Annotated in this window: 114 protein-coding genes, 1 tRNA gene and 2 pseudogenes (1 of these 117 cut by a window edge); 54 read left to right on the top strand and 63 right to left on the bottom strand. The window is 66.3% G+C overall.

Features of this window, described 5'->3' with window-relative positions; translation table 11 throughout:
- The 4 genes from EIK80_RS09550 to EIK80_RS09535 form a co-directional block, all read left to right on the top strand.
- Positions 1-359 carry the end of a TonB-dependent receptor gene (locus EIK80_RS09550; protein ID WP_125156761.1) on the top strand. 1912 nt of this gene lie to the left of the window's left edge, so only the last 359 of its 2271 coding nucleotides appear in the window; its start codon lies beyond the left edge, outside the window; the stop codon is at positions 357-359.
- 106 nt (positions 360-465) lie between these two features.
- Positions 466-1188 (top strand): TetR/AcrR family transcriptional regulator, encoded by a 723-nt coding sequence (locus EIK80_RS09545; RefSeq protein ID WP_125156760.1) that lies wholly within the window; start codon positions 466-468, stop codon positions 1186-1188.
- A complete protein-coding gene (locus tag EIK80_RS09540) occupies positions 1188-1976 on the top strand; it encodes an SDR family oxidoreductase (protein WP_125156759.1) in 789 nt (262 codons plus the stop codon). The genes EIK80_RS09545 and EIK80_RS09540 overlap by 1 nt, the downstream gene beginning before the upstream one ends.
- Positions 1976-3697, top strand: a complete 1722-nt coding sequence (locus tag EIK80_RS09535) for an acyl-CoA dehydrogenase (protein ID WP_125156758.1) — start codon at positions 1976-1978, stop codon at positions 3695-3697. The genes EIK80_RS09540 and EIK80_RS09535 overlap by 1 nt, the downstream gene beginning before the upstream one ends.
- On the opposite strand, the gene EIK80_RS09530 is transcribed toward EIK80_RS09535, so the two are convergent.
- From EIK80_RS09530 to traA, 11 genes are all read right to left on the bottom strand, one after another.
- The gene (locus EIK80_RS09530) at positions 3694-4998 is read right to left on the bottom strand and encodes a glycoside hydrolase family 1 protein (protein ID WP_125156757.1); all 1305 of its coding nucleotides are present in this window, start codon (positions 4996-4998) and stop codon (positions 3694-3696) included. The genes EIK80_RS09535 and EIK80_RS09530 overlap by 4 nt on opposite strands.
- Positions 4999-5310: 312 nt before the next feature.
- Positions 5311-5997, bottom strand: coding sequence for a GntR family transcriptional regulator (locus EIK80_RS09525; protein WP_158624653.1), 687 nt, complete (start codon positions 5995-5997; stop codon positions 5311-5313).
- 768 nt (positions 5998-6765) lie between these two features.
- Positions 6766-7524 carry a DUF5677 domain-containing protein gene (locus tag EIK80_RS09520; protein WP_125156755.1) on the bottom strand — a complete coding sequence of 253 codons (759 nt, stop codon included), beginning with the start codon at positions 7522-7524 and terminating at the stop codon, positions 6766-6768.
- A gap of 2 nt (positions 7525-7526) precedes the next feature.
- A complete protein-coding gene (locus EIK80_RS09515; RefSeq protein ID WP_125156754.1) occupies positions 7527-8300 on the bottom strand; it encodes a hypothetical protein in 774 nt (257 codons plus the stop codon).
- Between the two features lie 279 nt (positions 8301-8579).
- Positions 8580-10184 (bottom strand): carbamoyltransferase C-terminal domain-containing protein, encoded by a 1605-nt coding sequence (locus tag EIK80_RS09510; protein ID WP_125156753.1) that lies wholly within the window; start codon positions 10182-10184, stop codon positions 8580-8582.
- On the bottom strand, positions 10181-12265 hold the full coding sequence (locus tag EIK80_RS09505) for a family 16 glycosylhydrolase (RefSeq protein ID WP_158624652.1): 2085 nt from the start codon (positions 12263-12265) through the stop codon (positions 10181-10183). The genes EIK80_RS09510 and EIK80_RS09505 overlap by 4 nt, the downstream gene beginning before the upstream one ends.
- 140 nt (positions 12266-12405) lie before the next feature.
- On the bottom strand, positions 12406-13278 hold the full coding sequence (locus EIK80_RS09500; RefSeq protein ID WP_199743431.1) for a glycosyltransferase family 32 protein: 873 nt from the start codon (positions 13276-13278) through the stop codon (positions 12406-12408).
- Between the two features lie 458 nt (positions 13279-13736).
- The gene (locus EIK80_RS09495; protein WP_125156751.1) at positions 13737-14057 is read right to left on the bottom strand and encodes a DNA-binding transcriptional regulator; all 321 of its coding nucleotides are present in this window, start codon (positions 14055-14057) and stop codon (positions 13737-13739) included.
- On the bottom strand, positions 14038-14421 hold the full coding sequence (locus tag EIK80_RS09490; RefSeq protein WP_125156750.1) for a type II toxin-antitoxin system RelE/ParE family toxin: 384 nt from the start codon (positions 14419-14421) through the stop codon (positions 14038-14040). The genes EIK80_RS09495 and EIK80_RS09490 overlap by 20 nt, the downstream gene beginning before the upstream one ends.
- A gap of 52 nt (positions 14422-14473) precedes the next feature.
- Entirely contained in the window at positions 14474-15175 is a 702-nt protein-coding gene (locus EIK80_RS09485) for a DUF6118 family protein (protein WP_125156749.1), read from the bottom strand.
- Positions 15176-15184: 9 nt separating this feature from the next.
- Positions 15185-18055: a Ti-type conjugative transfer relaxase TraA gene (gene traA, locus EIK80_RS09480; RefSeq protein WP_125156748.1), complete on the bottom strand. Its 2871-nt coding sequence runs from the start codon at positions 18053-18055 to the stop codon at positions 15185-15187.
- 171 nt (positions 18056-18226) lie between these two features.
- On the opposite strand from traA, the gene EIK80_RS09475 reads away from it, so the two are divergent.
- Together EIK80_RS09475 and EIK80_RS09470 are read left to right on the top strand one after the other, a co-directional pair.
- Positions 18227-18493 carry a conjugal transfer protein TraD gene (locus tag EIK80_RS09475; RefSeq protein WP_125156747.1) on the top strand — a complete coding sequence of 89 codons (267 nt, stop codon included), beginning with the start codon at positions 18227-18229 and terminating at the stop codon, positions 18491-18493.
- 76 nt (positions 18494-18569) lie between these two features.
- A complete protein-coding gene (locus EIK80_RS09470; protein ID WP_125156746.1) occupies positions 18570-18785 on the top strand; it encodes a conjugal transfer protein TraD in 216 nt (71 codons plus the stop codon).
- Positions 18786-18804: 19 nt separating this feature from the next.
- On the opposite strand, the gene EIK80_RS09465 is transcribed toward EIK80_RS09470, so the two are convergent.
- Positions 18805-19236, bottom strand: a complete 432-nt coding sequence (locus tag EIK80_RS09465) for a helix-turn-helix domain-containing protein (RefSeq protein ID WP_125156745.1) — start codon at positions 19234-19236, stop codon at positions 18805-18807.
- A gap of 156 nt (positions 19237-19392) precedes the next feature.
- Here EIK80_RS09465 and EIK80_RS09460 point away from each other — a divergent pair, with 156 nt between their 5' ends.
- Positions 19393-19641, top strand: coding sequence for a hypothetical protein (locus EIK80_RS09460; protein ID WP_125156744.1), 249 nt, complete (start codon positions 19393-19395; stop codon positions 19639-19641).
- A gap of 290 nt (positions 19642-19931) precedes the next feature.
- On the opposite strand, the gene EIK80_RS09455 is transcribed toward EIK80_RS09460, so the two are convergent.
- The 4 genes from EIK80_RS09455 to EIK80_RS09440 form a co-directional block, all read right to left on the bottom strand.
- The gene (locus EIK80_RS09455) at positions 19932-20426 is read right to left on the bottom strand and encodes a hypothetical protein (protein WP_125156743.1); all 495 of its coding nucleotides are present in this window, start codon (positions 20424-20426) and stop codon (positions 19932-19934) included.
- Entirely contained in the window at positions 20419-20649 is a 231-nt protein-coding gene (locus EIK80_RS09450) for a sigma-70 region 4 domain-containing protein (RefSeq protein WP_233586521.1), read from the bottom strand. Before EIK80_RS09450 ends, EIK80_RS09455 begins: the two co-directional genes overlap by 8 nt.
- A 110-nt stretch (positions 20650-20759) precedes the next feature.
- On the bottom strand, positions 20760-21221 hold the full coding sequence (locus EIK80_RS09445; RefSeq protein ID WP_125156741.1) for a hypothetical protein: 462 nt from the start codon (positions 21219-21221) through the stop codon (positions 20760-20762).
- Positions 21218-21613, bottom strand: a complete 396-nt coding sequence (locus EIK80_RS09440; protein WP_233586520.1) for a hypothetical protein — start codon at positions 21611-21613, stop codon at positions 21218-21220. Before EIK80_RS09440 ends, EIK80_RS09445 begins: the two co-directional genes overlap by 4 nt.
- Positions 21614-21816: 203 nt before the next feature.
- On the opposite strand from EIK80_RS09440, the gene EIK80_RS09435 reads away from it, so the two are divergent.
- Entirely contained in the window at positions 21817-22053 is a 237-nt protein-coding gene (locus EIK80_RS09435; protein WP_125156739.1) for a helix-turn-helix transcriptional regulator, read from the top strand.
- A 208-nt stretch (positions 22054-22261) separates the two neighbouring features.
- On the top strand, positions 22262-22462 hold the full coding sequence (locus EIK80_RS09430; protein WP_125156738.1) for an AlpA family transcriptional regulator: 201 nt from the start codon (positions 22262-22264) through the stop codon (positions 22460-22462).
- Between the two features lie 564 nt (positions 22463-23026).
- Here the strand turns inward: EIK80_RS09430 and EIK80_RS09425 are convergent.
- On the bottom strand, positions 23027-28159 hold the full coding sequence (locus EIK80_RS09425) for a chemotaxis protein CheB (protein ID WP_158624651.1): 5133 nt from the start codon (positions 28157-28159) through the stop codon (positions 23027-23029).
- Positions 28160-28422: 263 nt separating this feature from the next.
- Here EIK80_RS09425 and EIK80_RS26075 point away from each other — a divergent pair, with 263 nt between their 5' ends.
- The 8 genes and pseudogenes from EIK80_RS26075 (at position 28423) to EIK80_RS09390 (ending at position 32787) form a co-directional block, all read left to right on the top strand.
- Positions 28423-28599, top strand: coding sequence for a hypothetical protein (locus EIK80_RS26075; RefSeq protein WP_158624650.1), 177 nt, complete (start codon positions 28423-28425; stop codon positions 28597-28599).
- Positions 28599-28964, top strand: a complete 366-nt coding sequence (locus tag EIK80_RS09420; protein WP_233586517.1) for a hypothetical protein — start codon at positions 28599-28601, stop codon at positions 28962-28964. Before EIK80_RS26075 ends, EIK80_RS09420 begins: the two co-directional genes overlap by 1 nt.
- A 268-nt stretch (positions 28965-29232) precedes the next feature.
- Positions 29233-29880 carry a BON domain-containing protein gene (locus tag EIK80_RS09415; RefSeq protein ID WP_125156736.1) on the top strand — a complete coding sequence of 216 codons (648 nt, stop codon included), beginning with the start codon at positions 29233-29235 and terminating at the stop codon, positions 29878-29880.
- A 239-nt stretch (positions 29881-30119) separates the two neighbouring features.
- Positions 30120-30869 (top strand): sensor histidine kinase, encoded by a 750-nt coding sequence (locus EIK80_RS09410; protein ID WP_233586579.1) that lies wholly within the window; start codon positions 30120-30122, stop codon positions 30867-30869.
- 137 nt (positions 30870-31006) lie between these two features.
- Positions 31007-31429 (top strand): Hsp20/alpha crystallin family protein, encoded by a 423-nt coding sequence (locus EIK80_RS09405; RefSeq protein ID WP_199743430.1) that lies wholly within the window; start codon positions 31007-31009, stop codon positions 31427-31429.
- Between the two features lie 67 nt (positions 31430-31496).
- A pseudogene (locus EIK80_RS09400) lies at positions 31497-32258 on the top strand (AMP-binding protein); the annotation flags it as partial.
- Positions 32259-32308: 50 nt separating this feature from the next.
- On the top strand, positions 32309-32539 hold the full coding sequence (locus tag EIK80_RS27010; protein WP_125157323.1) for a 2-oxo acid dehydrogenase subunit E2: 231 nt from the start codon (positions 32309-32311) through the stop codon (positions 32537-32539).
- Positions 32536-32787 carry an acyl carrier protein gene (locus EIK80_RS09390; RefSeq protein ID WP_125156733.1) on the top strand — a complete coding sequence of 84 codons (252 nt, stop codon included), beginning with the start codon at positions 32536-32538 and terminating at the stop codon, positions 32785-32787. The genes EIK80_RS27010 and EIK80_RS09390 overlap by 4 nt, the downstream gene beginning before the upstream one ends.
- A 73-nt stretch (positions 32788-32860) precedes the next feature.
- Here the strand turns inward: EIK80_RS09390 and EIK80_RS09385 are convergent, their stop codons facing one another.
- On the bottom strand, positions 32861-33628 hold the full coding sequence (locus tag EIK80_RS09385) for an SDR family NAD(P)-dependent oxidoreductase (protein ID WP_125156732.1): 768 nt from the start codon (positions 33626-33628) through the stop codon (positions 32861-32863).
- Positions 33629-34280: 652 nt separating this feature from the next.
- Here EIK80_RS09385 and EIK80_RS09380 point away from each other — a divergent pair.
- From EIK80_RS09380 to EIK80_RS09350, 6 genes are all read left to right on the top strand, one after another.
- Positions 34281-34856 (top strand): nitroreductase family protein, encoded by a 576-nt coding sequence (locus EIK80_RS09380; RefSeq protein WP_125156731.1) that lies wholly within the window; start codon positions 34281-34283, stop codon positions 34854-34856.
- Positions 34853-37492, top strand: coding sequence for an erythromycin esterase family protein (locus EIK80_RS09375; protein WP_125156730.1), 2640 nt, complete (start codon positions 34853-34855; stop codon positions 37490-37492). The genes EIK80_RS09380 and EIK80_RS09375 overlap by 4 nt, the downstream gene beginning before the upstream one ends.
- 632 nt (positions 37493-38124) lie before the next feature.
- Positions 38125-39504, top strand: coding sequence for a thiolase family protein (locus EIK80_RS09365; protein ID WP_199743428.1), 1380 nt, complete (start codon positions 38125-38127; stop codon positions 39502-39504).
- Position 39505: 1 nt separating this feature from the next.
- On the top strand, positions 39506-39925 hold the full coding sequence (locus tag EIK80_RS09360; RefSeq protein WP_125156729.1) for a Zn-ribbon domain-containing OB-fold protein: 420 nt from the start codon (positions 39506-39508) through the stop codon (positions 39923-39925).
- Positions 39926-40438: 513 nt separating this feature from the next.
- Complete coding sequence (locus EIK80_RS27005; protein WP_370450211.1) at positions 40439-41062, top strand: helix-turn-helix transcriptional regulator; 624 nt, start codon at positions 40439-40441, stop codon at positions 41060-41062.
- Positions 41059-42393: a type II toxin-antitoxin system HipA family toxin gene (locus EIK80_RS09350; protein ID WP_125156728.1), complete on the top strand. Its 1335-nt coding sequence runs from the start codon at positions 41059-41061 to the stop codon at positions 42391-42393. Before EIK80_RS27005 ends, EIK80_RS09350 begins: the two co-directional genes overlap by 4 nt.
- Before the next feature lie 327 nt (positions 42394-42720).
- Here EIK80_RS09350 and EIK80_RS09345 read toward each other — a convergent pair whose 3' ends face one another.
- From EIK80_RS09345 to EIK80_RS09320, 6 genes are all read right to left on the bottom strand, one after another.
- The gene (locus EIK80_RS09345; protein ID WP_125156727.1) at positions 42721-44031 is read right to left on the bottom strand and encodes a site-specific integrase; all 1311 of its coding nucleotides are present in this window, start codon (positions 44029-44031) and stop codon (positions 42721-42723) included.
- Positions 44032-44178: 147 nt separating this feature from the next.
- Positions 44179-44268 (bottom strand) — tRNA-Ser (locus EIK80_RS09340).
- Positions 44269-44371: 103 nt separating this feature from the next.
- Positions 44372-44791 (bottom strand): PaaI family thioesterase, encoded by a 420-nt coding sequence (locus EIK80_RS09335; protein ID WP_125156726.1) that lies wholly within the window; start codon positions 44789-44791, stop codon positions 44372-44374.
- Positions 44792-44872: 81 nt separating this feature from the next.
- Positions 44873-45718 carry an MBL fold metallo-hydrolase gene (locus EIK80_RS09330; RefSeq protein WP_199743427.1) on the bottom strand — a complete coding sequence of 282 codons (846 nt, stop codon included), beginning with the start codon at positions 45716-45718 and terminating at the stop codon, positions 44873-44875.
- Between the two features lie 105 nt (positions 45719-45823).
- Positions 45824-46525: a hypothetical protein gene (locus EIK80_RS09325; protein WP_125156724.1), complete on the bottom strand. Its 702-nt coding sequence runs from the start codon at positions 46523-46525 to the stop codon at positions 45824-45826.
- 127 nt (positions 46526-46652) lie between these two features.
- Positions 46653-47678, bottom strand: coding sequence for an RluA family pseudouridine synthase (locus EIK80_RS09320; protein WP_125156723.1), 1026 nt, complete (start codon positions 47676-47678; stop codon positions 46653-46655).
- Between the two features lie 92 nt (positions 47679-47770).
- Here EIK80_RS09320 and EIK80_RS09315 point away from each other — a divergent pair, with 92 nt between their 5' ends.
- Positions 47771-50266: a TonB-dependent receptor gene (locus EIK80_RS09315; protein ID WP_125156722.1), complete on the top strand. Its 2496-nt coding sequence runs from the start codon at positions 47771-47773 to the stop codon at positions 50264-50266.
- A gap of 111 nt (positions 50267-50377) precedes the next feature.
- Positions 50378-52084 carry an alkaline phosphatase gene (locus tag EIK80_RS09310; protein WP_125156721.1) on the top strand — a complete coding sequence of 569 codons (1707 nt, stop codon included), beginning with the start codon at positions 50378-50380 and terminating at the stop codon, positions 52082-52084.
- A gap of 119 nt (positions 52085-52203) precedes the next feature.
- On the opposite strand, the gene EIK80_RS09305 is transcribed toward EIK80_RS09310, so the two are convergent.
- Positions 52204-52830: a LysE family translocator gene (locus EIK80_RS09305; protein WP_125156720.1), complete on the bottom strand. Its 627-nt coding sequence runs from the start codon at positions 52828-52830 to the stop codon at positions 52204-52206.
- Positions 52817-53236 (bottom strand): phosphoribosyl-AMP cyclohydrolase, encoded by a 420-nt coding sequence (gene hisI / locus EIK80_RS09300; RefSeq protein ID WP_125156719.1) that lies wholly within the window; start codon positions 53234-53236, stop codon positions 52817-52819. Before hisI ends, EIK80_RS09305 begins: the two co-directional genes overlap by 14 nt.
- A gap of 115 nt (positions 53237-53351) precedes the next feature.
- Between hisI and EIK80_RS09295 the strand changes: the two genes are divergently transcribed.
- The gene (locus EIK80_RS09295; RefSeq protein ID WP_125156718.1) at positions 53352-54236 is read left to right on the top strand and encodes a DUF817 domain-containing protein; all 885 of its coding nucleotides are present in this window, start codon (positions 53352-53354) and stop codon (positions 54234-54236) included.
- Between the two features lie 3 nt (positions 54237-54239).
- Here the strand turns inward: EIK80_RS09295 and folE are convergent, their stop codons facing one another.
- On the bottom strand, positions 54240-54875 hold the full coding sequence (gene folE / locus EIK80_RS09290; RefSeq protein WP_125156717.1) for a GTP cyclohydrolase I FolE: 636 nt from the start codon (positions 54873-54875) through the stop codon (positions 54240-54242).
- 198 nt (positions 54876-55073) lie between these two features.
- Between folE and cysS the strand changes: the two genes are divergently transcribed.
- The 6 genes from cysS to EIK80_RS09260 are packed head-to-tail and all read left to right on the top strand — an operon-like array spanning position 55074 to position 60634.
- Complete coding sequence (gene cysS, locus EIK80_RS09285; protein WP_125156716.1) at positions 55074-56465, top strand: cysteine--tRNA ligase; 1392 nt, start codon at positions 55074-55076, stop codon at positions 56463-56465.
- Between the two features lie 14 nt (positions 56466-56479).
- Entirely contained in the window at positions 56480-56941 is a 462-nt protein-coding gene (locus EIK80_RS09280) for an SRPBCC domain-containing protein (protein WP_125156715.1), read from the top strand.
- A gap of 7 nt (positions 56942-56948) precedes the next feature.
- A complete protein-coding gene (locus EIK80_RS09275; protein ID WP_125156714.1) occupies positions 56949-57410 on the top strand; it encodes an iron-sulfur cluster assembly scaffold protein in 462 nt (153 codons plus the stop codon).
- Positions 57411-57462: 52 nt separating this feature from the next.
- On the top strand, positions 57463-57717 hold the full coding sequence (gene yidD / locus EIK80_RS09270; RefSeq protein WP_125156713.1) for a membrane protein insertion efficiency factor YidD: 255 nt from the start codon (positions 57463-57465) through the stop codon (positions 57715-57717).
- Positions 57714-59708, top strand: coding sequence for a threonine--tRNA ligase (gene thrS / locus EIK80_RS09265; protein ID WP_125156712.1), 1995 nt, complete (start codon positions 57714-57716; stop codon positions 59706-59708). Before yidD ends, thrS begins: the two co-directional genes overlap by 4 nt.
- On the top strand, positions 59708-60634 hold the full coding sequence (locus tag EIK80_RS09260; protein ID WP_125156711.1) for a glycosyltransferase family 2 protein: 927 nt from the start codon (positions 59708-59710) through the stop codon (positions 60632-60634). Before thrS ends, EIK80_RS09260 begins: the two co-directional genes overlap by 1 nt.
- 10 nt (positions 60635-60644) lie before the next feature.
- On the opposite strand, the gene EIK80_RS09255 is transcribed toward EIK80_RS09260, so the two are convergent.
- From EIK80_RS09255 to EIK80_RS09240, 4 genes are all read right to left on the bottom strand, one after another.
- On the bottom strand, positions 60645-61238 hold the full coding sequence (locus EIK80_RS09255) for a hypothetical protein (RefSeq protein WP_125156710.1): 594 nt from the start codon (positions 61236-61238) through the stop codon (positions 60645-60647).
- 75 nt (positions 61239-61313) lie between these two features.
- Positions 61314-61679: a hypothetical protein gene (locus EIK80_RS09250; RefSeq protein WP_125156709.1), complete on the bottom strand. Its 366-nt coding sequence runs from the start codon at positions 61677-61679 to the stop codon at positions 61314-61316.
- Positions 61676-62575 carry a hydroxymethylglutaryl-CoA lyase gene (locus EIK80_RS09245; protein WP_125156708.1) on the bottom strand — a complete coding sequence of 300 codons (900 nt, stop codon included), beginning with the start codon at positions 62573-62575 and terminating at the stop codon, positions 61676-61678. The genes EIK80_RS09250 and EIK80_RS09245 overlap by 4 nt, the downstream gene beginning before the upstream one ends.
- Positions 62572-64260 (bottom strand): glycosyltransferase family 39 protein, encoded by a 1689-nt coding sequence (locus EIK80_RS09240; RefSeq protein ID WP_125156707.1) that lies wholly within the window; start codon positions 64258-64260, stop codon positions 62572-62574. The genes EIK80_RS09245 and EIK80_RS09240 overlap by 4 nt, the downstream gene beginning before the upstream one ends.
- A gap of 169 nt (positions 64261-64429) precedes the next feature.
- On the opposite strand from EIK80_RS09240, the gene EIK80_RS09235 reads away from it, so the two are divergent.
- On the top strand, positions 64430-65155 hold the full coding sequence (locus EIK80_RS09235; RefSeq protein ID WP_125156706.1) for a glycosyltransferase family 2 protein: 726 nt from the start codon (positions 64430-64432) through the stop codon (positions 65153-65155).
- A 91-nt stretch (positions 65156-65246) separates the two neighbouring features.
- On the top strand, positions 65247-65669 hold the full coding sequence (locus EIK80_RS09230; protein WP_125156705.1) for a hypothetical protein: 423 nt from the start codon (positions 65247-65249) through the stop codon (positions 65667-65669).
- Here the strand turns inward: EIK80_RS09230 and EIK80_RS09225 are convergent.
- On the bottom strand, positions 65663-66127 hold the full coding sequence (locus EIK80_RS09225; protein WP_125157320.1) for a tRNA (cytidine(34)-2'-O)-methyltransferase: 465 nt from the start codon (positions 66125-66127) through the stop codon (positions 65663-65665). The two genes, EIK80_RS09230 and EIK80_RS09225, sit on opposite strands and share 7 nt — an antisense overlap.
- Before the next feature lie 205 nt (positions 66128-66332).
- On the opposite strand from EIK80_RS09225, the gene petA reads away from it, so the two are divergent.
- Genes petA through EIK80_RS09210 form a run of 3 tightly spaced genes read left to right on the top strand, consistent with a single transcriptional unit; the run spans position 66333 to position 69036 of the window.
- A complete protein-coding gene (petA, locus tag EIK80_RS09220; RefSeq protein ID WP_125156704.1) occupies positions 66333-66884 on the top strand; it encodes a ubiquinol-cytochrome c reductase iron-sulfur subunit in 552 nt (183 codons plus the stop codon).
- 5 nt (positions 66885-66889) lie between these two features.
- Entirely contained in the window at positions 66890-68176 is a 1287-nt protein-coding gene (locus tag EIK80_RS09215) for a cytochrome b/b6 (RefSeq protein ID WP_125156703.1), read from the top strand.
- Between the two features lie 5 nt (positions 68177-68181).
- Positions 68182-69036, top strand: a complete 855-nt coding sequence (locus EIK80_RS09210) for a cytochrome c1 (protein ID WP_125156702.1) — start codon at positions 68182-68184, stop codon at positions 69034-69036.
- A 71-nt stretch (positions 69037-69107) separates the two neighbouring features.
- Here EIK80_RS09210 and EIK80_RS09205 read toward each other — a convergent pair whose 3' ends face one another.
- From EIK80_RS09205 to ychF, 6 genes are all read right to left on the bottom strand, one after another.
- Positions 69108-69578, bottom strand: a complete 471-nt coding sequence (locus tag EIK80_RS09205; RefSeq protein ID WP_125156701.1) for a GNAT family N-acetyltransferase — start codon at positions 69576-69578, stop codon at positions 69108-69110.
- Positions 69578-70345, bottom strand: a complete 768-nt coding sequence (locus EIK80_RS09200) for a hypothetical protein (RefSeq protein WP_125156700.1) — start codon at positions 70343-70345, stop codon at positions 69578-69580. Before EIK80_RS09200 ends, EIK80_RS09205 begins: the two co-directional genes overlap by 1 nt.
- A gap of 95 nt (positions 70346-70440) precedes the next feature.
- Positions 70441-70959, bottom strand: a complete 519-nt coding sequence (locus tag EIK80_RS09195) for a histidine phosphatase family protein (RefSeq protein WP_125156699.1) — start codon at positions 70957-70959, stop codon at positions 70441-70443.
- Positions 70960-70990: 31 nt separating this feature from the next.
- The gene (locus tag EIK80_RS09190; protein ID WP_125156698.1) at positions 70991-71671 is read right to left on the bottom strand and encodes a dienelactone hydrolase family protein; all 681 of its coding nucleotides are present in this window, start codon (positions 71669-71671) and stop codon (positions 70991-70993) included.
- Positions 71671-72351 carry a dienelactone hydrolase family protein gene (locus tag EIK80_RS09185; protein WP_125156697.1) on the bottom strand — a complete coding sequence of 227 codons (681 nt, stop codon included), beginning with the start codon at positions 72349-72351 and terminating at the stop codon, positions 71671-71673. The genes EIK80_RS09190 and EIK80_RS09185 overlap by 1 nt, the downstream gene beginning before the upstream one ends.
- 66 nt (positions 72352-72417) lie before the next feature.
- The gene (ychF, locus tag EIK80_RS09180) at positions 72418-73518 is read right to left on the bottom strand and encodes a redox-regulated ATPase YchF (RefSeq protein ID WP_125156696.1); all 1101 of its coding nucleotides are present in this window, start codon (positions 73516-73518) and stop codon (positions 72418-72420) included.
- Positions 73519-73649: 131 nt separating this feature from the next.
- Between ychF and EIK80_RS09175 the strand changes: the two genes are divergently transcribed.
- Positions 73650-74480: a pirin family protein gene (locus EIK80_RS09175; RefSeq protein ID WP_125156695.1), complete on the top strand. Its 831-nt coding sequence runs from the start codon at positions 73650-73652 to the stop codon at positions 74478-74480.
- 14 nt (positions 74481-74494) lie between these two features.
- Here EIK80_RS09175 and EIK80_RS09170 read toward each other — a convergent pair whose 3' ends face one another.
- The 11 genes from EIK80_RS09170 to lgt form a co-directional block, all read right to left on the bottom strand.
- A complete protein-coding gene (locus EIK80_RS09170; RefSeq protein WP_125156694.1) occupies positions 74495-75352 on the bottom strand; it encodes an alpha/beta fold hydrolase in 858 nt (285 codons plus the stop codon).
- A 23-nt stretch (positions 75353-75375) separates the two neighbouring features.
- A complete protein-coding gene (locus EIK80_RS09165; RefSeq protein ID WP_125156693.1) occupies positions 75376-75624 on the bottom strand; it encodes a helix-turn-helix transcriptional regulator in 249 nt (82 codons plus the stop codon).
- Positions 75624-76226, bottom strand: coding sequence for a DUF2975 domain-containing protein (locus EIK80_RS09160; protein WP_125156692.1), 603 nt, complete (start codon positions 76224-76226; stop codon positions 75624-75626). The genes EIK80_RS09165 and EIK80_RS09160 overlap by 1 nt, the downstream gene beginning before the upstream one ends.
- Positions 76227-76283: 57 nt before the next feature.
- Positions 76284-77033, bottom strand: a complete 750-nt coding sequence (locus EIK80_RS09155) for a tetratricopeptide repeat protein (RefSeq protein ID WP_125156691.1) — start codon at positions 77031-77033, stop codon at positions 76284-76286.
- A gap of 2 nt (positions 77034-77035) precedes the next feature.
- Complete coding sequence (gene pth, locus EIK80_RS09150; RefSeq protein WP_125156690.1) at positions 77036-77653, bottom strand: aminoacyl-tRNA hydrolase; 618 nt, start codon at positions 77651-77653, stop codon at positions 77036-77038.
- A gap of 90 nt (positions 77654-77743) precedes the next feature.
- Positions 77744-78343 carry a 50S ribosomal protein L25/general stress protein Ctc gene (locus EIK80_RS09145; protein WP_125156689.1) on the bottom strand — a complete coding sequence of 200 codons (600 nt, stop codon included), beginning with the start codon at positions 78341-78343 and terminating at the stop codon, positions 77744-77746.
- A gap of 157 nt (positions 78344-78500) precedes the next feature.
- Positions 78501-79556: a hypothetical protein gene (locus EIK80_RS09140; RefSeq protein ID WP_125156688.1), complete on the bottom strand. Its 1056-nt coding sequence runs from the start codon at positions 79554-79556 to the stop codon at positions 78501-78503.
- Positions 79557-79695: 139 nt separating this feature from the next.
- Positions 79696-80634, bottom strand: coding sequence for a ribose-phosphate pyrophosphokinase (locus EIK80_RS09135; RefSeq protein ID WP_125156687.1), 939 nt, complete (start codon positions 80632-80634; stop codon positions 79696-79698).
- A gap of 128 nt (positions 80635-80762) precedes the next feature.
- Positions 80763-81551, bottom strand: coding sequence for a peptidoglycan editing factor PgeF (gene pgeF, locus EIK80_RS09130; RefSeq protein ID WP_125156686.1), 789 nt, complete (start codon positions 81549-81551; stop codon positions 80763-80765).
- A complete protein-coding gene (locus EIK80_RS09125) occupies positions 81548-82624 on the bottom strand; it encodes a class I SAM-dependent methyltransferase (protein ID WP_125156685.1) in 1077 nt (358 codons plus the stop codon). Before EIK80_RS09125 ends, pgeF begins: the two co-directional genes overlap by 4 nt.
- Complete coding sequence (gene lgt, locus EIK80_RS09120) at positions 82611-83525, bottom strand: prolipoprotein diacylglyceryl transferase (RefSeq protein ID WP_125156684.1); 915 nt, start codon at positions 83523-83525, stop codon at positions 82611-82613. Before lgt ends, EIK80_RS09125 begins: the two co-directional genes overlap by 14 nt.
- 113 nt (positions 83526-83638) lie before the next feature.
- Here lgt and EIK80_RS09115 point away from each other — a divergent pair, with 113 nt between their 5' ends.
- From EIK80_RS09115 to EIK80_RS09100, 5 genes and pseudogenes are all read left to right on the top strand, one after another.
- Complete coding sequence (locus tag EIK80_RS09115; protein ID WP_125156683.1) at positions 83639-83908, top strand: accessory factor UbiK family protein; 270 nt, start codon at positions 83639-83641, stop codon at positions 83906-83908.
- Between the two features lie 132 nt (positions 83909-84040).
- Entirely contained in the window at positions 84041-84547 is a 507-nt protein-coding gene (locus tag EIK80_RS09110; RefSeq protein ID WP_125156682.1) for a YbjN domain-containing protein, read from the top strand.
- A gap of 27 nt (positions 84548-84574) precedes the next feature.
- Positions 84575-84682: pseudogene (locus EIK80_RS27000) on the top strand (hypothetical protein); the annotation flags it as partial.
- An 18-nt stretch (positions 84683-84700) separates the two neighbouring features.
- Positions 84701-85483 carry a pyrroline-5-carboxylate reductase gene (proC, locus tag EIK80_RS09105; protein WP_125156681.1) on the top strand — a complete coding sequence of 261 codons (783 nt, stop codon included), beginning with the start codon at positions 84701-84703 and terminating at the stop codon, positions 85481-85483.
- Positions 85484-85523: 40 nt separating this feature from the next.
- Complete coding sequence (locus EIK80_RS09100; protein ID WP_125156680.1) at positions 85524-86081, top strand: TetR family transcriptional regulator; 558 nt, start codon at positions 85524-85526, stop codon at positions 86079-86081.
- Between the two features lie 134 nt (positions 86082-86215).
- Here the strand turns inward: EIK80_RS09100 and EIK80_RS09090 are convergent, their stop codons facing one another.
- Genes EIK80_RS09090 through EIK80_RS09080 form a run of 3 tightly spaced genes read right to left on the bottom strand, consistent with a single transcriptional unit; the run spans position 86216 to position 88777 of the window.
- Entirely contained in the window at positions 86216-87556 is a 1341-nt protein-coding gene (locus EIK80_RS09090; RefSeq protein WP_125156679.1) for a HAMP domain-containing sensor histidine kinase, read from the bottom strand.
- Between the two features lie 3 nt (positions 87557-87559).
- Positions 87560-88261 carry a response regulator gene (locus EIK80_RS09085; RefSeq protein WP_125156678.1) on the bottom strand — a complete coding sequence of 234 codons (702 nt, stop codon included), beginning with the start codon at positions 88259-88261 and terminating at the stop codon, positions 87560-87562.
- Between the two features lie 12 nt (positions 88262-88273).
- Positions 88274-88777, bottom strand: a complete 504-nt coding sequence (locus tag EIK80_RS09080; protein ID WP_125156677.1) for a MarR family winged helix-turn-helix transcriptional regulator — start codon at positions 88775-88777, stop codon at positions 88274-88276.
- An 80-nt stretch (positions 88778-88857) separates the two neighbouring features.
- Between EIK80_RS09080 and EIK80_RS09075 the strand changes: the two genes are divergently transcribed.
- The 4 genes from EIK80_RS09075 (at position 88858) to EIK80_RS09060 (ending at position 91283) form a co-directional block, all read left to right on the top strand.
- On the top strand, positions 88858-89748 hold the full coding sequence (locus EIK80_RS09075; protein ID WP_125156676.1) for a branched-chain amino acid aminotransferase: 891 nt from the start codon (positions 88858-88860) through the stop codon (positions 89746-89748).
- Between the two features lie 120 nt (positions 89749-89868).
- Positions 89869-90132, top strand: a complete 264-nt coding sequence (locus EIK80_RS09070; protein WP_125156675.1) for a hypothetical protein — start codon at positions 89869-89871, stop codon at positions 90130-90132.
- Entirely contained in the window at positions 90119-90742 is a 624-nt protein-coding gene (locus EIK80_RS09065; protein WP_125156674.1) for a cytochrome b/b6 domain-containing protein, read from the top strand. The genes EIK80_RS09070 and EIK80_RS09065 overlap by 14 nt, the downstream gene beginning before the upstream one ends.
- Positions 90743-90752: 10 nt before the next feature.
- Positions 90753-91283: a helix-turn-helix transcriptional regulator gene (locus tag EIK80_RS09060; RefSeq protein WP_125156673.1), complete on the top strand. Its 531-nt coding sequence runs from the start codon at positions 90753-90755 to the stop codon at positions 91281-91283.
- Between the two features lie 31 nt (positions 91284-91314).
- Here the strand turns inward: EIK80_RS09060 and ahpF are convergent, their stop codons facing one another.
- Positions 91315-92901, bottom strand: a complete 1587-nt coding sequence (ahpF, locus tag EIK80_RS09055) for an alkyl hydroperoxide reductase subunit F (protein ID WP_125156672.1) — start codon at positions 92899-92901, stop codon at positions 91315-91317.
- Positions 92902-93043: 142 nt separating this feature from the next.
- Complete coding sequence (gene ahpC / locus EIK80_RS09050; RefSeq protein ID WP_099581443.1) at positions 93044-93607, bottom strand: alkyl hydroperoxide reductase subunit C; 564 nt, start codon at positions 93605-93607, stop codon at positions 93044-93046.
- Between the two features lie 414 nt (positions 93608-94021).
- Here ahpC and EIK80_RS09045 point away from each other — a divergent pair, with 414 nt between their 5' ends.
- The 5 genes from EIK80_RS09045 (at position 94022) to EIK80_RS09025 (ending at position 103557) form a co-directional block, all read left to right on the top strand.
- On the top strand, positions 94022-95062 hold the full coding sequence (locus EIK80_RS09045; protein ID WP_125156671.1) for a LacI family DNA-binding transcriptional regulator: 1041 nt from the start codon (positions 94022-94024) through the stop codon (positions 95060-95062).
- 269 nt (positions 95063-95331) lie between these two features.
- Positions 95332-98181, top strand: a complete 2850-nt coding sequence (locus tag EIK80_RS09040) for a TonB-dependent receptor (protein ID WP_125156670.1) — start codon at positions 95332-95334, stop codon at positions 98179-98181.
- 114 nt (positions 98182-98295) lie between these two features.
- Positions 98296-99825, top strand: a complete 1530-nt coding sequence (locus EIK80_RS09035; protein WP_125156669.1) for a tryptophan halogenase family protein — start codon at positions 98296-98298, stop codon at positions 99823-99825.
- Between the two features lie 22 nt (positions 99826-99847).
- Positions 99848-102151 (top strand): beta-glucosidase, encoded by a 2304-nt coding sequence (locus tag EIK80_RS09030; protein ID WP_125156668.1) that lies wholly within the window; start codon positions 99848-99850, stop codon positions 102149-102151.
- Positions 102151-103557 (top strand): glycoside hydrolase family 30 beta sandwich domain-containing protein, encoded by a 1407-nt coding sequence (locus EIK80_RS09025; protein WP_125156667.1) that lies wholly within the window; start codon positions 102151-102153, stop codon positions 103555-103557. Before EIK80_RS09030 ends, EIK80_RS09025 begins: the two co-directional genes overlap by 1 nt.
- 61 nt (positions 103558-103618) lie before the next feature.
- Here EIK80_RS09025 and EIK80_RS09020 read toward each other — a convergent pair whose 3' ends face one another.
- From EIK80_RS09020 to EIK80_RS08980, 9 genes are all read right to left on the bottom strand, one after another.
- Complete coding sequence (locus tag EIK80_RS09020) at positions 103619-104581, bottom strand: tetratricopeptide repeat protein (protein ID WP_125156666.1); 963 nt, start codon at positions 104579-104581, stop codon at positions 103619-103621.
- Between the two features lie 175 nt (positions 104582-104756).
- Complete coding sequence (locus EIK80_RS09015) at positions 104757-105161, bottom strand: hypothetical protein (RefSeq protein ID WP_125156665.1); 405 nt, start codon at positions 105159-105161, stop codon at positions 104757-104759.
- A 4-nt stretch (positions 105162-105165) separates the two neighbouring features.
- On the bottom strand, positions 105166-105552 hold the full coding sequence (locus tag EIK80_RS09010; protein ID WP_125156664.1) for a DUF4870 domain-containing protein: 387 nt from the start codon (positions 105550-105552) through the stop codon (positions 105166-105168).
- 119 nt (positions 105553-105671) lie between these two features.
- Positions 105672-106223: a hypothetical protein gene (locus EIK80_RS09005; protein WP_125156663.1), complete on the bottom strand. Its 552-nt coding sequence runs from the start codon at positions 106221-106223 to the stop codon at positions 105672-105674.
- Positions 106224-106226: 3 nt separating this feature from the next.
- Positions 106227-106649 (bottom strand): dihydroneopterin aldolase, encoded by a 423-nt coding sequence (gene folB / locus EIK80_RS09000; protein WP_233586513.1) that lies wholly within the window; start codon positions 106647-106649, stop codon positions 106227-106229.
- 14 nt (positions 106650-106663) lie between these two features.
- On the bottom strand, positions 106664-107179 hold the full coding sequence (locus EIK80_RS08995) for a 6-carboxytetrahydropterin synthase (RefSeq protein ID WP_125156662.1): 516 nt from the start codon (positions 107177-107179) through the stop codon (positions 106664-106666).
- A gap of 189 nt (positions 107180-107368) precedes the next feature.
- The gene (locus tag EIK80_RS08990) at positions 107369-108139 is read right to left on the bottom strand and encodes an SDR family oxidoreductase (RefSeq protein ID WP_199743426.1); all 771 of its coding nucleotides are present in this window, start codon (positions 108137-108139) and stop codon (positions 107369-107371) included.
- A complete protein-coding gene (locus EIK80_RS08985; protein WP_125156660.1) occupies positions 108136-108522 on the bottom strand; it encodes a dihydroneopterin aldolase in 387 nt (128 codons plus the stop codon). The genes EIK80_RS08990 and EIK80_RS08985 overlap by 4 nt, the downstream gene beginning before the upstream one ends.
- A 3-nt stretch (positions 108523-108525) precedes the next feature.
- Positions 108526-108606: a hypothetical protein gene (locus tag EIK80_RS08980; RefSeq protein ID WP_125157318.1), complete on the bottom strand. Its 81-nt coding sequence runs from the start codon at positions 108604-108606 to the stop codon at positions 108526-108528.
- Between the two features lie 91 nt (positions 108607-108697).
- Here EIK80_RS08980 and EIK80_RS08975 point away from each other — a divergent pair, with 91 nt between their 5' ends.
- Both EIK80_RS08975 and EIK80_RS08970 read left to right on the top strand, forming a co-directional pair.
- Entirely contained in the window at positions 108698-109168 is a 471-nt protein-coding gene (locus EIK80_RS08975) for an NUDIX domain-containing protein (protein WP_125156659.1), read from the top strand.
- Between the two features lie 89 nt (positions 109169-109257).
- Positions 109258-110697: an aldehyde dehydrogenase family protein gene (locus EIK80_RS08970; protein WP_125156658.1), complete on the top strand. Its 1440-nt coding sequence runs from the start codon at positions 109258-109260 to the stop codon at positions 110695-110697.
- Positions 110698-111106 lie beyond the last annotated feature (409 nt).

Below are 111106 nucleotides of genomic sequence, written 5' to 3'. Positions count from 1 at the left end.
GCCTGGCCTCGCCCCACGTTCAGGGGACGCTGTTTGGCACATACGCCTATACGCTCAAGAATGGGGCGCGGGGCTTCACCAGCGTCCAGGTCCAGCACGTGGGCTCGTTCCCGAACGGGTTTCCGAACACGCCGGGCAAGGCGGGCGTGAAGAGCCCGCTGTACGACAGCACCGACGCCTACACCCACGTCAACCTGCAGACCGGGATCCGCAAGGACAACATCAACGTGATGCTCTACGGCGAGAACCTCGGCAACAGCCGGGCGACGACCTACATCCACCCCGAGGCCTTCGTCTACAGCCGCTACGCGATCCTGCGGCCTCGGACGTTCGGCGTTCGCGTCGGCTACGACTTCTGAGCGTGGCCGTGGGGGTGAAGGCGATCCTCATGGGCGCCTTCACCCTCTCGACCTTTCCGCGGCCCCGCGTTGACGGGGTGGAGGCGAAACCGCTACCCGAGTCGAAATGAGCAGCACCGACCAAGCCACGCCAGGACAGCCGCCCGCGCGCCCTCGCGCGCCCAACCACAAGGCTCGCGTCCGCGAGGCCTCGATCGAGCGCATCCTGGACGCCGCCGAGCAGCTGTTCGCCGAGTTCGGCTATCATGGCGTCACCCTCAAGGACGTGGCGGCGCGAATCGGCGTGAGTTCGACGCTCATCCACTACCACTTCAACGGCAAGGAGAGCCTGTACGAGGCGGTGTGGGCGCGGCGGGCCCCGATCTCGGCCCGCAACCGTCTCGAGGCCATGCGCCGCTACGCCGAGGCGGTGGGCGACAAGGTCACGGTCGAAGGGGCGCTGCACGCCTGGATCGACACCGACCTGAACGTCCAAATCGACGACACCGAGCAGTGGCTGGCCTTCGGCAAGATCAGCGCTCAGGCCAACAGCGCCGCCGGCTGGGGCGCCGAGAAGATGAGCAAGTACTTCAACCCGGTGGTCCTGGCCCTGATCGACCTGCTCAAGAAGGCGATGCCCGATTGCGACGAGGCGACGATCTTCTGGGGGTACCACTTCGTGTCGGGCGCCATGACCCACAACATGGCCCGCACCGGCCGCCTTGACGAGCTGTCACACGGTTTGTGCTCTTCCGACGATTTCGTGTCGATCCGGCGGCACATGGCGCGGTTCATGGCCGCAGGCTTCGAGGCGATACGCCAGGACGCCATGGCATCTAAGGACAAGTGATGAGCAAGGATGGAACGCTGGCGGGGCTCTTCGACCTCTCCGGCAAGGTGGCGCTGGTGACGGGCGGGTCGCGGGGCCTGGGTTTGCAGATCGCCAGCGCGCTGGGCGAATACGGCGCTTCGCTAGCGCTGGTGGCGCGTAAGCAGGCCGAACTGGACGCGGCGGTCGAGCAGCTTTCGGCGAAGGGGATCACGGCCGTCGGCTTCGCGGCGGACCTGGGCTCGCCGCAGACGGCCTCGGCGCTGACCGAACGGGTGCTCGAGCGGTTCGGGCGCATCGACGTGCTGGTCAACAATGCCGGCGCCGCCTGGGGCGCGCCGGCCGAAGACTATCCGCTGGAGGGCTGGAACAAGGTCATCGACCTGAACGTCACGGGCCTGTTCCTGCTGACCCAGGCGGTGGCGCGCGCGGCGTTTCTCAAGCAGGGCAAGGGCTCGGTGGTGAATGTCGCCTCGATCGAGGGCCTGCAGGGCCACCATCCCGACCAGCTGGGCACGATCGCCTACAACACCGCCAAGGGCGCGGTGGTCAATCTGACCCGGGCTCTTGCCGCCGAATGGGGTCCGAAGAACATCCGGGTCAACGCCCTGGCGCCCGGCTATTTCCCCTCAAAGATGACGGAAGCGACGCTGGGCGAGCACGGAGAGGACATGCTGCGCCGGACGCCGCTGGGCAAGCTGGGCGGCGACACCGACCTGATGGGCCCGGCCCTGCTTCTGGCCTCGGACGCGGGCGGCCACATCACCGGCCAGATCCTGGTCGTCGACGGCGGCATGACGGTCATCTGATGAGCGTTCTTGATCGTCGCGATGTCGACTTCCTGCTGCACACCTGGCTGAAGGCCGGCGATCTGATCGATCGCGAGACGGCCGATGCGATCCTGGATCTTTCCGAGAAGCTGGCGGCCGAGCGGTTCCTGACGCACTTCAAGCGCAACGACGTCGAGGAGCCGTGGCTCGACGACGGCCAGGTTCGCGTCTGCGGCGCGATCGGCGAGGCGCTGGCTCAATACGCGGACCTGGGCCTGTTCTCGGCCGGTTTTCCCGAGGAGCAGGGCGGGCTGGGCTTGCCTTATCTGCTGTGCTCGGCCTCGTTCGCCTTCTTCGCCGCCGCCAATGTCGCGACGGCCGCCTATCCGATGCTGACGGTGGCCAATGCGCGCCTGATCGCCACGTTCGGGTCGGAGGCCCAGTTCGAGGCCTTCGCGCGACCCGAGATCGAGGGGCGCTGGTTCGGCACGATGTGTCTGTCCGAGCCACAGGCCGGGTCCAGCCTGGCCGATATCAGCACCCGGGCGACGCCTGATGGCGACGACGAGCTGGGCGCGCGCTATCGTCTCGCCGGCAACAAGATGTGGATCTCGGGCGGCGACCAGGACGTCAGCGAGAACATCGTCCACCTGGTGCTGGCCAAGGTCCCGGACGCGTCCGGCGCGCTGCCCGAGGGGACGGCGGGCATCTCGCTGTTCATCGTGCCCAAGATCCTGCCGGACGGCTCGCGAAACGACGTCGCCGTGGCGGGCTTGAACCACAAGATGGGCTACCGCGGCACGGCCAACTGCCTGCTGAACTTCGGCGAGCGGGGCGGGGCGGTCGGATGGATCGTCGGCGAGCCCGGCCAGGGCCTGAAGCAGATGTTCCTGATGATGAACGAGGCCCGGATCGGTGTCGGGCTGGGCGCCGCGGCGCTGGGCTATCGCGGCTACCGGCTGGCCGTCGCCTACGCCCGCGAGCGGTTGCAGGGACGCTCTCATGGGCGGCGATCCGGCGCGCCGACGCCGATCATCGAGCACCCCGACGTGCGGCGGATGTTGCTGCAGCAGAAGGCCTATGTCGAAGGCGCGCTGGCGCTGTGTCTCTACTGCGCGAGGCTGGTCGACACGTCGCCCGGCAATGCCGACGACGCGGCGCTTCTGGGTCTGCTGACGCCGATCGCCAAGACCTGGCCATCGGAGCACGGCCTGCTGGCCAACGACATCGCGATCCAGATCCACGGCGGCTATGGCTACACGCGCGATTTCGATGTCGAGCAGCTGTGGCGCGACAATCGCCTGAACCCCATCCACGAAGGCACGACCGGCATCCAGGGCCTGGACCTGCTGGGCCGTAAAATCCTGCAGGATGGATCGGGTCTCGCGGTCCTGGAACGATCGATCGAGCGGACCGCGCGGGCGGCCCTGGCGGTCGCGGGGCTGCAGGACCACGCCGGCGCCCTGACGCGCGCCTGGAGCGCGGTGGTCGACACGATCGAAGGGCTGCGAGGTCGTGGAGGGCAGGCCGCGCTGGCCAACGCCACGCCGTTCCTTTGGGCCTTCGGTCACGTTGTGGTCGCCTGGCTCTGGCTGGACCAGGCCACGGCCGTCCCGCCGGGCCCGGACGACTTCGCCGAAGGCAAGCGCCGGGCCTGTCGCTATTTCTTCGAGTGCGAACTGCCCAAGGTCGACGCCTTGCTGGCGTTCGTGGCCTCGGGCAGCGACGTGGCCTCGGACGCGCCGGTCTCGATCTTCTAGATCAGGTTGGCGCGGGCGATGGCGCCCAGGTGCGCGGCGCTGGGGCGCGGCGTGCGCTTGAAGGTCTTGCGATCGACGGCCACCAGGCCGAACGGCACGCCGTAGCCGGACGTCCACTCGAAATTGTCCAGCAGCGACCAGTAGAGGTAGCTGTGGACGGGTATGCCCTCGGCCAGGCACTGGCGGACGCCGTCCAGAGCCTGGTCGATGAAGGCAATGCGGCGCGCGTCGTCGTTGGTGGCGACCCCGCTTTCGGTGACGTAGATCGGCTTGCCGATGGCCTTGTGCGCCCAGCGGATCGTGTTGGCGAGCGCCTGAGGGTAGAACTCGTAGCCGGCCAGGGTCAGCTCGGCGCCCTTGGGCGGCGGGCGCACTCCCTGTTCGTCGACGACAAACCGGGTGTAGGTCTGAACCCCGAAGAAATCGGCGTGGCTGCGGGCGACCTCGACCCAATCGCCGTAGAGCTTGCGCTGATAGATCGCGACCAGGCTGGGATCGCCGGCCGACTGGATGTCCTGGGTGGTCAGGGTGACGCCGACCGGCAGGTTCGGCCGGACCGCCTTGATGGCGTCGTAGGCGCGGCGGTGGGCTTCCTGCATGATCGGCGAGACGACTTGCGAGTCGGCATAGGCCAGACGGGAGAAGCGCGGGGAGTCGGTGGCCCTGGCCGCCGCGGCGATGGCGGCCTTCACGGCGGGAATGGCGTTCTGGATCCCGGGCATGAGGTCGACCAGCAGGCGGATATTGGCCTCATTGAAGGTCGTGGTCATGTGCATCAGCCCGCCCAGGCGCTCGGCGACCTTGCGGCAGTATCGGGCGAAGAGGGCCGGGGCGTCAGGGACCTCGAAGCCCCCGCGCATGGCGAACCATAGCGGCGTGGTGAAGTGGTTCAGGGTCACCATGGGTTTGAGGCCCCGCGCGCGGCAGGCCTCGAGCATACGGGCGTAGTGGTCGAGTTCGGCCTCGGAGAACTCGCCCTCGCTGGGTTCTATCCGGGCCCACTCCACGCCCATCCGGTAGCAGTTGAGGCCCAGGCCGCCGGCGATCGCGAAGTCCTCGGCATAGCGGTGGTAGCTGTCGCAGGCGTCGCCCGAGCGTTCCTTGAACATGCTGTGCCGGATGTTCTCCATGAGCCAGGCGTCGCTGTTGGTGTTGCCGCCCTCGCTCTGATAGGCCGAGATCGCCGTGCCCCACAGGAACCCCGCGGGAGCCGGCCGCTTGGGCTTGATCTCGGCGGCGGCGATCAGAGGCGTCAGGGCGGCGCCGGCGCCAAGCAGCAGATCGCGTCGATCCATCGTCATTCTCGTCTCTCCGGAAAAGAATGGCGGGCGACGCGAGGCCGCCCGCCAGGCGCGAGGTGAGATCCAGAAGACTGTCCCGCCGTCGATTTCGAACGTCCGACCTGCCGCTCGCCAAATCGTATTCGCCGCTAAATAACTAACTCTCTAGGCAGTGAATGTTGTCCTATCGCCGTGACGGCGTCAACGATCGTTGTTCTACGAGGGCGAATCCCAGTGGACGCAAAGCGCCCGATCCTGAACCGACGCCCAAGATCACGCCCGTCCCATGGGCTCTCCAAAGCCAGCGCCGGACAGGCCTAGGCTAGACGCGCCTCACTCGGATGCGCGGCGTTTGCGCGCTTGGCGCGGCGCGCCTTGAGTCCCCACGGACTGGAGGCCGAAGCCGCGGGAAATCATCAGCCGCATCACCTCGTTCTGCATGTAGTAGAGGATATTGCGGGCGCCTTCGGCGGCCTTGGCGCCGTCCCGTTCGGCCAGACCCTCCCGGACCACACGCCAATGTTCGAAAGGACCGCCGTCGTTGCTAAGCGCCAGGCTCGCATAAGAATAGTGCCAGCGGGTCTTTCGGCGGATCGACGCGATCATCTTCTGCGCGTCGGCGCTGGAGACGCTTGCCAACTGGTCAAAAATGACCTCGCTGCGGTGGATCAATTCGTCGGCCGGCGCGCCGCGCTCGGTCGCCTCGAACAGGGCGTCCACCAGTTTCAAGGTCTCGGTCAGGTGCTGCGGCGTCGCGCGGATGCAAGCGAACCGGGCCGCCAATCCGTAGAGCGCGGCCCGGACCTCGTAGAGGTCGAAGACCTCCTGGACCGTGGTCGCGGCGACATAGGCGCCGCGATTTTCCTCGAGGTTCACCAGACCGTCGTCGCCCAGTTCGCGCAGCGCCGTTCGCGCGATCGAGCGTCCCACGCCGAACTCGGTGCAGATCCGGACCTCTCGCAGCCATTCACCCGGAGGCAGAAGGCCGTCCTGAATCTGGCGCCTGAGAGCATCCGCCACGTCTTCCGCCGTCGGCGAAGGTGCGGTGGCGGACCTGCTCGGGGGTGTCTTGGCTGGCATGGAGGACAATCGGCTTTCGGCGGTTCACGGGGAATCCCCACGCGACTGTGGGATCGGAATCGATGAGTGAAAAGAGATTGTTCCGCCCGCGCGACGGTAAAGTGTTGTTCATTATGGATTAAATTGTCGAACAATATAATTGACGTGCCCGTGCTTTTGGCTGTGTCCGGACCTGAAGCCGGAGAACTTTGACACCTGTACCGCCGGGGTCATCTATCGCCTGAGCCCCGGCTTGGCCGGGCGCGCGCCATGAGGATGCGAGACGCCCCGACGCGCAGATCGCGCGCGCGCCCGAGGCCATCGCGCGGCCGAAGCAAGCGAAGATCCAGCTTCAGAACATGCCGGTGGCGAACCCGCGCCGACTGTTCGTGAGCCATGCCCGAAGGTGTTGGAAAGATTTCTTTTTCTTCAAAGGTGGCTGGCGGAGAGGGTGGACATTCAACTTTCAAAAGTTCTTCAATTTTACAAAGCGTTATCTGATTTTTGATGGGATTCTGTCCCACAAATCGATCCGCAAACTGCGAAAATATGAGCAATTCTCATAAAATCGAGGGTCCGCGCCTCGAATATAAATTTCGCTGAATGTGCCGGTTTTAGTGTGCGTTGAAGCGATTGATTCTGGTGAAGATGAATCGAGAGACCAGAGTAAAGGGGCACCAGGAGCGGCCCTTAGCAGGCCTCCGGAATGGAGACGTCAAGTGCGGCAGGTCAGAGGCCACCTCCGGCTTTGGGGGACTGTCCGTCAGCGAAGGCTTCAATCACCGGCTTCAGCTTCTCCAGCAACGCAGTCATCCGGTCCATGTGGACTTTGTCGTCAATGATCTCGGCGTGGGCCAACAGGGTCGCGGTCATCGCCGTGAGCATCCAGAGGACCGAGCGACGCCGGTCAGCTTCCTTCGTTGCTTCCAATGTCTTGCTCCAGCCGTCGTCATCATCGCCGAAAGGGCAGTGACGCCCGACTGACATACCGGTGATGTGGACTGCGAACGCCGAGAGCAGCCGGTGAAACGCGTACAGGTTATCGACGTGGCCGCCCTTGGCTAGAGTCTCAAGGTCCATCCGCGCGCCCTTCGAAGCCAATTCTTCAGCCCACTGCGCCGCGACCTCGTCGGTGAAATCGAACTGACCCCGCCGAAGCATTTTCATTTGCCCGCCCATGGTGTGGGATAGGTCCGCAATTAGGTCGTTCATAAAGTCCATTCGCCGAGCGTTGAGATTGGCTAGGCAAATCGCCGTCTCGATGCTGCTGCGGACAATGATTTCCGCGTCGATATAGAGCTTAGCTTTCCAGAGCATCGTGAACGCTTGGAAGTGGTTGCAGGCTCGCCAGAACAAAGCAAGTGACAGGAACTTCGGGTCGTCACCGGTGACACGGATATTCGTCGAGGCGTCGCCCAAGCTGTTCCCAATCGCGGCGATATCGCCCAGGGCAGCTTCGAGTGCCGTGTACGGATCATTGGCCGCCATGACTAGGGCTTCGACTTTGGAGCTTCAGGCAGCGACCCTTGTGGGTCCGGGGCAGCGTGAGTAGGCGAACTAGTTTGGCCGCTCGTTGGCGCCCGAGGGGCAGCAACTGGTTCCTGCGCTGCCGCCTTGTTTGCTGCAGCCTTCTGCGCGGCCGCAACGGCAGGCTGCCCCAGCTGTCGAATCTCCACCACGACCGAGCCGGCTCCGAGTGCGAAGAGACCCATGGAGAAAGTGACGAAAAGCAATACCGCCGCGTGCGCAATCCGGACCCAAGTCGGGCGTGAAACAGACTGACGGGCGAACATTAGGAGCGGAAGGAGGCCTGCGGCGCCAACGCCCAAGCCGAAATAGGTGGCGGGTGGCCAAACCAGAACCGCCATGACCGACAAGACATCTTTATCGGCTTGCAGCAGCCCCGCGACTGTCGCCAGAAATGCCGCGCCATTTCCGATCTGCAAGCTCAGCATGAACCGCCGAAACCAGAAATCACGCCCTTCTCGCGCGGCGCGATCATCCTCGATCATTCGCTCGGAAAGCCTTTTGATGAGGTCGGTGACGCGTTGTTTCGCAGCGTCGATCTGACCAGGCAGCGCTTGGATATTCTGGCGAGCACCGTTCAAGCCTGGAACATTGGCGACCGCGCCCATTCCCTCATAAGGCCGTGCGAGGTGGTGTGCGTGATCGAGCTGCGCCTCAAGCTGGTAGACGTGTTCGACGGCCTCCTGGACTGCAGCGCCTAGGGCTTTGGCGCTTGTTGCGACGAATACGTCTTCCATTTCCGAGAGCCCCTATAAACGCCCAGCTTGTCATTAACCGCTATGGAAACCGCCGACCACGAGGAGTACTCCCTGCCGGGTCTTGAAGTAGGCCTTCCATCGGGGCACTCGATCGATCTTAGCCGAGGGGATGGGACATCTGTCACCGGTCGGTTTGTCACCACTGGCGGAAGCTGGACTGGCTTCAGGAGCGGACATCCGCGCCAGCAAGCATCAGTTACCTGAGCGACCCGATGCCGCCTCTGGCAGGCTATTGAGACGGGTAGACAATGGGGGCAGTCAGCTCCGGTCTCGAAGGTATTCCTGGTACCCAACCGATGATTTCCGCATGTAGATCTGCCCGTCCACCACAAAGCCGTCAAGCTGATGTTGCAACGTATAGGCCGATAGATCAGACATCGTATTGATAAAACCCTTCCCATTAAAATTCAGAGAGGTGTTACATAGAACGCCATAGCCAGTTAGAACTTTGAACTCTGTTAGCAAATCAAACATTGAATGATTGGTAAGCGCAGACACGGTCTGAATGCGTGCAGTTCTGTTTACATGAGTCACTGCTGCAAGATCAGTTGTAGATGCTCGATAAGTGTAAAGCATAAATGGGCTAGGATGATTGCACCCAAACCATTTCTCGGCGTCGTCCTCCAAGCAGACCGGCGCGATTGGACGAAACTGCTCCCGCTGTTTGATGACATTCAGCCGCTCTCTGGTGGTAGATCTAAAGGGGGCTGCCAATATGGAGCGATTACCGAGCGCGCGCGGCCCGATTTCATACCGGCCGCTGGCCCATCCCAAAACAAGATCGTTGGCCAACATTGCGGCAACGTTCGCAATGCTCGGCTCCCATTTATCAAACAGGGTTTCATCGACAATTTCGTCAGAAACGAAATTCAGTCCTGAGTAGACATCCCACGAAATCTTCGGGTCGCCTGTAAAATATAGCTGTGCGTCAATAGCAGTGCCAATCGCTGAACCCGAGTCGTTAGCAACAGGAGGCACGAATACGTCGCTAAATAATCCGGAGTCCTTCCACTTAGTGTTCCAGTCACAATTAAGTCCACATCCACCCGCTATTAGAAGCGGCATTCCACGGGCCAAATTTTCTTCAGCGAATCTATAAAAGCGATCGAATAGGCGGTCACTGAAGATTCCCGCAAAATTGCGGAATTCTTGATCTTCCAGACCAATATTGTAATGGCGAAAATCCTTCAGAGATTCGCAATCCCGAGGCCTAAGATGTTCGCAATCCTGGAGCAGAAAAGACATAATCGCCTCTTCCTCGCTCGTCGGTTGACTTCTTTTTGAGAAAGAAGCTAGCGCCATCAGCTTTCCGGCGTCGGATAATCGGGAGAATTCTGCGGTATTATTATCGAAAGTCGGATCTGCTAGTGCATAAAGCATCGCGTAGCGGTGGCCTGGCTCTGGCATCACGTCAGCTATCTTTGTGATATTCAGTGCCGCGTCGATCTCGTAGAATGCTCCGAGAACGCCTTCCCAGAGCAACGCGTAGCATGGAGTGCCCTTCGGCAGATTAGACATTCCGAACGCGCACAGAAGATGCGAGCGTTCGTGGGATGAAGAAAATATGTCGATAGTCTTTCCCAGTAGACTCTTTTTTCTGATAATTACCTGGTGGCGATCAGTGCCTCGGTAATCAGCTGCAGCCTCTCCTTCGCGCGGCGCGTCTCCGGGCCACCACCCCCCCTTGCACAGCACGTCGGGAACGTCGTCAAGTTCGGCAAGTGCGTCGAAAGCATCGGGAATCGACAGTGACGAATGTCGAAATTTTGAACTCTTTTCCGCCTCGATGGAGAATACCAAGCGGCCGCCTTCAATATATGAAAATGCGCCGTCATGGCCTGGGTTGTAGGAGAGTATTTTCATCTTGGCACCCCGTTGATGACGGTCTCGCCAGACATCCGGAGCACTTTTGAATTTTGCCTGAATACTGAAGGACCATGCGCGCGTGCGCGTATTGATTGAACCTGGGCCATTGCTGGAAGCCGACGGGTGTTGAGACGCCCCGCAAGCTGAGAGGCGCGGGAAGGCCAAGTGTTGAAATGCAGCTTCATGGGCAGGTGTGGAATTGGGGTTGGGTCCCAAAGCACGCGCCGATGGACAAGTAGATCATCCACAAACCATCGGATCTCGCTCGGAGTCCATTCGATAGCGTAACGATGCAGCCCCTTCGAAGCATCGAAGCCCAACTCAATGTAACTTGGGGAGCCCCGGTAGCCGTAGTCAAATTTAGCGCCTGGGCCACCTGGGTTGTAGAAGACATTGACAAGCAATCGATTTGGTAGATTGCCAGCAATCTCGATGTCAATTTCTTGATGTGGTGAATTACGGTGTAGAAAGAATCCGGTGACCACACCTGGCGCGTTCGACGCTTGGAACGTAGCCTCGAACCTTCCAAAGCAGTGCTCCGCGTGACTGCTCAACGCGCCTGCACTGAACTGTCGGGCCCCCAGGTTTTCCTGCCGAACGTATATCGTCGCGCCCCCAACATCGTCGTACTCAACATTCGAAGGGCGAAACAATGCCAAGTTGCCAGTAAAAGTGTCCGTCCGTGCAGACCAATCCACTGGGCTGAGCCGGGCAGCATCGCCTTCAACTTGGACCCAATTTTCCTCGCCCTCAGCAGGGCTGGACGCAACCCGGATGCCCAACCAAGCGCCATGATCCGGATCAACGACCCAAGGGGACCGATCCCGCTTGGGTGTAGCGCGCCTGCGGGCAGGGGCGGGTTGTTCGCATGCTTCGATAACATGCCGCTGCCCCAAGTCGGCCATGCTCGGGAATGGGCACAATGGTGGCGCACATCTGAGGTGCTCGCAGAGAATCCGCCAAGCATCGACGGCGCCAGGATCGAGTTCGATGATGTCCGCGCCCCCGATGCGGGCTAGAATAGCCTCGACGGCCTGGCTAGAGAAATTGGCTGAAGGCCGCGTCACGATGAACTTGGCCTGCGGGTACCTTCGCCAAAGGTCTTCAATCATTGACTCAAGACAACCCACGTTAACGTAGGCCCCAAATACGCGATCAGCACTTCCCTCACGAAGCCGCTTCAACTCTTGGATCGGCAGCCCAACAAGGTCGCTGCAGCATCGGTAACCGAGCATGGACAGCGCCATTGCAAGGGATGACTGGCCCGAGTTGGCAGGGCCAAACGCAAAAACAGGCAGTTGAGGCGGGCGAGCGTTGAATAGGGCAGCGCCCTCGCTGTCTATCGCGCCGATCTTCGAGAGCGTCGGAAGAATCGAGTAAGAGTTGGTTGAGGCGGTGTCTCTTCTCTGGCCGATCAAAGCACGCGTCGTTGCGACGACGTTCAGTGCGTTGAACTGGTGGTTTATCCAGAGGTCTACCGGGCCGCGACAGGGCAGTAAACGAAGAAGCTTCTCTGCACCTTGTCGGGAGAGGATGTACCCAGACAGATTCCACAGCCCCCGCTCTGGTCTAAATACATAGCTCGACGTAAATGATTTTGGAGCTCCATTTTTCGATTCCATGTATGAAACGTAGAGGACATCTACATCTCCATGTTCACCGCCTGCGTTTGAGATGAAGCTCCACGCTTGGTCAAGTTGACGGGCAAAACCTGGATGGAACCACACATCGTCTTCAAGAATGAGAGCATGTGATTGCGCCCCCCGCGCAATGTGCCTCCAAACCTCTATGTGTGATTTGGCGACAGCAACTTCAGCCCTGCTCATTCGAATCGGCGCTTCAAGCTCGAAACGTGTCGGAAGCGTTCGAGGCTGTGGCTCGACAAAAAGTTGATCGGCCAAAGTGTAAAATGGATCTACATCCGCGTCTCTGGGCGGATCCTGGAGAAACTTTCTTGCATCAACAGCGGTATGACGCTCCGCCAGCCTGAGAAGTTCTTTGCCATACCTGTCCCTTACACGCCTAAGCTCGCTCTTTACGCGGGACCATCGATTTGGCTGGCGATCGAGATTGATCACATAGATCTTCTCGATGGTTTGCCCGTCTGAGCCCATTCGCGGCCCAAATGATTTTGACGTCTGCGTCGGAAGGATCCTGCGAAGGCCGTACCCTAGGCGAAAAGCCAAGCGAAGGAGCGACGGCGGTTTTCCGGCCAGATTCATTCCGCCTCCGACACTGAGGACGCGCGGTACAATCGCTGATTGGACAATCTCCAGTTCCGCGAGTCATTGCGGTAGCTGAGCGGCCACTGGCTGGTGGATATCAGCTCCCAATCATGCGCGACCATTAGCGCTTCAGGCGAACATCCTTGGCTAATAGTCTCGAACACCGACCGGGTGAGATTTCCCGGCCCAGTCGAGGCTTGGACCTCGGGTAGACCATCAGTGCTATCCGCCTCCAGAGATGCGGTGGCGTTCAACAAAGCTTTCTCAACTATCGGGTGATGGCGCGATGCGATCAAAGGGGTCGTGTTGAAGTAGAAAATCCATCCCGGCTGATTGGATCCAGGTTCTGTAAATATCGACGGAGCCACCATTTGTCCCGTTGGAATATCATAGCAGAACGGCTGAAGTTTTAGTCGCCCATCCTCGAATAGATGGTCAATTGACCTGCCGTGATAGACGTCGTCGGCATCGATGTAGAAGCCGCCCTCTACGAACACGTATGCATATCGGAAGTAATCCGACATCATTGATGGATGGTAACACCGGTTGAACGCATCATCATAGCGAGCCCCTAAGTGGGTGCGGATAAATGTACTCGCGGAGCGCTTGTCGAACACTTCCAATTCGAAGCCCTGGCGCTCCAGTTGCTTCCAAGAATCCATGCAGGCCCGGACATCTTCGGGTAGATTCTGCAAGTCGTCCCAAAACTGAACGAGACGCCGTGGCGTCGGGCCGGGCCAAGAGGCTAAACCCTGCTGAGGGTTTTCTCGCCGCTGCACCATGTCGCGCACGAAGTCAGAGCGTGCTCGTTCGGTAGGGGGCAATGGATCGGCCTCGACCGCTGAGTTCAGTCTCCCTTCGTTCATTTACGCTTTTTCCTTGCGACATCGCGGGTGCCGTCCACGAGCGGCGGATCACCCTGACGGCCAGAATTTGCCAGGTGGAAGAGCGCGCGGGTGCCCGCCAGGGCCAACCAGTCGTCATATTCCGGTGGACCGGCCATCAGCGCTCTCGAAAAATTCAAACGTAAGACGGGTGGTCCTGATCAATCGCCCTTGGGGTGACTTGCAGCTGAAGCTTAACCAGTGATGGATTGGATACAAGTCTTGGCGCGCAGCGGCGATACGCCCAGGCTGAGAGCGTCGGACGATTTCTAAATGGGTGCGTTCATCCGGGAGAGCGAACGACGCGCCTCCAAGGCTGTGGCCGCTGTCTGCGCCGCCGTATCAGTCCGGCCAGAATGCGGTCCCTCCCAAGTTCAGCGATGAGTCAAAATTTCCAGTTCCGGTGAAAGCCGCATTGGCGCGCCCTCAAGCGACGTCCCTTAGGCCAAAATCTGCAAGCCGTGCTTCTGGACAATCGCTAGCAGCTTGAGCGCCACCCCGCTGGGCCTCTTGGCACCAGCCTCCCACTTTTCCACAGTGCTCTCACTGGTGTTGAGGTAGCGGGCGAAGACCGGCTGGCTGACATGATTGCTCTCGCGGAGTTGCTTGATCTGCGCGGGCTCGATCATCGGCGGCACGGTCAGGCACGTCGCGTCGAAGTCGCGCATCGTCGCCTTGTCGATCGTGCCGGCCCGGTACATCCCGGCGACGTTGTCATGGATCGCCTCGAAGGCGTCGCTCTTAAACTTGCGCTTGGTCATGACAGATCTCCACAATCACCTTGGCCTCTAGCTCCTTGTCGATCTCCACGTCGGTCTTTTCGGCGTAGAGGTCGGCTAGCTTGCGGAAGGCCTTCAATTCGTCGTCGTCGATATTCGCCCTGTCCTTCTTCGCGAACAGATAGGCGTAAACCCAATACCTTCGACCTTTGGCCAGGATGATGCTGCGGCTACGGTTCTTGTCGAGGCGCTTCTTGAACACCCCGCCACCCAGATCATCGGCCTGGCCAGCCATTACCGCCGCAACCGCCGCGCAAAGCTCACTGTCCTTGATCAGCGCTTTCTTGGCCGCCTTGGTGAACCAAGCCGTCTTGAAGACCCGCGCGACTTCCTTGGCCTCGGTCATGAGTAATATGTAGCACTGAGTGCTATCCCATTCAATGGCGAGAAGATGCGCATCATGACGCGTTCAGGGAGTCCACGCTGATCAGGCATCGCTTTGCGCCCTTGGCCTTTTGAGCGGCCGCTACACACCGAACCAGCACATCACGGTTTTGCTCAACGACCCGTCGCGCGGCTTGCATCTCCTGCCAACGCTGCGGGTCAGCAACAGCCAGTAGTCGCTCACCGGCCGGCCACATATCGCGGTGAAGCACGTGCGCCGCCCTTCTCTCGGGCCAAGCCCACTGTTGTGGAGCCGCTTGTGCGACGACGACCGGGAAGCTCGCGCCGAGTAAAGCCCCGCCGACCACACCGGCCAACGCCGCCTGCAAAAGCCGCCAGTTCTGCACGCTGGCCAACCGCGCCATATCGACCCAGCCGCGAAGATCGCCGGCCGCCCGTTGAAGCATCTCCTGCGCCTGGTGCAACATTGCGCGGTCCTGTCGCCGTGCCTCGTCGCCGGCCGCCGCGATCTGCTGCGCTATCTGAGCGGGCGTTGCGGCCAACGCCGGACTCGTCGCCAGCTTCCCGATCCGCCCAACCGCGACCCTCACGCCTTGAGCGATCTCCCCCAGCGTCTCGCTGTAGTCTGGCGTCGACGCGCGTTCGGCGGCGAACCCCGCCAGAGCGACGTTCAGCAAGGCCACCTCCCGCCGCAACGCCTCGAACGCGACCGCCGCCGGATCGGTGGGCGCTTCTGATCCGATGTCCTGATCCATCCCATCCTCCTACAAGCCAAGCCCCCGGCCACGACCGATACCGAGATGGTCAGAAAGGCTCTGGCCAACGCTGCGACCCATCTCATTCGGCAGCCCAAGTTCCGGTCGGCGAGCGCGCAGCAGCGACTCCACCTGCGGGTCCCGCTCCAAGCTCTTGGCCATGGCGCCCATGCGGTCCTTGACCTGGCTTGCGCCGCTCATGTCGCCCGCGCGATGCAGGGCCGAACGTTGACGCTCCAGGCCCTGCCAGCGCTCAACGAAGCGATCGGCGCGCAGGCGCGGATCGGCCCGGACCTCGGCCTCAAGCTGAAGGACGCGGATTGCCCGCTGAGTGCGACCCGAAGCGGTTTCGCCAGCCAGGGCCGGATCGCGGACATAGGCCCGCTCCAAGTCCTTGGCCGCGTGCGGGCCGATCTTCCCCATAGCCTCGCGCGCCTCCTCTAGCGCCTTCCGCTGATGGGCGAGCACCGGCAAGCCGCGGTCGTTCATGCGCATGACGTCGGCCGCGGCGCGGGCGTGGCGCTCCATCGCCTGGCGCTGCGCAAGCTGGTCGTGATCGCGCGTCGGCGCCGCCGGCTGATGCGCGGGGCTGGCCGGCCGGAACCCGGCGAACATCCCGCGCTCGCGCGATGGCGGCTCCTTGGGCCGCATCGACGCCGGCACATGAATGTCGCGTCGTTCGGCAAAGTCGCTGGCCATGTCCTTGGCCCGCTCGCGCGACAGCACGCGGGTCAACTTGCCGAGATCCTCGAACTCGTCACGGCCGTAATGGAGCTGAACGCTGTCGCGATGTCGCGACAGGGCGACATAGGCGCCGTGGCGATCCATCCCCGGCGTCGCCAGCACATGGGTCCGATCGACAGTGACGCCCTGGCTCTTATGGATGGTGGCCGCATAGCCGTGATCGACCTGGGCATAGTCCTTCAGGTCGAAGGCGACCGAGCGCCCCGCGTCGAGACGGACAGTCATGTGAGTGCGCGAGACCTGCTCGATCTCGCCCAACATGCCGTTCTTCACGCCGAGCCCGCGATCGTTCTTCAGGAACATCAGCCGATCGCCAGTCGCGAACTGCCGCTCGCCGCGCTCGGCCCCGACCTTCACGTCCGCGCCCAACGTGCCTGCCTGACGCAGCCGCTCGCGCGCCGTCAGATTGAGATCGCGCACCTCGTCATTGGTGTGGGTGAGGATGATCCGGCTCTTGCCCGGCTCGGCCACGCGGTCGCGATTCCAACGCTCGACCAGATCCTCGCGCGCCTGGTCGCGGGTCTCGGCGGCGTGGAGCATGCCGCGCGCCTCGTAAGCCGCCAGCGCCTCGCCCGTGCGGCCGTTGGCCAGATGCCGGGTGGCATCGCGCTGCCACTCTTCATGCTGCCGGCGAACCTGGGTGATCTCGACGTGCGAATGGCGCTCGGCGATTGACCGGAACGCTGCACCAGCCTCGATGGCCTGAAGCTGCTCGGGATCGCCGACCAGCACAGCCTTGGCCCCGGCCTTCTCAGCGGCCGACAGCAATCGTTCCATCTGGCGCGAGCCGATCATCCCGGCCTCGTCGATCACCAGCACGTCGCGGGCGTCCAGCAGTTCGCGCCCCTGCGCCCACTGATGCTCCAGGCTGGCGATCGTGCGTGAGGCGATGCCCGATCCGCCCTCCAGGTTCTCGGCGGCGACGCCCGACAGAGCTAGCCCTCGCACCTGATAACCCGAGGCTTCCCACGCCTCGCGCGCCACGCCCAGCAGCGCCGACTTGCCGGTGCCGGCATAGCCGACCACCACGCCCAGATCGCGGGTCGCGGTGACATGCTCGAACGCCGCCTTCTGCTCGCCAGAGAGGATGAGACCGCGTTGCTCGGCCCGCGCCAAAGCACTGCGCTGATCCAGCTCGCTGACCCGGTGCGCGCGGCGCTCGGCCATCACAGCGGAGGCGCGATGCAGGCGGTCCTCGACCGCGATCATCTCGCGGCTGGTGAAGCGCTCCTGGCCGCGTCCGTCCTGGCCCAGGGCGATGAGTTCGGGCGAGGCCTGCACCGCGCCCATGGCGCGGTCGAACTGCGCCTTGCCGTCCGAATGGCGGTGAAGAAACATCGCCAGATCGCGACGGTTGAAGGTCGCCTGCGACTTGGTGATGGCGTCCAGAGCAATGCGCGGATCGGCGATGATCCGCTCGCCATTGGCGCGCGCGATCTCGTGGTGTTCGTCGAGCCGATCGGCCTCCAGGCCTTCATCGGCCCGACGCCCCGCGGCCGGGCCGATCTTGTTCTGCGGCTCCAGGTCAATGCCCTGGTCCTGCAGGCTGCGGTGATCGATCCGGGCGTCGATATCCAGCTGCGCCAACCGCGCATTGACGTGATCGGCCCAGGCCTCGCGCCAGTGCTCGACCAGCTCGGTGCGGTTCCAGTCGCGGACCTTGGCGCCAAAGCCGTCCTCGCCGACTTCGCGCCCAATCTCACGCATGGTCAGCATGACATGGGCGTGGGGCTTGGCCAGCCCGTCGGCGCCGATATCCCAATGCACATTGAGGTCGGCGACCATGCCGCGTGTCACCATCTCGCGCCGGACGAAGTCGCGGGCTAGCTCGATCCCCTGCGCCTGGTCCATTTCGCGCGGGATGGCGAACTCAACCTCGCGGGAGAGCTGGGCGTCCTTGCGCTTCTCGCCGGCCTCGACCGCGTTCCACAGCGTCGTGCGATCGGAGAGATGCTCGGGCGCGCCGTCCGGCAGCATCACCTCGGAATGGACGACGCCGCTCTTGTTGGTGAAGTCGTGGTCGCGATCCAGCCGCTCGTCGTGCAGCCGCGAGGCGGAGCGATAGGCGGCAGAGGCCACGGCGCTGGCCCCGGTGGCGCGACTGATGACTTTGACGGAGAAGTGGTAGATCGCCATGGCGACAGACCACTTACTATCCTCAGCGCACGTCGGCACGACGTATAAGCGCGCCCTCCAAGATTAAAATCTCGGAAGGGACCGGGCCGTCCCAGTGTGTTCCGGCGACCTTACAGCATTCCGAGACCCGCTGTTTTATCCTGAGCGCATCCCGCCATCATGGAGACTGCGATGCGCAAACCTCGTGACTTTGATGCCGAACTGAAGACGCTGGAAGACAAGGCCAGGACGCTCAAGGAGCGGAAGGTCAAGCAGCTCGGCGAACTGGTGATCGCCACCGGGGCCGACGCGCTGGATGTCGAGATCTTGGCGGGCGGGCTGCTTGGTTTGGTCGAAGGTGGCGACGCGGCCCGCAAAGCGGAGTGGCGCAAACGGGGCGCGGGGTTCTTTCGCAGCGGGAAGGCAGACCCTGCGCGTGCTGCTAACGGCGACCAATGACGCGGCCCGGCGAACCAAGGCAGCGCGACACCGGCTTGAGGCGCTGCGGGCCAGGACCGACACGCGGGCCTGGGTGATGCAACGCCGCGAGCGCACCCACCACCTGATCGAGTTGGGCGGCTTGGTGCACAAGGCCGGGCTCGTCGAGCTGACCGGCGACGATCGCGCCGCCCTTTACGGCGCATTCCTCACCCTGGCGATGATGCTACGGGGCGAAGATCGCGAACATACGCTCGCCCTCTGGCGGCGCGGCGGGAAGCGGGCGTTTGAGAACGACTACACGCCTGACTGACCGCCGAGCTCGCCAGTTCCTACGACGACTTCTGCTGACCCTCGTCGTCCGCCATGGCGCGAACGAGGTCGAGGATCTGTCGGCGAACACGACCCTTGCCAATCTTCGGGAAGATCGCGGCCAGCTCCAGGCCCTCGGGCGTATTCAGAAAGTCCGTGATGACCCGATTGGCGGCCTCGCCGACATCGTCCCTCTCATCGGTGACAGGGTCGGCGAGCCCATCGAAGAAGTATGACACCGGGACCTGAAGCGTTTTGGCGATCTCATAGAGTTTCGACGCGCTGACCCGATTGGCGCCGCGCTCGTACTTCTGGACCTGCTGGAAGGTCAGCCCTAGCGCGTCGGCCAAATGCTCCTGGCTGATGCCCAGCATCTTCCGACGCATGCGCACGCGGCCTCCGACGTGGAGGTCAACGACATTGGGCGTCCGGGCTTCGGGCGTATCGGTCACGAAAGTCTCCATCGCATCGGTTGGCCGGTGAAGCGCCAACCGGAAAGGTTCTTGGCGGCGCAAGAAGGCTTTGCGCGGCGGCATTTCAAGGTCGTTCTCCAGTTACGCTAGCGCCCCTGGATTCGACCCGTTCGGATCAATCAGCCATGCAGAGGCATGTCCAAGTACGATCCCCTGTCGGGTCATCTGCGTCGCCAGCGTGATGACGAACTCGAACTGACCTTCGCCGAGATCGAACGCATCCTCGGCGCCATGCTCCCCAAGAGCGCGGCCCGCCAGCCGTGGTGGGCGAACACCACCGATCCACACACCAGCCAAGTGCAGCGCAAGGCCTGGCGTGACGCCGGCTATGACGCCTTTCTGCTGACCGGGAAGGACCGCGTGCGCTTGAAGAAAGTCCGCTGAGGCGGCCGCCGGGCTGGGCCTATCCGGCCGACCCCCGAGCTTGAAGCCGCCGCCGACCTTCGCTCGGAGACAAGACGCCCTGGATCGCTTGGTGGAACGAGGGCCAGACGGGCTGGCGCGCGTCAAGGGTGCGCCCTCCGGGCGCATCGCGGAGCGACGGCGAAGCCGCCCTTGACCCGCACCATCCCGCCCGGCAGAGGCTCTCCAAGCGCTCCAGGGCGAGCACCGACCGTTCCGGTCCTGGCTCCCGCAGGTTGGGGAGGGCAAGGCGGCTGCCGTGGGTGGCGCGGCTAGCGCTTGCAAACGGGCGCCCCGCAATTGGGACAGCGCGCGGTGCGCAACTCGTCCATGGTCGCCTTGAAGAGGTCGTACCCGTCGCCCTGCTGATGGACCATGACCTGTAGCGCCACTTCCAGCTTGGCGACGACGCCGTGCAGGTCGTGCGCTCGAACCTTGGGCAGGGCTTCGAGCCAGGCCTCGCGTTGGTCGAACAGCGGCTTCAACTGCTCGTCGATGGCGTCCATCTCTTCGGAGGGCAACAATTCCCCACGCTCCTCTGGCGTCATGCGCTCCCATCGCTTCTGGCGCACGAGGATGGTCTCTAGATCCGACCAGCGCAGACCCAGACGGTCGATCTCCGCGTCGAGGGTCAACCATTCGGCGCAGCGGGCAACGGCCGCGTCCGGGGCTGCGGCGCCGCCGGCCCCGGCGACCACCGGCGCGGCGCTGGCCGCGCCGATGACGACGCGCCGGGAAACGGCGAAGGGCTCCTTGTCGTCAGACATCGGGATGCTCCGCATTGGAAAGGTTGATGGGCTTAGGGCGGACGCGCTCGATCAGATCGACCGTGCGGGAAAGCTCGCAGAGTGCGTCGGCCAGGCATGCCTGAACGTCGCCAACGGAAAGCCCCAGGTGGCGAGCGATCAGCGCGTAGTCGAGCGCCTCGATGTGATTGAGCACGAAGACGTCCCGCGTCTCGCGTCGAAGGCGGAGCACGGCGTAGGACATGACTTGCTGGGCGTTGTGCGGATCGAAGACACGGCCGCGCCAGAGATCAGGATGTCGCCACCGCCACCCCTGGCTGGCCACGAGCGGCCAAGGTCTGCGGAGGGGCGCCATCACGCGGCGCCTTCATGATCGGAAGCATCAAACCCGGCCGGCTCGACGACGGCGTCGATCAGATCACGAACCGTCGTACAGGCCTGCGACCAGCAGACCGACGCGATGGCCTCCGGCGACATCTGTGAAATGGCATGGACTTGGTAGTATGGGCCAAGAAGCGCGGCCAATTCTGGAAGGGCCGCCGGCGCGCCGTTGAAGCCGGCGCGCCGCGCGAACCTCAACGCTTTGCTCAGGTCGTGGCGGAGATAGGCACGGTTCCAATCGTCGCTGACCCCTCGGTGTAGCAAGTGCGCCTTCAGCGCCAGTTCAATCGCGATGGCCAGGAAGTAGCGGGTGGCCTCGGGATGTCGCGGCAGGGCAGCCTCGGCCGCTTCGTGGAAGCCGGCCGCGTTACGGCGGAACGTCGCCGCCAGCGGGTGGTCGGCGCCGTCGCGCCGCCGGGCAACCCGGCGTGTCACTTTCCACCGGAGAAGGCCGCGAGGTCGCGGGCTGCGCGCGTGATCAGGCCGTGGGCTTCGGGATGGTCTTCCACGAAGATCAGGCGGGCCGCCACCGACAGGTTGGCGACAACAGCCTCGATGCTCTTCGCGGGCTTCGGCCGCATGGCCTTCAGGAGGGCGTGCCCCTCGATCTCCAGCACGTCGAGCCGAGCGTCGATTTCGGCAAGCCTGGCGCCTTCGGGGATCGCGGCCCGCTGGTTCGGTGACAGCTGATACCAGTTGTGCTTGGTCATCAGCCGGCCTTCGAGCGTTCCCCACTCTAACTGGAGACGCCGTTGTTCGGCGTCGATGGCCAGCCAGCGGTGGCAGATGGCGACAGACGGGTCCGCTACGACCTGGGGCGCGGGCATAGCCGCAGCCCCACACGTGACGGCGCTGCCAACCATCATTGCTCGCCTGGACGGCTCATCCACGCGCGCAGGCGCGCGCCCCGCCTTTCGACGTGACTCCATGGCCTCTGCTCTATAATCATGAGTGACGATTTTATTATCACCCGTCACTGGCGAGAGGTCAATTATAAAATGATCATGCACGATAATAAAATTATCGCTCAATGATCACGGCTGAGCAGATCAAGGCCGCTCGCGCTCTTTTGGGCTGGAGCCAGCCGCAATTGGTAGCGGCCTCGGGCGTCTCGTTGCCGACCATTGTGCGTATGGAGAGTTCGGTCGGACCTGGCCGAAGCTCTGCCGCAAATGTCGATGCGGTTCGACAGTCGTTAGAGAATGCCGGCGTGATGTTTCTGTCGGCCGACGAGATCGGCGGGCCAGGCGTGCGCCTGAAGAAGTAGCCCGCGAGCGCCGCAGCGGACCGCCGCCAAGGTCATTAGGCGACGCTACTGCCGCCGCCGGGCGCGCCGACCTACGCTTTCGCCGCCCAGAGCCTGTCTTTGTTTCCCACAGTACGATCTCGCCCCGCGAGGCCTTGCCGCTGACGGCGAGCAATCCAATTCTGGCTCATCAAATGCCCTGAGATCCCAGTCTGTGGAGCTTACAACGATGGCCGACCTCGACCGCATAGTTCGCCTCAAGACCGTGCTTGCGCGAACCGGCCTTAGCCGATCGACCCTCTATCGAAAGATCAGCGAAGGCTCGTTCCCGAAACAGGTCCAGATCAGCGCTCACGGCGCGGGTTGGCGGGAGTCGTTGATCAATTGCTGGATCTCCGATCCCGCTGGATATCGACACGAGGCCAGTTAGCTCTCCCTTTGGTAGGGTGCGCCAGCATATCTGCGATCTCTGGTCCTGGACAACGACCTTGCCGAAGGACGCTTCGAGGTCGAAGGCCGGCCGATCTCGCTTGAGGACATCCAGGCGCCGATCTTCGCGGTGGCCACCGAATGGGACCACGTGGCGCCCTGGCGCTCGGTCTTCAAGCTGCATCACTTGACGGATGCGGCCCTGACCTTCCTTCTGACCAGCGGCGGCCACAATGCCGGCATCGTCTCCGAGCCGGGACGGATGGATCGCCACTATCGGTTTCACACGCGACCTCAACATGACCGCCATGCCGATTCCACGGATTGGCTTTCCCAGGCGACGTCGGGCGAAGGCTCTTGGTGGCCGGTATGGGGCGACTGGCTAAGGTCGCTTTCGAGCCCGGCGGCATCCATCGGCTCAAGCGGCGTCCCTGAATACACGTTCCGGACCCTGCAGACTCATCTGACAGGCCATTGCGGCCGCCGCGCCCGACCGGTCGCTCGTTGCCATCTTCGCGGACGCCAGCCTCCGAGTTGCCTGGCGTGATGAGCACAAGCCTCGCCGTCACTGACGATTGAGGCCCACCATTCTTATCAGCATGGCCAACGAACTGGCGCCGATCTTTCGCATGACGCTCTGACGGTGATGTTCGGTTGTGCGCTGGCTGATGCCCAGTTCGATCGCGATATTCTTGTTTAACTTGCCTTCGACAATACGCTCCATCACTTGGCGCTCGCGCTGGGTCAGTGTGGCGAGGCGGGCGGCGATCTCGCCACGCTCCGCGCCTCGGTCGGCGCTTTCCTGATTGTCCGCCAGTACGCGAGCGACGCTGTCTCGCAGCGCCGCGTTGCTCACCGGTTTTTGCAGGAAGTCGACCGCGCCCTCGCGGATCGCCTTTACCGCCAGGGGCAAGCTGGCGCTCCCGGTAACGAAGACTATCGCCGTGCCAGAGCCTTCGGACTTCAGTCGACTCTGCAACTCGAGACCGTCCATTCCGGGCAAGGTCATGTCGACGATCAGGCAGCGGAATCGCTGGTGGTCGGCATCGGACAGAAACGCCTGACCCGAGGGATAGGCCGCAACCCTGTAGCCTTCGGCCTCAAGCATCTCGCGAATGCTGTCGCGAATGCTGGGCTCATCATCAATCACCGCGATGTTGGCATCGGGCGCGGACGCCAATGGCTTGGTCACCCGGGTGGCCGGCTTCTGGCTCGCGCGCCAACCGGGGCTCACGATGTCGGCAAGTGGGTCCAGCGCCGCCAACAGATCAGAGGCCCTCATGGGCTTGGCGATGAATTTCACGCCGACGGCCTCGGTGGCCGCCCGACTCGCCTCCAATTTGTCGCCGCTGATAATCAGCGCGGGAAGCGTCGCTTTCGTCCGCGCTCGCGCTTGCCGAATGACGTCCAGCCCGGTCATGGCCCCAGGCAGGTTATAGTCGGTGACAATAAGGGTTGGATGGATGGCCGCCGGGGAATTGAAATACGCCAGCGCCTCGGCGCCGGTGCGCGCCGCGATCACGCAATAGCCCTCGAGCTCCAGAAGCGTACGCAGGGTTTCACGCTGCGTGGCGTCATCCTCCATCACGAGGACAACCGGCGGCGATGAGCGCGGGTCGCGCTTGCCAACCCGTCCCTGGCCGGAGGTGGCAAACAGGGCGCCCGAAATCACCAGGGCGAACACTGATCCCTTGCCGGGAACCGAGCGGACCTCGACCCTATGCCCGAGCAGGTGCGCGAAACGCTGCACGATGTAGAGCCCCAGGCCCATGCCGAACCTGCCGGAATCTGTGGGCTCGACGCGATGAAACTCCTCGAAGATCGCTTCGCTGCTTTCCGGCGGAATGCCGATGCCGGTGTCCCAGACCTCAATCTGCAGGGCGCCTCCCCGTCGCCGGCAACCGATCAGAATCTTGCCATGGTCTGTGTATTTGATCGCGTTGGAGAGCAGATTGCCGACCATGCGCGCCAGCAGCCGCTGGTCGCTCAGGATCATCGCTGACGAGGGGACCGCGTGGAGCTGAAGGCCCTTCGCGGCCGCGAGCGGCGAGAATTCATCGACAGCGCGCGCCAGCAGAGGGGCGACAGCCATCTCGGCGATCTGCGGCTTGATAGCGCCGCCTTCGATCTGGTTGATGTCGAGCAGGCCGTCGAGCAGTTCACCCATGTGGACGATGGCGTCGTCCAGCTTGGCCAGGGTCCCGCGTGTTTCAGGTTCGGTCACCCGCCTTTCCAGAACACCGATCAGGAAGCCGATGGTCTGCAACGGTTGTCGAAGATCATGGCTCGCGGCCGCCAGGAATCTTGATTTCGTTCGATTGGCGCGGTCGGCCGCCTCTCGGGCTTCACGCAGTCGCGCCTCGCCCTCTCGGACCGCCTGCAGATCGTGAACGGCGACCATCACGAGGAAACCGTCGGCGATGGCCATCGGACTGAGGCCGATATCCAGCGGGATTTTGCGACCGTCCTTGGTGACCCCGTTGATCTTGAGGCCCGCTCCCATCGGTCTGCGGGTGGGGTTCTCGAAATAGCCGGCATGGAGCGCCGCATGTCTTTCCTGCATGTCGGCGGGCACCAGAACGTCGATCCTCTGGCCAATCAGCTCATCGGCCCTGTATCCGAAAAGGGGTTCAACCTGACCGCTGGCGAACTGGATCAGACCCTGTTTATCGGCCGCCAGGAAAGCTCCTGGCATGGCGTCGATCATGAGCTGCAGTTGTTGCCGGACGATGTGGCGCTCGTCGGTGACGTCGTTCAGCGCCAACAGCACAAGCGGGTGCTCTGTGGATGGCGCCTGAAAGCCGCGCGCCCTGGCCCGCCATATGCGGCGTCCGCCGCCCGGTTGCTCGCCTTCGAGATCGACGGGGTCGATGATCCCAGGCGCCTGCGCATTGATCCCCGTCACCAGCGCGATCAATCGTTCGTGGCTCAGAAACGGGCGCTCAAGATCGCTCAGCGCCCGACCCGCGATGGTGTCTGGCGCCAGATCAAACGCCGCGCAGAACGCCGCATTGGCCGATACGATCGTGGCGTTGGGATTGAGCACCACCAGGGGGTCATGCACGGCGTTGATGACGGTCTCGGCATATTGGCGCGCGGCGGCGGCGTCGAGTTCCGCCTGCTTCAACTGAGAAACATCGGCGAAGGTGACCACGGCTCCCTCGATGGCCCCGGCCTCGGTCCGGTAGGGCAAAACCGAGCGAACGTACCAAGCGCCTGATTCCGCGCGGATCTCACGATCGCTTGGCGTTCCGGTCGAGCGCGCCGCTTGGGCGTCGGCGGGCAGTTGCGGATCGGCGAATTTTGGAACCAGATCAGCGAGCGGCCGACCAATATCAGCGTCGATCAGAGAAAACAGCGCCTTCATGCGCGGGTTGAAGACCTTGATGCGGAGCTGGGCGTCCAGCATGATCGTGGCCACGGCCGAGCTATCCAATAGATTGGCGAGATCCGTGGATGTCTGCTCCTGTTGCTGCAACGTCTGACGCAGCTGGTTGTTGACGGTGGTCAGTTCCTCGTTCAGCGACTGCAGCTCCTCCTTCGAGGATTCAAGCTCCTCGTTGGTGGAGAGGAACTCCTCATTCAGCGACATCGCTTCTTCGTTTTTCGTCTTGAGCTCTTCGTTCGTCTCCCGAAGCTCATGGATGGTCCGGTTGAGTTCCTTGCGCGTTTCGGCCAGCTGCTGACGCAGCAGGATCAACTCCGAGCGATCGCCGCCTTTGCCGCCGGGCGCCCGCGCCGCCTCGGGGCTACCCGGCTCGTCGATGAAGCTGACCAGAACGAGCGCTTCCTGCTCATCGGCGATCCGCTGCGCCTCGATCGTCACTGTGACGGTTTTGCCCTCCCGCTCGAAGCTGACGCCGTGTTCCGAGACGCGACGCTTGGCGCGGAAGGCGCGAGCGATCGCATCGCGAAGTTTTGGACGCAGCCCCTCCCGGGCGATCGTCAGCAGGTCCTGGCCGGGTTCGCCGGAGACAATTTTCAGATACCGGTCGGCTCCGCCAAAAAAATACAGCGGGACGAGCTGGCGATTGGTCACCACGGCGGCCGGAGCGTAGGTCTCAAGCATCGTGCGCTGGACCAGATCCGGCAGCGACGGCGATCTTTGGATGGACTGACGGAGCGACCGATTCCAGGCTCCCGATGCCTGTCCTGGCTCCAGTATCGAGAAGCGCGCCCGCGCCGGCCGCCCCCGGCCGCTACGCCGGTAGATCCGCAGTTTTTCGTCCACCGGCTCGAACAGGCCCGGGGCCGCGGCCACCGATTCCGCCGAGCCGAGCAGCAGCAGACCGCCCTCCCGAAGCGCAAAATGAGCCAAGGCCAACACGTGAGCCTGCGCTTCCGGCGTCAGATAGATGAGAAGGTTGCGGCAGGAGACCAGATCCAGCCGTGAGAAGGGGGAATCGCTCAGCACATCATGCCGGCTGAAGATCACGGCCTCGCGCAGTTCCTTGGTGACCTTGAAATGTCCATCCTCCTGGACAAAGAACTGCTTGAGCCGCTTGGGCGAAACGTCGGAGGCGATGCTGCCCGGATACAGTCCCGCCCGCCCGATCTGAAGAGCGTCCTCATCAATGTCCGTCGCGAAGATCTGCAGACCCAGGCCCGCTCGCGTCGCGGCGATCTGCTCGCGGAACAGGATGCCCAGCGAATAGGCCTCTTCGCCGGTGCTGCAGCCGGCGACCCAGATTCGCGCGGGCTGGTCGGACGTATGCCCGTGTAAGAGGTCCGCAATGCGTTCGGCCATCGCGCTGAAGGCGCCGGCGTCTCGGAAGAACCGGGTGACGTTGATCAGCAGATCCTTGGCCAGGGCGCTGGTCTCGACCGGGCTCGTGCGGAGCAAGGCGAGATAGTCTGCCCAGGCATGAACGCCATGCAGAGCCATGCGTCGTTCGACACGACGCTGCAGCGTGCCGGTCTTATAGCGTGCGAAATCCTGCCCCGTCGCGGACTTGAGCCGTTCAATGATCGCGGCCAGCGCCGCCGGGTCGGCGATTTCCCGCGCCTCTTCCGTGGATGCCGACGGGCGCGCCTTGACATAGTTGTGGGCGACATAGCGGGCTAGGATCTCAGGCATGTCCTCCACGCGCAGGACATGGTCAGGGTTGGCGATCATCATCGCCTGGCGTGGCATGCTGTCCTGCTGGGCTTCCTCTGGGTCCTGCACCAGCGCCAGCCCCCCGGCCTGCTTCAAGGCCTTGAGCCCCTCGGCGCCGTCGGACCCGCTTCCTGACAGGATGACACCGATGCCGCGCTCACCGCACTGGGTCGCGAGTGACTGCAGGAACACGTTGATGGGCAGGCCCGCCCCGGCGGCGGTTGGCCTGGTCGACAGGTGCAGCCTGCCAGACCCGATCGTCAGATGGGCGCCCGGGGGGATGACATAGACCTGGTCGGGCATCACCTTGATCCCGTCCGTGGCAGCTTGCACCGTCATCGCGGTCTGCCGGCCTAGCAACTCAGGCAACAGACTTTTGCTCGTCGGGTCCAGGTGCTGGATGACGACAAAGGCCAGGCCGTTCTTGGCCGGAATCGCGGCCAGCAGGCGGGTAATCGGCTCCAGACCACCGGCCGAGGCGCCAACTGCGACGACAGGAACTCCGGTGGCGACAGCGGCTTTCAGGCCGTCGGCGCTGGACGCTCCGCGCTTGTCGCCCAGATTGCCGCCCTTTCGGCCGGTCCGCGCTGGTCTGGCCATCGCTTGTCTTTTCTTCCTGTTGCCAACCACCGGCGGCGCCCGGAGGGGCATCGCGCGTCGCCTGTTTGCAGCATCGTCGGGCTTGCCGCGAGCCTGGGCAAGACCAGTTTGTGGACCACGGGTTGCGTGAGCCTCACGGCGGGACGTCGCGACCCGGCCGCAACCGCCTTTGGGCACAAGTACCTAGGGACGATCCGAGTCTAGTCGAAGTTGCATCCCTTGGGTTTCTCTAGCGGCAGCCTTGGATGTTGGGAGACCGGTTCATGGACGTCGATAGCGCGTGGCTTTGCCAGGTGAACATCGAGCGGTTCCACAGCCGACTTTCGCAGGAGGATGGGGGAGGCCGCGACCGGGATATGCTGATGCGGTTGCTGGCGAGCGAGAAAGCAAAGCTTGATCGACTGACCTCGCCCGAGAAGAGCGCCGGGGCCAGCCGGTGATGCCGGGCTTCAATCAGACTCGCGTCGGCGCCACGGGCTCTGCCTTGGCTCAGGACAGTCGGGAAAGCCGCGCTCCGAGCGAGCAGGAAAATGAGTCGGTGCGGCTGATCTCGGTGGAGCCTCTGGGCGAGGGGTGGGCGGTTCGTCTGGATCCGCGCCGTGATCCCATCTTGTTTCAAAGCGGCTCCAGCGCGGAAGACGCGGCCAAGACCCTCGGCCAGAAGCTTGCCCGGGCCGGCTATCCGACCGAGATCAGGATCTTTCTCCGCGGCGGGGATTTGGCGGGGCGTTTCATTTGCTCCGGAGCGGAGCTGTCGCTTTGTTCGCCGTGGACATCGCCCACCTTCATGTCGGCGACGGCATGACGCCGCCATTCTGGTCCAGCGAGGTGACGGTCCACGAAGCGGGTCAATGGGCTGACGCCATTCGTCGCCGGGGCGTCCACGCGGATGCGGACCTCCAGAAGGAACGCCAGTCAGAGGTCTGGGGGATTCCATTGAGCCCTGGTGATCACGGCCCGCTCCGGGGCTTGGCTCCTGGCCGCCGGAAATAGCAACACATGAAGTCTCGCGTCTGATTGATCCGCAGGATCATCGGCGGATCGAACCTGACCCATAGGAACGGAGATCTGACATGAACGACAAAAGTGTTCGCCAGAACGTCATCGACGCTCTCGATTGGGAGCCAAGCATCGATTCCGCCCATATAGGCGTGGCTGTAGACCGAGGTGTCGCCGTTCTCAGCGGCCACGTTCCCAACTACGCCCAGAAGGCGGCGGCCGAGCGGATAGCCAAGCGCGTCAAGGGTGTGGCCGCCATCGTCGATGAGATCACGGTGCGCTATCCAGGGTCCTCGACCCATAGGGACGAAGATATCGCCGCCCGCGCCGTGCAAGCGCTGAATTGGGACGTTTTTCTTCCCGACAATGTTGTGCAGGTGAAGGTGAGCAAGGGCTGGATCACCTTGTCCGGCGAACTGGACTGGGACTATCAGCGCCACGCCGCCGAGGCCGCCGTGCGCAACCTGCGGGGCGTCATCGGCGTCAGCAACCAGATTTCCCTCAAGCGCCACGTATCGCCCGCCGACGTCTCGCACCGTATCGAGGACGCGCTGAAGCGCGACGCTTCGGTCGAGGCGGCGCGCATTCGCGTCTCGGCGTCCGATGGAAAGGTGACGCTCGAGGGCAAGGTCCACAGCTTGCACGAACGCGAGGCTGTCGAACGCGCTGTGTGGGCGGCCCCTGGTGTCCACTCGGTCGTGGATCATCTCGCGATTGGCTGACCTTCTTCAGCGCGGCCTCGTTTCCCCTGTGAGCCGCGCTGCTTGGGCGCTCCAGTCATCTGGAGCGCCCGCACTTTTACGCCGAAGATCACCTGACGCCGCGAGCTGGGCCAAGATACGTGTTGATGGCGATCAATCCCGAGGAGGTCTCACAGGTCTCTGGGCACAAGCACCTAGGGATGATCCGAGTCTGGTTGTGAAAGCCCGGAGCGGGCTTTGGTGCGTCTCGTTTGTCGCTGATGATGGTTGGAGGGCTGGATTTGCACGGTGACGCCTTTGCAGGAGCGGGATGGGCCGATCAGCGTGTGAATCCGTCCATCGGCATCACGGGGCTCTGCGACGAATGCAACCTCATTGCCGAGGCTGATCATCGTATCGCCAACCACTTGTCACTCCTTGCCGGGTTCGTGCGCCTAAAGGCTCTGGATCTGGCGCGGCAGCCCTTGGAGAGCGTCGAGCCGGCGAGTGAAGCGGTCCAGATGCTCTTGGAAAATATTCGCGCCCAGATCGAAGCGGTCGCCCGTCTGCACCGCTCGTTCGCGCGCGGCGGATCGGGCGCTTCCGCCGATCTGAGCGAGCACCTGCACGAGATCTGCGGGGCTCTGGGATCCATCTTCTCCGGCCGGATCGAGGTGGTTGAAGACTTGGCGGCTGGATGCAGGATCATGCCTGATCAGGCTCTACCGCTCGCCCAGATCATCGCTGAAGTCATCACCAACGCGATCAAACATGCATATCCACCGGATGAGACCGGCAGGGTTCTGGTCCGAAGTCGCAAGGACCCTCAGGGTTCCATCGTGATTGAGGTCGCGGACGACGGGCCGGGCCTTTCCGATACTTTCAACGCGGCCACCGACGGCGGGCTTGGCTTCCGGCTCATCCGCGAGCTTGGCAAGCAGATCGGAGCCGCCTTGGATTTCGACTCCTCCCGCTCTGGGTTGATGTTTCGGCTCCGGCTGCCGCTGATCACCCAGCAACATTTGAGATAAATCAATATGACGCGCTCGCATTCGAGCTTAATTTGTTAAAATGGCACCTATCTTTAAGCATCTAGGTTGGAGGTATAGTTATGAATAAGTCCGTACAGGTTCCTGTGAGGCAGGAGGGTTTGGCAAGCGCTAGGTCAATGTTCAATATTTTCGGATCCCTGCAGAGGGAGATCGATCGTCTGGTTGAGGATTTCGCGCCGCCTTTTGCGACCGGTCGCGGCCTGGTCGACGTCAAGACCCGGATGGATCTGGCTGACACCGAGGACGGCCTTGAGCTGACCGTCGAACTGCCCGGCCTCGAGGAAAAGGATGTCGATGTCGCGGTCAGCGATGGTCTGCTCACCGTCAGCGGCGAGAAGAAGTTCGAGTCCGAGAAGAAGGATAAGAACTACCACTTCGTCGAACGCAGTTATGGCTCGTTCTCGCGCTCGATCGAACTGCCCCCGGGCGTCACCACCGATCAGATCAAGGCCACGATGAGCCATGGCGTCCTGAAGGTGATCATCCCCACTCCGGCCAGGCCGGAACCCAAGAAGATCGAGGTCAAGGCCGCCAAATAGTCGATCTTGATGCGAGCTCCGCGCCGTCAGGCGAGTTGCTTTCGGCAGGTTGACCCTATCGATAGTGATGGAGCCTCCTGATGAGCATTCCGCGCCCCTCGGGGAAGCTCGGGTGCGTTGGCCCGTCATCCACAAGTCGGCGGCGGACCGCGCTGGAGCCAATCTGAAGGACTATGATGCGGAGACGGCCGCCTTTACTTGGGAGACGGCGCGAGCGGAGTTGACCGGACTGCCGGAAGGCGGCCTGAACATCGCCCACGAGGCCCTTGACCGGCACATCAGGGCAGGGCGGGGCGCTCGGCCGGCGCTGCGCTGGATCGGTCGGGACGATACGGTGCGAGAATTCAGCTACGCGGAGCTGACGCAACGGGCCAATCGCTTCGCCAGCCTGCTGCGGTCGCTGGAGGTGAAGCCGGGCGATCGGGTGTATGCTGTTCTGGGCCGAATTCCGGAGCTCTACATCGCCGCTCTGGGGACTCTGAAGGCTGGCGCGGCGTTCACGCCGCTGTTCTCGGCCTTCGGACCCGAGCCGCTGCAGGCGCGGATGGAGATTGGCGAGGTCAATGTCCTGGTGACCACCGAGGCTCTCTACCATCGCAAGATCGAATCCTGGCGGGAGGCCATCCCCAGTCTTCGCCACGTCCTCCTGACCGGATGCCTCGGCCTGGCGCCTGCCTGCTGTATCGATCTGGCGGCCGCGCTCGTGGCGGCTGACCCGGTGTTCGAAACCGTGGCCACCCGCCCCGAGGACATGGCGCTGCTGCATTTCACCAGCGGTACGACGGGGCGGCCCCCGGGGGCGGCGCATGTCCACGAGGCGGTTGTGGCCCACCATGTCACGGGCCGCACGGCGCTGGATCTGAGACCGGGCGTTCGAGTATGGGGGACCGGGGCGTCGAGGCTCTGTTTGGCGTCATCTATCCGCCGCAGGTGGCCATCGTGGGGTTCGGCAAGGTGGTTCAGCGGCCCTGGATCGTGGACGGATCGGTCACCGCGCGGCCGGTCGCGACCGTCACCCTGGCCGCAGATCACCGGGTCAGCGATGGTCACCGCGGCGGCCTCTTCCTCGCCGAAATCGGTCGGCTGCTACAGACCCCGGAGGCTTTGTGACCGACGAGGACATCCGCGCGGTGCTGCGCGATGAACTAGGGCGCATCGCGCAAGAAATTGATTTCGACGGGCTTGATCCGTCTGCGGACCTGCGCGAACCGGCCGACCTCGACTCGATGGACTTTCTCAACCTGCTGACGGCGCTGCACCAGCGCCTCGGGATCGAAATTCCCGAGTCCGAGGCCGCGCAACTGACCACGATCGCCGCTGCGGTCGCCTATATTTCTAGCCGACGCCAGGGTCCGTAGCGGGAGGCTATTCCGGGGAGCCTCCGGCGCCTGAACAAGGCTTGCGCTGGCCTGCGGCTACACGGCGCGCGGGTCAGCGCGCCGTGTAGCCGCCATCAATAACCAACTCCGAGCCGGTTACGAACTTGGCTTCGTCCGAAGCCAGATAGACCGCGCCCCAGGCGACATCGTCAGCCTCGCCCATATGCCCGAGCGGATGAAGAGCATCCGTGGCTTTGCGAGTGGCCTCAAGATCGCCCTGGGCGCTGAGGTGCTGTTCAACCATCGGCGTCCAGATGAAGCCCGGGTGGATGGAGTTCACGCGAATACGATCGCCCGCATAGGTGAGCGCGTCGGTCTTGCTCATCAATCGGACGGCGCCTTTGGAGGCGTGGTAGGCGGGGACGTCAGGTCCTCCCACCAGTCCATAGATGGACGACAGGTTGATGATGCTGCCACCGCCAGCATGCCGCAAATGCGCAATGGCATGCTTGATGCAAAAGAATACGCCCTTGACGTTGATGGCCTGGACCCAATCCCACTCGGCCTCGGTCGTCTCGTGGGTCGGCTTGTTGGCCCCGGCCACGCCGGCGTTGTTGACCAGAATGTCGATGCGACCGAAGTGTTCGGCCGCTTCGTGGATCGCACGCTCCACCTGAGCCTCATTGCTGACGTCGCATCGCCAGTAGCGCGCCAGGCGCCCCTTGGCCGTGATTTCTGCGGCGAGCGCGGCGCCCTGGTCGTCGAGAACGTCGAAGATGGCGACCGCTGCGCCTTCTTCGGACATCCGCAGCGCCGTGGCCCGGCCCAGCCCGAGGGCGCCGCCCGTGATGATCGCGACCTTGTTCTTCAGTCGATCCATCGCCTCGTCTCCTGGTGAATGACCGATGTCCCGTTACGATGGTCGACCGCGTGTCTCATCGTATTGACCCAACGCAATCGCCACACTGGCAGATCACCAGCCGCGTCGATCCCGGGGGCGGGCCGAGATCATTGTCGCGCAGGCCAGATCTCGATGCTTCATGACCAGCGATGCAGCTTCCCGTGCGACGCTGGATACGCGTGGGAACCTGGCTCCGGTCCAAGGCGACGTTCGCCAAGTCTTTGCCGTTACCACCTGAATTTTACGCGGCGATGGCTATGGCCGGGGCGGCATTGACCTGCGTCAACGCGTGCCCCGGTCTGTCGCCCTTCAATTGAACGTCCCCCGTGTTGCGCTTTCGGAGGAGGCCAAGATGACGGTTGCCGCTCAGGTCTCGGTCACGTCCGGCTGCGGTCAGGATCGCGCCATTGCGAGCCAGCTCGGATCGCCGCGACGTGAGATCGACCGCCTGTTCGAGGTGGAGCCACGTCGCTGCGCAAGGGCCGTGAGCGGAGCCATGAGAGTGTCGGGCCCAAGACCGTCGCCGTGACAAACGCCTCACCACCTCGTCGCGGCGTCATCAGACGCCAGCGGCGTCCGATCTCACGTCTCGCGGCGGTAGCGGCGGGGCCTCTCAGGAGCCAAGACCGACATGGACGTGCTCATAGCCATTCACGAGCGCCGCGCTGTCCGCGACTATAGGGACGAGCCGGTGGCCGACACGGCGATCGCCGCTCTGATTGACGCCGCTATCTGGGCTCCAAGCGGGATCAATCTGCAGCCCTGGTGCTTTTTCGTCATCGATGATGCGGCGACGTTGGCGGCGTGTTCGACCAAGGCCAAGGCGGCCCTCCAAGCGGCGGCGACGGATCACCCCGAACTGACGGGCCTGCGGTCAATGCTCGCCTCGCCGGCGTTCAATATCTTCTACAATGCCCCTGTCCTGATCATCATCTGCGCGACAACCGCCGATCCGATGGCTCTCAAGGATTGCTGCCTGGCCGCGCAGAACCTGATGTTGGCCGCGACCGCCCAGGGTCTGGGCACGTGCTGGATCGGCCTTTCGGAAACCTGGTTGAATACCGATGCGGCCAAGGCAGACCTGGGAATTCCGGCCGGCTTCACGCCCGTGGCGCCGATCATCGTCGGCCATCCCAGGGGTTCGTCGCCGCCTCCGGGCCGGCGCGCCGCCGATATACGTCGTGTCGGCAAGGCGGTGCTGTCATGAGCGCGCCCCACAGCGCCGCGATCTTCGCGGACCGCGCCGACGCCGGCCGGCAATTGGCGGCGCGGCTGGCGGGGCTGGGTCTCTCGCGTCCCGTGGTCTACGCCCTGCCGCGCGGCGGGGTTCCGGTCGCGGTGGAAATCGCCAAGGCCCTGGCCGCGCCGATCGACCTGATCCTCGTGCGCAAGCTTGGCGCGCCGGGGCAATCTGAACTCGCCGTTGGCGCTGTGGTGGACGGACAAGAGGCGCAGGTCGTCATTAACGAGGATCTGGCCGCCGCGACCGGCGCCGACGCCGCCTATCTTCAGGACGTCCGGCGACGCGAACTTGGCGAGATCGAACGGCGAAGGGCGCTCTATCTCGGCGACCGTTCTCGGATCAGCCCTGCCGGGCGCACGGCCATCGTGGTCGATGACGGCTTGGCGACCGGCGCGACGGCCAAGGCCGCCTTGCGGGCGCTCCGCCGTCAGGGCGCCGCCCGCATCGTGCTGGCCATCCCGCTCGCGCCAGTCGAGACCCTGGAAGCCATGCGCGCCGAGGCCGACACGGTGATCTGCCTGGCATCGCCGTCGCCGTTTCTGGGCGTTGGCAGATTCTATGACGACTTCCATCAACTGACCGATGATGAAACCATCTCGCTGTTGCGTCAGGCCTGGGACGGCGCCGCCTCTGGCGGGACCGTTGAACGGCGCGAGGTGCGGCTGCCGCCGAGCGGCCTGACGGGTGACCTTCAGGTTCCAGAGGAGGCGCGGGGCATCGTGGTGTTCGCTCACGGCAGCGGTTCCAGCAGGCTTAGCCCGCGCAATTGCGCCGTGGCCGACTCCCTCAACACGCGCGGCTTGGCGACGCTGCTGTTCGACCTGCTGGACGACACCGAGGCCGCCGATCGCCGCAAGGTCTTCGACATCGACTTCCTGGCCGAGCGACTGGTCCAGGCCATAAACTGGATCTCGGGTCAGCCGGATCTGGCTAGGTTGCCGCTGGGTTTGTTTGGCGCCAGCACCGGTGCGGGCGCCGCTCTGGTGGCGGCCGCCAGGCTGGGCGAGGGGGTGGGCGCCGTCGTCTCTCGCGGCGGACGGCCGGACCTAGCGGGCGCCGCGCTAGCGCGGGTTTCAGCGCCAACCTTGCTCATCGTCGGCGGTGCGGATCATCAGGTCATCGAGCTCAACCGGCAGGCCCTGGCCGTGCTGCGATGTGACAAGGCCCTGCGCATCGTGCCCGACGCGGGACACCTGTTCGAGGAAGCCGGCGCGCTCGAACAGGTAATGCATCTGGCCGGGGACTGGTTTGGCGCCAAGCTTTGCGGCCCGGTCGCGACCGCAGATGCACGGGCTCTGACTGTCACGCCTCAGGCCCGCCTGGCCGCGGCGGCCGAACCGCTGCCGGACATCGACGATCCCGCCTTCGCCGCCGCCTTCGACCGCTACGCCAAGGCCCGGGTCGTGCTGATCGGCGAGGCCAGCCATGGGACGAGCGAGTTCTATCGCGCCCGGGCGGCGATCACCCGCCGGCTCATTGAACAGCATGGCTTCGAGGTCGTCGCGGTCGAGGCCGACTGGCCCGACGCCGCCGCCATAGATCGACACGTGCGATTGAAGCCGCACAGGGAGATGACGCCGTCGCCATTTACCCGCTTTCCCACTTGGATGTGGCGGAACACCGACGTAGAGGCTTTCACCCGCTGGCTGCGCGATCACAACGCCGGAAAGCCGGTCGCTCACCGCGTCGGCTTCTATGGCCTTGACCTCTATAACATGCGCGCGTCGATGGCTGCGGTGCTGGCCTATCTCGACGAGGTCGATCCGGCCGCCGCCGCCGAAGCGCGCGATCGGTACGCCTGCATGGCGCCCTGGAACGCCGCGCCGGCGACTTACGGCCGAGCTGCGATCAGCGAAGGTTATGCGATCTGCGAGCGCCAGGTGGTGAGCATCCTGGTCGATCTGATGCGCAAGGCCGCCGACTACGCCGCCCAGGACGGCGAGACCCTGTTTGACGCCACCCAGAACGCTCGACTGGTTGTCGACGCCGAACGCTACTATCGGGCCATGTATTATGGCGCCCACGAGTCCTGGAACCTGCGTGATCGGCATATGTTCGAGACGCTCGATCGTGTTCTGAGGATGCGCGGCCCGCAGGCCAAGGCGGTGGTCTGGGCCCACAATTCCCATATCGGCGACGCCCGCTACACCGAAATGGGCGCCGCGCGGGGCGAACTGAACATCGGCCAGCTCTGCCGTGAACGCTTCGGAAGCGACGCCGCGCTCATAGGCTTGGGCACTCACAGCGGCACGGTGATGGCGGCTTCCGACTGGGACGCGCCGGCGGAGGTCAAGACGGTCAAGCCCTCGCGCCCTGACAGCTATGAGGCGTGGTGCCACGCGGTGGGCGTCGAACGGTTCCTCATCGATCTGCGGCCGGGTCACAATGAGGCCTTGCGGACCGATCTGCGTGAACCTCGGCTGGAGCGGTATGTCGGCGTAGTCTATCGCCCCGACAGCGAGCGCCTGAGTCATTACGCCCACGCCAGCTTGTCCCAACAGTACGACGCCTTTGTCTGGTTCGACCAGACGCGGGCCGTGACCCCGTTGGCGACCGAGGTTCGCGCCGGCGAGGACGATACCTATCCCTTCGGTCTTTGACTTGCGGGTGCTTTGGACTGGCGACGCGGTCGAGTTGGAGGCCAGCGTCAGCTCCAATGGAGCCTGCCGCGGCACGATGGGGGCCTTTCCTTATCCGGGCGGCGTCGAACGCGTCGATTGCCGGCGGAAGAATCTGGTCCGGCCCAGCTAGCGAAGCGCCCTCGGGGACGCCATCGAGTTGGTTTTGGTGGGGGGACTCCAAAGGCCTGCCGGCCACGCTGCTGATCAAGAACGCCGAGGACGTGTCCATCGAACTTGGTGTGGCGGGGATCATTCGCGACGCCGAAGGGATTGTCGCGGCCGTGCATCCCCAAGCCTGGGTCACCGCCAGGATGCCTAGGTGTCGTTTCCAAGAGGGTTGTTCACCCGTTGCCAAGGTGTGAGGCCTTTGATGCCGCAGTGGGGTCGGTTGAGGTTGTAGGTGTCGGTCCAGGGCTTGATGGCCTTGGCGCGATCGTCCGAGCAGGCGTAGGGGCGGCCAGGCGCCCAACGTGAAAGCTTCGATCCCCTGCTGGTGTCGAGTCTAGGTCCTTGCCGGGCGACCGGTTGCGGGGGCCAACGGGCGGGTTTTCGAAGGCTCCTGCGCGCGCGCCTGAGCCGTTTGATGAGGATCAAAGCGCGATGTCGGCCACGTGATCCTCTTGTGTCACTTCGGGCTCGCCGGCGACCCGAATGTGTTTTCAGACGAGCCATTTGCCAGCGCGGTCAACCAGCGGCGGAGGATTCAGTTCATGAGAAACAGATTACGCGAACGCGCGGTGATTTCAGGTGTCGGCTGCTCGCGGTTTGGGGACCTGCTCGAGACGCCCGGCCTTAAAGGCCTGAGCATTCAGGAATTGACGGCCAGCGCGGTCAAGGAAGCCCTCGACGATGCGGGGCTGACTGGCCAGGATGTCGACGCCGTGTTCGCTGGCAATGCGATGGTTCACAGCTCGCAAGCGCCCGGCACCTATTCCCAGCTCTCCAAATGGACGGGAACCCAGTTCAAGGCCGGCGTCCACTTCGAGGCCCAGTGTTCGACCACCAACGTCGGCGCAGCCCTTGCCGCCATGTCGGTCGCGGCCGGCGTCTACGACACCGTCCTCGTCTACGGCCTGGAGACCACGCGCACCAAGGTGAAGGGATTTAGTCCTTACGAGCGCGAGCCGATTTCAAACCAGCAGACTTGGTTATGGACCGACATGGCGGTCAATCAGGCCTATGGCGTGCCGCAGGGCTACGACATCTTCTCGACCTACAATGGTCTTGTCGCGCTCGGTTACTGCCGCAAGTACGGCCTCTCGATCGAAGATTTCGACCGCGGCATGTTCGAACTCTGCCGAACACGGCGGTTGCACGGCGCCATGAATCCCAAGGCCAACATCCAGGAAAAGCTCGAAGACCGCGCAGCCAGGGAAGGCTTCTCGGATCCCTACGAATACTGGCGCTCCGACGCGCACAATCCCTTTGTCGCCTGGCCGTCGCGGCTGCTGAGCCTGGTAACGACGGCGGACGGCGCCTCGGCCATGGTCATCACCCGCGCGGACCTGGCCAAAGGCGGCAAGTCGCAACCGGTCGAACTCAAGGGGTTTGGCATCAACTATAGCGACCTGCCTTGGTACGGCGAAGACCCGACCCATTGGGAGTTCGATAAGCGGGCGATCGACAGCGCCTTCGATATGGCCAGCATCACGGCCGCCGACATCGACTACCTGCACACCCACGATTGCTCGCACATCTCCGGCATCTGCACCGCAGAGACGATCGGCTATCTGGAGCGCGGAAAAGGGCTGGAGGCCGCGAGAGAAGGCCGCCTGCGCTTTGACGGCGACCGTCCTATGTCAACCCACGGCGGCCGCCACGCCTTTGGCCATGCATGGGGGGCGAGCGCGGGGACAGATACTTACGAGGCCGTCCTGCAAATGCGCGGCAAGGCGGGGCCAAGACAGATCGCGAAGCCGCCTGAAATCTCCGTCATTCACACGCACGGATACGCCATGATCAGCACCGTTATCGTCCTTGGGGGCATTTGACATGTCGAATGTCGCGGAAAAACCCAGCGCTCTTCGTTCGTATTACGAAGGGCTGGCCAGGAACGTCTTCCTGGCAACCCTCTGCAAGTCATGCCAGGGCTACACTTTCCCGCCGACCGGCTGCTGTGAGCATTGCGGGAGTTGGGAGGTTGAACCGACCGAGCTGAGCGGCGATGGGACGCTTCTGCTGGCGACCCACAACATATCGCCCGCCTGTCATCCGCGATTTGATGCGATCGCGCCCTATGTCTACGGCCACATCCGCCTGAAAGAGGGGCCCATCGTGCAAGCTATCGTGCTCGGCGTGCAGCCGACTCCGGATGATCTCAAAGCCCTGTTCGAGCGGGGTCCCGTTCCCGTAAAGGCGGAAACGCTTCGGATGAGCGACTTGCCGGTCATCGCCTTCCGTATTGCCAGTTGAGGGGGCGCTGGACGATACGGGCGTCTCCCAGCGCCACTGTACTGCCCCGTCGTTTCGCCGGCGGCGCTGCGGCCGGCCCCTGCTGGCGTCACACGCCGCAGCGACATTGCTTCTGGCGCGCTGCGATCGAAACTCAAGGCCGAACTGGTGATGTGGTTGACGGACGAAGGCTATGAGGTGACAGCCTCGGGCCGCGAGAGCGACGCACGTGGGCTACCCGGACTATGGCTGCAAGCTCGCTGAGCATCTCGCGTGCGGTGTCCGGCCGTGGAGGATTAGGCTCTGCGGCGCTTGGCAGAGCGGCGGGTTGCGACCGGCAGGTCGATGCCGATGATCTCGGCGTCGCTCTAGGTATCTTCCCAGCCGCGCTCCCGTGCGGGACTTTTCGCGGCAGATCAGCGCAACGCTCTGCCATTTATTCCCGTATGGGAGCATCGGCGCGTTCCCGAACGGGAGCTTGCATTGACATCAGCGCTCGAAGGACGCTTTATGTTCCCGAACGGGATCTAGGAAATGGCTGGCAGCGATAAATCCGAGAAAAGTTTCAACCCCAAGGCAATGGGCGGCGACGTGACGTCCGCCGCGCAGGCCATGAAATTGGCGATGGGTGGCTCGCTGGCAAGCAAAGCTCTGGACATCGGAGGTTTGGCTGGCGTCTCGGGTAGAGACCTCCGCAAGTCCATGAGCGAGGCTAGCCGTTCTCAGGCCGATGCCCTCATGGTCGGGGGACGAGACCCGAATGCCCAAGCGCTGGAGGCGCGCATGGCCGGAGGCGTCGCCGGCCTCCCTGCAGACAACGCCGTGGAGCGCAGTCTTGGCCTTACCGCAGTCGGACGCTCAGTGGATACGGCTCTTGAGCCTGTGGCGCCGGCTGCCCGCCTCGGGCGATTGTCGACGCAACCGACCAGTGAGTCGCCGTCGGGGCCGATGCCGGTCAATTCTCCGGCCGCCTTGGGCAAGCTGCTCCGTCAGGCGCGCGAGGCCATGGGTCTGACCCAAGCCGCCTTCGCCGACGCCGCCGGCGTCGGACGACGCTTCTTGTCCGAACTGGAAAACGGCAAGCCCACGCTGGAACTGGGAAAAGTGATGGCGGTGTGCTCGGCGGCCGGCGTTGATCTGCTGGCGGCGCGGCGATGAGCGATCCTATGGGCCTGGTCGTCCGCATGGACGGCTTTGCACTGCCGGCCGGCTACCTCGCCTCCGACGCGAACCACGCCATCAGCTTTGCCTATGACGATCGCTACGTCGCGGCCGGCGGGCCGCCGCTGTCGCTGTCGATGCCGGTCGAGCAGGTGGACTTCGGCGATGTCGCCACCCGCGCCTTCTTCGACAACCTTTTGCCTGAGAACGATCAGATGCAGCGCGTGATGGACCGCGAAGGTCTGGCGCGCGACGACATTGTCGGATTGCTGAGCCACCTGGGCGCCGATTGTTCGGGCGCGATCTCCTGCCTGCCCGTTGGCGCAGACCCTATCAAGGTTCCCGGGGTTTTGGCCGAAGACTATGAATTGCTATCGCCGGAAGCGGTCGCGGCAATTGTCCATAGTCTGGCAGAGAAGCAGCGGCTGCCCGACGCCGTGCGCGACCCTTCGCCAGTGGCCGGGGTGCAGCGGAAGATTGCTCTGACCCACACGGCGCAGGGCTTCGCAACGCCCAAGGCGGGCAAGAAAGTTCCGACCACCCACATCCTCAAGGTTCCCGAAACCCGTCTGGGTCGCGACGCGCGGTTGGAGGAGGCCGCCGCGCATCTCGCCCAGTCGGTAGGTTTGGAGGTTTCGGTTCCCAAAGCCTTGGTCATCGATGGCGTCGAGGTCTTGCTCATCGAGCGGTTCGACCGTGTCGTGCGCGATGGGGTCGTCTATCGGCTACACCAGGAAGACTTCGCCCAGGCGCTCGGCCTGCCGGCGACACTGAAGTATCAACGCAATGGCGGGGCCGGGCGCGTGTTCGACAGCGCCGCCATCGCCACACTGCTCAAGCAGACGACCGCTCCGGCGTTGGCGCGCGAGGCCTTTCTTTCGGCGACGATCTTCAATCTTCTGATCGGCAACACAGACAATCACGCCAAGAATCACGGCCTGATCTATCGGCATGGCGGCGCGCCGTCGCTGGCGCCGCTCTATGATCTGCTGCCCAGCCGGATGAATCTGGATTTCAACGATCAGCTGGCCTTCAACATCGGCGGGGCCGATCATCCGGACAAGATCACCGCCAACGACCTTTTGGCTTTCTTCGCCACGTTCGGTTTTTCGCGCGGGGCGGCCCTTCGCTTTATCGACCGCGTCGCCGTCCCGATGATCACAGCCCTCGAACGGGCGAGTCTGGATTTGCCTCGCCAGCGGTTGAAGGACTTTGATGATCTGATCGGCCGGGAGACCGAGCAGCTCGTCGAGACCCTTGGCCTGAACCTCAAGATCCGTGAGCGCGACTATTATCCCAAAACCCGCCACGCGCTCGCCGCAAGCTGAACAGGCGCGCAGGCATGATCGGCCGCGAAGATCAAAAATGGCAGGATGTCTCTGCGGCCGGTCTGAAGGCTGCTTAGGGATTCATGCGGCGGTGATCGACACCGCTGAAGCGGGCTCGCAACCCAGCCGCCTGCCTTGGCATGGGTCGACGGCAAGCGGAAAACGGGGCGACGATGCGCCATCAAAACACGTTCCCAAGGCGGAGCATCTGTATACGGATAAATGACGGACGCCTGGCATCAGATCGGGTATTACCCGGCGCGTCCACCATCAGTCGCTGGATAGCGGAACCACCGGCCCAGCGCGCCGGATAGAGCAGGACTTTCCTTAGGCGGAGCGAACTTCCGACCCGCCTTGTGCGTCTGGAGTGGGCTTTGTCCCTCGCTGTGCGCGGCCTGTAGCGACTGCCCAGTCCTCCATGAGCAACCGACGCTTTTCGAACAGATCGCCACGCCGATAGGCGGCCTCGACCTTGTTGCCGATCGTGTGGGCGAGGGCCATCTCGACAATCTCGCTTCGATACTCGGTGGTCTCGGCGGCCCAATCGCGGAAGGTGCTGCGGAAACCGTGGGCGGTGAGGTCTTCGCGCTTCATTCGCTTCAGCACCGCCAGCATCGCCATGTTGCTCAGCTTCTTACCAAACAGCGTGCCCCAGAAGAGGGGGCCGACGGGCGGTATTTCGTCTGGAATGGGCTGCCTTTTGGATTCGAGAACGCGCCGGATCACGGCGGCGTAGTCCGCCTTCCGTCCTTCAAGGATCTCTATCAAGGGCGCCGTGAGTGGAACGCGGTGTTCCTTACGCCCCTTCATTCGGTCGGCCGGGATAATCCAGACACGGCCGCCGAGATCAATCTCGTTCCATTCGGCGCCGATGACCTCTCCGGTGCGGGCGGCGGTGAGGATCGTGAACTCAAGAGCCCGCGCCCCGGCGCCGGGTTGGTCCTTCAGCGCAGCCATGAAGGCGCTCAACTCGGCGTAGGGCAGGGCGGCGTGATGTTCGACCTTATGGACGCGCGACTTCGCCGGCAGCAGCTTTTCAAGGTGCCCCTTCCAGCGCGCCGGGTTCTCGCCTTCGCGCAGCCCTCTGGCGGTCGCCCAATCGAGCACCGCCTCAACGCGTCCTCGCACGCGGCTGGCGGTCTCGGGCTTTGTGGACCAGATCGGTTCAAGGACGGCCAGGACCATGCCGGTGTCGATATCCGAGACGCCGCGACTTCCGAAGATTGGATCGGCGTAGGTCGTCAGCGTGCTCTCCCATTGCTGGGCGTGCTTTTCATTGCGCCAACCGGCCTTGTTCGCGCGGATGTACGCTAACGCTGCCTGCTTGAACGTAAAGCCTTTGGCGGCTTCCAACGTGCTGCGGGTGCGGGCCAGTTGGCGTTGCTCGATCGGGTCGATGCCGTCGAACTTGAGGCGGCGGGCGTCTCGCGCCATTGCGCGCGCTTCCGACAAGCTGATCGTATGGGCCGGACCTAGTCCCATCTCGCGGGCGCGGCCCTGCAGCATGTAGCGATAGACCCAGGACTTACCGCCGCCCTTCTGGACCATCAGATAGAGGCCGCCACCGTCCGGGTGCATTCCCGGCCGTGTCGTCCTTTTGACCTGCAGCGCCGTCAGGCGTTCCCAAAGTCGGGCCATTTTGTCCCACACTTCGTCCCACGAATGAGACTCGGAGCGTGTTGGATCGCGTGAGACGTGTCGAAACACGTTTTCGCGATTATCCCTTATGGTTCAGGGATTTGCGGGACGCCCGGGGGCGTTCTGGCACTGACTGGGATGGGGTGGTGGCGGAGAGGGTGGGATTCGAACCCACGGTGCCCTTCCAGGCACGCCGCATTTCGAGTGCGGTACATTCGACCACTCTGCCACCTCTCCAGGCCGCCGTTCCGAGCGGTTTTGGAACCGCCCGAGGTCGAGGGCGCGATACCTAGCGGCGTCGCCGCCGGGACGCAAGCCCTTCTTCCCAGGTTTTTCGCGGTCAGCCTTTTGGTCGCAGAATCATCTGGGTGCAGCGGAAAAGAGCGATGGTTTTTCCGGTGGCCTCGGCGGTCACCACGGCGTCCCAGACCTGGGTGGTCTTGCCGCCGTGGACCAGCTTGGCTTCCACCGCCACGCCGCCGTCGCGGGCGGTGCCCAGGAAGTTCGACTTCAGTTCGATCGTGGTGAAGCTGGTTCCGCCCTCGGGCAGGGAGATCATGCAGCCGTATCCCGACGCCGAGTCGGCCAGGGCGATGACGCTGGCCGCGTGCAGGAAGCCGTTGGGGGCCATGTGGCGCTTGTCGACGTCGAAGCGGCCCTTGACGTGGCCCGGCATGGCCACCCGCCACTCCAGGCCCAGAAGGTCGGGCAGGAAGCCGGCCTGGCCGGCGGTCAGGGCGGCGCTGAAATCCTCGGCCATGGCGGCTTGCTCCATATGCTTCGCGTGCGAACCATATGCGCGGCGCGCGATCCTGGCGCAAGTCCGTTCGGAAAAGAAACCCTAGAGCTTGGTGATGTCGACCGGCGGGAAGCGCGGGCCGCTCTCGGGCTGCGGCGGCAGCTTGCCGGAGCGAATGGCCACGCGCAGGGCGGCCGAGGCCAGCACCGGGTCGGGCAGGATGGCGTCGGCGGCGGTGCGCAGGGCGATGAAGTCCAGCCGGTCGATCTTGTCGTTCAGCTGAATGTTGCCGGCCTTCTCCTCGGCCACGGTCGATTCGCAGACCGCCGAGGCGCAGACGCCGGGCAGGATGCGGGTTCGCGGCGGCAGCTTGAGGAACTTGCGCGCGTCGTCCCAGGTCCTGCCGGCGTCGGCGCCGGGGATGTCGCAGCGGCCGGCGCCCTCGGCGGGGGCGAGCATCAGATCGCCGGTGAACAGCACGTCGCCCATCAGATAGGCGACCGCGCCGGGCAGACGGCCGGTCAGGGCGATCGGCGTGAACTCCACGCCGCCCATCGGGAAGCTGTCGCCGTCCTGGGCCAGCTTGTCGAAGTCCCAGCCGTCGAGGTCGACCATGGTCTCGCCGAACTTGGGAGCCAGGCGCTTGAGGCTGTCGACCACCTTGGCGCCGATGCAGATCGACGCGCCGGTCTCGTATTTCAGATGACCGGCGGCCGACACGTGACCGGCGTGAAGGCCGGTCTCCAGGATCCAGGTCGGGCCCAGGTCGCGGGCGCGGATTTCGGCGATGATCCGGTTGATGAAGCTGGCGTCCACCGCCTCGGTGACGGGATCGAAGTCCAGGACCGGATCGACAATGGCGCAGAGATAGGTGGCGGGATCGACGATCAGATAGGTCACCGTCCCCGTCGCGGGATGGTGGTATGCGATGATTTCCGGCTGCATCAATCTGCCTCAGACGCCCGAGGCCGGCACCATGGCGGCCAAGCCGTTAAACATCCGCGAACGGCGATACGACTTTTGGCGATTTCGAGGTGTCTGGTGCGGGCTCGCCTAACGTCCGTCAGCCGCGGCGCAGGGGTGGCTCCCGTCACGCATGCCCGCGACCCACATCGGCTCGACATAGCGACCGCCGTCGCGGAAGCCGGGCGCGCAGCCGTCGGGCGTGTCGGAACCGCCGCGCCGGTTGCCGGTGACGATCGACAGGGCGACCGACTGGCTCTCGCCGCCGCGCGCGCGGCCATAGCCCGGGCCGTAGCCATAGCCGCCGCCGTACCCGTACCCGGGGCCATAGCCGCCGCCATAATAGGGATCATACCAGCCGCCGCCGTGCTTGCCGAAGTCGGTCTTGGAGACGGCGACCCCGACCGTGGTGTTCTCGCCGACCGGGAACAGGCCCGTGGCGTAGACGCTGCGATAGCCGCCGGTGCCGACCGACACGCCCATCGAGCCGTGGACCTTGCGTTTGCCGTCCGCGTCACGATCGGCGGGCAGCAGGCCGCGCGGGCCGTCGTCGACCTCGGGGCCGGGATTGGCGGCGATGAAGGCGGCGATCTGTTCCTGGGTGGTCAGCTGCCTGACCGGCGCCGGCGCCGCCGGAGCGGCCGGCGCCGTGGCGGTCAGGGCCTGGGCCGAGGGCTTGGCCTGGGCGGTGGCGATGACCTCGTCGTCCTCGCTCGCGAAAGCGGGGCCAGCGAGAACGGCGGCGCTCATGCTCGCGGCGGTCAGGGCGATAGTCGCGAGATGATGCCGCATGGGACGCTCCAACATGACCCGGCCGATAAACTGGACCGCCCAAGAACTAGACCGGTAAGCCAGCGCAATTAGGGCGCTTTTGTTGCCGGGGCGCAAGTTTAACCCGCCTTGTGAATATGGGCCGGGTTCAGAGCGTTTCCAGTCCCGCCTCCAGCGCCGCCATGTCCGGGGGCAGGGGGGTCTCGAAGCGCAGGGCCTGGCCGGTCACCGGATGGACGAAACCCAGCAGCGCCGCGTGCAGCGCCTGGCGCTTCAGGCCCGCCGCCGCGACCTGCTCGCGGACAGGTCCCGCCGCCTGGCTTGCGCCGTAGACGGGATCGCCCAGGCAGGGCGAGCCCTTGCTGGCCATATGGACGCGGATCTGGTGGGTGCGGCCGGTTTCCAGGCGGCACGCCACCCGGGCGGCGAGCGGTTTGTCCTGTGGCCCGAACGCGGCCTCGACCCGGTAGTGGGTGATGGCCCGGCGGCCGCCGGACTTCAGCACGGCCATCTTCTTGCGGTCGCTGGGGGAGCGGCCAAGCTGGGTGTCGATCGTGCCCGACGCGGGCGATGGGGCGCCGCGCGTCAGGGCGACATAGAGTCGGTCGATGTCGTGGGTGGCGAACAGCTTCGACAGGCCCTGATGCGCCACGTCGCTCTTGGCCGCGACCATGACGCCGGACGTGTCCTTGTCCAGGCGGTGGACGATGCCGGGCCGCGCCACGCCGCCGATGCCCGACAGGCTGGCGCCGCAGTGGTGCAGCAGGGCGTTGACCAGCGTGCCGTTCGGCGTGCCGGGCGCCGGATGCACGGCCATGCCTGCGGCCTTGTCGACCACGATCAGGTGCTCGTCCTCGTAGAGGATCGATAGCGGGATGGCCTCGGGCTCCGGCTCGGCCGGGGATGGGGGCGGCACCGACAGCACGTAGGTCCCGGCCCTGGCCTTGCGCGCGGCGTCGGTGATCGGCTGGCCGTCCAGGGAGAGACGGCCCTCGCCGATCAGGGCCTGCAGACGGGCGCGCGACAGGTCGGGGAACAGCGGGGCCAGCACCTTGTCCAGCCGCTGGCCGGCCAGGCTGTCGGGCAACTCGGCGGTCAGCGCCTCGCCGGCGCCGACTTCGGGAGCATCGCCGTCCAGCGCGTCGTCATCCAGCTGATCTTCGACTGTATCCACTGGGGTTTCATCACTCCGTCACACGCTCGTCGCGTCGCCGACACGGCCCATGCCTACGGCCCAGGTCTAGTATGGCGCCGAGGGGATATTCGATGCACGCTTTCCGCACCACCACGCTGTTGACCGCCAGCATCCTGGCCCTGGCCCTGGCCATCGCCGCTCCGGCCATGGCCGCCGATGAGACGCCGGCGCCGGCCAACAACGATCAGGCCACCCAGCTGGGCGAACTGGTCATCACCGCCCAGAAGCGCGCCCAGGACCCGGTGGAGGTGCCGATCGCGGTCACCGCCTATTCGGGCAAGTTCCTGGAGGCCATCGGCGTCAAGTCGTTCGAGGAGCTGTCGGCCTTCACGCCCGGCTTCCTGGTGCAAAACCAGTCGAACAACAACTCCGGCTTCGTGATGCGCGGCATCACCTCCGACTCCGGCTCGTCCGCCGACGAGGCGCGGGTGTCGATCTATCAGGACGGCGTGTCGATCTCGCGCTCGCGCGGCTCGTATGTCGAGCTGTTCGACATGGAGCGGGTCGAGGTCGCCAAGGGCCCGCAATCGACCCTGTTCGGGCGCGGCGCCCTGATCGGCGCGGTGAACCTGGTGCAGAACAAGGCCAACCCGGCCAAGACCGACTGGGCGCTGAAGGCCGAGGGCGGCACCGGGGGCTATTTCACCGGCGACGCCATGGTCAATTTCGCGTTCGGCGACGGCAGCGCGCTGCGCATCGCCGCCCGCACCCGCCAGGTCGACGGCTATGTCGACGACGCGGCTGGCGGCGACCCCTACAACTCGACCGACAGCCAGGCCGTGCGCGTCGCCTACCACCTGGAGCCGGGTAACCTGAAGCTGGACCTGATCGGCAACTACCAGGTCGACGACACCACCGGCACCTCGTTCAAGAGCCACACCTTCAATCCGACCAACCCGGTCACCGGCGCGGTGCTGGGCGACACCGGCGTGGCCTCCGCCGCCACCCTGTCGCCGGGCGCGGGCTTCGAAGGCGGCAAGCCGCTGGGCCTGGACCGCAAGGTCTACGGCCTGACCGCCCTGGCCGAGTACAAGCTCAGCGACAGCCTGACCCTGTCGTCGATCACCGCCACGCGCGCCTTCCACTCGAACGAAGTGTTCGATCCGGACGGTACGAGCCTGCCGATCCTGACCTTCGCCGAGGACGCCAAGGGCCGTCAGCAGAGCCAGGAACTGCGCCTGCGTTATGACGACGGCGGCCGCTTCTCGGGCTTCGTCGGCGGCAACTACTTCCACGAGACCGGTTCGTGGCGGATTCCGGGACAGTATGACGAGCGCCTGGTGCTCGCGCTGCTGGCCGGGAACACGCCCCTGGGCATCAGCCGTCCGAACCCGCAGCCTCTGGCCGTGCTGACCAACCCGGCCTATCTGGCGCAGGTGCTGCAACTGGGCTTCGGCATTCCGAGCGCCATCGCGCCGGGGATCGTCTCGAACCTGAAGCCGATCCACCGCGAGACCTTCGCCAACTACAGCGAGAACACCGCCTATGACGTCTATGCCGACGGCACTTTCAAGCTGACCGACAAGTTCGAGATCACGGCCGGCATCCGCTACACCAGCGAAGACCGCGAGGCCGCCTACGCCTCGAGCGTCGACAACGGCCGTTCGATCCTGGGCATCCTGCTGGCCGCCCCGACCCCGACCAACCTGTTCCTGGCCGCCCAACCGAACGCGGTGAACAATCCGGCCCTGCCGATGGTCGGCCTGATCACCCAGCCGACGGCGAACAACGGCGACCGCTTCAGCAAGAAGATCGACGACAGCGGCCTGACCTGGCGCCTGGTCGGTCGTTACGCCGCTTCGGAAGACCTGAGCTTCTACGCCTCCTACGCCCGCGGCCGTCGCCCGGATGTGATCTCGACCAGCGCTCCGGCCACGCCTCTGGGTTCGGCGCGCTTCAACGTGGTCGCCGCCGAAGAGGTCAACAGCGTCGAGGGCGGCGCCAAGGCCAAGCTGGCCGGCGGTCGCGTGTTCCTGTCGGGCGCGGTGTTCCACTACGACTACGACAACTTCGCCACCAGCTTCCGCCAGGGCGCGCAGGTCGTGACCCTGAACGCCGGCAAGGCCAAGGCCTACGGCTTCGAGGGCGAGGCCCGCGTCCAGGCCGACGACTACTGGACCCTGTTCGCGACCTACGGCTACAACCACGCCCGCCTGAAGACCGGTCTGCGCGAGGGCAACCATTTCCGCCTGTCGCCGGACAGCACCTTCTCGGTGGGCGCGGCCTTCAGCCACGAGGCGTTGGGCGGCAAGCTGACCTTCACCCCGACCTACACCTGGCGCTCGAAGATGTTCTTCGACGACGACAACGACCGCTCGGACCTGCAGTCGGGGGGCCTGTTCCCCGACACCACGGTCGACGAGTACCAGAACGCCTACGGCCTGCTGAACGTCCGCGTCGGCTTCGGCGCCGCGGACGACCGCTGGAAGGTCGAGGCCTTCGTCGAGAACCTCACCGACCAGAAGTACCTGAAGGACGCGGGCAACACGGGCGACAGCTTCGGCATCCCGACCTTCATCGCCGGCAAGCCGCGCTTCATGGGCGTGGGCGTCACGTTCCGCCACTAAACGCCGCCGTCCGACCTTCCCCGGGCGAATGCCGGGGAGGTCGGATTTGAGGTTGCTCGACAGCCTCCTCCTTTCGTTGTCTCGTGCCGCCGTGTCTGGGGAGAGCACATCATGACCATCGACCGCCGCAAGGTTCTGGGCCTGCTGGGCCTGTCGGGCGCCGCCGCCGGCGAGGCCGCCGCCGCCACCGTCAAGGGCCTGCACGATGGCCCGGTCAGCTTCGACCACGGCGTGGCCTCGGGCGATCCGCTGCAGGACCGCGTGATCCTGTGGACGCGGGTGACCGCGCCGGGCGCCAAGCTGCCCGTGGGCGTGCGTTGGGACGTGGCCAACGATCCGGACTTCAAGACCATCGTCCGTCAGGGTCACGCCACCACCGACGCCGGACGCGACCATACGGTCAAGGTCGACGTGACGGGGCTGAAGCCGGGGACCGAGTATCACTACCGCTTCCGCGCCAGCCGCGCGGGCCAGCCGGTCGGCGAGGCGGTGGTCGGCCGCACCCGCACGCTGCCGACCGGCGCGACCAAGGACGTGGTCCTGGCGGTGGCCTCGTGCAGCCTCTATCCGAACGGCTATTTCAACGCCTATGACGCGATCGCCAAGCTGCCGCGCGTCGATGCGGTGCTGCACCTGGGCGACTACATCTACGAGTACGGCGCCGCGCCCGGCGACTACGGCATGAACTCGCCGACCGCCAAGACGCGCATGCCCGACCCGCCGCACGAGATCGTCACCCTGGACGACTATCGGCGCCGTCACCGCATCTACAAGACCGACCCCATGCTGCAGGCGGCCCACGCTCGCGCGCCGTGGATCGTCGTCTGGGACGACCACGAGACCGCCAACGACAGCTGGATCGGCGGGGCCGAGAACCACACGCCCAAGACCGAGGGGGACTGGGCGACCCGCAAGGCCGCGGCCCTGAAGGCTTATTATGAGTGGATGCCGATCCGTGAGCCTTCGGCGGGCGCCCTGCCCGAAGCGGCCTGGCGCGACTTCCAGTTCGGCGACGTCGTCACCCTGCTGATGACCGAGACGCGTCTGACCGCGCGCAGCCAGCAGCTCGACTACGAGACCGACCTGCCGATCGTCGACGGCAAGCCCGATGTCGCCGCCTTCGTCGCCAAGTGGAAGGATCCCTCGCGCCGGATGATGGGCCAGGATCAGGAGCGGTGGCTGGCCGGTCAGGTCGGCGCCTCGGTCAAGGCCGGCACGGCCTGGCAGGTGCTGGGCAACCAGGTGGTCATGGCCCGTGTCGCCACGCCCAACCTGCAGAAGACGATGGGCGAGGAGAAGTTCGACGCTCTGGTCGCCAAGCTGCCCGACTACGCCAGGAAGCGCGTCGCCCAGTCGGTGGCGATGTCGGCCTATGAGATTCCGTCGAACCTGGACGCCTGGGACGGCTATCCGGCCGATCGCCAGCGGGTCTACGACATCTTCACCGCCGCCCAGGCCCGGCCGATCGTTCTGGCCGGCGACAGCCACATGTTCTGGGCCAACGAGCTGTGGAACGACGGCGGCGACAAACGCGTGGCCGTCGAGTTCGGCGCGACCTCGATCACCTCGCCCGGCTATGGCGACCTGATGCCCGGCGCGCCGATCGGCGAGGCCTTTGTCCAGCGCAACAAGGAAGTCCGCTACAGCCACCCCAGCGCCAAGGGCTTCGTGCTGCTGACCCTGGAGCATGGCAAGGCGACGGGCGACCTGGTGGCGGTCTCGACCATCCTGGAGCCGAAATACGAGACCAGCGTGCTCAAGCGCTTCGTCGTGACGCCCGCCGCCGGCGGCGGCGTCGAGGCGCTGAAGGAGGGGTAGGCTTACTGGCCCCCGCCTGACCGCTTCGCGGTCGTCCGCCCCCCGGAGGGGGCGGACGGGGAACCGCAGACCTTCTTCCCCCTCCGGGGGAGGAGGGCCGAAGGCCCGGAGGGGGCGAGTCAGCGCCGTTCCAGCGCCAGCCGCAGGCCGAACGCCACGAAGACGCAGCCCGTCACCCGGTCCAGCCACCGGACCACCACGGCTTCGCGCAGCAGCCCCGCGATCGGCACCGTGGCGGCGATCAGGGCGGCGAACCATAGCAGTCCCAGGACCACGTGGATGCCGGCCAGCAGCAGCCCGAACCGGGCCGGTGCGACGCCGGCCGGAATGAACTGCGGCAGGAACGACACGTAGAAGATGCCGACCTTGGGGTTGAGCAGGTTGGTCAGGAGCCCGCGCCGCAGGGCCGCGATCGGGCCGGCGTCGATGGCCTTCATCTCGCCGGGCTCGAACTGGTCGCGGGGCTTGAGGATCATGCGGATCCCGGTCCAGGCCAGATAGGCGGCGCCGACCCACTTGAGGACCGCATAGGCCATTTCCGAGGCGGTCAGCAGCGCGCCCACCCCGAAGGCCGCCGCCGCGCCCCAGATGAAACAGCCCAGGCCGATCCCGATCGCCGCTCCGGTCGCGCGACGAGGACCCTCGGCGGCGGCGGTGCGGATCACCAGCGCGGTGTCGAGGCCCGGCGTCAGCGTCAGCAGCCCGGCGGCCAGGGTGAAGGCGATAAGGGCCTCAGGGGTGGTCATGGATCGGTGTTTCCCGCTCAACCAGCTTCCCGTCGTTCAGCACGCGGTAGAAGCACGAGCGGAAGCCGACGTGGCAGGCGCCGCCGTCGCCACGCGGACGCACCTTCAGCAGCACCGCGTCCTGGTCGCAGTCGACCCGCAGCTCGACGACGTCCTGCAGCTGGCCGCTGGTTTCGCCCTTCTTCCAGAGCTCGCCCCGCGAGCGGCTGAAATAGTGGGCGATGCGGGTCTCGACCGTCAGCTTCAGCGCCTGGGCGTTCATCCAGGCCAGCATCAGGATCTCGCCGCTGTCGGCGTGCTGGGCCACCGCCACGACCAGACCGTCGGCGTTGAAGCGGGGCGCCAGAGCGGTTCCGCGCTCCAGATCGTGCTTGCTGTGGGCTTGGGGGAACAGGTCGGTGCTCATGGCGCCACATATGGCGCAGGGCGAGGCCGTGCGCTAGTTTCCCGCCCCTGCAAAGCCTGCCTGAACACGCTTTGTTTGGAAGGCTGGAGCGCGGCGTTGCGCTCCGGGGGACGCGATGAACCTGAAAGACCGCATCAAGGCCGGCGTGGCGGCGCTGGACGAGAGGGCGAGGCCTTGGGCGCGACGGTCGCGCTGGAACGGCTATGCCTACGAATTCCTGCTGTTCGGCCTGAAGCAGGCCTGGGCCTGTCTGTTCGGCGGCCTGATGCTGGCCCTGCTGGTCGGCACGCACCTGTTCTGGCCGGCCGGCGCGCCGCTGGCGCGCTACGATTTCCTGGTCATCGCCGCCGTCGCCATTCAAGTCCTGCTGCTGGCCCTGAAGCTGGAGCGCTGGGACGAGGCGCTGGTCATCTTCATGTTCCACGTCGTCGGCACGATCATGGAGCTGTTCAAGACCGCTCATGGCTCGTGGATCTATCCCGAGCCCAGCCTCTTGCGGATCGGCGGCGTGCCGCTGTTCACCGGCTTCATGTACGCCTGCGTCGGCAGCTACATCGCGCGGATCTGGCGGCTGTTCGACATCACCTTCGTGCGTTATCCGCCGTTCTGGAGCACCCACATCCTGGCGGTGCTGATCTACGCCAACTTCTTCAGCCATCACTACATCGTCGACTTCCGGATGGGGCTGTTCGCCCTGTCGGCGCTGCTGTTCGGCCGGACCTGGTTCGTGTTCACGCCGGATCAGACCGCGCGCCGCATGCCGATGCTGATGGGCGCGGTGCTGGTCTCGCTGTTCATCTGGTTCGCCGAGAACCTCGGCACCTTCGCCGGGGCGTGGATCTATCCCAGCCAGGCCAAGGGCTGGCATCTGGTGCCGATCGAGAAGATGGGCGCCTGGTATCTCTTGATGCTGATCAGCTTCGTCCTGGTGACGCTGGTCCACCGCCCGGTGGACGCCTGCGTCGCGCGGATCCGCGAAGGGATCCGCGCGGCGGCGTAGGCCCTACTTCCGCGTCACCAGATCCATGAACCGCTGCTGCAGGACCTTGTCGGTCTTGAACACGCCGCGGAACTGGGTGGTGATGGTCGAGACGTCGTGGTGGTGGACGCCGCGGGTGCTCATGCACTGGTGCTCGGCGTCGATCAGCACGGCCACGCCGGCGGCGCTAAGGTGATCCTCGATCGCGTCGGCGACCTGCATCGTCATGGTCTCCTGAGTCTGGAGACGCTTGGCGAAAATCTCGACCAGGCGAGCCAGCTTGGACAGGCCCACGACCTTGCCGGTCGGCATGTAGGCCACCCAGGCCTTGCCCAGGAACGGCGCCATGTGGTGTTCGCAGTGGCTCTGCACGTCGATGCCGCGCAGCATCACCATGTCGTCATAGCCCTGCACGTCCTCGAAGGTGCGCGAAAGCTCCTTGGCCGGATCGCCGTGATAGCCGGCGAACCACTCGCCATAGGCGTCGACCACGCGCTGGGGCGTGTCGAGCAGGCCTTCACGGTCGGGGTTGTCGCCGGCCCAGGCCAGCAGGGTCCGGACGGCGGCCATGGCCTCGTCTCGGGTGGGGCGCTCGGCGGGTTCAAGATCAAGACCGGTTTCAGAGCCGATCAGGGTTCGCTCGCGGGACAAGGCGTCCATGTTTTTCAGAGGTCTTTCCACGGGCTGAGTTGCGCCGAAGCGCCTGTCGCTCCGGAATTACGCGTGCCACCCGTTTCATATACGGCGCGAGGAGCGATTTAGACGCATCGCGACATGGCCCTCGCCGTATCTGGAAGATATATGGGGCCGGCCCCTTTCGGGGGCAACACCTCCGTTACGTTAGGTTGCCGCGACCCAATGACCCTGAAGATCCACGACACCCTGGCGCGCGAGAAGCGCGACTTCGTTCCCGCCGATCCCAAGCGGGTGACGATGTACGTGTGCGGTCCGACGGTCTGGAACCACGCCCACATTGGCAATTTCCGGCCCGTCGTCGTGTTCGACGTGCTCTATCGCGTGCTGCGCAGCCTCTATGGCGAGGACGCGGTGGTCTATGCCCGCAACGTCACGGACGTGGATGACAAGATCAACAAGAAGGCCGCCGAGGAAGGCGTCGACATCTCGGTGATCACCGAGCGCTACCTGGCGGCCTATCACCAGGACGCCGACGCCCTGGGCGCGCTGCGTCCGAATCTCGAGCCGCGCGCCACCGACCATATCGGCGCGATCGTCGAGATGATCGGCAAGCTGGTCGATAACGGCTCGGCGTATGCCGCCGAGGGGCACGTGCTGTTCGACACTCAGAGCTTTCCCGACTACGGCCAGCTTTCCGGGCGGCCGCTGGACGAGATGATCGCCGGCGCCCGCGTCGAGGTCGCGCCGTACAAGCGCCACCCGGCCGACTTCGTGCTGTGGAAGCCGTCCAAGGAAAACGAGCCCGAGTGGGACAGCCCCTGGGGCGCGGGCCGTCCGGGCTGGCATATCGAGTGCTCGGCGATGATCGAGAAGACGCTCGGCGACACCATCGACATCCACGCCGGCGGCATCGACCTGGCCTTCCCGCACCACGAGAACGAGGTCGCCCAGAGCCGCTGCGCTCACAGGACGTCGGTGCTGGCCAACTACTGGATGCACAACGGCTTCCTCGACATGGCCGGCGAGAAGATGTCCAAGAGCCTGGGCAATGTCGTCATCCCGCACGAGCTTCTGAAGAACGTGCCGGGCGAGGTGATCCGCTGGGCGCTGCTGTCGGCCCACTATCGCCAGCCGCTGGACTGGACGCCGGAGCTGCTGGAGCAGTCCAAGAAGTCGCTGGACCGACTGTACGGCGCCCTGCGCCGCGCCAAGGACGTGCCGCTGGATCAGGCCATGGAAGCCCCGGAAGAGGTGGTCGCCGCCCTGATGGACGATCTGAACACGCCGCTGGCCACGTCCGCCTTCTTCGAGGTCTCCAGCCTGATCGAGAAGGCCGTGACGGCCGGCGACACGATCGCCATCGCCGCCAACAAGGCCCGCCTGATCGAGGCCGGCGCCCTGCTGGGCTTCCTGCAGGCCGACCCGGACAGCTGGTTCGAGGGCGACGCGTCGGACGAACTTAAGGCCCAGGTCGAGGACCTGCTGGCCAAGCGCCTGGCCGCGCGCGCCGCCAAGGACTGGGCCGCCGCCGACGCGATCCGCGCCGAGATCGACGCCCTGGGCGTGGTGGTCATGGACGGCCCTTCCGGCGCCACCTGGCGAATGAAGGACTAAGGGTTAGCGAGCCGATGAAACGCGCCGTCGAGCACCGTATCGGGGTCCAGGCCCCCGCCGAGATCGTCTGGGAGATCGTCTCGGAATTCGAGTCCTGGGAGACATGGAACCCGCTCTACCGCAAGGCCGAGGGCCAGCTGAAGATCGGGGCCAACCTCACGCTGGAGCAGCACCTGCCGGGCCAGCCGGCCGCGGTGATCACGCCGGTGGTCCACGACTGGGTGCCGTACGAGCAGCTGCACTGGCGCTCCAGCCGGATCGGCGGGTTCGTCACGGCGATCCGCTATCTCGAGATCGAGAGCATGGGTCCGAGCAACTCGACCTTCTCGAACGGCGAGCTGTTCATGGGGCCGCTGCTGCGGTTCGTCGGCCGCGACGAGCGCCGCAAGCTGCGGGCCGCTTTCACGGAGATGGGCGAAGCCGTCCGCGACCGCGCCGAGGCCATCTGGTCCGAGCGCCAGAAGACCCCATCTTAAGCTTCCCATGATCGACGACCTCTACAGCGCTCGGATCCTGACGCTCGTGGCCAACATGCCGCGGGCCGGACGCCTGCCCGCGCCCGACGCCAGCGCCGAGAAACACGCCAAGCTGTGCGGCAGCCGGATCGTCGTCGACGTGGTCGTCGAGGACGGCAAGGTCATCGACTACGCCCAGGACGTTTCGGCCTGCGCCCTGGGCCAGGCCGCCGCCGCGATCCTGGGCGCGAATGTCATCGGCGCGGAACTTTCCGACATCGAGTTGGCGCGCGACTCTCTTGCCGCTATGCTGAAGACGAACGGTTCGCCTCCCGCGGGCCGGTTTGCGGAGCTCGCCGTGCTGGAGCCGGTCAAGGACTATCCCGCCCGTCACGCCTCGACGCTGCTGGCGTTCGAAGCGACGGTCGAGGCTGTCCGGAAGGCCACAGCTGTCTCCGAAACGCGAACTAGCACCGCCGGCGCGGCTTGATCCCTCTCTCCGGGGAGTGTGTAACCGCACTGCAACAAAGTCGCGCGCCGGCATGACCTTCTACGACCGCACCGTCGACCTTGGCCTTCGCGCCTACAAGTTGACGCTTTCGCCCCTCATCGGGCGGCAGTGCCGATTCGCGCCGAGCTGTTCGGAATACGCGGCGGCCGCCCTCAAGGATCATGGCCCGCTCAAGGGTTCCTGGTTGGCGTTGCGACGGATTTGCCGCTGCAATCCGTTAGGTGGCTCGGGGTACGACCCCCCGCCGCCGGGGCGCCAGCCACGCAAGTGGATATGTGAAGAATGATCGATCTGGTTTTCCCCGACGGCTCGGCCCGTCAGTATCCTGACGGCTCGACGGGGCGCGACGTCGCCGCCGCCATCTCCAAATCCCTCGAGAAGAAGGCCCTGCTGATCAAGCTGGACGGCCAGGTTCTCGACCTCGATCGCGCCCTGACGCCCGACCTGCTGACGGGCGAGCGCAAGTTCGAGATCCTGACGCGCGAAGCGCCCGAGGCGCTCGAGACGATCCGCCACGACACGGCCCACGTGTTGGCCGAGGCCGTCCAGGAGCTGTTCCCCGGCACCCAGGTGACGATCGGCCCGAACGTCGAGGACGGCTTCTATTACGACTTCGCGCGCGACGAGCCCTTCAGCCTGGACGATCTGGAGAAGATCGAAAAGCGCATGAAGGAGATCGTCGACCGCGACGAGAAGATCACGCGCGAGGTCTGGGACCGCGAGGAGGCCATTCGGCACTTCGACGAGATCGGCGAGCAGTACAAGGCTCAGATCATCCGTGACCTGCCGGGCACGGACACGATCACGGTCTATCGCCAGGGCAACTGGAAAGACCTGTGCCGTGGTCCGCACCTTCCGTCGACCAAGCATGTCGGCAAGGCCTTCAAGCTGACGAAGCTGGCCGGCGCCTACTGGCGCGGCGATCAGAATAACGCGCAGCTGCAGCGCATCTACGGCACGAGCTGGGCCTCGGAAGCCGACCTGGAAGCCTATCTGAAGCGCATCGAGGAAGCCGAGCGTCGCGATCACCGCAAGCTCGGCAAGACGATGGACCTCTTCCATATCCAGGAAGAGGGCAAGGGCATGGTGTTCTGGCACGCCAAGGGCTGGGCCCTGTACCGCGTGCTTGAGGACTATATGCGCCGTCGCCTCGACGCGGCCGGCTACAAGGAAGTGAAGACGCCGCAGATCCTCGACAAGAGCCTGTGGGAAAAGTCGGGCCACGCCGAGAAGTTCGGCCACGCCATGTTCATGTGCGAGAGCGCCGAGGGCGAGATCCTGGCGGTCAAGCCGATGAACTGCCCTGGCCACATCCAGATCTTCAACGTCGGCCAGAAGAGCTATCGCGAACTGCCGCTGCGCATGGCCGAGTTCGGCGCCTGCCACCGCTACGAGCCGTCGGGCGCCATGCACGGCATCATGCGGGTGCGCGCCTTCACGCAGGATGACGCCCACATCTTCTGCCGCGAAGAGCAGGTCACGGAGGAAAGCGCCCGGTTCATCGAACTGTTGCGCTCGGTCTATAACGACCTCGGCATGACGCTGGCCGACACCAAGTTCTCGACGCGTCCGGAACTGCGCGCCGGCTCGGACGAAGTCTGGGATAAGGCTGAAGCCGCCCTGTCCGCCGCGGCGCAAGCAGCGGGCGAGACCTTGGTGCTGCAGCCAGGTGAAGGCGCGTTCTACGGCCCGAAACTGGAGTTCTCGCTTAAGGACGCCATTGGCCGTGTCTGGCAGTGCGGCACGCTGCAACTTGATTTCGTTTTGCCGGAACGATTGGACGCCGAGTACGTTTCGGAGGATGGTTCGAAGAAGCGTCCGGTGATGCTTCACCGGGCTATCTTGGGGTCCTTCGAGCGTTTCATCGGCATCTTGTTGGAAAACTTCGCGGGCGCCCTGCCTGTTTGGCTGGCGCCGACGCAGGTTGTCGTGGCCACGATCACGTCCGACGCCGATGACTACGCCCGCGCGGTCGTCGAGAAATTGACCAGCTTGGGGATGCGCGCGGAAGTGGATCTGCGTAATGAGAAGATCAATTACAAGATTCGCGAGCATAGCCTCGCCAAGGTGCCCGTGATCGCGGTGGTGGGTCGTAAGGAAGCCGAAACGGGTCAGCTGGCTTTGCGTCGCCTCGGCGGCGAGGGGCAGAATATCCTTTCGCTCGAGGAAGCCCTTCGCGTCCTGAAGGCCGACGCCACCCCGCCCGACATCGCCCGCGCCCAGGAAGCCGCCAGATTGGGGCTCGCCAAACCGGCTCCGGAGGCCGCGACCGCCTGATGAACAGCATCCTCCCGTCCGTCTCGACCCTTGCCGTTGGTGCGCGTCCGGCCCGTCCGAACGTATCCGTCGTCATGGTCGTCTATCGGACGGGAGAGGCGCTGACCCAGAGCATCAGCCATGTCCTGGCCGAGCCGCTGGTCGATGAGTTCGTCATCGTCGACAACGGGTCCGACGGGCGCGACGAGGACATGCTGCGCTCGCTGGCCCTGACCGAGCCGCGCGTCGTGCTCAAGCAGGGCCACGGCAATATCGGTTTCGCCCGCGGCGCCAACATGGGCGCCTCGACGGCGGGCGGCGAGTACATCGTCTTCCTCAATCCCGACGCCAATCTGCAGCCGGGCTGCGTGGCCGCCCTCGTGACCGCCTTCAAGGGCCAGCCGACCCCGACCGTGGTCGGCGCACGAGTGCTCAACGTCGATGGCTCCGAGCAGCGCGGCGGCCGCCGCGGCGAGGTGACGCCGATGACCACCGTGCTCAGCTTCGGCCAGTTCACCCGCCGTCACCCCCAGCTGGCCAGCTTCGAGATCCACCGCGAGAACGAGCCGCTGCCGTGCGCGCCCGTACCGATGCCGACCATTTCGGGCGCCTGCTTCGCCATGCGACGCGGCGACTTCGAGGCGCTGGGCGGTTTCGACGAGGGCTATTTCCTGCATGTCGAGGACATCGACCTGTGCTGGCGCGCCCGCCGCTCGGGCGGCCAGGTGCTGTTCCAGCCCGACGCTCAGGTCATCCACCTGGGTCACACCAGCCAGGAACACCCGCTGAAGGTCGAGTTCCATAAGGGCGTCGGCCTGACCCGCTACTTCATCAAGCGCGCCGACAGCCTGCAGCTGTTCGCGGCGGCGGTGCTGTTGGCCCCGGCCATCATGCTGATGAGCGTGTGCCGGCCGCTGCTGTGGAAGCTGACCGGACGGCCGATCTAGGGGCGGGGGCTCAGGGGTCGCCTGGCGGTTCACCTTCGAACGCCATCACACCCAAGGCAGGCAATTTCGCCATCCGCCGGGCCAGCGCCAGCATCTCGCTTTTGGTGTTTACGCTGCAATAGCGGGTCTGAAGAATGTCCAGCGGCGGCCCGCCCTTCACCGACGCCTTCGGACAGAGCCTTTGCAGGACCTCGAAACGCGTTATCGAGCCCTTGCCTGGCGCGCCCGCCAGCAGAATGTAGTCGCTGCCTGGCCGTGCGCCCAATTGCAGGACCCAGAGTTCCTTGTCGTGTTCGCGTCCCAATGAAATCAGGAATGCTGGGCGGCTGTCCCCGAAAGCCCGGGGCGCGTCGCCGTGGGAGATGGTCATCCAGCAGTGGAAGACACCATAGTTCCCGAAGCGGTACCATTGGTCGTCCCCCTCGGTCGGCTTGTAGAGCCAGTCGCCGAGACGCAAACGATGCGCGCAGCCGAACGTGTCGCCGTCGGTGAAATGCTGGGGCCAGACGGCGTCGGTTCTCGGTGACCACAGCGGCCTGTCGGAATGGACGAGGTCGGCCTCCTGAGCGCAAGCCGGAGCCGCGCATAGAAGGGCGAGGATCATGCCGGCGAGGGACGATCGAAGGAGCATCGCGCCAGATTGCACGAGCGCTGGCGCTCCACCAATGGTGATGGCCGCCTACATCGGTCCGATCGTCTCGAACCGAAGCCCGCGCGGTCCTTCGATCGAGGTCGGAGCCTTCACGCTCTTCGCCGGCAGAAGCGCTCTGTAGCGCTGATACAACGCCGTCGCGTCGCGGCCCGTCTTCACCGTCAGGCACTGGTCGAACTCGCCCTCGCGGCCCCAGGGCTTGCGTTCCGAGCGGGCGATGTCGGGGTCGGCCTTGACCATGTCCGCCACCGTCGCGGCCAGCGGCTGGTCGATCCCCATGCCGTAGCTGCCGAACTTGATCGTCACGTCGCAGCGGGCGACCGAGCCCCCGTCGACGGGGGCGGCGGCGCAGGCGGCCAGGCCCAAGGTCAGCAGGGCGGCGAGGCGGATCATGCGGGGAAACCTCCGGCGCGGGCCAGGGACGAGGCGGGGGCCTTGCCCAGCTTGGCGCTGATCTCGCGGCCGATCTCGATCAGGGCCGCCAGATCGTAACCCGTCTCGAAGCCGGCCCGTTCCAGCATATAGACCAGATCCTCGGTCCCGATATTGCCCGTGGCGTTCGGCGCGAACGGGCAGCCGCCCAGGCCGCCGACCGAGGCGTCCAGCACGTCGACGCCGGCCTCGACGCTGGCGTAGGCGTTGGCCAGGCCCGTGTTGCGGGTGTCGTGGAAGTGCATCCGCAGGCGCGTGTCCGGCGCGGCGGCCCGCGCCGCCTCGATGCGCTTGCGGACCGTCCAGGGATCGGCGACGCCTATGGTGTCGGCGATGGCGATCTCGGCCACGCCCAGGGCGGCGGCCTCGCGGACGATGGCCACCACCTGATCCTCGGAGACCTCGCCGTCGAACGGACAGCCGAAGGCGACCGAGATGGTCGCGGTGATCGGCGGGCCGCCCTCGACCGCCTGGCGTTCGGCGATGGCGGCCAGCGCATCGATCTGCTGGCGGACGGTCGCGCCCTGGTTGGCCAGGCCGAAGCCGTCGGAGGCGCAGACCACGACATTGGCCTCGTCGCACTGGGCCGCGACGCAGCGCTCCCAGCCGCGCATGTTCAGGACGAGGCCGATCCGCGCGTGCTCCAGGTCCGCGGACAGGGCGGTCATGATCTCTTCCGCGCCCGCCATCTGCGGCACGCGGTTGGGGTTCACGAACGACACGACCTCGGTGCGCCTGGCGCCGGCGGCCTCCAGTTTGCGGATGAGGTCGAGCTTCTCGTCGACCGACAGGGACAGCTTTTCGTTCTGCAGGCCGTCGCGCGGCCCGACCTCGACGATCTGGATGAAGCGGCTCACGGCTGGACCTCGTCTTCGGGAGCGGCGGCCCGTGGCTCGCCGCGGTAGATGGTCAGGCGTTCCTGGTCGCCGTCGGAGTAGTTCAGCCCCTCGACCGTCGCGACGGGATGGGGAGTCAGGCCAAGGCCGGCCAGGGTGTCGCGGAAGGTCTTTTCCTCGCGCCCCTCCACCACGGCGGGGCGGCCTTCGACGACCGCCTGGGCCGCGCCCTCGCCGTCGGTCAGTTCGGTGGCGGTCCCCAACTGGAAGATCAGGCTGGGCTCGGAATAGCCGGTCAGGGCCACCGGGCCGGCCGCGCCGGAGCGGGGTGAGAGCCGGGTGCGATCCAGGGCGTCGGCGACATCCTTGGACAGGAACAGGGGCTCCAGGCGGGGGATCAGGCCGGCGGTCAGGGCGATGTGGGCGCCGACGCCCAGCACTCCGGCGGTGACCAGGGCGCGGGCCGAGTGGCGGCGCAGCAGCAGCACCGCTCCGACGATCCCGGCGGCCAGGGCCAACAGGGCGGCCAGGACGGTCCAGGCGATGTCTCCGCCGGTTCCGAACTGGACCTGTCCATAGACGGCCACGGCGGCCAGCAGCGCGCCCATCAGCACCGACAGCCCGCCGCCGATGAAGCGGGCGAGCCTGCCCAGCGGCTCGCGCACGGCCGCGGCCATCAACATGGCCAGGGCGCCGTAGGCCGGCAGCTCGTAGTGGACCAGCTTGGTCGGCAGGATTTCGAACATCAGCCAGGTCGGGACCAGCCAGCAGACGGCGAAGCGCACGCCAGGCTCGCTCCGCTTTTTCCAGCCCACGACGAGGCCGGCGGGCAACAGCAGGGTGGCCGGGAAAGACAATAGCGGGGCCAGGAGGGCGTGGTAGCCGAAGGGGCCGGCGTGACCTTCCTGGCCGCCGGCCAGCTTGGGCGCGAGGTCGCCGCCCACCGCCGCTCCCCAGAAGGCGCCGTCGGTCGCCACCGTGATCATCATCGCCCAGGGCAGGCAGATGGCCGCGAACAGGATCAGCCCCCAGGTCCAGCCCAGGTCCTTCATCCAGGCCGCCTTGCGGTCCCAGAGGGCCAGGCCGACCAGGGCCAGGATCGCCACCAGCAGGCCGACCGGGCCCTTGATCAGCGCCGCGATCGACAGCCCCAGCCAGAAGGCCAGCTTGGTCCATTTTCCGGCCTTCTCGCCCCTCAGCTGGGCGGCGTAGACGCGGGCCAGGGCGGCCATGGCCAGGGTGGTGGTTCCGCACAGGGCCGCGTCGGTCTTGGCTATGAAGGCCTCGGTCGACAGCAGGAAGGTCGCCCCCAGGATCGCGCCGGCCAGCAGACCTGTGCGCGGGTCGAACAGCGCCGCCGCGCCCCAGGCGCAGGCCGCCGCCGCCAGCATCGCGCCCAGCAAGGACGGGATGCGATAGGCCCAGATGCGCCGATCTTCCGCATCGGAGAACGCCTTGACGCTGATCGCTTGCAGCCAGTGGATGCCGACCGGCTTCTTGAAGCGCGGCTGGTCCTGGAACTTGATGACCACATAGTCGCCCGTCTCCAGCATCTGGGACGTTGCCTGGGCGAAGCGGGATTCGTCGCGGTCCAGCGGCGGCATGGCGAACAGGCCGGGCAGGCCGGCGATCAGGGCGACGAGCGCGGCGAAGACGGGGCCTCGCCACCCGCGGCTCCAGACATCCAAGCGAGATTCAAGCGTCATGGCCGCAGCTTTAGCACGATCCTTCCGCAAGAGCGCGATAGCCGAAAGTGGAGGTCGGCTTCGGCGTCAATCGCGATCTAACCTTTTGAATAAACGCCTGTTTGTCCTTTTCAAAAGCAGGTTTTTGAAAAGGACAGGCCTCGACGAATTTTTCGGCTATTAGAAGCCCATGACCGCCACCCCCGATTTTTCCATCGTCGTGCCCGTCTTCGACGAGGGCGAGGCCGCTCCGAAGCTGGCGCGTGAAATCGCGACCGCTTTCGCCGGCGACAACTACGAGATGATCTTCGTCGACGACGCCAGCCGCGACGACACCAAGGCCCGCCTGATCGCCCTGAAGGCCGAGATTCCGCGGCTGCGCGTGCTGAGCCACCAGAAGAATTCCGGCCAGAGCCGCGCCGTGCGCACGGGCGTCCTGGCCGCGCGCGCTCCGATCATCGTCACCCTGGACGGCGACGGCCAGAACGATCCCGCCGACGCCCCGCGCCTGGCCAAGGCTCTGCTGGCTGGCCCCAGGACCCTGGCCCTTGTCGGCGGCGAGCGGGTCAAGCGCCAGGACTCGAGCGCCAAGCGCTTCGCCTCCAAGTTCGGCAACGGCGTGCGCAAGCGTCTCCTGAAGGACACCGCCAACGACACCGGCTGCGGGCTGAAGGCCTTCCGCCGCGAGGCGTTCCTGCGTCTGCCGTACTTCGATCACATCCACCGCTACATCCCGGCCCTGATGCTGCGCGAGGGCTACGAGGTGAGCTTCCAGCCGGTGAACCATCGTCACCGCGAGAGCGGGGTGTCGAAATACACCAATTTCGGCCGCCTCAAGGCCTCGATCTCCGACCTGCTGGGCGTGATGTGGCTGCAGTCGCGCGCTCGCGATCCCCAAGGCGTGGAAGAAGCTTAAGCGTCACGGGCGAGGCCGCTTCACCCCCGGCGAAAATCCGGCTACGCCTTAACCAAGACGGCGGCTTGCATCCGCCGTAGGGGGAAGTTCGATGTTCGCTGCGGTTCCGCTGCTGGCCTTGCCGGTCATCATCTACAATCTGATCGCCCTGACCCTGGCGGGCGGCTTCAAGGCCATGGACGCCAGTGTCCGCATGACCGACCGGCTGTTCACCATTCACATGACCTCGCGCGCCGAGTGGGGCGTCAGTCTGGGCGACCTGCTGCTGGCCGCCTCGCTGGTGGTGCTGTTCGTAGAGCTGCTGAAATCGACCACCAGCCGCAAGATCGCGATCATCAACCACTCGCTGTCGATGGTGCTGTTCATTCTGTGCCTGGTCGAATTCCTGCTCGCACCGGCCTTCGCGACCTCGACCTTCTTCCTGATCACCCTGATGGTGCTGCTGGACGTGCTGGCGGGGTTCATCGTGACGATCGTCGCCGCGCGGCGGGACGTCGATTTCGGCGATCACTGATCGCCCGGAAATCCGCCCGTCTGCCTTAGGGCCTCGCCCAGGGCCATCGCCGCCGTCGTCGCCAGGTTCATCGAGCGCGTCTCGGCGCGGATCGGAATGACGATGCGGCCTTGCGCCGCCGCGTGGACCTCCTCGGGCGCGCCGCGACTCTCATTGCCGAACAGCAGCGTGTCTCCGGGTTCGAACGAAAACCTGTGGAAGGGCGTGGCGCCTTTGGTCGTGAACAGCAGCAGGCGCCCGTCAACGCGCTCCGGCGCCTTAAGGAAAGCCTCCCAGCTGTCGTGGCGCGTGAGGTGCGTCAGGGGCCCATAGTCCAGGGCCGCGCGCTTCAAGCTCTTGTCATCCAAGGGAAAACTACAGGGCTCGATGACGTCGAGCCCGACCCCGAAGCAGGCCGACAGCCGGATGGCCGCGCCGACGTTTTGGGGAATGCCTGGTTGAAAAAGTGCGATACGCATAATAAGCGAACCAACCACAAGGGCAGCAGGGGCTTTGCCGGGAATCGAAAGGGCTTGCGGACTCGGTCCGCGCGTCCGATACGACGATCCGACCGCTGCCTTGTGGCGGAGATCCGCTTGCGGGTCGAGCAAGATATGGCGCTGAAAGGCGCTTCTCCAAGTCGGACCGCTTTTCGCGGACCGGCGGAACTAGAGGGTGACGTAGGTGGCCGACACCGCCGTGGGCGCAACGACCGAGCCGGAACACGGGAGCGATCCCTCCCGGCGCGACTTCATTCACATCGCCGCGATCGCGGCCGCCGCCGGCGGCGCCGCGACCCTGGTGTGGCCGTTCATCGACCAGATGAACCCGTCCGCCGACACGCGGGCCCTGGCCTCGACCGAGTTCGACCTGACCAAGGTCGCCGAGGGCCAGCAGGTCACGATCAAGTGGCGCGGCAAGCCGCTCTTCGTGCGCAATCGCACCAAGGCCGAGATCGCCAAGGCCGTCGCTGACGACCACGCGGCGATGAAGGACCCGGCCACGGACGCCTCGCGCGTCAAGCCGGGCAAGGCCAATTGGCTGATCGTTGGCGGCAACTGCACCCACCTGGGCTGCGTGCCGACCTTCGGCGGTGGCGAATACGGCGGCTGGTTCTGCCCGTGCCACGGCTCGGTCTATGACACCTCGGGTCGTATCCGTAAGGGCCCCGCGCCCCTGAACCTGGTGGTTCCGGAATACGCCTTCCTCACCGACACCAAGGTCAAGATCGGTTAAGCGAGATGAGCGGACATTCGACCTATCAACCGAAGACCGGCATCGAGCGCTGGCTTGACGCCCGTCTGCCGATCATCCGCCTGGGCTATGACTCGTTCGTCGACTATCCCACGCCGCGGAACCTGAACTACTGGTGGACCTTCGGCGGCATCCTGTCGCTGTGCCTGGCCTCCCAGCTGATCACCGGCATCATCCTGGTGATGCACTACAATCCGAGCGCTCAAGGCGCCTTTGCTTCCGTCGAGCACATCATGCGCGACGTGAACTACGGCTGGCTGATCCGCTACATGCACGCCAACGGCGCGTCGATGTTCTTCATCGCCGTCTATATCCACATGCTGCGCGGCCTCTACTACGGCTCCTACAAGGCGCCGCGTGAAGTGCTGTGGCTGCTGGGCTGCGTGATCTATCTGCTGATGATGGCCACCGCCTTCATGGGCTACGTCCTGCCCTGGGGCCAGATGTCGTTCCACGGCGCCGTCGTCATCACCAACCTGTTCGGCGCCCTGCCGCTGGTCGGCGAGAGCATCACCACCTGGCTGTGGGGCGGCTTCGCGGTCGACAACCCCACCCTGAACCGCTTCTTCTCGCTGCACTACCTGCTGCCCTTCATGATCGCGGGCGTCGTGATCCTGCACATCTGGGCCCTGCACGTGGTCGGCCAGAACAACCCGACCGGCGTCGATCCGAAGTCGAAGGCCGACACCGTCGCCTTCACGCCGTACGCCACGGTGAAGGACGGCTTCGCGATGAGCGTCTTCCTGATCCTCTTCGCCTTCTTCGTCTTCTACATGCCCAACGCCCTGGGCCATGCCGACAACTACATCGAGGCCAACCCGCTGGTGACGCCGTCGCACATCGTTCCGGAATGGTACTTCCTGCCGTTCTACGCGATCCTGCGCGCCGTTCCGGACAAGCTGATGGGCGTGCTGGCCATGTTCGGCGCCATCGCCTGCATGTTCGCCCTGCCCTGGCTCGACACGTCGAAGGTGCGCTCGATGCGCTACCGTCCGACCGCGAAGATCTACTTCCTGTTCTTCCTGGTGGCCTGCATCGTCCTGGGCTTCTGCGGCGCCAAGCTTCCGGACGATCCGGTGATCCCGCACCTGACCACGTTCCAACTGGGCGGTTCTGACCTGAACAGCTTCGTGTGGCTCAGCCGCGTCGCCTCGCTCTACTACTTCGCTTTCTTCCTGGTCGTGCTCCCGGTCCTGGGTCTGGTCGAAAAGACCCTGCCGGTTCCGGACTCGATCGCTTCGCCGGCCCTCTCGGCCGACGCTCATAAGGGTTGATCCCGATGCTCCGCAAACTCTCGGCTATCGCGGCGGCGGCGGGTCTCCTGGTCGTCGGCGCCGCTGGTCCGGCGCTCGCCAGCGGCGGCGCGCTGAAGGCCAAGGAAGTCCACTGGTCCTTCGAAGGCCCGTTCGGCAAGTTCGATCAGGCCCAGCTGCAGCGCGGCTACAAGGTCTATCGCGAGGTCTGCTCGGCCTGCCACGCGATGAAGCTGGTGGCCTTCCGCAACCTCGGCGACAAGGGCGGCCCCTTCTACAGCGAGAAGTATCCGAACTCGAACGACAACCCGTGGGTCAAGGCGATCGCCAAGGACTACGAGGTCGCCGACATCGACGGCGAGACCGGCGACGCCATCAAGCGTCCGGCCACCAGCGCCGATCACTTCCCCGCGCCCTTCGCCAACGAAGCCGCGGCCCGCGCCTCGAACGGCGGCGCCCTGCCGCCGGACATGTCGCTGCTGGCCAAGGCCCGCGAGGAAGGTCCGAACCACATCTACTCGGTGGTGACGGGCTACGTGGATCCGCCGAAGGGCCTGAAGGTTCCGACCGGCGGTCACTACAACCCCTACTTCCCGGGCGACCTGACGTCGGCCTGGTCGGGCAGCCACGAGCATGTCCCGCCGGGCGGTTTCATCGCCATGGCCCCGCCGCTGAAGGCTGGCCTGGTGACGTTCGACGACGGCACCAAGTCGACCCTGGACCAGCAGGCCAAGGACGTCTCGGCGTTCCTGATGTGGGCCGCCGAGCCCAAGCTGGAAGAGCGCAAGCAGACCGGCTTCGCCGTGCTGATCTACCTCGTCCTGCTCTCGGGCCTGCTGTACGCCAGCTACAAGACCGTCTGGCGCAACGAGTCGCACTAAGCAGGCTCAGCGCCAAAAGGACTGAAGTTCGAAGGGCCCGGTGGCGACACCGGGCCCTTCTTCTTTGGGGGTTACAGGTCCAGCCGCCACACGATCAGCGACCCGTCCTCGCTATCCTCGCGCTCGCCCACAGCCTGGAAGCCGTTGCGGCTCAGGACCGTCTGGGATGCGGGGTTGTCGACCGAGGTCTCGGCGGTCAGGGCCAGTAGGCGGTTATCCCTTCGCGCCCAAGCCGCCAGATCGGCGACGGCGCGGGTGGCGACGCCTCGGCCCCAGCGGGTGGGAGCGACTCCATAGCCGATCAGCAAGGATCGATCGGCCGCGTCCAGCGGCTGGACGGAGGAGATCAGGCCCACGACCTCGCCGTCCTCCACCATCATCCAGGCGCTGGGGCTGAACACCGCGCGAATCCGGTCGGCCAGTTGCGCCAGCATGTCCAGCACCTCCGGTGGAGCCACCGGGCTGTCGGCCAGGCGATAGGGGGCTGGCGCCTCGCCGCGCAGCAGGGCGGCGAAGTCGTCGGGCTTGGCTTCGATCAGCATCAGGGCGCGACCGACAAGGTGCGGGCGTCGGCCGACAGGCGCAGGCGGTGGCGCGCCCATAGCGCCGTTCCCAGGGTTCCGTCGACGCCCTCGGGCAGATCGTCGGCCAGGGTGGCGGGGACGTTCTCGGCCAGCACGCCTGCGATCGACAAGGCGCGGAGCCGCGCCGGCGCGATGTGGCGGGCGTTCGTATCCAGCTTTCCGGTCGCGGCCGCCCCGCGCGTGGAGAGGCGGGTCATGGCCTTGGAGGCGGTGTCGATGGCGAAGGCTCCGCGCAGGGCCGTGGGACCATCGCTGACGGCCGCGGCCAGGGTCGGCAGGCCGTCGATTACCTCGACCGGCAACACGACCTGACGGCGGGCCTTCCAGGGCTGGTCGATGCGCACCCGGCAGTGGGCGAAGTCGATCTCGACGCTGTGGCCGGCCAGGACGTCCATGCCGATGACCCCGGCGATCGGGGTGACGAAGCCGGCGCCGCGCGCGTCCAGGTCGGCGACCTTGACCGACACGGCCGGAACCTTCAGCCCGGCGACCTCGACCGACAGAGTCAGCTCGGGCGCGGTGACGCCCTCCATCTGGGCCTTGGTCTCATGCAGCAGGGTGCGCGGGGCCGAGAGGTCGAGAACATAGTCGCCGGCCATGTCGGCGATCACCGCCGGGACGATCACGGCTCCGTTCTCGAACCAGCACGCCGTCTCGCCGGCCCGCGCCGCGCCGGCGAGGGGCAGCGAAAGCAGCAGGGCCAGGGCGGTTACGCGAGAACGCATGGGCGCCAGCGTAGCGCAGCCATGACGTCCGCGCGATGGTCTCGACACCGTCGCCATCGCCGTCACCCTCTCGGCGGGCGAGCCCGCCTAAGTCCTCAACAGGCCTGGGTCGGCGCGCCGTAGCGGGCATGGATGGCCTTGGGCGTCGCGCCGCCCAGCTGAATGACGGTCATGTGGTCGTATTCGCAGTCGGTCAGGACCTCCGGCGCGGGATCGCCCAGAGCGCGGGCGATGTCGGTGACCGTGTTGCTGTGGCCGACGATCAGCACCGTGGCGTCGGCGGGCGCCTCGCGGGCGGCCTCGGCGACGCGCTGGGCGTGAGCGGGTGCGCCGCCGTCCAGGGTGATCGGGACGATCTTCAAGCCGGCGGCCTCGGCCGTGGGTTGGCCGGTCTGCTGGGTGCGCCTCAGCGGTGTCGCCAGCACCATCGAGACCTTGGACCCGGCGAGGCTGGCCGCCAGCGCCCGGGCGCGGGCCTGGCCGGCCGGGGACAGGTCCGGATCGCCGTTGGGCGAGACCTTCTCGCCGTGGCGAACGATCACCACCGTCTGGGCCAAGGCTGGCGAGGCGGCGAGCAGCAGCGACAGAATGGCGACGGTCAGTGAGCGGATCATCCGCCGAGCCTAGGCGGGGCTTGGCGCGCGCTCAAGCCTCGCCCTTGCCCCCGCCCGAGCGCTGGAACAGCTGCAAGGTTCGCAGCATCGCCAGGCGGGCGCTGTCGGGATGGTGGCCGCTGGGCGCCACGAAGGCGTGGCCGGCCTCGTAGAGATAGATCGGCAGGTCCGGGTGGACATCGCGGATGGCCTCGACATCGGCCAGCGGGATCAGGCTGTCGGTCTTGCCAAAGTGCAGAATGGTCGGGACCTTGGGCGTCTCGTCGCGATAGGCGACGATGTCGCCGCCATAGAAGGCCGACACCGCCGTGAGCCGCTCGCAGCGGCAGGCCGCCAGCCAGGCCGTCGTGCCGCCATAGCAGAAGCCCATGGCGAACACCGGACCGTCCAGGGCGTCGATGCAGGCCTGGACGCGGGGCAGGGTGGTTGCACCCCAGCCCGTCAGCTTGCCCATGGCCATGCGCGCGTCGAGGATCGCCGGCGTCAGGTCCTCGACGGGGAAGTCGGCGTCGGCCGCGTCCATCAGGCTGGGGACGATGACCTCATAGCCCTGCTCGCCCAGGCTGTCGGCCAGTCCGCGCAGATGCGGGGTCACGCCCCAGATGGCGTGCAGCATGACCACCCCGCCGCGTCGGGCCTCCTGGGGCAGGGCGTGATAGGCGGCGAAGGGCGAGCCGTCTTCCTTGCACGCCAGGGCGATGCGTTCGCCCATCAGGCGGCTCCGTTGGCGACGAACAGCGCCAAGGTCCGCGCGCGGGCCAACTCGGCGTCGGCGAGATCGCTGTCGGGCCGGCCGTCATTGTTGAAGCCGTGGCCGCTGTTTTCATAGATGTGGACCGGCACGTCCGGATGAGCGGCCTGGACCTTGGCCTTGACCTCGTCGGCCGGGATATGGGCGTCCTTGCGGCCCAGGTGCACGACCACCGGCGCCTTCAGCGACAGCTCGGCGTTGGCGGCGATCATGCTGCCATAATAGGCCGAACCCGCCGCCAGGCCCTTCAGCCGGCCGGCCGCCAGCCAGACCAGCGAGCCGCCCAGGCAGTAGCCGACCGCGAACACCGGGCCGCGCGCCGCCAGCTCGTCGATGCAGGCCTGGATGTCCGACAGCATGGCGTCGATGCCGACCTTCTGCACATAGCTGACGCCGGTCTGGAAACCCGTCGGATCGTGCTCGGCCACGAAGCCGGGCTCGGCGCGGTCGAAGATCGACGGGGCCAGAACCTCGAAGCCCAGGGCCGCCCAGCGCGCGACGTCGGCCTGGACATACTGGTCGAGGCCGAAAATCTCCTGGACCACGACCACGCCGCCCTTGCGTGCGCCGTTCGGCTGGGCGTGCAGGGCGGTGAACGCGAAGCCGTCGACGGCGGAGGTCAGGGTGACGGTGTCGGACATAGGCGTGCTCCCCAATGAGAAACGGCCGGGGCGTTTCCGCTCCGGCCGCTGGTCTGTTCTGAACGCTTAGACGTTGAAGCGGAAGTGCATCACGTCGCCGTCCTTGACGACGTAGTCCTTGCCCTCGGCCCGCATCTTGCCGGCTTCCTTGGCGCCGTTTTCGCCGCCCAGCTTGATGAAGTCGTCGAAGGCGATGGTCTCGGCGCGGATGTAGCCCTTCTCGAAGTCGGTGTGGATGACGCCGGCCGCCTGCGGGCCGGTGTCGCCGACATGGATGGTCCAGGCGCGGGCTTCCTTGGGACCCACCGTGAAGTAGGTCTGCAGGTTCAGCAGGGTGTAGGCCTCGCGGATCAGGCGGTTCAGGCCCGGCTCCTCCAGGCCCAGGGTCTCGAGGAATTCGGCGCGTTCGGCGGCGTCCAGCAGGGCGATCTCGCTCTCGATCTGGGCCGAGATGACGACCGACTTGGCGTTGTCCTTGGCGGCGCGGGCGGCGACCTGGTCGCTGTACTTGTTGCCCTTGTCGGCCGAGCCTTCGTCGACGTTGCAGACATAGAGGGCCGGCAGCGACGTCAGCAGCTGCAGCATATGCCAGGCCTTCTCGTCCTCGGCGTCGATCTTGGCGGCGCGCGCCGGGCGGCCTTCGCGCAGCAGGGCCAGGGCGATATTGGCCAGGCGCAGCGTGTTGGCGCTTTCCTTGTCGGCGCCGACCTTGGCGCGCTTTTCCAGGGCGGGGACGCGCTTTTCCAGGCTCTCCAGGTCGGCCAGCATCAGCTCCATCTCGATGATCTCGAGATCGCTGATCGGGTCGATACGGCCTTCGACGTGGACGATGTCGCCGTCCTCGAAGCAGCGGGCCACGAAGGCCACGGCGTCGCAGTCGCGGATATTGGCCAGGAACTGGTTGCCCAGGCCTTCGCCCTTCGACGCCCCGCGCACCAGGCCGGCGATGTCGACGAAGGTGATCCGGGCCGGGATGATCTCCTTGGAGCCGGAGACCTTGGCCAGGGCCTCCAGGCGCGGCTCGGGCACGGCGACCTCGCCGGTGTTGGGCTCGATCGTGCAGAATGGATAGTTGGCGGCCTGGGCCGACGCCGTCTGGGTCAGGGCGTTGAACAGGGTGGACTTGCCGACGTTGGGCAGGCCGACGATGGCGACTTTAAGGGCCATGGAACTCTCGTGAATTTCGTTGGGCGGGCGATTAGCACGGATGGTCGGGAAAGGCGAACTGGCCGGGGGCCTGGGGCCCTCTTGCAAGAACTGCAACCAGATCAGATATCAAAGGCGAAAAGGAGCTTCCCATGAGCGTTCGTCCCGTCCTGAAGATCGTGAAAGGCATGCCCGCCTCGGATGGCGACGGCGTGCGGCTGACCCGGATGCTGGGCACGCCCGAGGCCCAGATGTTCGATCCGTTCCTGATGCTGGACTGCTTCGACAACGACCAGGCGTCCGACTACATGGGCGGCTTTCCCGACCATCCGCATCGCGGCTTCGAGACCGTGACCTACATGCTGGAGGGCCGGATGCGGCACCGCGACAACACGGGCCGCGAAGGCGTCATCGGGCCGGGCGGCATCCAGTGGATGCGGGCCGGCAAGGGCATCGTCCATTCCGAGATGCCCGAGCAGGCCGAGGGCCGGATGCGCGGCTTCCAGCTGTGGGTGAACCTGCCGGCCAGGCTGAAGATGAGCGCGCCCGGCTACCAGGAGTTCGAGAGCGATGCGATCCCGGTCGAGGCCCGCGACGGCGGCGTCTCGGTCAAGGTGATCTCCGGCGTGACCGACGGCGGGACCACGGGCCCGATCGGCGGGGGCGCGGTCGACGCCCTCTATTTCGACGTCGTGCTGCCGGCCGGGACCGTGTTCGAGGAGCCGGTCGGCGACGACCGCAACGCCATGCTGGCGGTCTACGAAGGCCAGGTTCGCGTCGCCCACGACACGATCGACGCGCTGTCGGGCGTCTTCCTGGGGCGTGGCGACACGGTGCGGGTCGAAGCCGTCACCGACGCGCGGGTGCTGCTGCTGGCCGGCCGTCCGATCGACGAGCCTGTCTTCTGGCACGGCCCGTTCGTGATGAACTCCCGCGAGGAAATCGTGCAGGCGTTCGAGGATTTCCAGCGCGGGCGGTTCTGAGGGGGATCCTCCCGTCAGGGAACAGGTTTGGCGGGAGTCTCCATGAACGCCGTCACCCGCTCGGCGAAGTCTCGCGGCCGCTCCAGGTACATGAAGTGCCCCGCGGCCGGCACGACGTCGCGGCGCGCGCCGGGGATGGCGCGCTCCAGGACCTTGCCCTGTTCCTGAACGTCCTTGATGTCGACCTGGCCGACGAGGATCAGGGTCGGAACGCGGATGTCTCCAAGGCGCGGCTTGGCCGGGGCGGCGGGCGGCTGTTCCCGGGTTCCGGCGGTCAGGTTGCCGGGGTGGGCCTTCAGCAGGGCCTTGACCCGTTCGCGCTGGGGCGCGGCGTTCTTCGTCAGGATGTACGGGTCGCGCGCCACGCTGTCGGTCAGGCCCATCTTGAAGAGGACGAGCAGCTTCAAGGCGCGGAAAATGAAGCCGAACGAGGCGTCGAAGCCACTGATCCAGGGGCCCGCCAGCACGAGTCGATCCACCTGCTCGGGATGGGCCAGGGCGTAGTCGACCGCCAGTCCCGAGCCCGAAGACGAGCCGACCAGGGTCGCGTGCGGGGTGTCCAGCGCCTTCAACAGCACCGCCAGATCGTCGACGGGGCGGTAGGGATGGGCGGCCGGCGGCGAGGCGCCGTAGCCTCGCCGGTCATAGCGGATCACCTTGAAGCGCTGGCAGAGCATGGGCCAGACGTCGTCATAGGCGGCCGAATGCAGGACGCCGTCGTGCAATAGCACGATGGTCCTGGTTCCCGCGCCGCAGGTCTCGTAGGCCAGCCTGCCATCCGGAACCTGGACGAACCCGGTCTCGGCGCGAGCCTGGACGCCGAACAGCAGGCAGCCGGCGGCGATCGCCCGGGCGGGCGTTGAAAATCTCATGGCTGGTCTCCGAAATGACGCCGTCAGCCGGCGCGTTTGACGCTCTCGCCCACGACGTCGGGCGGTTGCTCGGGTTGGTATTCGAGGATGTCGCCGGGCTGGCAGTCCAGGAAGTCGCAGATCGCTTCCAGGGTCTCGAACTTGACGCCCTTCACCTTGCCTGACTTGAGCAGGCTGAGGTTGGCGTCGGTGATCCCGATGGCGCGGGCCAGGGCGTTGGAGCGCACCTTTCGGCGGGCCAGCATCACGTCGAGGCGCAGGACGATCGGCATCAGACGAAGGCCTCGCGGTCTTCCTCGATCTCGCGCCCGACCTGCATGACCTGGCCGATCACGAAGACCAGCAGACCCAGAACGAAGGCCTGCAGGCTGGCCATGTGCGCCCAGTTCCTGTCGATCTCGTAGCCGGTGGCCGACAGCGCGACGTGGCAGAGGAACGGCGAGACGGCGTAGGCGCACAGCCAGCCGCCGGTTCGGCCGAACCGACGGGCCGCGTCGCGCGAGAACACCTCGCCCCGGGCGTAGCCGCCGAACAGGGCGCGCAGGCTCCAGAAGATCATCAGGATGGGGGTGGCGCGCGCGACGCCGACCACGACATAGACCAGGCGGTGGACCAGAGGCAGAGATCCGAACGCCACCGAATTGGCGGGGCCTTCGCCGATGTAGCAATTGTCCGGCCCGATACGGACCAGCTCGCCCTTGTAGAACAGCATGACCGCGATCGCCGTGACCAGGATGGCGGCCGACAGGGCGACGAGGCCCGTGAACAGCCAGACGGCGGCCCGGCTGCCCAGACGCGCGCGGCGTTGCGCCAGGCTCTCCGGCGGCGCGGCCGGCGCGCGGTAGAGCGGTTTCAGATGCAGAACCGTGGCCATGACGTCCTCCGTGACGCCATGGTCGATTCTAAAAAACTTTCTGTCAATCGATATGTATCAATTCAGCGCCGCGGCCGCGAAGTCCCGCCAGGTCTTGGCTTCCTTGCGGAAATGGGCGTGGGTCTTGGACAGGCGCTTGTCGATCTCGGCCAACTGAGCGCGGGCCTCGTCCTTGCGACCCATCCGGGCGAGGAAGACGGCGTAGCGGGCGATGCCCTCGAAGCCCGGATAGTTGTCGGCGGCCCAGGAGAGCGCGGTCTCGGCCTGCTCCTCGCGGCCCAGGGCGTGATAGACGCGGCCGAGCGCCAGCATGATGTGGGCCGTGCGGCCGCCCGTGGGCGTCTCGCCCAGCTTTTCCAGCAGCGGCAGGGCCTCGGCCGGGCGGTTCAGCTCGATCAGGGCGTTGGCGCGGCCCAGCAGCAGTTGCGGATCGTCGGCGTACATGCCGGTGAGGCTGTCGGCATAGAGCTTTTCGGCCTCGGCGTGCTTGCCCAACTCGGTGGCGGCGACGGCCAGGCGTACGCGGTTGGCGACGGTGGGGGCGTCATCGACGGCCTGAGCGGCCTCGCGGTACTCGCGCCGCGGATCGATGGCCTTGCGCGCCGCCTGGCCCATCTTCTGGGCGGTGCGGCCGCCAAACCAGGCCGGGGCGATGATGGCGACGAAATAGACGATTCCGCCGATCGGCTGGAAGGCCAGGATGATCCACAGCCAGTACATCTGCTGGCCGGTGCGGACCGCGTGGACGCACAGGGCGATGGCGATCAGGAACGACAGGCCGATCAGGGGCAGCGGAAGCGAGAACATCGTCAGTCGTCCTTGGCGGGTTTGCGCGGGTCGGCCTTGGGCGCGGGCGCCAGGCGCATGACCTCGGCCTGATAGCGCTCGTCGTCGCCCGCGGCGGCGAAGGGAAGGGCCTCGGCGATGGCGTCCAGCATCGGGTCCAGCCACCGGTGCTCGACCTTGTGGAAGTCGCCCAGCACATAGTGCATGACCGCGTCCTTGTGGCCTGGATGGCCCACGCCGATGCGGCCGCGGCGGAAGGCGTCGCCGACCTGGCTGGTCACCGAGCGGATGCCGTTGTTGCCCGCCGCCCCGCCGCCGGCCTTCATCCGGAAGCGCCCCGGGGCCATGTCGATCTCGTCGTGGAAGACGATGACGTCGGCGGGCGACAGCTTGAAGAACTTCATGGCCTCGCCCACGGCGCGGCCGCTCTCGTTGTAATAGGTCTTGGGCTTGAGCAGCAGCAGCTTGACCGGGCCGCCGGGCGTGACGACCTGGCCTTCGCAGGCCAGACCCTGGAAGCGCGCGCGCCACGGGGCCGTCCCCCACTTCCGCGCCAAGGCGTCGACGGCCATGAAGCCGACGTTGTGGCGGTTCTTCTCGTACTTGGGCTCGGGATTACCCAGGCCGGCGAGGATCAGCATCGCTTGGATCTCAAGACTTCAAACGAAAACAGGCGGACCCGAAGGCCCGCCCGTTCCGTAAAACAATTCGGTCGGATGACCGAGAGGCGATTAGGCCTCGGCCGTGGTGTCGCCGGCGTCCGACTGGGCGGCCGACGAGGCCTTCAGGGTCGCGATGACGAAATCGCGGTCCATGGCCGGCTTCACGCCTTCCGGCAGCTTCACTTCCGAGATGCGGATGGTGTCGCCGATGTCGTGGTTGGCCAGGTCGATGACCAGTTCTTCCGGGATCTTGTCGGCCGGGCAGGCCAGTTCGACGGTGTGACGGATCACTTCCAGCGAGCCGCCCTTCTTCATGCCGACCGAGATGTCCTGGTTCTTGAAGTGAACCGGCACTTCGATCTTGATCAGCTGGTGCTCGTCGACGCGGTACAGGTCGAAGTGGACCGGCTCGTCGGTGACCGGGTGGAATTGCACGGCCTTGGCGATGACCGATTGTTTTTCTTCGCCGTGCTGCAGCGTGACCAGGTGGCCCAGCAGCTTGCCGGTGTACAGCGACTTGCGGAATTCGTTGGCGCGCACGGCGATGTTCACCGGGGCCTTGCCGCCGCCGTACAGGGTGCCCGGGATCTTGCCTTCGCGACGGACGGCGCGGGCCGCGCCGGTGCCGGCGCCTTCACGGACTTCAACGTTCAGAATGATCTCGGCCATGGTGGCGTCTTTCTAGAGAGCCGGATGCTCTCTTCTGTGACCCGGCGCCTATGGCTGTATTGCCACGCTCGCCAGCGTCGTTTTGGGGTCGCGCTACATACACAAAAGGGCCGGGCGACGCAACGCCCGGCCCTTTCGGCTGGATCGAGGGGAAGGATCAGCTCTTCTTGGTGGCCGCCTTCTTGGCCGGCGCCTTCTTGGCCACGGCCTTCTTGACCGGCTCGGCCTTCGGCGGCGGAGGCGGTTCCGGCGGCAGGGTCGCGCCCGAGGCCTTGACCACGCAGGCGCCGGTGTCGATCAGGATGTGCTGGCCCAGGCAGAAGATGTCCTCGTAGTGCGGCTTGGACACGGCCAGGCACTGGTAGAGGTTCAGCTTGGCCATGTTCAGGCAGTTGCCCGTGGCCCAGTCGGCGCTGAGGGCGTCGATCGAGGCCAGGTTGTTGTCGCCGGCCGCGCCTAGAGCGGCCAGGGCCGCGACCGCCAGGCCGCGGATCACCACGGGCTGGTAGGGGGCGGGGGCCGCGCGCGGGGTCAGGCCCAGCGACTGACCGCCGGTCGAGGCCTGCTGCAGTACGGCCACGTCGGCGCTTTCGGCCAGGGCGGGGGTCGCCGACAGCGACTTGGCGGACGCCAGGCGACCGTCGCGATCGACGACCGAGCCCTTCGACCAGGTCGACTTCTGCACGTCGTAGGCGGCCTGTTTCACGGCCTTGCCGGCCATGTAGACCTTCAGGCCGTCACGGCCGATCGTGTCGATGATCAAGCCGGCGGCGCTGTCGCTGCCCTTGAACACGGCCGCGTAGGAGGGGTTGGAGAAGATGTTCGTGATCATCTCCTGGCGCTGGGTCGGGTTGGCCGCCACCTCGCGCACCGAGGCGACGAAGGTGGGATCCTGCAGGGCCAGGACGGCGGCGTAGGCCACCGCGCCGTTCATGAACGATTTGGCCTCATAGGCCGCGCCGATCTTCAGCGAGGCCTGGATCTGCTCGCCGTTCTGGAAGGTGGGGGACACCGCGCCGGCGCGGGCCATGTAGCCGCGGAAGGCGCTGGCCCGCTCGACGATGCTGGCCGACAGGGTGATCGGCGGCGGCGGCGGCGGCGCCTGCACGAGCGGCGGGGGCGGCGGCGGCGGCGAGCTACAGGCCGCCACCAGGGCGGCCAGCGCCACGACGGTCGTCGTTAGAACGACGCGCGTACGCGAAAAAGAACGCATTTTCTGAACATCCCCATCAAGTCTTGGGGCGCGCATAGCAGCCCGGGTCGGCGAGATTGTGACTTCGCCCCGTTAACCAGACTTTTACAAGCGTGGCCGTGCGCGAGGCGAGTTCGCGCTCGCGCCTCGCCCGATAGGCTCAGTCGAACAGCTTCGACACCGATTCTTCGTTGGCGATGCGGCGGATGGCTTCGCCGATCAGCGGCGCGCACGAGACGTAGCGGATCTTGGGACAGGCCTTGGCCGGGTCGGAGGCCTCGATCGAGTCGGTGACCACCAGTTCGGTCAGCACCGAATTGGCGACGCGGTCGACGGCCGCGCCCGACAGCACGCCGTGGGTGATGTAGGCGCTGACCGACTTGGCGCCGTGGCTCATCAGGGCCTGGGCGGCGTTGCACAGGGTGCCGGCCGAGTCGGCGATGTCGTCGAACAGGATGCAGCGGCGATCCTTGACGTCGCCGATGATGTTCATGACTTCCGACTGACCCGGGCCCGAGCGGCGCTTGTCGACGATGGCCAGGTCGGCGTCGTCCAGGCGCTTGGCCAGGGCGCGGGCGCGGACCACGCCGCCGACGTCGGGCGACACGACCATCAGGTCGTCGCCCATGGCGTAGTGCCGGCGGATGTCCTCGGCCATCAGGCGCGAGGGCAGCAGGTTGTCGGTCGGAATGTCGAAGAAGCCCTGGATCTGGCCGGCGTGCAGATCCATCGTCAGGACGCGGTCGGCGCCCGAGCGGGTGATCAGGTTGGCGACCAGCTTGGCCGAAATCGGCGTGCGGCCGCCGGTCTTACGGTCCTGGCGGGCATAGCCGAAATAGGGCAGCACCGCGGTGATCCGCTTGCCCGACGCGCGCTTCAGGGCGTCGATGCAGATCAGCAGCTCCATCAGGTTGTCGTTGGCCGGATAGCTGGTCGACTGGATGACGAAGACGTCCTCGCCCCGCACGTTCTCGTCGATGGTGACGAACACCTCGAGGTCGGCGAACCGGCGCACCTGGGCGCGGGTCAGCGGCATGTCGAGATATTCCGCGATCGCCTGGGACAGCGGGCGGTTGGAGTTGCCGGACAGCAGCTTCATGGGGATATCTCGGGGGTGGGGGGCGGCCGATGCGGGGCCTTCTAGCAGCGATCGCCCCAGGCACAAGTGTTAACGGCGGAACTTTTTCGCTTCCGTACTCGGAGCATCGCCCGCGTGTTGCGGAAGCCTCACGCTTCCAGGCTGATCGCCGACAGCAGGCGGCCATAGTCGCCCTCGCCATTCAGGAAGGCGCGACGGTTGGAAAAGAACCATTCCTCCTCGGCCCGGGTGTCGCGGCCGACCCACTCGCGGCGCTCGACGCCGGCGGTCTCCAGCCGGTCCAGCACGAACGCCGGCAGGTCGAAGAAGCGCTTGTCGTCCGCCGCGCCTGGCTTGAAGAATCGGCCCGAGCCGGGGCAATCGGCCTCGAACCGGTGCAGGAACTCCAGCCCCACCTCGTAGGACTTGGGGCCGATGCAGGGGCCGACGACGCCGGTGATGCGTTCGGGCCGGGCGCCCAGCTCCACCATGCGGTCGACGGCGGCCTGGACGACGCCGTCCAGCGCTCCACGCCAGCCGGCGTGGGCGGCGGCCACGATGCGGGCCTCGGGATCGGCCAGCAGCACCGGCGCGCAGTCGGCCGCCATGGCGCCGCAGATGACGCCCGGGGTCTTTGAGACCACCGCGTCGCCTTCCGGCCGCGCATCGCCCCAGGAGCCGTCGGCCGTGATCGCGATGGTCGAGTGGATCTGGTAGCAGACGTTCAGATCCTCGGGGGCGCCGCCGAACCAGCGCGCGATGCGGGCGCGGTTCTCCTCGACGTCGGCCGGCTCGTCCTTGCTGCCGCGCCCGACGTTCAGGCTGTCGTAGATTCCCTTCGAGACCCCGCCCTGGCGCGTGAAGAAAGCGTGCTTGATGCCGGGCAGACTGGCCAGGAGCGGCGACTGGACGGTGGGCAGGTCAGGCTTCTTGGTCATGTCGCGTCCTCGAAGAGGGGGGGCGAAAGGTCGGGCGCGGTCAGGCACGCGACCTTGAACAGAGCGCCCATCTGCGCCTTGCCGACCAGACGATCAAGCTGTCTTGCGATCTGCTCGGCGCGATCGGGGCGGGCGCTGGCCAAGGTCTGGGCCCGGGCCTCGATGCCCAGAGCCAGCAGGAACTGCGCCTGGGTCAGGATCGGCCCGGCCTTGGCGCCGGCCTCCCGCGCGGCGGCGACGACCGAGGGGAAGTCGGCCCAGACGGTGAGGTCGGCCAGGCCCGCGGTGGTCAGCGGGTCGACCTTCTGGTGGTTGCGGATGGCCTGCAGGGTGTCGCCGGCCTCCGGCGCGTCGCGGCCATAGTCGATCAGCAGCGCCGCGCCGCCGTCGACGAGCAGGCGGTGGGCGATGTCCGAGGCCAGCGCCGCCTGGGCGGGGGAGGATTCCCAGATGCCGCCTTCGCCGGCTTCCGGCAGATGTGGCGGCGCGGCGTCGGGCGATTTGCCGAGGCCTCTCAGCCCGAACGCCAACGCCCCGTCCTCGCCCAACCCGATCACCCGCTCGGCCCAGCCCTCCTTGGTCCGGACGAACTGGCGGGCCGGCAGGCAGTCCAGAAGTTCGTTGGCCACCAGGATCATCGGCGCGCCGCCGGGGACCTCGTCCAGGCGACCGACCCAGCGCGGACGCTCGCCCAGCCTGGCGGCCTGTCGCGCGCGCAGCGGGCCCGACACCTCGACCAGCCAGACCTCGGCGGCGGCCAGGAAGTCCGGATCCAGCCGGCCCGCCCGCAGCAGGTCGCTCATCAGCGCGCCGTCGCCCGGGCCCATCTCGACCAGGCGGAACGGCGCGGGCCGGCCCATGCGGGTCCAGGTCTCCAGCGCCCATACGCCGATCAGCTCGCCGAACATCTGGCTGACCAGCGGCGCGGTGATGAAGTCGCCGCCGGCCCCCAGATCTGGCCGGATGGCGTAATAGCCGTCGCGCGGGTCGTGCAGGCAGCGGGTGAAGAACTCGGGAACGCCGATCGGCCCGTCCTGGGCGATCTGCGCCTTCAGACGATCAAGCAGGCTCATGCCCGCCTTCGCCTGGAGCGACTTGAACAGGCTCGCGCAGCGCCTTCCACATCAGCCAGCCGCCGACCAGGATCATCGGGGTCGACAGCATCATCCCCATGGTCAGGCCGAACGGGAAGTCGGGCATGCCGACGTCCGGATTGCGCACGTTCTCCAGTGACAGGCGGAACAGGCCGTAGGCGATCAGGAAGGTCGCCACGATCGCGCCGCGCCGCTGCAGCCACTTCAGGCGATAGACGGCGAAGACGAGGATCAGGAACAGCAGCACGCCCTCCAGCCCCGCCTCATAGAGCTGGCTGGGATGGCGCGGGTACGAGCCGGCGGGGCAGATGTGCCGCGGATGGGCGGCCTTGATGGTCTCGTTGCAGAAGATGATGCCGAACGGCCCGTCGGTGGGCCGGCCCCACAGCTCGCCGTTGATGAAGTTGGCGATGCGGCCGAAGAACAGGCCGATCGGGGCCACCGGCGCGATCAGGTCGCCCAGCTTCAGCATGTCGATCTTCTGCTGGCGGGCGAACAGGGCGATCGCCGCGCAGACGCCCAGGAAGCCGCCGTGGAAGGACATGCCGCCCTCCCAGATCTTGAACAGGTCCAGCGGGTGCGCGAACAGCCAGATTCGCTGGTCCTCGTTCATCAGCATGTAGAACAGGATGTAGCCCAGCCGGCCGCCCAGGATGATGCCCAGGGTGATCCACAGCACCAGGTCGTCGATCTGCAGCGGCGTGGCGGTCGGCGCGCGGCCGCCCCACAGGCGCTCGGTCCGGGTCATCCGGACGGCGAAGCGCCAGCCCAGCAGGATCCCTGCCACATAGGCCAGGGCGTACCAGCGCAGGGCCAGCGGACCCCATTGCAGGGCCCAGGGACCGATATGCACGATGGGGTCGATGTTCGGGAAAATCACGCGCGGCTCCGTGCGGGACACATGGTCGCACTCCTATAGCCTTCGGGCTTCGCTTTCATCCCCCGTTTCCCATATAAGAGCGTCGCCCACTCTTTGGGCCACTCGGAACCGCGATGCACAGCCAGAACCCCTTCCTCGACGAATTCGCCAAGCTCACCCAGGCGGCCATGGGCATCGCCCAGACGGCCGGCGAGGAGGCCAAGACCGCCATGCGGGCCCAGGCCGATCGTCTGGCGGCCGAATTCGACCTGATCCGTCGCGACGATTTCGAGGCCCTGAAGGCCGAGGTCGCGGCGCTGCGCGAAGAGGTCGCGGCTCTGAAGGCGGCCAAGAAGGCGCCCGCCAAAAGCGCTTCTGGAAAAACCGCGACTTCAGGCGAATAGGCGATTCGGCGCTCGCTCACGGCGTGAAGCGAGTTGAGACGAACGTCACGAAGCAGATTAGTGTCCCATGGCGCGTGAGCGATTCATGGCGGGGGCAACCCTCGCCGTCGCGGGCGGGGACGTAGGTTTTTCATGGACACCCAACCGGAAGACGACGACGTCCTGATGGCGCTAGACCCCCTCGAGGTGGTCGAGCACGTGCTGTCGGCCGAGAACCTGACCTTCGATCGCACCGAAGACGGCGATCTGGCGTTCGCGCTGAAGGGCGACTGGAAGGACTACGAACTGTGGTTCGCCTGGCGTCCGGAAGCCGACTGCCTGCAGCTGTGTCTGTCGCTGGATCTGCGCGCGCCCAAGTCCAAGCGCGCCAACGCCTACGAGCTGCTGGCCCTGATCAACCAGCGCGTCTGGCTGGGCCATTTCGAGGTCTGGACCGAGGACGGCGAGGTCGTGTTCCGCCACGCCCTGGCCCTGCCGGCCGGCGAGCGCCCGACCATGGCCCAGGCCGCCTCGATGATCGACGCGGCGGTGGAAGCCGCCGACCGCTTCTTCCCGGCCTTCGAATTCCTGCTCCAGGGCGCCAAGACCCCGGACGAGGCCATGGCCGCCTGCATGTTCGAGACGGTGGGTCAGGCTTGATTTAGGCTTGCGCCCAGCCCCTAGGGTTGTCATCCCGGCCGCAGCGCGAAGCGCGGAAAGCCGAGACCCAGGGGCGACCTCACCGCGCGTGGCCCCTGGGTCCCGGATCGCCGCAAGCGCGTCCGGGATGACACATCAGGTGGAACGCGAAGCATGACCCCCATTCTCCTCCTCGGCGCCGGCCGCATGGGCGGCGCCTTGATCGAAGGCTGGAGCGCGGCTGGCGCCTTCGCCGCCGCCGACCTGATCGTCCGTGATCCTCATGTCGACGCCGCCGCGTTCGTCGGGGCTTTGGTCAATCCTCCGCTCGAGGCCCTGTCCGCCGCCAAGACGGTTCTGCTGGCCGTGAAGCCGCAGATCTGGCGCGAGGCGGTCAAGGACGTGGCTCCGCATCTGGCTTCGGACGCGGTCATCGTGTCGATCGCCGCCGGCGTCCGCGCGGCGGACATCTCCGCGGCCTTCGGCGGCCGGAGCGTGGCGCGGGTGATGCCGACCACCGCCGTGGCGATCGGCCGAGGGACGGCGTCGATCTTCGCCGAGAATGACGCGGCCCGGGCCGCCGCCCACGCCCTGTTCGCGCCGGTCGCGACGGTGGTCGACCTGCCGAATGAGGATCTGCTGCACGCGGCCACCGCCGTCTCGGGCTCGGCCCCGGCCTATCTCTACGCCTTCGTCGAGGCGCTGGAGGCGGCCGGCGCCGCCCAGGGTTTGGACGCAGCCGACAGCGCCCGGCTGGCTCGCGCCACGATCATCGGCGCGGCCGCCCTGATGGAGAAGAGCGGCGAAGAGCCGGCCGAGCTTCGCAAGCAGGTGACCTCGCCGGGCGGCACGACGGCCGCGGCGCTGGCGGTGCTGATGGGCGAGGGCGGCTTCGGCGACCTGCTGCCCAAGGCGCTGGACGCCGCCGTGGCGCGCTCGAAGGAACTTGGCGGCTAAGCGTCTTGCTCCCGTCGCTTTCCGCCGCCATGTGACTCCCATGACCGACGCCCCAATCTCCGCTGACGACGACATCCTCGACCGGGCCGCCGCCGCGGCTCTCGCCCTGGTCGCCGACAAGCCGTGGCCGGCGATCGCCCTGCGCGACATCGCCGTGAAGGCCGAGGTTCCGTTCGCCGAGCTCTACGGCCTGGCCGACAGCAAGCACGCGGTGCTGGCCCATCTGTCGGCCCGCTTCGACCGCGCGGCGCTGGGCGTGGACTACGCCGAGAGCGCCGATGTTCACGACCGCCTGTTCGACGCCGCCATGGCCCGGCTGGAGGCCATGGAGCCGCACCGCGCCGCCCTGATCGCCATCGCCAAGGCCGAGGGCGTCCTCGTTTCGGCGAGCCGCTTTCCCCGCATCGCCCGCGCCGTGCTGGAGGCCGCCGGCGTCGAGGCCACCGCCCCGCGTCTGGCCGCCATGACCGCGGTCTGGGCCCGGGTCGTCCAGGTCTGGCGCGACGACGAAGGCGCGCTGAACCGGACCATGGCCGAGCTGGACAAGCGCCTGAAGCAGATGGCCGATCGGCTGGCGAAGATCGGGGCGGGGTTTTAGCCCCGTCGATGCTCCCCCGCGATGCGGGGGAGCTGTCGCGAAGCGACTGAGGGGGCTAGTGCGGCTTACACCCAGCTCGCCCCCTCCGGCCCTCCGGGCCACCTCCCCCGCAACGCGGGGGAGGAGCTATCGCCTTACCCCGGCAGCCGGATCGAGGCTCGCAGCCCGCCCATCATCGATCGCGACAGCACCAGGTCTCCGCCGAGGCTCCGCGCCATGTCGCGCGCGATCGCCAGGCCCAGGCCGACCCCCTTCTCATTCTGGTTCCGGCTCTCGTCCAGCCGCGAGAATGGCTTGAAGGCCTCTTCGTAGCGATCCTCGGGAATGCCCGGGCCGTCGTCATCGACCGCCACCTCGACGCCGCCGGTCAGGCGGGCTGTGGCCGTGACCTTCACCCGGTCGGCATGGGCGACGCCGTTGTCGATCAGGTTGGCCAAGGCCCGGCGGAAGGCCAGGGGCCGTAGCCGCGCCTGCAGGTCGCGGGTGATCTCGGTCTCGACCATCGCCCCGCCGCGCTCGGCGTCGGCGACCACCCCCTCGACCAGCTCCGACAGGCTTATTTCCTGAACCGCCTCCCCGCCCTCGCCGCGGGCGAAGGCCAGGTACTCGTCGATCATGTGCTCCATCTCGGAGAGATCGCCCTTCATGGCCTCCAGCTGTTCGCTGGGTTCGGACATGGCCATTTCCAGCTTCAGGCGGGTGAGCGGCGTGCGCAGATCATGGCTGACGCTGGCGAGCAGGGCGGTGCGCTGCTCGATATGGCGGACGATACGCGCCCGCATGGCCATGAAGGCCATGGCCGCCTGGCGGACCTCGCGCGCGCCATGCGGCTTGAAGTCGTGGTCCTCGCCCCGGCCGAAGGCGTCGGCGGCGTCGGCCAGGCGCTCGATCGCCCGCACCTGGTTGCGGATGAACAGGATGGCCACCGCCGTCAGCAGCATCGTCGCCACCACCATCCACAGGATGAAGATGTGACCCTGGGTGGCGTAGGCCCGGTCGCGCAGGGCGTAGATCTGCAGGACCCCGTCCTTCACCTGCACGCGGATGTCGATATAGGCGGTGTAGCGGGTGGTGTCGAACCAGAAGGGGTTGTCGAGCCGGTCGTCGAGCGCCTTGTCCAGCGAGCGATCCAGGGCGGCGAACAGCGAAGGCCGGTGGCCGGTCGGCAGCTTGCGGCCCTTCTGGAAGGCGATCGACAGCGACAGAGAGTCCTCGGCCCGCTGGGCCAGCTTCTCGACGGCGGCGGGGCTGGGGTCGTCCTCGTAGGACTGCACGGCCCAGGCGATGTCGCCGGCCAGGCCTTCCGACAGCTTGCTGGTCACCGACTGCCAGTGGGCGTCGAAGAACGCCCAGGTCACGGCGATCTGCATCAGCGCCACCGGCAGGATGATGATCAGCAAGCTGCGGCCGAACAGGCTGGTCGGCAGCAAGCGCTTGATGAACAACGGGATATAGAGCTTGGTGCGCAGGCGCATCAATCAGTCCGGCGCCAGCCGGTAGCCGACGCCGCGCACGGTCTGGAGATAGCGGGGGTTCTTCGGGTCCGGTTCGATCTTGCGGCGCAGGCGGGTGACCTGGACGTCGACCGCGCGGCCGGTGGCGTCGGCGGTGTCGCGGGCCAGCTCCAGGCGGTCGACCGGCTCGTGGGCCGAGCGGGCCAGGCGGCGCAGCAGGGTGACCTCGGCCTCGGTCAAGCGCACGACCTCGCCGTCGCAGGTCAGTTCGCCGCGATCGGCCTCGAACGTGCAGCGGCCCAGCGGCAGCGCCTTGGGCCCCACCGGCCGCGCCGATGACCGGCGCAGGATGGCCTCGATGCGCAGCAGCAGCTCCTGCGGCTCGAACGGCTTGCCCAGATAGTCGTCGACGCCGCTGGACAGCCCCTCGATGCGGTCGGCGGTCTGGTCGCGGGCGGTCAGCATCAGGATCGGCGTGCGGCCGCTCTCGCCGCCCCGGCCCCGAAGGCGCTTGGTGAAGGCGTAGCCATCCTCGCCGGGCATCATCACGTCCAGCACCATCAGGTCGAAGTCCAGGGCGCCGAACAGGCGGTCGGCCCCGGCCGCGTCCGAGGCGGCGGTGACCCGGAAACCCGCCCGGCTGAGGAATTCCTTGATCAGTTTGCGCAGGCGGTCGTCGTCGTCGACGACCAGGATGTGGCGCTCGCGGCGTTCTTCGGGGCTCATGGCGTCATTGTATCAGGTTTGGCGTCGGGCGGCGCCGATACCCTGGCGCGGACCGGCCAGCGCCGCCAGGATCCGCCGCGCGCCGGCCACGCCGTCAAGGCCCCCGGTGCGATAGGCGCGGGCCAGCAGCGCCCGCAGCCGCTCGGCCGTGCGGTGCTCGAAGGCCACCCCCTCGGGCGTCAGGGTCGCCGGACGCCGACGGCCGTCCAGATCGCCCGCGCCGCGCTCGACCAGGCCGGCCTTCCGCAGGTCGGCCAGGGTGCGGCTGGCGGCCTGCTTGGACAGGCTGGTCAGCTTGGAAAGATCCTGCACGCCGATGCCCGGTCGACGGCGCAGCAGGAAGGTCGCGCGCCAATGCGAGCGGCCCAGGCCCAGGGTCTCGGCCTCCAGCGCCGCGTCGACGGCGGCCCACAGCGAGGCCTCTGCGAGCAGGATGAGTTCCAGCCCGCCGTCCAGCTCTTCCTCGCGGAGGATCAGACGGGGATCGTCCGAACCAGGCTGCAGCGGGGCTATCATCGCGCGGAGTCCATTTTATTTGACGCCCCCGTCCTCGGGGCGTCTAAGAGCCGGGTTTCCAATAAGGAGGTCTTGGGCCGATGTCTCTGGTTCCCTTCGACGATCGTGACGGTTGGATCTGGCTGGACGGCCAGTTCGTTCCCTGGCGCGAGGCGAAGGTGCACGTATTGACCCACGGACTTCACTACGCCTCGTCCGTGTTCGAAGGCGAGCGGATGTACGGCGGCGAGATTTTCAAGCTGACCGAGCATACCGAGCGCCTGTTCAAGTCGGCGGAGATCCTCGACTTCAAGATCCCCTACACGGTGGCCGAGATCGACGAGGCCTGCAAGGCGACCGCGGCCAAGAATAACCTCAAGGATTGTTATGTCCGCCCGATCGCCTGGCGGGGCAGTGAAATGATCGGTGTTTCGGCGCAGCAGACCAAGATCCACGTCGCCATCGCCGTCTGGGAGTGGCCCAGCTACTTCGATCCGGCGACCAAGGCCAAGGGCATCCGCCTGACCTGGGCCAAGTACCAGCGTCCGGACCCCAAGACCGCTCCGGTCGCGGCCAAGGCCGCCGGCCTCTACATGATCTGCACCATCTCCAAGCACGCCGCCGAGAAGGACGGTTACGCCGACGCGATGATGCTGGACTATCGCGGCTATGTGGCCGAGGCGACCGGCGCGAACGTGTTCTTCGTCAAGGACGGCGTGCTGCACACGCCCAAGCCCGACTGCTTCCTGGACGGCATCACCCGCCGCACGGTGATCGCCATCGCCAAGGACAAGGGGATCGAGGTCGTCGAGCGCCACATCCAGAAGGAAGAGCTGGCGACCTTCACCGAGTGCTTCATCGTCGGCACCGCCGCCGAGGTCACCCCGGTGTCCGAGATCGGCGAGTTCAGGTTCACGCCCGGCAAGCTGTCGCTGGACCTGATGGACACCTATGCGGCGCTGGTGCGCGGCCAGGCGATGGCCGAGGCGTAAGCCTCCGGACAGGGGGGCGTAAGCAGGCGCTTATCACGGCGCCTGTAAGCCTTCCGCCTATGGCGGCGCGGTCTGGCGCGGCGCACCCCTTCTCTCGTCTCAAGCACGGGAGAACCGCAAGTGACCAAGCCATCGTTCGCCATATTCGGCGCCAGCCTCCTGATCCTGTCCCTGGCCGCCCCCGCCCTCGCCCTCGCGGAGGAGGCCAGGCTTCCTCGGGCCAAGGTCGTCTCGCCCGCCTCGGCCGCCTCCAAGCCGGCGCCGGCCAAGGCCGAGGATCCGGACGACGACGCCCGCCACAAGGCTCGCCCCAAATCGGTTGAGCGCGACCACGCCGAGCGGGGCGAAAGGCATGACGCGGAGCGCCGCCATGACCGCGACTGAGACGACGCCGGCGTCCCGCCGCTGGGACCCGGTGGTCAAGCTGACGCATTGGACCGTTGTCGCCGCCGTCGTCGCCAACGGATTGATCACAGAGGCAGGCTCGACCCCGCACCTGTGGGTCGGCTATGCGCTGGCCGCCACTCTTGTCCTGCGTCTGATCTGGGGCGTCATCGGTCCGGCCGAGGCGCGGTTCTCGGCCTTTCCGCCCAGCCCGCGCCGCGCCCTGGCGCATATCCGGGAGATCGTCGCCGGTCGACGCACCGAGCACGCCTCGCATAATCCGCTCGGCGCGCTGATGGTCTATGCGATCTGGAGCGTCCTGGCCGTCATCGTCGTGACCGGTCTGCTGATGGTCAGCGCCCCCGACACGCCGGAACGCGCCGCCGCCTCGCCGGTCGCCACGGTCGCGACGCTCGATCGTAACGGGGATGACCACGAAGAGGCCGGGGAAGCCGGCGAAGAGCATGAGGAGGGCCCGCTGACCGAGGTCCATGAGGCTGCGGTGAACTTGCTCTACGGCCTCATCGTCCTGCACATCGCGGGCGTCGTCTTCGAAACGCGGCGGAGCGGACGGCGGATAGTCTTGGCGATGCTTCCCGGGCGGCGCTAAGTCTCTGGCGATGATCAATCGACGTCGAGCCCTCGAACACAGGATCACGATGATCGCGGTCATCGTGATCCTGCAGCTGGCCGCGACCATCTTCTTCCTGGTCGACTTCACGGGCGACCTGCGCGCCGGCGCACTGGGTTCTCACCTGCTGGCCGAGGGCGGCGCGGCGCTGGCCCTGCTGGTCGGCGTCCTGTTCGGCGCGACCCAGGTCCGCTGGCTCGTCCTGCGCGCCCGCCAGGACGAGGCGGCGGTGGCCGCGGCCAAGGGCGCCCTGGCCGAGCTGGCGCGCCTGCGCTTTTCCGACTGGCGGCTGACCGCGGCCGAGGCCGATGTCGCCCTCTTCGCCCTGAAGGGCTGTGACGTCGCCGAGATCGCCACCCTTCGCGGCGCGGCCGCGGGCACCGTGCGCGCGCAGCTGGCCCGGGTCTACGCCAAGGCCGGCGTGCGCTCGCAATCGGCGCTGATCGCCTTGTTCATGGAGGAGCTGGTGGAGACCGCCGACGGCGAGGGAGACGCGGACGAGCGGCGCCGCGACCCGTAGCCGGTCGCCGCCGCCCGCGCTGGGGCGAGCCTTAGGCCGCCTCCGCCTCTTCGTTCGCCGGAACCTGGCGGATCAGGTAGTCGAAGGCCGACAGCGAGGCCTTGGCGCCCTCGCCCATGGCGATGATGATCTGCTTGTAGGGCGTGACCGTCGCGTCGCCGGCGGCGAAGACGCCGGGCAGCGAGGTTTCGCCGCGATAGTCGACCTCGATCTCGCCGCGATTGGTCAGGGCGACGCCGGAGTCCTTCAGCCACTCGGTGTTGGGAACCAGGCCGATCTGCACGAAGACGCCTTCCAGGTCCACGCGGTTGACGCTGTCCTGGTTGCGGTCCTTGTACGACAGGCCCGAGACCTTGCCGTTCTCGCCGTGGATCTCGGTGGTCATGGCCGAGGTGACGATCTTGACGTTCGGCAGGCTGGCCAGCTTGCGCTGCAGGACGGCGTCGGCGCGCAGCTGGCTGTCGAACTCGATCAGCGTCACGTGGGCGACGATGCCGGCCAGGTCGATGGCCGCCTCGACGCCGCTGTTGCCGCCGCCGATCACCGCCACGCGCTTGCCCTTGAACAGCGGGCCGTCGCAGTGCGGGCAGTAGGCCACGCCCTTGTTGCGGTACTCGGCCTCGCCGGGAACGTTGACGTTCCGCCAGCGGGCGCCGGTCGACAGGATGACGGTGCGCGACTTCAGGCTGGCGCCGTTCTCCAGCTTGACCTCGATCAGGCCGCCGGCGGTCTTGGCCGGAACCAGACCGACAGCCTTCTGCAGGTTCATGATGTCGACGTCGTATTCCTTGACGTGCTGCTCCAGCGCCGCGGCCATTTTCGGACCCTCGGTGTGGGGGACCGAGATGAAGTTCTCGATGGCCATGGTGTCCAGCACCTGGCCGCCGAACCGCTCGGCCGCGACCCCGGTCCGGATGCCCTTGCGGGCGGCGTAGACCGCCGCGGCCGCGCCGGCGGGGCCGCCGCCGATGACCAGCACCTCGAAGGCGTCCTTGGCTTTGATCTTCTCGGCCATGCGGTCGCCCGCGCCGGCGTCCAGCTTGGCCAGGATCTGTTCGACATCCATGCGGCCCTGGCCGAAGGCCTCGCCGTTCAGCAGGATGGTCGGCACGGCCATGACTTGGCGGGCCTCGACCTCGTCCTTGAACAGGGCGCCGTCGATGGCGACGTGGCTGATGCGCGGATTGAGCGCGCTCATGGTGTTGAGAGCCTGCACCACGTCCGGGCAGTTCTGGCAGGATTGCGAGAAATAGGTCTCGAAGCGGTAGTCGCCGTCCAGCGCCTTGATCCGTTCGATGACCTCGGCGTCGAGGCGCGGCGGGTGGCCGCCGACATGCAGCAGGGCCAGCACCAGCGAGGTGAACTCGTGACCCAGCGGCAGGCCGGCGAAGCGCACCGAAGCGTCACCGGCGGCGCGGGTAATGGCGAAGGAGGGCTTGCGGGCGTCGTCGCCCGACAGGTTCAGGCTGACCTTGTCCGACGTCGCGGCGACGTCTTCCAACAGGGCCAGCATCTCCTTCGAACCGGCGTCATCCGCGAGGGAGGCGACCAGTTCGATCGGCTGGCGCAGGTTCTGCAGATAGGTGGTCAACTGGGTCTTCAGACCGGCGTCCAGCATGGCGCGCTCCCAAAAAGGCTAGGGGGAGAGAAAGGTGGCGTTCGATTTTCGGGGGGAGGAGGATCGAACGCGGCGTACGATCAAGGGCCGGGCCGCCGACCGGTCCGAATGAACGGCCGGCGGTCCGGGTAGTCGTTAGGCTTTAGATCTTGCCGACCAGGTCGAGCGACGGGGCCAGGGTCTTTTCACCCTCTTCCCACTTGGCCGGGCAGACTTCGCCCGGGTGGCTGGCCACGTATTGGGCGGCCTTGATCTTGCGCAGCAGCTCGATGGCGTTGCGGCCGATGCCTTCGGCGGTGACTTCCATGAACTGGATCACGCCTTGCGGGTCGACCAGGAAGGTGCCGCGGTCGGCCAGGCCGACGCCCGGGCGCATGATCTCGAAGTTGTTGGTCACCACGCCCGACGGGTCGCCGATCATGGTGTACTTGATCTTGCCGATGGCCGGCGAGCTGTCGTGCCAGGCCTTGTGCGAGAAGTGCGTATCGGTCGACACCGAATAGATCTCGACGCCCAGGCGGGTGAAGACGTCGTAGTTGTCGGCCAGGTCTTCCAGCTCGGTCGGGCAGACGAAGGTGAAGTCGGCGGGATAGAAGAAGAAGACCGACCACTTGCCCTTGGTGTCGGCTTCGCTGACCGTGACGAACTTGCCGTCCTTGTAGGCCTGGGCGGTGAAGGGTTTGATCTCGGTGTTGATCAGCGACATGAGGCGCTCCGGTTGGAAGAAGATGGGTCCTGTTACAGGCCCGACTCGTGATTGAGCAAATTGATAAAACTTCTGGTCGGAATAGATTGGATCTATCAATTTCGCAAAAGCGAAATGGGTCTGGGCGAATTCCTCGGTGCTTGTTGACTCAATGATGAATTATCGAATTTCAAGTATGGATCGCTAGCGTGGCTTTGCCATTGCTTTGTCGCAAAAACTTGTGGAGCCAAGGCTTCTGGCGCCGGCGTTTCGCCGCGACGCCGTGCCCCCGCTCCACATTGGTCAGACCAATTTGGTTGATCGGCTAAGCCATCTTGTGCGAACTCTTGCGCGCGAACCCTTCGCCATGAAGACGCGTATCGCTTGTGCGGACGGGGCTTCCCGACGATGGTCCCACATCCAGTGGAGTGTGCTTTGACCGGAAAGAGGCCGACCATCGACGACGTCGCCCGCGTTTCGGGCGTGGCGCGCGTGACGGTGTCTCGGGTGCTGAACGGCGGCCCCAATGTCCGCGACGAGGTCCGGGCCCGGGTCATGCGGGCCATCGAGCAGTTGGACTACAAGGTCAATCCGCAGGCCCGCAGTCTGGCGGGCGGGGCCAGCCGCTTGCTGGCCTTTGTCTTCGCCTCGGACCTCGAGAACGATCCGAACTCCTACTATGAATCCGCCCTGGAACTGGGAGCCCTGCGCGCCTGCCTGACGCTGGGCTACCAGGTGCTGGTCCAGAACGTCCCGCAGCAGACCCCCGACCGCGAGAAGCGGGTGCTGGACCTGATCACCAGCCAGCGCTGCGAGGGCCTGATCCTGTCGCCCCCCTATAGCGACGACGTCTCGCTGATCCAGGCGGCCCTGGCCCAAGGCTGCAAGGTGGTGACGGTGTCGCCGGGCGGACCGGGCCGCGGGATCGCCGACGGCGTCGGCGTCGACGACGAGGCCGGCGGCTACGACATGGCGCGGGAGTTGTTGCGCCTGGGTCACCGGCGCTTCGGCTTCATCGCCGGACTGGAGGGCCACCTCTCGGCCGACCGACGCATGAAGGGGTTCGAGCGCGCCCTGGCCGAGGAAAGCCTGGGCCAGGAGGCCTGGATCATGGCGCGCGGCGACTTCACCTTCCGCTCGGGCGCGCACCTTGCGCCGCAGCTGCTGGACCATCCGCTAAGCCCCAGCGCCCTGGTCTGCGCCAATGACGACATGGCCGCCGGCGTGCTGTCGGCCGCCCACGCGCGGGGCTTGAGCATTCCGCGCGACCTGTCGATCACGGGCTTCGACGACGCCCCCGTCGCCGCCATCGTCTGGCCGCCGCTGACCACCGTGCATCAACCGGTGAAGGTGCTGGGCCAACGCGCCGTCGAGATGCTGGTGGCCCGACTGACCGGGGCCAACACCGCTTCCACCCCCGTCTTCCAGCAGCTTGACCACGCCGTGGTTCACCGCCAGACCACGGCCGCGCGCTAGAGCATTTTCCGATAAGTGTGAAACGGTTATCGGATGGAAAAATGCTCTAAACTTTTGAAATGGAGCCCTTTTTATCCGATCTGATTGATGCGATCAGATCGGAAAGGGCTCTAGCGGTCCATACCCGCTTTCCGGTTTCGACCTTGACAACGTTGTCGCCCGGCGTGCTACTGGAAGCGCTTCCATGGAAGCGCTTCCACGGCCAAGGTTGGTCTCACGAGAATAAGGCGGTCGCTCGCCCAGGAGCGGCTTCAGAGGGGAGAGCTACAATGCGAAACCGCAAGAGCGGGACGCGTCCGTCCGTCCAGAAATTCTATGTCACCGCGTCCACGGCCGCGATCAGCCTGGCCCTGGCCGGCTCGGCTTGGGCGCAAGAGGCCGCGCCGGCCTCGCAGGCCGACGACACGGTCGACGCGATCGTGGTGACGGGCATCCGCGCCGGCATCCAGAACTCGATCAACATCAAGAAGAACGAGACCTCGATCGTCGAGGCCGTCTCGGCCGAGGACATCGGCAAGCTGCCGGACGTCTCGATCGCCGAGTCGATCGCCCGCCTGCCGGGTCTGGCCGCCCAGCGGGTCAACGGCCGCGCCCAGGTGATCTCGATCCGGGGTCTCGCGCCCGACTTCACCACCACGCTGCTGAATGGCCGCCAGCAAGCCAGCTCCGGCGACAACCGCGCCGTCGAGTTCGACCAGTATCCGTCGGAACTGCTGTCCAGCGTCGTGATCTACAAGACGCCCGACGCCCAGGTCTCGGGCATGGGCCTGTCGGGCACCGCCGACCTGCGCACCGTGCGCCCGCTGGAATACGGCAAGCGCGTCCTGGCCTTGAACCTGCGCGGCGAGAAGACCTCGGGCAAGAAGCTGAACGATGACTCCCACAACGTGGGCGGCCGCTTCAGCGCCAGCTATATCAACCAGTTCGCCGACGGCACGATCGGCGTGGCCCTGGGCTACGCCCACCTGGATTCGCCCTCGCAGGTGAAGCGCTACAAGGCCTATGGCTATGAGGCCTTCCCGCCGGAATCGACCTCGCCGGACAGCGCCGACGGCGCCCTGATGCTGAACGGCCAGGAGATCATGGCCGTCTCGCGCAACAACAAGCGCGACGCGGTCATCGGCATCTTCGAGTACCAGCCGAACGACCGGATCCACTCGACGCTGGACCTGTACTACTCGACCTTCAATCAGAAGGAGACGACGCGCGGCGCCCAGTGGTTCTCGAACCCTTACGCCGACGGCGTGACCTATTCGAACGTCACGACCGCCGACATGGGCGGCTCGAAGTTCGCCACCGGCGGCACGCTGAACAACGGCGTGCCGATCGTGCGCAACGACTACAATACGCGCCGGGACCAGCTGTTCTCGGCCGGCTTCAACAACGAATTCCAGCTGACCGAAAAGACCAAACTGGTCGCCGACCTGTCCTATTCGTCGAACAAGCGGAAGGAACAGATCATGGAGACCTACGCCGGCTACGGCCGTGGCGTGGGCGGGGTCACCGGGTCGACGGCGGACGTGGGCCGCACCTATGACACCATCGGTTTCAAGGTCGCCGACAACGGGTTCTCGCAATATGACGAGGGCCTGAACTACGCCGACGCCAGCAAGGTCACCCTGGGCGACCGCGCCCCGTGGGGCGGCTGGGGTCACGACGGCGCGATCCGCTATCCGCACGTCAAGGAAGACGTCAAGGCCGTCGACATCCGGCTCGAGCACGAGATGGACGGCTTCATCACCCAGCTGTCGGGCGGCGTGAACTACACCAAGCGCGACAAGGGCAAGACCGTCTCGGACAACGACCTGTTCCTGAAGAACGGCCGCCAGCAGGTCTATGTCGACCAGGCCGACCTGGTCTCGCCGACCAATCTGGGCTTCGCCGGCTTCGGCGACGTCCTCTCGGTCAAGATCGGCGACGTCTGGAAGAAGTACTACAACTCGTCGCCGATCCTCGACGCCAACTACTACGACAAGAACTGGGACATCACCGAGGAGGTCACGACCTTCTTCGCCAAGGCCAACTTCCAGAGCGGCGACCTGCGCGGCAATGTCGGCGTCCAGGTGGTCCAGCAGAAGCAGGAGTCGAGCGGCGTCGTGATCAACGGCACCGAAGCCGGGCAGCCGATCGTCCCGACCAAGATCAACGCCAAGGACGACTACACCGACGTCCTGCCCAGCCTGAACCTGATCTACGACCTGGGCGGCGGCCACCGCCTGCGCTTCGCCCTGTCCAAGACCATGGCCCGTCCGCGCATGGACGACATGCGCGCCAACGTGACCCCCGGCTTCAACGGCCTGGTCTGCTCCAGCCAGCCCTGCGGTCCGGGCACGACGGTCAATCCGTGGTCGGCCTCGGGCGGCAATCCGCACCTGAAGCCCTGGATGGCCAAGGCCGCGGACCTGGCCTACGAGTGGTACGTCAGCCCCGCGACCTATGTGTCGGTGGCCGGCTTCTACAAGAAGCTCGACACCTACATCTACCAGCAGTCGGGCACGTTCGATTTCACGGGCATTCCGCTGCCGGCGGGGGCCAACATCCCGGCCGGGACGATCATCAACAACATCGGCCAGATGACCTTGCCGGCCAACGGCAATGGCGGCGTGGTCAAGGGCGTGGAGTTCAGCGGCGCGGTCGACTTCGGCCAGTTCGCCGATGTCCTGAAGGGCTTCGGCGTCCAGGGCAGCCTATCGCTGACCAAGTCGAACCTGAATCCGACCAACAACCCCGATCCCACCCAGGAAGTCCGCATCCCGGGCCTGTCGGGCACGGTCTACAACGTCACCGGCTACTACGAGCGCGGCGGCTTCCAGGCGCGCATCAGCCAGCGCTACCGCTCGGCCTTCAAGGGCGAGGTGGTGCAACTGTTCGCCACCCGGGGCTTCACCGAGATTCTGGCCGACAAGCAGGTGGACGCCCAGATCGGCTACACCTTCAACGACGGTCCGCTGGAGAACCTCGGGATCCTGCTGCAGGTCAACAACCTGACGGACTCGCCGTACCGCACGCGCCTGGGTCTCGACGGCGGCGGCACCAAGACCCAGAGCGGCGGTTCGCTGCCGGAGACCTACGAGAAGTACGGCCGTCAGATCCTGTTCGGCGTGAACTATCGGTTCTAAGCAGAAGGCTGAGCCGAGCCGCGCTCCCCCGCGGCTTGGGCTCGCCAGGCAAGAACCAACGGAGGCGGGGGCGCCTGAGGCGTCCCCGACCTTTGCTCAATGGGAGGCGGGTGGTTGCAACCGCTCAAGAAGATACTGATCGCCGGAGGCGGGTCCGCCGGCTGGATGACGGCGGCGCTGTGTTCGCGGCTGTTCCAGGGTCTCTATGAGATCGTCCTGATCGAGTCCGAGCAGATCGGCACGGTCGGGGTCGGGGAGGCGACCATCCCCGCCATCAAGAAATTCAACGAACTGCTCGGCCTCGACGAGGACGACTTCCTGCGCAAGACGCAGGGCTCGTTCAAGCTGGGCATCGAGTTCCGCAACTGGTTCCGCAAGGGCGAGAGCTACCTGCATGGCTTCGGCGTGCTGGGCCAGGACCTGGGCTGGCTGCGCGTTCACCAATACTGGCTGCGGATGCGCGAGCTGGGCCAGGCCCCGGACTTCAACGCCCTGTCGATCAACAACGCCATGGCGTTGCAGGACAAGTTCATGCGCGCCCGGGCTGACATGGCGGAGTCGCCGATCGGCCACATCGCCCACGCCTTCCACTTCGACGCCGGCCTCTACGCCAAGCACCTGTCGACCTACGCCCAGGCGCGCGGCGTGCAGCGGCGCGAGGGCAAGATCGTCGACGTGACGCTGCGGCCCGAGGACGGCTTCGTCCAGTCGGTGACCATGGACGACGGCGAGGTCATCGCCGCCGACCTGTTCGTCGACTGCTCGGGCTTCCGGGGCCTGATCATCGAGCAGGCCCTGAAGACCGGCTACGAGGACTGGACCCGCTGGCTGCCGGCTGACCGGGCCATCGCCGTGCCGACCGAGCGCTCGGCGCACTTCACGCCCTATACCCGCTCGACGGCCCACGACGCCGGCTGGCAGTGGCGGATCCCGCTGCAGCACCGCACCGGCAACGGCCATGTCTATTCCAGCCAGTATATCGACGACGACGAGGCCGAGCGCGTCCTGCTGGCGAACCTGGACGGCGCCCAGCGCGCCGACCCGCTGCGCATCCGCTTCACGACCGGCAAGCGCAAGAAGATCTGGAACAAGAACTGCGTCTCGATCGGCCTGGCCAGCGGCTTCATGGAGCCCCTGGAGTCGACCAGCCTGCACCTGATCCAGTCGGCCGTGATCCGCATGGTCCGCCTGCTGCCCGATGGCGGCTTCGATCAGGCCAATGTCGACGAGTTCAATCGTCAGAGCGACTTCGAATACGAGCGCATCCGCGACTTCATCATCCTGCACTACAAGGCCACCGAGCGCGACGATACGCCGTTCTGGCGCCACTGCCGCGACATGGAGGTCCCCGCCACCCTGCAGCGGAAGATGGACCTGTTCCGCGCCAACGGCCGGGTGTTCCGCGAGGACGACGAACTGTTCACCGAGGAGAGCTGGATCCAGGTGTTCCTGGGCCAGGGCGTGATCCCGCGCGGCTACGACCCGCTGGTCCGCGTCCACTCGGACGAAGCCATCGCCACCCACCTCGGCAATATCCAGACGGTCATCGGCAAGTGCCTGAACGTGATGCCCAGCCACGCCGAGTTCGTGGCCCGCGCGTGCCAGGCCCCGCCGTTGCCGGCGACCCCTGTTCCAGTCCCCTAGACGTCTTCGACGGAGTAACGCCATGACGACCGCCGCCCAGCCTTCATCCGCCCTGCGGATCCTGTGCCGGACCACCGCCGCCGTGGCGTTGCTCGCCCTGACCCCGATGTCCCTGGCCTTTGGATCCGGGGCGCTCGCCCAGGTCATGCCGACCAAGGACAGCGCCCCGCTGGCCCCGCGCGCCAACGACCCGGCCTGGGCCCGCGCCGACGCCCTCGTCAAGCAGATGACGCTTGATGAAAAAATCAGATATCTGCACGGCCTGTTCCCGCCGAACACCAAGCCGGCGCCGGCCGACATGATCCCCTCGGCCGGTTATGTGCCGGGCGTGCCGCGCCTGAAGATCCCGACCTTGCGGGAAAGCGACGCCAGCCTGGGCGTGGCCAACCAGGTCGAGCAGCGCAAGGGCGACGTCGCCACCGCCCTGCCGTCGGGCCTGGCCTTGGCCTCGACCTTCGAGCCCAAGCTGGCCTATGCCGGCGGCGCGATGATCGGCGCCGAAGCCCGCGCCAAGACCTTCAACGTCCTGCTGGCCGGCGGCGTCAACCTGACCCGCGACCCGTGGGCCGGTCGCAACTTCGAATATCTCGGCGAGGACCCGTTGCTGGCCGGCGAAATGGCGGGCGAGCAGATCAAGGGCGTGCAGTCCAACCACATCGTCTCGACGATCAAGCACTTCGCCCTCAACGCCCAGGAGACCGGCCGCCACGTGATGGACGCGCAAATTGGCGAGGCCGACCTGCGCGAAAGCGATCTGCTGGCCTTCCAGATCGCGATCGAGAAGAGCAATCCGGCCTCGGTCATGTGCGCCTACAACAAGGTCAATGGCGACTGGGCCTGCCAGAACGACTTCCTGCTGAACAAGGTGCTCAAGCGCGACTGGAACTATCCGGGCTTCGTCATGTCCGACTGGGGCGCGGTGCACAGCACGGTGAAGGCCGCGCTGGCGGGGCTCGACCAGCAGTCGGGCCAGGAACTGGACACCCAGATCTTCTTCGGCGACGACCTGAAGGCCGCCGTGGCCAAAGGCGAGGTCAGCCAGGCGCGCGTCGACGACATGGTCCGGCGCATCCTGCATGGCGTGATCACCTCGGGCCTGATGGACAACCCGACCCCGACGACCGCCCAGCCCATCGACTACGCCGCCCACGCCAAGGTCGCCCAGGCCGTGGCCGAGCGCGGTTCGGTGCTGCTGAAGAACGACGGAAATCTGCTGCCCCTGGCCAAGACAGCCAAGAAGATCGTGCTGATCGGCGCCCATGCCGATGTCGGCGTGATCTCGGGCGGCGGCTCGTCGCAGGTGCGGTCGGTCGGCGGCGCGCCGGTCGAGATCCCGCTGGACGGCGGCGAGGCCGCCTCGTTCGTCCGCGTCACCTGGCACGCCTCCTCGCCGCTGGAGGCGATTAAGGCCGCCGCGCCGGGCGCTGAAGTGATCTATGTCGACGGCAAGGACCCGGCCGCCGCGGCCGCCGCGGCCAAGGACGCCGACGTCGCCATCGTCTTCGCCTGGCACTGGCAGACCGAGGCCCAGGACGCGCCGTCGATCGCCCTGCCGGACAATCAGGACGCCCTGATCGACGCCGTCGCCGCCGCCAACAAGCACTCCATCGTCGTGCTGGAGACCGGCGGTCCGGTGACCATGCCCTGGCTGGATCGCGTCGGGGCGGTGCTGCAGGCCTGGTATCCCGGCCAGCGCGGCGGCCAGGCCATCGCCCGCATCCTTTTCGGCGACGTGAACCCGTCGGGCCGCCTGGCCATGACCTTCCCGAAGTCCGCCGACCAGGCCCCGCGCGGCAGCGCGCCGGGCTTCGCCGAGCAGGCCGCCATCGACGACGCCCGTCGCGCCGGCCAGAAGGTCGATGGCATCAAGGGCTTCGCCGTAAAGTATCCGGAGGGCGCCGCTGTCGGTTACCGCTGGTACGCCCAAGAGAAGCGTCAGCCGCTCTATCCGTTCGGCTATGGCCTGTCGTACACGGCCTTCGCCTACAAGAACCTCAAGGTCGAGGACGCGGCGGGCCTGAAGGTCAGCTTCGACGTCACCAACACCGGCAAGGTCGCCGGCGCCGACACCCCGCAGCTCTACGTCACGGCGGGCAAGCGCAAGCCGATGGTTCGCCTGGCGGGCTTCGAGAAGGTCGACCTGGCGCCGGGCCAGACCGAGCGCGTCACCCTGACCGTCGAGCCGCGCCTGCTGGCCGACTACGACGTCGCCAAGCCCGGCTGGACGATCCCGGCCGGGACCTATCCGCTCTATGTCGGAAGCCACGCCGGGGACATGGCCCTGACCGGCAAGGCCAACCTCAAGGCCTGGTCGCGGAGGCCGTGATGCGAACCCTCTCCCTCACCCTCGCCGCCGCGCTCGTCGCGGCGGCCCCCGCCCACGCCGCGCCCAAGCTGCACAGCTGGACGACGACCGGCGACAAGAGCCAACTGCTGGCCGCCCAGGCGCCGTCGGGCGTGGTGGCGGCCGATGCGGTCGCTGGCCTGCCTGTGGTCGCGGTCGACGCCAAGGAGCGCCACCAGACCATGGTCGGCTTCGGCGCGGCGATCACCGACGCCTCGGCCTGGCTGATCCAGAACAAGCTGACCCCGGCCCAGCGCGACGGCCTGCTGCGCGAGCTCTATGGGCGCGGGGAGGGCGGCCTCGGCTTCAGCTTCACGCGCGTGACGATCGGCGCCTCGGACTTCTCGCTGGACCACTACAGCCTGGACGACGCGCCGGGTGGCGCGGCCGATCCGGCGCTGCAGCACTTCTCGCTGAAGCGGCCGCAGGAATTCGTCTTCCCGACCGTGCGCGCGGCCCTGAAGATCAATCCCGAGCTGAAGGTCATGGCCTCGCCGTGGAGCGCTCCGGCCTGGATGAAGACCACCGGCTCGCTGGTGAAGGGGCAACTGAAGCCCGAGGCCTATCCGGTCTATGCCGACTTCTTCGCGCGCTACATCAAGGAAGCCAGGAAGGTGGGCGTCCCCACCGACTATCTGAGCATCCAGAACGAACCCGACTTCGAGCCGGACAACTATCCCGGCATGCGCTGGCTCCCCGCCGACCGCGCCAGGTTCTTCGGCGAGAACCTGGCCCCGGTGTTCAAACGCGAGAAGATCGCGACCAAGGTGCTCGACTGGGACCACAATTGGGACCAGCCGCAGCAGCCGCTGACCGTTCTGGCCGACGCCAAGGCCAGGGCCTTTGTCGCCGGCGTCGCCTGGCACTGTTATGCCGGCCAGGTCGAGGCCATGGAGACGGTGCGCGCGGCCCATCCGGACAAGGACGTCTTCTTCACCGAGTGCTCGGGCGGCGAATGGGCTCCCAAGTTCGACGACAGCTTCTCGTGGATGGTCGAGCAGCTGATCATCGGCTCCACCCGTCGGGGCGCGCGCGGCGTCTTGATGTGGAACCTGGCCCTGGACGAGAAGTTCGGCCCACACGCCGGCGGCTGCGGCGACTGCCGGCCGGTGGTGACGATCGACAGCACGAGCGGCGCGATCACCCGCACCCAGGAATATTACGCCTTCGGCCAGGCCAGCCGCTTCGTGAAGCCCGGCGCGGTGCGGATCGGCTCGCCGGAAAAGGTCGGCGACCTGCGAACGGTCGCCTTCCAGAACCGCGACGGCGGCCGGGTGCTGCTGGTGCTGAACACCGGCAAGACGCCGGCGGATTTCGCCATCGTCGAGGGCGGCCGGCGGTTCAAGGCCAGCATCCCGGCGCGCGCGGCGACGACCTTTACCTGGTAGGCTCTATCTCAAGCATCTAGAGCGTGGCAGCCGAAGCCGCTCACACAGTCGGCTGCCACGCTCAGCTCGAGATCTTGGCTTCCAGCTCGTTCAGGCGCGCGCGCGTCACCGCAAGGTCCGGTCCGAACCGCGCCGGGTCGGCGGCGGCGAGGCGGCCAGCGATGTCGTAGCTCTCGCGGTAGAGATCCAGCGCTCGCATGCGATGGCCCCTGTCCTCGCGCAGGTCGGCCAGACGTTCCAGGTTCACCGATAGCGCCCGCTGGGCGCCCGCGTCGCCGGCCTCGCGGCCGCCGCGCGAGCGTCGCAGGGCCAGGGCCTCCTCGAAGGCGGCGAGGGCGGCGTCCAGGCGACCCTCGGCCTCGGCCACGTCGCCGACGCCCGACAGCGAACCGGCCAGCAGTTCGGCGCTTTCGTCGTCGCCGCGCGTCTGCCGCACCTGGCGGGCGTAGGAAACCGAGGTGTCATAGGCCTCGGCGGCGTCGTCCATCTGGCCCTGGGCGCGGGCGAAGTCGCCGAGGTCGCGGTAGACGATCGCCAGTTCCTCGTCGGTTTGCGCGGTGGTCTTCATCGCCGAAAGGGCGCGGGCGGCCTCGTGCCAGGACCCGTCGCGGCTGAGCGAGACCAGGCGGCCGCGCAGTTCGGCGAACGTCGCGGGGCGGGGCGCGGGCTGCGTGGCCGCGGGCGGGGCCACCGACATGACCGGCGGGGCCACGGACTCGGGCTTGGGATCGGGAGGCGTTAAGGTTGGCGTCGCGACGACGGGCTGGGCTTGCGGCGCCCCCAGCTCCAGGCCAAAGGCCATCGGCGCGGCGCGCTTCTTTGGTTTGCGGCGGGGAAGCAGGGCGGCGACGATGAGCGCCCCGCCCACCATCGCCGCCGCCACACCGACGGCGGGCCGATGCGGCTCGAATGGTCCGAGATCGAGATTCGTGGCCCAGTTCCCCAGCGAGCCCCAACCCGCCACCACGTATCCCGACGTCGCTAGGATCAGCCCCAAGATGATCCCAACCAGTCGCGCCAGCATCACGTCCCCCCAGACGTTCACCCAAGGCGGGTGCAAACCCCGAAAAACGGGGCGTCCCAGCCGCCAGGCCGCACAAGTCATCCGATGGCTCCGCTTCCGTCGAGCCGTCTCAACTGGCAGGGGAAGCGGGGCGGCCGGATGACTCCTCGGTGGGCGCCCAGCGGAAAGGGCGCCTCTAAATCAACCACGCGCGCGGGCGCGGATACGCCTCGCCGCGTGACAGATAGTAGATCCCGATCACGCAGCGGGCCACGAACCAGAGGCCGACCGCTCCCAGAATGAGGCCGCCGGCGATGATCATCGGCAGGCCGACCAGCACGATCAGCATCGGAATGCCGAAGAAGATCAGCGCGCCGCCGATCAGGAACCAGGCGATCGACAGCCAGAAGGTCCGGATGGCGAAGGTGTAGTGGCTTTCGTTGATCGGCCCGGCCGCGTCGCGGTTCGCATAGGCGACGATCAGGCCGATGATCCAGGTCAGGCCGTTGGTGAAGCCCAGCAGATAAAGGCCGTAGACGACGGCCGGCAGGACCTTGTCCTCTTCGGCCGCGGGGGAGGTGACGGCGGTGGTGTCGGTCATGGTCTTAGAGCATCCAGTTCTTGGGCGTGGGATAGGGCTGGCCCTTCAGCAGGTTCGACAGGCCCACGACGCCGCGCACGACCAGCCAGACGCCGACGGCGGGCAACAGGACGATGCCGATCCCGACCGGGGTCAGCAGCAGGGCGACGATGCTGAAGCCCAGCGCCAACCAGAACGTCCGGATCTGGAATTCGTAATGGCTGGCCAGCCATTCAGGCGCGTCCTTGCGGCTGACATAGGCGATGATCGCGCCGATCAGGGTGGTGACGCCGCCGGTGGCCACGCCGGCGATGTGCAGGCCGTAGACGACGCCGGGCAGGGTCTTGTCATCCTGCAGACGCGGCGGGACGTCGGGGTCGATGGCGGTAGGGTCGCTAAGGGAGTCGGGCACGAGCTTGAGCCTAAGAGAACGTCGTTGGACCAATCGTCGCGCCGAACGCCGCGTGATGCAAATGAAGGTGGCGTCATGAAGGCGAAGTAACCCGGAGGCTTCCCGCGGCGGGGAGCCTGTCAGGGCAGCAGATCGCTCGGCGGGGCGTGGGGATCGAACGGCGTTCCGCGGTTCAGCCAGGGCAGGACCGCGAACATCAGGATCAGCACGAAGCTCATCCGCGCGGCCATGTCGACGCCGACCGAGGCCATGCCGGCGGTCAGCGAGAACAGCAGCATCGCCGCCGCGCCGAAGGCGGTCAGGCCCATCACCCAGGTCAGGGCGGCGCGCGCCTCGAACCGCGCCAGGCCGAAGCGGGCGCGGGGCGCCAGATCCGCGCCGACGGCGGCGATGGCGCGGGCCAGGGTCGAGAAGCTGGTCAGCCGATCCTCGAACTGGCCTGGGCCGAGATAGCTCTGCGAGGCGATGCTCAGGCGGCGACGACCAAAGGTCAGCAGCAGGCTGCGCCGCCGGCCGCCGGTCCTGTCGACCGCCAGGCTGTAGCGGGTCAGGCCGGACAGCGGAAAGCGGCGCTCGACCTTGCCGCGCGTCTCCACCAGCGCGCCGGCCTCCAGGGTCCAGACCGTCTCGGGCTGGAAGGGGGCCAGTCGGGCGCGGTGCGAGACTTCCAAGCGTCAGCTCCGGACGGCGGTGATCTCGACGCCGGCGGCGGCCGCGTGCGGGGCCAGGGCCAGGGGCTTTTCGATCCGCACCCGGGCGCGGGTGACGCGGGAATCGGCGAAGCAGGCCTGGGCCAGGCGCTCGGCGAAGGTTTCCACCAGGTCGATATGGCCCTCGGCGGCGATGGCGCGGGCGGCCTCGCCGATGGTCTCGTAGTTCACCGTGTCGCCCAGGCGCTCGCAGTGGCTGGCGGCCACGTCCAGCTCGACATCGACGACCAGGGGCTGCATGCGGCCGTGCTCGTGGTCGTAGACGCCGATCTCGGCGTCGACCTTCAGGCCGCGGACGAAGACCTTGGTGACGATGATCCGCGCCAGGGGCGCATCGGCCGAAGCGTCGGCGGGCGCGGTGTCGGCGAGGGAAGCGGGAGCGGCCATTCGATCCGGTTTCGCTAGAAGTCGTTGATGCTGTTGTCCGCGCGCAGGCACCACTGACCGGGCACCCAACCGGCGAGGCCGGCCATGTCCGTGGCGTCCAGGCCGACCGCGTTGGTCGGGGTTTCCTGGATCCTGAGGGACTCTAGCGTGAACAGGCCGTCGATGGCGAGGAAAGCCTTGGCCTTCAGCGCCATGGCGATGGCCAGGGCCTCGGTGGTCGGGTCGCCGTCGAAGGTCATGACCCGCGCCAGGGTCTCGGGCTCGTGCTCGCGGAAGAAGCCGATCAGCGGGTCGGCCAGATTGGCCTGGAACGCGTGGTCCACCGCGCTGTCGATCCAGCCGTGCCAGGCGCGCTTGGCCCGCTCGAACGAGGCCGACATGTTCGAGCCGCCCAGGTCCAGCCGCGTGGCCGGGCGCAGGCGGATGAACACGTACTCGTCGTGGCCGTGCGGCGTTCTGCACTTGGACGACGGGTCGCTCAACAGCCGGTGGGCCATGGAGTACCGGCGATTGAATTCGAGGCTAAGCATCTGGAATACCTGGACCGGCCGCCCCGGGGTCGGCCGAGCGCGGCGCGGAACGCGTCAAATGTGGAAGGTCGTTTCGGCGAAGCGACGGTGACGAACAGCGGGCGCTTCAAGAAGCCGCGCCCTTATCATGAACAGCGGGTGCAGCGCAAAATATAGTTGCGCCACGCCAACCTGCCAGGCCTCGCTCCGCTAGACGTCCGGATCGTAGGCCACGTCCCGCGGCCGACCCAGCAGGCTCTCGCCGCCGTCGATGGTCAGGGTCTGGCCCGAGAAGGCCGGGGTGTCGACGATGAACAGCAGGGCGCGGGCCAGGTCGGCCGGGGTGCTGCTGACGCCCGACGGGGTGGCGCGGGCGGCGCGGACATAGTCGTCGTGCGTCTGCTTGCCCGAGGGCAGGGTGACGCCCGGCGACAGGCCGCAGACCCGCACCTTCGGCGCCAGGGCCTGGGCCAGCACCGGCGTCAGGGCGGCCAGGCCCAGCTTGCCGGCGGTGTAGGAGAAGTAGTCGGGGTTGGGCCGCAGCACCTTCTGGTCCAGCAGGTTCACCACCAGGCCGGTCTCGGCCTCGCCCAGGGCCGTGGCGAAGGCGTGGATCAGGAAGACGGGCGCGGTCAGGTTGGTGGCGATGTGCCGGTCCCAGCGCTCGGGCGTCAGGGTCTCGAACGTGTCGTACTCGAACAGCGAGGCGTTGTTGACCAGGAGGTCCAGCCGGCCGAACCGGGCGCGGACGGCGGCGACCAGGGCCTGGCCGTCGGCGGCGGTCGAGAGGTCGGCCTGGAACAGCTCGACCGCATGGCCGTCGGCGCGCAGGGCGTTGGCCAGCACCTGGGCGTCCTGCGCCGAAGTCCGATAGTGCAGGGCGACGGCGTAACCGGCCTCGGCCAGCGCGCGCGCCAGGACGGCGCCGATGCGCCGCGCGGCGCCTGTGACGAGAGCGACTTTCGGGGGGGCGGCCGTCAAGCCGGCCGGACCTTGAACCACTCGACGCCGGCCGCGCGGGTCTCCGGGAAGATCTCCGGCTTGACGATGCGGACCCAGCAGGCGTCGACCAGCGGGTCGAGGAAGGCCGCGTCGACGGCCTCCTGCAGCAGGGTTTCCAGCAGGTCGACATGGTCGCGGCCTTGCCAGCCGACGATCAGGGCGCGCAGCGGATCATAGTCGACATAGGTCCCCGGACCGGCGAACTCGGTCCGGGAATACAGCCGCGCGCTGACGCGCAGCCGGTTGGGGCGCTCGGGATGGCGCTCCCACGGGTGCAGTCCGCAACGGACCAGAACCTCGACGTCGTCCAGCACCGCAACCTGATGCGGCGCGGCGGTCTGCCAGTCGAAGGGGCCCGTCATCGCCTAGTCGATGCGGCCGAACTCGAAGAAGTTCAGGCCCATGATGACAGCCAGGAAAATGGCGATGACACCGATCGCGATCATGGCGCGGCTCCGGAAAGAGAAAACAAAGATCGAGCCGGCTTTAGCCTCCGGCGCCGCTGACCGCAAGCGGCAGCCGCGCTAGAACGGGTCCATGCTCTGGCGCCGTCGCATCGAACCCTTCACCCGCCCCCTGGTCTACGCCTTCTTCCGCATGACCCGGGGACTGACCCTGGGCGTGCGGGCGGTGGTCACGGACGAGACCGGCAAGGTCCTGCTGATCCAGCACACCTATATCAAGGGCTGGTACCTGCCCGGCGGCGGGGTCGAGCGCGGCGAGACGGCGGAGATCGCCGTGGTCCGCGAACTCCAGGAAGAGGCGGGCGTGCGCGCCCTGTCGCGCCCGCGCCTGGTCTCGGCCCACAGCAACGAGGTTCTGCACCCCGGCGACCACGTTCTGCTCTACCGGATCGAGGCCTGGGAGCCTTGCGCCTCTGACGCCGAGGGCGAGATCCACGCGGTTGGCTGGTTCGATCCGAACGACCTGCCGGAGGAGACGACCAAGGCCACCCGGCGGCGGATCGCCGAGGCTCTGGGCGACGCGGAGCCAGATGTGATGTGGTGAGGGCTAGCCACCTGAACGCCGATCACATTAAATGCTTGTTTGAAACCGCCCCGCAGAGCGGATCCCACATCCAAGGGCAGGAGAACGGCATGCGCGAGTACACCAAGTTCTATATCGACGGCGCCTGGGTCGATCCGGCCCAACCCAAGACGCTCGACGTCATCAACCCGGCCAACGAAGAGGTCGCCGGCGTGATCTCGATGGGTTCGGAGGTCGATGTCGACCGCGCCGTCCGCGCCGCTCGCAAGGCGTTCGACAACTGGTCGCAGACCAGCCGCGAGGAGCGCATCGACGTGCTCGAACGCATCATCGCCGAGTACCAGAAGCGCTTCGAGGACATGGCCAAGGCCATCACCGAGGAAATGGGCGCTCCGGCCTGGCTGGCGCAGCGCGCCCAGGCGGCCATGGGCATCGGCCACGTCCAGACCGCCGTCGCCGTGCTCAAGGACTACAGGTTCGAGGAAGACCGGGGCACGACCCGGATCGTCAAGGAGCCGATCGGCGTCTGCGCCTTCATCACGCCGTGGAACTGGCCGGTGAACCAGATCGCCTGCAAGGTCGCCCCGGCCCTGGCCACCGGCTGCACCATGGTGCTGAAGCCGTCGGAGATCGCGCCGTTCAGCGCCCATATCTGGACCGAGATCCTGCACGCCGCCGGCGTGCCGCACGGGGTCTTCAATCTGGTCAATGGCGACGGCCCCACGGTCGGCGCGGCCCTGTCCAGCCATCCCGAAGTCGACATGGTCTCGTTCACCGGCTCGACCCGCGCCGGTATCGAGGTGGCCAAGAACGCCGCCCCGACCGTCAAGCGCGTCCACCAGGAGCTGGGCGGCAAGAGCCCCAACATCATCCTCGACGACGCAGACTTCGCCCGCGCGGTGGGCGGCGGCGTGGCCTCGGTGATGATGAACTCGGGCCAGTCGTGCAACGCCCCGACCCGGATGCTGGTGCCGGGCAAGCGCATGGACGAGGTCATCGCCATCGCCAAGGCCGCCGCCGAGAGCCACACGGTCGGCGACCCGAACGGCAATCACAAGATGGGCCCGGTGGTCAGCGAGACCCAGTGGAACAAGATCCAGGGCCTGATCCAGAAGGGCATCGACGAGGGCGCCACCCTGGTCACCGGCGGCGTCGGCCGTCCGGAAGGCCTGGACAAGGGCTACTACGTCAAGCCGACCGTCTTCGCCAATGTGAAGTCCGACATGACGATCTCCAAGGAAGAGATCTTCGGCCCGGTGCTGTCGATCCTCGGCTACGACACGGTGGATGAAGCCATCACCGTCGGCAACGACACCGAATACGGCCTGGCGGCCTATGTCTCGGGCGGCGACCTGGAGACGGTCCGCAAGGTGGCCAGCAAGCTCCGCGCCGGCCAGGTCAACCTCAACGGCGCCGGCCCCGACCTGATGGCCCCGTTCGGCGGCTACAAGATGAGCGGCAACGGCCGCGAGTGGGGGGATCACGCGTTCGGCGAGTTCCTGGAGACGAAGGCGATCCTGGGGTACTCGGCGAAGGCGGCGGCGGAGTAGGTTTGCTCTGAGCTAGGTGAGTTTGGAGAGGGCGGGGCCGGGAGGCTCCGCCCGGTGATCACCTTACATCTCTTGGAGGCAGCAGCGTGCCGGACTGACCAGGTCAGTCAAGGCTCGCCTCCGGCGACCGCGTCGCGGCGACGCGGAGCGTCGGCCTTGAGTGACCTGGACAGCCCGGCGATCGTCTCGCCGTGAGATGTAAGGATGGCTCCCTTCCGGGGCGGAAGACGTCTTGGACGGGAAGAGGGCGCGCACCCAGATGCTCCCCCGCGATGCGGGGGAGCTGTCGCGGAGCGACTGAGGGGGCTAGCGCGGCATAGGTCCAGCTGGCCCCCTCCGGCCCTCTGGGCCACCTCCCCCGCGACGCGGGGGAGGATCTATGGGGATTGAGGGCCCTCTATCCCCGGCG

Origin of the sequence: Caulobacter sp. 602-1, assembly GCF_003931565.1 — a bacterium.
Lineage (GTDB): Bacteria > Pseudomonadota > Alphaproteobacteria > Caulobacterales > Caulobacteraceae > Caulobacter.
This window is presented reverse-complemented; position numbering and strand designations above follow the sequence as displayed.

Excerpts from the sequence above, each read along its gene's own strand:
- EIK80_RS09545 (WP_125156760.1), top strand. The coding sequence starts at position 466 with ATGAGCAGCACCGACCAAGCCACGCCAGGACAGCCGCCCGCGCGCCCT.
- EIK80_RS09540 (WP_125156759.1), top strand. The coding sequence starts at position 1,188 with ATGAGCAAGGATGGAACGCTGGCGGGGCTCTTCGACCTCTCCGGCAAG.
- EIK80_RS09535 (WP_125156758.1), top strand. The coding sequence starts at position 1,976 with ATGAGCGTTCTTGATCGTCGCGATGTCGACTTCCTGCTGCACACCTGG.
- EIK80_RS09530 (WP_125156757.1), bottom strand. The coding sequence starts at position 4,998 with ATGACGATGGATCGACGCGATCTGCTGCTTGGCGCCGGCGCCGCCCTG.
- EIK80_RS09520 (WP_125156755.1), bottom strand. The coding sequence starts at position 7,524 with ATGGCGGCCAATGATCCGTACACGGCACTCGAAGCTGCCCTGGGCGAT.
- EIK80_RS09515 (WP_125156754.1), bottom strand. The coding sequence starts at position 8,300 with ATGGAAGACGTATTCGTCGCAACAAGCGCCAAAGCCCTAGGCGCTGCA.
- EIK80_RS09510 (WP_125156753.1), bottom strand. The coding sequence starts at position 10,184 with ATGAAAATACTCTCCTACAACCCAGGCCATGACGGCGCATTTTCATAT.
- EIK80_RS09500 (WP_199743431.1), bottom strand. The coding sequence starts at position 13,278 with ATGAACGAAGGGAGACTGAACTCAGCGGTCGAGGCCGATCCATTGCCC.
- EIK80_RS09495 (WP_125156751.1), bottom strand. The coding sequence starts at position 14,057 with ATGACCAAGCGCAAGTTTAAGAGCGACGCCTTCGAGGCGATCCATGAC.
- EIK80_RS09490 (WP_125156750.1), bottom strand. The coding sequence starts at position 14,421 with ATGACCGAGGCCAAGGAAGTCGCGCGGGTCTTCAAGACGGCTTGGTTC.
- EIK80_RS09485 (WP_125156749.1), bottom strand. The coding sequence starts at position 15,175 with ATGGATCAGGACATCGGATCAGAAGCGCCCACCGATCCGGCGGCGGTC.
- traA (WP_125156748.1), bottom strand. The coding sequence starts at position 18,055 with ATGGCGATCTACCACTTCTCCGTCAAAGTCATCAGTCGCGCCACCGGG.
- EIK80_RS09475 (WP_125156747.1), top strand. The coding sequence starts at position 18,227 with ATGCGCAAACCTCGTGACTTTGATGCCGAACTGAAGACGCTGGAAGAC.
- EIK80_RS09470 (WP_125156746.1), top strand. The coding sequence starts at position 18,570 with ATGCAACGCCGCGAGCGCACCCACCACCTGATCGAGTTGGGCGGCTTG.
- EIK80_RS09460 (WP_125156744.1), top strand. The coding sequence starts at position 19,393 with ATGTCCAAGTACGATCCCCTGTCGGGTCATCTGCGTCGCCAGCGTGAT.
- EIK80_RS09455 (WP_125156743.1), bottom strand. The coding sequence starts at position 20,426 with ATGTCTGACGACAAGGAGCCCTTCGCCGTTTCCCGGCGCGTCGTCATC.
- EIK80_RS09450 (WP_233586521.1), bottom strand. The coding sequence starts at position 20,649 with ATGTCCTACGCCGTGCTCCGCCTTCGACGCGAGACGCGGGACGTCTTC.
- EIK80_RS09440 (WP_233586520.1), bottom strand. The coding sequence starts at position 21,613 with ATGCCCGCGCCCCAGGTCGTAGCGGACCCGTCTGTCGCCATCTGCCAC.
- EIK80_RS09435 (WP_125156739.1), top strand. The coding sequence starts at position 21,817 with ATGATCACGGCTGAGCAGATCAAGGCCGCTCGCGCTCTTTTGGGCTGG.
- EIK80_RS09430 (WP_125156738.1), top strand. The coding sequence starts at position 22,262 with ATGGCCGACCTCGACCGCATAGTTCGCCTCAAGACCGTGCTTGCGCGA.
- EIK80_RS09425 (WP_158624651.1), bottom strand. The coding sequence starts at position 28,159 with ATGGCCAGACCAGCGCGGACCGGCCGAAAGGGCGGCAATCTGGGCGAC.
- EIK80_RS26075 (WP_158624650.1), top strand. The coding sequence starts at position 28,423 with ATGGACGTCGATAGCGCGTGGCTTTGCCAGGTGAACATCGAGCGGTTC.
- EIK80_RS09420 (WP_233586517.1), top strand. The coding sequence starts at position 28,599 with ATGCCGGGCTTCAATCAGACTCGCGTCGGCGCCACGGGCTCTGCCTTG.
- EIK80_RS09415 (WP_125156736.1), top strand. The coding sequence starts at position 29,233 with ATGAACGACAAAAGTGTTCGCCAGAACGTCATCGACGCTCTCGATTGG.
- EIK80_RS09410 (WP_233586579.1), top strand. The coding sequence starts at position 30,120 with ATGATGGTTGGAGGGCTGGATTTGCACGGTGACGCCTTTGCAGGAGCG.
- EIK80_RS09405 (WP_199743430.1), top strand. The coding sequence starts at position 31,007 with ATGTTCAATATTTTCGGATCCCTGCAGAGGGAGATCGATCGTCTGGTT.
- EIK80_RS27010 (WP_125157323.1), top strand. The coding sequence starts at position 32,309 with ATGGGGGACCGGGGCGTCGAGGCTCTGTTTGGCGTCATCTATCCGCCG.
- EIK80_RS09385 (WP_125156732.1), bottom strand. The coding sequence starts at position 33,628 with ATGGATCGACTGAAGAACAAGGTCGCGATCATCACGGGCGGCGCCCTC.
- EIK80_RS09380 (WP_125156731.1), top strand. The coding sequence starts at position 34,281 with ATGGACGTGCTCATAGCCATTCACGAGCGCCGCGCTGTCCGCGACTAT.
- EIK80_RS09375 (WP_125156730.1), top strand. The coding sequence starts at position 34,853 with ATGAGCGCGCCCCACAGCGCCGCGATCTTCGCGGACCGCGCCGACGCC.
- EIK80_RS09360 (WP_125156729.1), top strand. The coding sequence starts at position 39,506 with ATGTCGAATGTCGCGGAAAAACCCAGCGCTCTTCGTTCGTATTACGAA.
- EIK80_RS27005 (WP_370450211.1), top strand. The coding sequence starts at position 40,439 with ATGGCTGGCAGCGATAAATCCGAGAAAAGTTTCAACCCCAAGGCAATG.
- EIK80_RS09350 (WP_125156728.1), top strand. The coding sequence starts at position 41,059 with ATGAGCGATCCTATGGGCCTGGTCGTCCGCATGGACGGCTTTGCACTG.
- EIK80_RS09345 (WP_125156727.1), bottom strand. The coding sequence starts at position 44,031 with ATGGCCCGACTTTGGGAACGCCTGACGGCGCTGCAGGTCAAAAGGACG.
- EIK80_RS09335 (WP_125156726.1), bottom strand. The coding sequence starts at position 44,791 with ATGGCCGAGGATTTCAGCGCCGCCCTGACCGCCGGCCAGGCCGGCTTC.
- EIK80_RS09325 (WP_125156724.1), bottom strand. The coding sequence starts at position 46,525 with ATGCGGCATCATCTCGCGACTATCGCCCTGACCGCCGCGAGCATGAGC.
- EIK80_RS09315 (WP_125156722.1), top strand. The coding sequence starts at position 47,771 with ATGCACGCTTTCCGCACCACCACGCTGTTGACCGCCAGCATCCTGGCC.
- EIK80_RS09310 (WP_125156721.1), top strand. The coding sequence starts at position 50,378 with ATGACCATCGACCGCCGCAAGGTTCTGGGCCTGCTGGGCCTGTCGGGC.
- EIK80_RS09305 (WP_125156720.1), bottom strand. The coding sequence starts at position 52,830 with ATGACCACCCCTGAGGCCCTTATCGCCTTCACCCTGGCCGCCGGGCTG.
- hisI (WP_125156719.1), bottom strand. The coding sequence starts at position 53,236 with ATGAGCACCGACCTGTTCCCCCAAGCCCACAGCAAGCACGATCTGGAG.
- EIK80_RS09295 (WP_125156718.1), top strand. The coding sequence starts at position 53,352 with ATGAACCTGAAAGACCGCATCAAGGCCGGCGTGGCGGCGCTGGACGAG.
- folE (WP_125156717.1), bottom strand. The coding sequence starts at position 54,875 with ATGGACGCCTTGTCCCGCGAGCGAACCCTGATCGGCTCTGAAACCGGT.
- cysS (WP_125156716.1), top strand. The coding sequence starts at position 55,074 with ATGACCCTGAAGATCCACGACACCCTGGCGCGCGAGAAGCGCGACTTC.
- EIK80_RS09280 (WP_125156715.1), top strand. The coding sequence starts at position 56,480 with ATGAAACGCGCCGTCGAGCACCGTATCGGGGTCCAGGCCCCCGCCGAG.
- EIK80_RS09275 (WP_125156714.1), top strand. The coding sequence starts at position 56,949 with ATGATCGACGACCTCTACAGCGCTCGGATCCTGACGCTCGTGGCCAAC.
- yidD (WP_125156713.1), top strand. The coding sequence starts at position 57,463 with ATGACCTTCTACGACCGCACCGTCGACCTTGGCCTTCGCGCCTACAAG.
- thrS (WP_125156712.1), top strand. The coding sequence starts at position 57,714 with ATGATCGATCTGGTTTTCCCCGACGGCTCGGCCCGTCAGTATCCTGAC.
- EIK80_RS09260 (WP_125156711.1), top strand. The coding sequence starts at position 59,708 with ATGAACAGCATCCTCCCGTCCGTCTCGACCCTTGCCGTTGGTGCGCGT.
- EIK80_RS09255 (WP_125156710.1), bottom strand. The coding sequence starts at position 61,238 with ATGATCCTCGCCCTTCTATGCGCGGCTCCGGCTTGCGCTCAGGAGGCC.
- EIK80_RS09250 (WP_125156709.1), bottom strand. The coding sequence starts at position 61,679 with ATGATCCGCCTCGCCGCCCTGCTGACCTTGGGCCTGGCCGCCTGCGCC.
- EIK80_RS09240 (WP_125156707.1), bottom strand. The coding sequence starts at position 64,260 with ATGACGCTTGAATCTCGCTTGGATGTCTGGAGCCGCGGGTGGCGAGGC.
- EIK80_RS09235 (WP_125156706.1), top strand. The coding sequence starts at position 64,430 with ATGACCGCCACCCCCGATTTTTCCATCGTCGTGCCCGTCTTCGACGAG.
- EIK80_RS09230 (WP_125156705.1), top strand. The coding sequence starts at position 65,247 with ATGTTCGCTGCGGTTCCGCTGCTGGCCTTGCCGGTCATCATCTACAAT.
- EIK80_RS09225 (WP_125157320.1), bottom strand. The coding sequence starts at position 66,127 with ATGCGTATCGCACTTTTTCAACCAGGCATTCCCCAAAACGTCGGCGCG.
- EIK80_RS09215 (WP_125156703.1), top strand. The coding sequence starts at position 66,890 with ATGAGCGGACATTCGACCTATCAACCGAAGACCGGCATCGAGCGCTGG.
- EIK80_RS09210 (WP_125156702.1), top strand. The coding sequence starts at position 68,182 with ATGCTCCGCAAACTCTCGGCTATCGCGGCGGCGGCGGGTCTCCTGGTC.
- EIK80_RS09205 (WP_125156701.1), bottom strand. The coding sequence starts at position 69,578 with ATGCTGATCGAAGCCAAGCCCGACGACTTCGCCGCCCTGCTGCGCGGC.
- EIK80_RS09200 (WP_125156700.1), bottom strand. The coding sequence starts at position 70,345 with ATGCGTTCTCGCGTAACCGCCCTGGCCCTGCTGCTTTCGCTGCCCCTC.
- EIK80_RS09195 (WP_125156699.1), bottom strand. The coding sequence starts at position 70,959 with ATGATCCGCTCACTGACCGTCGCCATTCTGTCGCTGCTGCTCGCCGCC.
- EIK80_RS09190 (WP_125156698.1), bottom strand. The coding sequence starts at position 71,671 with ATGGGCGAACGCATCGCCCTGGCGTGCAAGGAAGACGGCTCGCCCTTC.
- EIK80_RS09185 (WP_125156697.1), bottom strand. The coding sequence starts at position 72,351 with ATGTCCGACACCGTCACCCTGACCTCCGCCGTCGACGGCTTCGCGTTC.
- ychF (WP_125156696.1), bottom strand. The coding sequence starts at position 73,518 with ATGGCCCTTAAAGTCGCCATCGTCGGCCTGCCCAACGTCGGCAAGTCC.
- EIK80_RS09175 (WP_125156695.1), top strand. The coding sequence starts at position 73,650 with ATGAGCGTTCGTCCCGTCCTGAAGATCGTGAAAGGCATGCCCGCCTCG.
- EIK80_RS09170 (WP_125156694.1), bottom strand. The coding sequence starts at position 75,352 with ATGAGATTTTCAACGCCCGCCCGGGCGATCGCCGCCGGCTGCCTGCTG.
- EIK80_RS09165 (WP_125156693.1), bottom strand. The coding sequence starts at position 75,624 with ATGCCGATCGTCCTGCGCCTCGACGTGATGCTGGCCCGCCGAAAGGTG.
- EIK80_RS09160 (WP_125156692.1), bottom strand. The coding sequence starts at position 76,226 with ATGGCCACGGTTCTGCATCTGAAACCGCTCTACCGCGCGCCGGCCGCG.
- EIK80_RS09155 (WP_125156691.1), bottom strand. The coding sequence starts at position 77,033 with ATGTTCTCGCTTCCGCTGCCCCTGATCGGCCTGTCGTTCCTGATCGCC.
- pth (WP_125156690.1), bottom strand. The coding sequence starts at position 77,653 with ATGCTGATCCTCGCCGGCCTGGGTAATCCCGAGCCCAAGTACGAGAAG.
- EIK80_RS09145 (WP_125156689.1), bottom strand. The coding sequence starts at position 78,343 with ATGGCCGAGATCATTCTGAACGTTGAAGTCCGTGAAGGCGCCGGCACC.
- EIK80_RS09140 (WP_125156688.1), bottom strand. The coding sequence starts at position 79,556 with ATGCGTTCTTTTTCGCGTACGCGCGTCGTTCTAACGACGACCGTCGTG.
- EIK80_RS09135 (WP_125156687.1), bottom strand. The coding sequence starts at position 80,634 with ATGAAGCTGCTGTCCGGCAACTCCAACCGCCCGCTGTCCCAGGCGATC.
- pgeF (WP_125156686.1), bottom strand. The coding sequence starts at position 81,551 with ATGACCAAGAAGCCTGACCTGCCCACCGTCCAGTCGCCGCTCCTGGCC.
- EIK80_RS09125 (WP_125156685.1), bottom strand. The coding sequence starts at position 82,624 with ATGAGCCTGCTTGATCGTCTGAAGGCGCAGATCGCCCAGGACGGGCCG.
- EIK80_RS09115 (WP_125156683.1), top strand. The coding sequence starts at position 83,639 with ATGCACAGCCAGAACCCCTTCCTCGACGAATTCGCCAAGCTCACCCAG.
- EIK80_RS09110 (WP_125156682.1), top strand. The coding sequence starts at position 84,041 with ATGGACACCCAACCGGAAGACGACGACGTCCTGATGGCGCTAGACCCC.
- proC (WP_125156681.1), top strand. The coding sequence starts at position 84,701 with ATGACCCCCATTCTCCTCCTCGGCGCCGGCCGCATGGGCGGCGCCTTG.
- EIK80_RS09100 (WP_125156680.1), top strand. The coding sequence starts at position 85,524 with ATGACCGACGCCCCAATCTCCGCTGACGACGACATCCTCGACCGGGCC.
- EIK80_RS09090 (WP_125156679.1), bottom strand. The coding sequence starts at position 87,556 with ATGCGCCTGCGCACCAAGCTCTATATCCCGTTGTTCATCAAGCGCTTG.
- EIK80_RS09085 (WP_125156678.1), bottom strand. The coding sequence starts at position 88,261 with ATGAGCCCCGAAGAACGCCGCGAGCGCCACATCCTGGTCGTCGACGAC.
- EIK80_RS09080 (WP_125156677.1), bottom strand. The coding sequence starts at position 88,777 with ATGATAGCCCCGCTGCAGCCTGGTTCGGACGATCCCCGTCTGATCCTC.
- EIK80_RS09075 (WP_125156676.1), top strand. The coding sequence starts at position 88,858 with ATGTCTCTGGTTCCCTTCGACGATCGTGACGGTTGGATCTGGCTGGAC.
- EIK80_RS09065 (WP_125156674.1), top strand. The coding sequence starts at position 90,119 with ATGACCGCGACTGAGACGACGCCGGCGTCCCGCCGCTGGGACCCGGTG.
- EIK80_RS09060 (WP_125156673.1), top strand. The coding sequence starts at position 90,753 with ATGATCAATCGACGTCGAGCCCTCGAACACAGGATCACGATGATCGCG.
- ahpF (WP_125156672.1), bottom strand. The coding sequence starts at position 92,901 with ATGCTGGACGCCGGTCTGAAGACCCAGTTGACCACCTATCTGCAGAAC.
- ahpC (WP_099581443.1), bottom strand. The coding sequence starts at position 93,607 with ATGTCGCTGATCAACACCGAGATCAAACCCTTCACCGCCCAGGCCTAC.
- EIK80_RS09040 (WP_125156670.1), top strand. The coding sequence starts at position 95,332 with ATGCGAAACCGCAAGAGCGGGACGCGTCCGTCCGTCCAGAAATTCTAT.
- EIK80_RS09030 (WP_125156668.1), top strand. The coding sequence starts at position 99,848 with ATGACGACCGCCGCCCAGCCTTCATCCGCCCTGCGGATCCTGTGCCGG.
- EIK80_RS09025 (WP_125156667.1), top strand. The coding sequence starts at position 102,151 with ATGCGAACCCTCTCCCTCACCCTCGCCGCCGCGCTCGTCGCGGCGGCC.
- EIK80_RS09020 (WP_125156666.1), bottom strand. The coding sequence starts at position 104,581 with ATGCTGGCGCGACTGGTTGGGATCATCTTGGGGCTGATCCTAGCGACG.
- EIK80_RS09015 (WP_125156665.1), bottom strand. The coding sequence starts at position 105,161 with ATGACCGACACCACCGCCGTCACCTCCCCCGCGGCCGAAGAGGACAAG.
- folB (WP_233586513.1), bottom strand. The coding sequence starts at position 106,649 with ATGGCCGCTCCCGCTTCCCTCGCCGACACCGCGCCCGCCGACGCTTCG.
- EIK80_RS08995 (WP_125156662.1), bottom strand. The coding sequence starts at position 107,179 with ATGCTTAGCCTCGAATTCAATCGCCGGTACTCCATGGCCCACCGGCTG.
- EIK80_RS08985 (WP_125156660.1), bottom strand. The coding sequence starts at position 108,522 with ATGACGGGCCCCTTCGACTGGCAGACCGCCGCGCCGCATCAGGTTGCG.
- EIK80_RS08980 (WP_125157318.1), bottom strand. The coding sequence starts at position 108,606 with ATGATCGCGATCGGTGTCATCGCCATTTTCCTGGCTGTCATCATGGGC.
- EIK80_RS08975 (WP_125156659.1), top strand. The coding sequence starts at position 108,698 with ATGCTCTGGCGCCGTCGCATCGAACCCTTCACCCGCCCCCTGGTCTAC.
- EIK80_RS08970 (WP_125156658.1), top strand. The coding sequence starts at position 109,258 with ATGCGCGAGTACACCAAGTTCTATATCGACGGCGCCTGGGTCGATCCG.